The sequence below is a fragment of the Eubacteriaceae bacterium Marseille-Q4139 genome, from assembly GCA_018223415.1.
Taxonomy (GTDB): domain Bacteria; phylum Bacillota; class Clostridia; order Lachnospirales; family Lachnospiraceae; genus CABSIM01.
The window spans coordinates 632,000-747,342 of record JAGTTQ010000001.1 but is presented as its reverse complement, the minus strand read 5'-3'; the positions used below and the strand labels follow the sequence as shown (position 1 = coordinate 747,342).

Sequence of the window (115,343 nt, the reverse complement as noted above, 5' to 3'; positions counted from 1 at the left end):
GATGCGCAAAACACGTTTATCATTTACATCAATGTCATGGTAACGCTCCAACTCATCACGGATTCTGCGATAACCCTTATCAGGTGATTCTATGTGGATTTTTTCTATCAGTTCCGCAATTTTTCGGTTTTCCTGTTCATTCTCTGACATTTCATGGTTCAGCCATTTGTAATAAGCCGCCCTTGAAACACCGCCAATCTTACAAAGCGCCTGTATCGGATAATCGTGTTCTTTCTGTTCTTCTTTGACAGCCTGATAGATATGCTCGTGGCGGATCAGGCTCAGCCCCGCCTCCTTTCGATTTCCTCTAATTTTTTTAAGAATGATAACTCCATTTCTGCACGTTGCCGTTTGGCTTTTTCCAGTTTCAACTCCGCTTGAAGCTTTTCCACCTCTGTAAGAGAATCTTCCGATTTTCTTTTGCCGCGGTTATCCTGTAATGCAGGAACTCCGCCTGTTTCGTATTTGATAGTGTAATTTCGTGCCTGCTGATAGGACACCTTAAAGTTTTCTGATGTTTCAGCATAGTTATGGCCATGGGAAATGCAGTAGGATGCAATTTCCACTCTTTCTTCAAACGTTGTTTTTCTTCCTTTGGTCATAAGACTACATCCTCCTGTTCTGGAAGCCTTCAGTTCCTTATGACCATTATACAGCGCAATCCATTGCCTGAGTGTACGAGTACTGGAAATTTTATATTTTTTACAAATATCACGTAGTGAACCAAGACCAGAAAGATACTCTTGTACGGCAATCTCTTTCTCGGCAGAAGTTCTTTTGGTCCATCCTTTGTTGTAAAAGGTTTCTGAACCCATAGACTGATAATTACGAATCCATTCTTCTAAAGTAGTAGGATGAATTCCTTCGCCTGTTGATACAGATGTAATACTATGTTTAGCTTCCAAAATAAGCTTTACCATTCGTAATTTATCTTCAGCAGAATATTTACGCATAAGAAATGCTCCCTCCTTGATAAACAGTTTTATTATTTCAACTGTCTACCTAGAAGGGAGCATATCATTTGCCGGCGGGGCTTTTGCGGTATGGAAAAGCTGCTGAGATTATGCGTAAAGAAGCCGGCCTTTTGGCTCAGGGATGGGCCGGCCAAGAGCCTTGGCGGTTTCAATCCATTCGGAGATGACCTGTTCCGCATTTTGCAGCGCCTCATATGGCGTACTGCCGTCTGCCATACAGCCGGAGAGCTCCGGGACATCGACCAGCCAGCGGCCGTCTTCTTCTGACCAGAAAATGATGCGTTCGTATTTATGCATATTTACACCTCCAGTTTGTATTTCAGTATTATATTTCTGACTTGCTTTACCTGGTAAGGTTTGGCGTTGCTGCCGTGGGGCTGAATGTTGATAATTTCATCTACTCCGTTTTTATAATAGATAAAATGATCCCCCTTTATGCGTACCTGAAACCCCAAGGACGAAAGGAGCTTTTGAAGCTCTGCAAATCGAATATTTCCATCTTTCGTACCGCACATGACTGCCATGTAAATTTTATCCAGTGTCGGCATTGGATGAATCACATCCTTTCTGTCAGGGCGCCGCGTTTTGTTAAACGCAATGTGTGAAGGATATTTGCAGGTATAATGTTCACGTTATGAACATTATACCACGTCTGCTGAATTTGCAAAAGTTTTTTATCAGCAAGAGAGAAGCTTCGGAAGCCGCGGCTGGGCCATGGTGTCCAGGGAACCGATGGCCTCGCCGCTGTCAGACATGGCCTGTTCCGTTTTTTCTATATGGGAAATCTTTTTTTGAGCCGGAGGCTTGCCGGGAGCGGATCGCAGGCATCTAAAAAAATAAAATTCCCTCTTGCATTTTAAAATATAGATGTTATAATACGGTTGTAACAAAAAGAAAGGTTACTTACCAAGACCTATCAGGAATAAAATCCCGCCTGCGGGTCTGCCGTCTGCGGCAGGCACTTCTGCCCGTCCCGCGCGGTTTTCCCAAAGGAGTTTGCGAAACAGGAACATAGGCCGATAAGCAATCCGTTATATCAGTTTGATGGAGGAAAAGATAAATGAATACTTTAAAAGCTGAAAAAAGAACAATGGATGTCAAGGCGAAAAAACTCAGACGAGAGGGATATGTTACGGGAATCGTATTCGGCAGGGAAATGAAGGAGTCTGTGCCGGTGAAGATGCAGAAGGCAGATGTGGAGCGCCTTGTGAAGACAAACAAAAAAGGAAGCCAGATCATGCTGGATGTGGACGGAGAGAAGAGGAACGTCCTGATTAAAGAGATTGACTACAATCCCCTTAAAAACCAGGTGGATGAGATCGACTTCCAGGCGCTCGTAAGCGGGGAGAAGGTACATTCCGTTGCGGAAATCCGCCTGCTAAACCATGATAAGGTGACGGCGGGCGTTTTGCAGCAGCTTATGGAAGAAATTCCCTACAAGGCTGTTCCGGCAGCGCTTGTGGAAAAGATTGAGCTGGATGTGGGAAATCTGCATGTGGGAGATTCCATTAAAGTCAGGGACCTGGCCATCGCCTCCGATAAAGACGTGGATCTGATGGCGGATCTGGACGCCGTTGTCGTGACGGTTTCTCCTGTGAAGAACGCGGAAGCTTCTGAAGCGGAGGACGCCGCAGAGGGAACGGCCGAATAAAGGCAGGAAAATCATAGAATAAAAAATTCAGACAGGCGCATCATCCTATTAGAGATAGAAGGAATGATGCGTCTTTTTTTCACTTCTCTCTTGACAACGGCCGATTTTATGATATGATATAGGCATACCTAGTAAGGGTATAAAAAGAGGCGCGAGGGGCAGTCCCATCCGGACTCCGCCGCAGGCCGGAAAGCGGCCGGGAGCAAGACGCGCGCCTGCGTGTAAAAGCATTGTCAGATACCAGGAGGGATCGAAAATGGAACAATATACAGTTACCGGAATGAGCTGCGCGGCATGCAGCGCCCGTGTGGAAAAGGCTGTTTCCAAGGTGCCCGGCGTCACGTCCTGTTCCGTCAGCCTTCTGACGAATTCCATGGGCGTCGAGGGGACGGCAGCGCCGTCAGATATTGTGGCGGCTGTTGTGAATGCCGGATACGGCGCGTCCTTAAAGGGCGATGAGGCCGTGGCGGCATCGTCGCTTTCCGCGGACGAGGAGGCGCTTGCCGATCATGAGACGCCGGTTTTAAAAAGACGGCTGATTGCATCGCTCGGCTTTCTTCTTATTCTTATGTACTTTTCCATGGGACATATGATGTGGGGCTGGCCGGTGCCGGGATTTTTTGCGGAAAACCATGTGGCCATGGGGATTCTCCAGCTTCTCCTTGCGGGAATCGTCATGGTCATCAACCAGAAATTTTTCATAAGCGGCTTTAAGGGCCTTCTCCACGGCGCGCCCAACATGGATACGCTGGTGGCCCTCGGCTCCGGCGCTTCTTTTGTCTGGAGTACCTACGCGCTCTTTGCCATGAGCAATGCCCAGCTTCACGGCGACATGGAAGGCGTCATGACCTACATGCACGAGTTCTACTTTGAGTCGGCAGCCATGATCCTGACGCTCATTACCGTCGGGAAGATGTTAGAGGCCAGGTCGAAGGGGCGGACGACGGACGCCTTAAAGGGCCTGATGAAGCTGGCGCCGAAGACGGCCGTGGTGGAACGTGACGGAAAGGAAACCGTGGTTCCCATCGCCCAGGTGAAGAAAGGCGATATTTTCGTGGTGCGGCCGGGGGAGAACATCCCGGTGGACGGCGTCGTCCTCACAGGAAGCAGCGCCGTCAACGAGGCGGCCCTCACCGGCGAGAGTATCCCGGTGGATAAAGAGGCCGGGGACATGGTTTCGGCGGCCACGGTTAACCAGTCGGGCTTTATCCGCTGTGAAGCGACCCGCGTCGGCGAGGATACGACCCTGTCCCAGATTATTAAAATGGTGAGCGATGCGGCGGCCACGAAGGCGCCCATTGCAAAGGTGGCCGACAAGGTATCCGGCGTGTTCGTGCCGGCGGTCATCGCCATCGCGCTCCTTACGATTGTTGGCTGGCTCCTTGCCGGCGAGACGGCTGGCTTTGCCCTGGCGAGGGGAATTTCCGTCCTCGTCATCAGCTGCCCCTGTGCCCTCGGCCTTGCGACGCCGGTGGCCATCATGGTGGGAAACGGCATGGGTGCGAAAAACGGCATCCTCTTTAAGACGGCCGTGTCCTTAGAGGAAACCGGGCGGACGGAGATTGTGGCCTTAGATAAAACAGGAACCATCACAAGCGGCGAGCCGAAGGTGACGGAGCTTCTCCCGGCTGCTGGGCTTTCGGAACGAGAGCTTCTCTCCCTGGCCTGCGCTCTTGAGAAAAAGAGCGAGCATCCCCTGGCGAAAGCGGTGCTCAAAAAGGCTGAGGAAGACGGCATTGAGGCCGGGGATGTGACAGATTTTGCGGCGCTTCCAGGAAACGGGCTTACGGCGAAGCTTTCCGGGGAAGAGCTGTTTGGCGGAAACCTTTCCTTCATCGGAAGCCGCGCAGACGTGCCGGAGGCCATGAAAAAGCAGGCGGAGGCCCTGGCGGAAGCCGGAAAGACTCCATTATTCTTTGCGAAAAACAAGACGCTTCTCGGCATCATCGCCGTGGCCGATACCATAAAAGAGGACAGCCCGCAGGCCGTAAAAGAGCTTCAGAACATGGGCATCCGCGTGGTGATGTTAACCGGTGACAACGAGAGGACGGCGAAGGCCATCGGCGCCCAGGCCGGTGTCGACGAGGTCATCGCAGGCGTTCTGCCGGACGGCAAGGAGAGCGTGATCCGTTCCTTAAAATCCAAGGGACGCGTCGCCATGGTGGGCGACGGCATCAACGACGCGCCGGCCCTGACCCGCGCAGACATCGGAATCGCCATCGGCGCAGGAACCGACATTGCCATCGACGCGGCCGACGTGGTTCTGATGAAGAGCCGCTTAAGCGACGTGCCGGCGGCCATCCGCTTAAGCCGGGCGACCCTCCGGAACATCCATGAAAACCTGTTCTGGGCCTTCTTTTATAACGTGATCGGAATCCCCCTCGCCATGGGCTTATGGATCCCGATCTTTGGATGGAAGCTCAACCCCATGTTTGGCGCGGCTGCCATGAGCCTTTCCAGCTTCTGCGTTGTTTCCAACGCGCTGCGGCTCAATTTCTTTGACATGCACCGTTCCGACAGGGACAAAAAAATAAAAGCAAAAAAGAAAAAGGAGACAAAATCTATGGAAAAGACAATGAAGATCGAAGGCATGATGTGCGAGCACTGTGAGGCGAGAGTGAAGAAGTGTCTGGAGGCTATCCCGGGCGTGGAGAGCGCAGCCGTAAGCCACAAGGAGGGAACGGCCGTCGTCACCATGAGCGAGGAAGTGCCCTTTGACACCCTGAAAAAGGCCGTGGAAGACCAGGATTACAAGGTCGTAGGCTAGAGGAGGAAAACGTTTGGAAGAGAGAGAGAAAGAGGAGTGCGCCTGCCGCCATAAATACCGGGATCCCGAGGAAGAAAAGGATCTGATCCGGCGCTTAAACCGGATCGAAGGCCAGGTGCGCGGCATCAAATCCATGGTTCAGGACGACCGCTACTGTACGGACATCCTGGTTCAGGTTTCGGCCGTTCAGGCGGCGTTAAACGGTTTCTGTAAGGTTCTTTTGTCCAGCCATATCCGCACCTGCGTGGTGGAGGACATCAAAAACGGCAAGGAAGAAGAGGCCGTTGCCGAGCTTTGCGAGACAATAAAGAAAATGATGTGATGATACCAGGGTAACAAAGACAGAAATCCGACGTAAGCTTGCTTACAGGAGGATTTCTGCCCTTGGTACCCGCCGTTTTTACAAAATTTTTACATTCCCCCAGGACGGCTATACACAGGCGGCTGCCATTTTACATGGTTTAGCCGTCTTTTTTACGGCCATTTATCGGAATCCTGATAGCTGCCAAGTGCTGCCTGCTGTTATACTGTTGGCGTACAGAAAAACGAAGAGAGAATGAATCAGGAGGAATGAGTATCCATGAAAATGAAGAAAAAACTGATCCGTACGGCGGCGTATGTATGTGCCGCGGCCACGCTCCTTACGGCATGCAGCAGTGCAGAGGCCAAGGAAACCGTCGATCTCACGTCCTTAACTCTGGATGAGATTGTGGAAGAAGCAAAGAAAGAGGGGGCCGTTGCCTCCGTCGGAATGCCGGATGACTGGGCGAACTGGGCAGGAAGCTGGCAGGCCATCACAGACACCTACGGAATTTCCCATACAGACAGCGATATGAGCTCCGCAGAAGAGCTTTCGACTTTTGAAAATGAAAAAGACGCCCCGACCAAGGACATCGGCGATGTGGGCCAGGCGTTCGGGCCCATGGCCGTGGAGATGGACGTGGTGCAGCCCTATAAGGCGACCACCTGGGACTCCATTCCCGACTGGGCAAAGGATCCCGACGGAAAATGGGTTATCAGCTACCTTGGAACCATGAGCAGCCTTCAGAACCTTGACAACATCGGTACGCCGATTACGTCCTGGGCAGATTTAAAAAACAGTGAGTGCCGCGTCACCATCGGCGACGTAGTCCGCGGCGCTTCCTCCCAGATGGCAGTGCTGTCCTGTGCATATGCCCTCGGCGGCGGCATCGACAACATCGACCCGGCCATCGAGTTCTTCAAGGAGCTGGCCGCGGCAGGCCGCCTGGATGCCGGCGATTACAGCCAGGAGAGAATGGCAAGAGGCGAGGTTGACCTTTACCTTCACTGGGATTATCAGACCCTGCGGTATAAAGAGCTGGTGAGCGAGATCAACCCGGATGCCAACCTGGACTGCCATATCATGCAGGACGGCGCCATCCAGTCCGGCTACTGCCTCTTAATCAACAAATATGCGCCGCATCCTCATGCGGCAGCTCTGGCTGTGGAATACCTGTTAAGCGATGAGGGCCAGATCGACAGAGCCAGAGGCTATGCCCGTCCGATCCGCAGCGATGTGGAGATTCCGGAAGAGCTTTCCGCCAAGATGATTGACGATGCCGAATACACGGACACCATCCCGCTTACGGACAACGACGCCGTATCGGAGGTCTGCACGGAAATCGCAACCAGATGGGAAGAAGAGATCATCCCGTTGATGGGCTAGGCCATCGGAGGAAAATATGAAAAATTTTAAGAAAGCCGGAGGCAGGATGTTCCTATTCCTGCCTCTGGGACTGATTGTAATCCTTTTTGAATGTGTGCCGTTATTTGGAATGATTACGAAAAGCTTCGGCGGAGACGGCGGATTTTCTCTCCGGTATTTCATGGAGATCTTTGAAAAGCCTGTGTACCGGACAGCCATCCAGAACAGCCTTTGGGTCACGTTTGCATCCACGTTTGTGGGGCTTCTCATCGACTTTTTCCTTGCCATGGCCTTAAGCCGCAGCAAGGGACGCGGGAAGGCATGGTATCTGTCCCTTTTAAACCTGACTTCCTCCTTCAGCGGGCTTCCCCTTGCGATTGCGTTCATCACGGTGCTCGGCACGTCCGGTGTCTTCGTGCTCATTGCGCGGGCCATCGGCTTTGCACCCCTTTCGGAATATAACCTGTATTCCATGGGAGGCATGTTCATCGTCTACGTGTATTTCCAGGTTCCCATGGGGACGCTGCTTCTTCTTCCCACTTTCGATAAGGTGCGGCGGGAGTGGAAGGAAGCTGCCAGGCTCATGAACGCCGGGAGCCGCCGGTTCTGGCTCCAGGTGGGAATCCCGGTCATGATGCCGGGAATTTTAGGAACCTTCAACATGCTGTTTTCCAACGCCGTCGCAGCCTATGCCACGCCGTATCTTCTGATTAACAACAGCATTTCCCTGCTGCCCATCAAAATCGTCGACATGTTCGTGGGCGACGTGCGGCAGAGGCCGGAGCTTGGAAGCGCCTTATCCATCGTGCTGCTTGCCATCGTACTGATTGAAATTGGCGCAACCAACCTTTTAAAAAGGCATTTTGAGAAAGGGATGAGATCATGAGAGAACATAAAGGCGCGATGTTTGCCATTAAAGCAGCGGCCGCGGTATTCTTAATTATGCCGCTCGCAGTCATGTTTGTTTACTCCCTGGCAGACAGGTGGATCTCCATCCTGCCCGAGGGCTTTACCATACAGTATTACATTTCGACGCTTACCAACCAGGCGTTCCTCATGGGCATCTTAAGGGGCATTGTGATTTCGGCGCTTCCCGTCCTCATCACAAACGTGAGCGTTTTGCTGGCGTTATACGTGGTGATTGTCTATCTGCCGAACATGGAGAAGGTGGTGCAGATCTTCTGCCTGATCCCTACTACCATAAACGGTATCATTGTGGCGACCTCGGTGCTTTCCATGTACGCCGGGTCGGGGACGGTCTTTGCAAACCGTGTGGTGATGCTGGCCTGCATTTACTGCGTCTTCGTCCTGCCGGTCACTTACCAGGGAATCCGCAACAGCCTCTATGCCGTCAACACAAAAGGAATCTTGGAGGCGGCCCAGATGCTCGGCTGCCGGAAGTTTTACAGCTATGTGACCGTCGTGATCCCGTCGATTTTCCCGGGGCTTGCGGCGTCGGCGCTCATGGGCTTTGCCGGGCTTTTCGGAGATTTCGCAATTATCAAGATCATCGCCTCGTCCCAGTATGAGACGGCGCAGGCGTTCCTTTACAGAAACCGGCAGGCGGATACCCAGGAGTTAAGCTCTGCCGTCATCATCCTGCTTTTGATCTCGCTGGCGATCAACTACGCCGTCCACAAGAGTCAGAATAAGCAGAAGGAGAGAAGGGAGAAATAATGGCTTACATAACCTTTCAAAATATCAATAAAAAATTCGGTTCCCTCCATGTATTAAAGGGAATCGACCTGGAAGTGGAAAAAGGAGAGCTTCTCACGCTCCTCGGGCCGTCCGGCTGCGGGAAAAGTACGCTGCTTCGCTGCCTTGCCGGTCTGGAGGAGGTTCAGGAAGGGAAGATTTTCCTGGAAGGAAAGGACATTACGGACATGGATGCAAGGCTCAGGCAGATCGGGATGGTGTTCCAGCAGTACAGCCTGTTCCCCAACATGACCGTAGAACAGAACCTGGCCTTCGGCCTTAAAATCAAAAAGCTTCCGAAGGAGGAAATCCGTCGGGAAATCACCGATGCCTTAAAGATGATCGGCATGGAAGACAAGATTCACGCCTATCCCGGCCAGCTTTCCGGCGGCCAGCAGCAGCGCGTGGCCCTGGCCCGCGCCATCGTGACGAAGCCGAAGGTGCTGCTTCTCGACGAGCCTTTAAGCGCCATCGACGCCAAGTTAAGAAAGAGCCTCCAGATTGAAATCCGCCGGATCCAGAAGGAGTTAAATATTACGACGATTTTCGTCACCCATGATCAGGATGAGGCCATGATTATGTCCGACCGCATCTGCCTGTTAAACGAAGGGCGCATCGAGCAGCTCGGAAAGCCCATCGAAATCTACACGGATCCGAAGACAAGGTTTGCAGCCGGCTTCATCGGAAACTACAATGTCTTAGGCCCGGCAGAGTTCCGTCTGCTCACAGGCCTCACGCCGGCCGCAGGCGATTCCATCGCCATCCGTCCGGAAACCATCGCCATTTCCAGGGAAAAACAGAACCCGGCAGGCTCCTACGAATGGGAGGGGACGGTGCTCGAGAGCCGTTCCAGAGGAAACGTGCTGCGGTACACGATTCTCGTAAACGGCATCCGGATTTATGCCGATACCCTGTTTCGGAGCTTCTCGATCTTCGAGGACGGCGCGAAGGTGTACCTGTCCGTGGAGAAGCGCAACTGCCTCCCGGTGGCCGATCAGGCATCGGGCGCAGCATAAGGAAATTATTTGGGGAAGCGCCGGGCGCGCCTCCCTTTTAAAAATGGAGGAAACCATGAGAAAGACAATGTTTTCGGAAAGCGGAAGCTGGTATAAAGGGAACCTGCATTCCCACACGACAAATTCCGACGGAAGACTTACGTCGGCAGAGGCAGCGGCGTTTTATAAAAATAACGGCTACCATTTCCTCTGCCTCAGCGAGCACGACTATTATACGGATCTCAGGGATCAGATCGACGGGGAAACCTTCATCCTGCTCCCGGGCGTGGAGGCATCGGTGAACCTTTTGGATGAGACGGGAAGCTATGTGAAAAAGACCCACCACATCCACGGGATCCTGGGAAATGAGGCCATGCGGAAGGCGGCAGGGGAAAAGCTCCTAAAGCACGGGGAGAGGCTCATTCCGCCGCGGTTTTACGGAGAATGGGACGGACTTAAGGCGGCCCAGGACATGATCGACACCTTAAATGCCCGTGGCTGCTTTACCACCTACAACCATCCGGCCTGGTCGCGGGTAGAGATGGATGAGGTGGCAGACTTAAAGCATGTGTGGGCCGTGGAGGTCTACAACTACGGCACCGTCGTGGAGTGCGGCGAGGGTTACGACAGCGTGTTCTGGGAAGCCATGTTAAGGAAAGGGACGAGAGTCGGCGGCTTTGCCTCCGATGACAACCACAACCCGCCGAAATTTTTTGACAGCTTCGGCGGCTTCGTGATGGTGCGCTCCGAGGAGCTGTCCCACGAGGCCATCGTAAACCACCTGATGGCCGGCGACTATTATTTCTCTGCCGGGCCGTCCATTTACCAGTGGGGCATCGAGGACGGAGAGGTGTTCGTGGAATGCTCCAAGGCAGAGCGGATCAACTTCATCGTGGGCGGCCCAGTGGGGCGGAGCGAGACGATTCTCCATCATGTGACGCCGCTTACTGGCGGGCGCCATGTGTTGAGAGGCGATGAAACGTATGTCCGGGTGGAGTGCGAGGACGCCATGGGCAGGAAGGCGTGGACGAACGCGTTCTTTTTAGAGGGGGAATCAAAATGAGTCTCAGGGCAGATTTCCACGCCCATACCGTCTACGGGGACGGGCGGAACACGCCGGCGGAGATGGTGAAGGCCGCATGGGATACGGGACTTACGGATTTCGGGATTTCCGAGCACGGCTTCCTTTCGGGCTATGCCTATTCCGAGGACGGCACCTTTGGGATGAACGACGGGAAATACCGTCTTTATATGGAAGAAATGGAAGAATTAAAGGAACGGTACCGGGGACGCTTGAATCTCCACATCGGCATCGAGCGGGACAGCATGGGGCCGCTCCAGCCGGCGGAGTATGTGATCGGCTCCGTCCACCAGATCATAAAGGACAAAGAAGCCGTGATGGTGGATGAATCCGAAGAAATCCTTAAGGACGCCGTAAACCGCCTCTGGGGCGGGGACTGGTACGGGATGACGGCAGATTACTACGCCAGGGAGGCGAAAGCAGCGGAGCTTACGGCCTGCGATATCATTGGCCATGTGGATCTGATTACCAAATTCAACCAGGACGGCCATCTCTTTGACGAGAACTGCGATGCCTATCTGGAACCGGCCATGGCGGCCGTGAGGGAGCTCTCCAAATCCGGCGCACTGTTTGAGATCAACACCGGTGCCATGTCCAGAGGATTCCGGCGGGAACCCTATCCGTCTCCGGCGCTTCTGAAAGAAATCCGGAGACTGGGCGGAAAGATTATCATAAACTCCGACAGCCACCGGACGGATACGTTAGCCTGGCAGTTCCAGGCGGCCGTGCGGCTGGCGAAAGAATGCGGCTTTGACGGCTCCTACATCCTGGCGCCGGAAGGCGGCTTCAATAAAATCATGTTTTAACCGGGAAAGGCCGGGCATGGCGGGAATCTTCGCTGTGCCCGGCCTGAATTGTCGTTAAAATGCCCATGTTTTCTCATTTTCTTCCGGCTTTTTTGTGCTGAGTGCCGTTGTTTTTGCCATGGGAAGCTGTTATAATGAATGCTCAGATTGAGAAAATATTTAGAGAAGGAAATTTGGAGGCTTATCATGAAAAAGTTCGTCGCTTTTTGCGGGAGCCTGGGGCTGTTTTTGCTGAATCATCCGATGACAGCCCTGGCGGCGGAAGAAGCAGCCGGGGAGACGGCGGCCGTGCCCCTGTGGCTCTGCGTGCCCTTTGCCGGGCTCCTTTTATGCATCGCAGTCCTGCCGCTTTTAAAGGCAGAGTGGTGGGAAGCTCACCAGCCCCACGCCGTTGTTTTCTGGTCGCTTTTATTTATGCTGCCCTTTGCGGCCCTTTTCGGGGCGGGAGAGGCGGCGGAAACGGTGCTGGAATGCCTGGTGAATGATTATCTGACGTTTATTATTTTGCTGTTCGGCCTGTTCTGTGTGTCCGGCAACATCACCATGTCCGGCGACCTGGCCGGCTCGCCCAGGATCAACGTGGGACTTCTGGCCCTCGGCACGCTGCTTTCCAGCTGGATCGGCACGACGGGCGCCAGCATGTTAATGATCCGCCCGATCATCAAAATGAACGCGTGGCGGAAAAAACGGCGCCATATTATCATCTTTTTTATTTTCATGGTGTCCAACATGGGCGGCTGCCTGACACCCATCGGCGACCCGCCTCTTCTCATGGGATTTATGCGGGGCGTGCCGTTTTTCTGGAGCCTGCACCTGCTACCGGTGCTGCTCTTTAACATGGTAATTCTTCTTTTCATTTTTTATAAGCTGGATATGCGTGCCTACCGGTCGGACGTGGCGGCAGGGCTCAAGCCGGATATCTCAAAGCCTGGTACGGAGGTAAAGCTGAAAGGCGCCCATAACCTGCTCTTCCTCGTGATGATCGTGGCGGCCGTGATTTTGAGCGGTACGCTTCCGGGCATGCCCATGTTCCAGGATGCCGAGGGGAATGTGCTGGGTATCCGGATTTTCGGCGAGGTGGTGCTCGGATGGCCGTCGGTGATTGAGATTGCGATTATCCTGGCCGCAGCCTGGCTTTCCTTTAAGACGACGAATGTTTCCATCCGCAGGGAGAACCACTTTACCTGGAGCGCCATCCGGGAGGTGGCCGTCCTGTTCGTGGGAATTTTCATCACCATGCAGCCGGCGCTGATGCTGCTTCAGGCGAATGGCTCCGAGCTTGGGATCACAGAGCCGTTCCAGATGTTCTGGGCCACGGGACTTCTGTCAAGCTTTCTGGACAACACGCCGACGTACCTGGTGTTTTTAACGACGGCCGGTTCCCTTGGATTCTCAAGCGGAATGGCCACGGCGCTTGGAACGGTGCCGGTGAAGATGCTCCTTGCGATTTCGGCGGGCGCCGTGTTCATGGGAGCCAATACATATATCGGAAACGCGCCGAACTTCATGGTAAAGTCCATCGCCGACGAGAACGGTATCCGGATGCCGTCGTTTTTCGGCTACCTACTGTGGTCGATAGCGGTTCTGATGCCTGTGTTTCTGATTGATATGTTCATATTCTTTTTATAGGAAGGGGGAGGTCATATGTCAATCAATCGTGACGAAATCAAAGAGCTGGCAGAGCATATTTATGATCTGGACGCTGAGGTTTACTGCCATCTTGGCTCCTCCCTCGGCCGTGTTTTCAATCGTGACAGGGAGCGGTGCGTCAATGAGCTGACGGATCTTCTGCTCACAAGGCCCCAGGGAAACCTGGTGAGAAGCGAGCTGGCGTTAATCGCCAACATGGCCCGCACCATCGAGGACAAGGAGGAGCGGAAGCTCTGCATGACCGAGTACAACAGGATCATCAACGCGGTCATGGAGCTTCCCACGAGCTTTGCCGGCGGCGATGTCATCGACCCGAAGCTTGCAAGCCTCAATGCCTTCAACCTGAAAAACAGGTTTGCCGGCGGCGAGCACCTGATTATCTGCATCAGCTGGACGTACGGCAGCGGCGGAATTGACGTGGGCTTTAAGCTGTCCGACAAGCTTCACATCAATTTTTACGACAAGGAAATTTTCGAGGCCGTTTTAAAGCGGCTCGACGCGGAAAAAGACTCTGTCCAGGAAAAGGCCGGCTACGGCCATGTCCATGAGGAGATCAACAAAAGCCCGGCGGAGGCCTTCCTTCCGGAAAAGAGGCTGACATTAAAACAGAGGATACGGGAATTCAGCCGCTATCACGGGCTTCCGAAGCAGGACGCCGTCTTCTTTAACTTGAGCGACCTGGTCTGCGAAAAGGCGAAGACCGAGGATTTTATCCTCATGGGCCGCTGCGGCGACGCCATCATGACAAACAACAACATCCCCCACATCAGCATTTACCTGACGGCGCCTTTTGAACAGCGGGTGCACCGCACCATCGAGGTCAACAGCGGCTTAGACGAGAAGAAGGCGCGCCGCTTCCTTCACCGCCTGGATCACGAGCACGCCAGATATTACAACTTCTATACAGGAAGGGCATGGGGCAATGCCAATAACTATGACCTTTGCATCAACACGGCGAGCTATGGGATCGACGGGACGGTGGACTTTATTTTGAGGATGATTGGGAGAGGGGAGAATGGTGGGTGATGCCTGCCGAAGAAAACACGCGCCATAATGCTGCAGAGGCAGATGGCGCGTGTTTTTTCTGTCCATGTGAAAGAAAAGGATATACAAAGAAGCCCGGAATGGCTATAATATTGAGTGAAAGACAGGAAGCGATATTGCTCTAAGGAAAGGACGCATATACATGGAACTCAGGACAGAAGAATGGATGAAGGTATATCATAAACTGGCAGAACAGCTGAAGATGATTTATCAGGATCATTTAAAAGCGGTGATTCTCTATGGATCCGCAGCAAGAGGCACAGCCACAGAAGATTCCGACATTGATATTATGGTTTTGGTAGATTTATCTCCGGACAGGCTGAAAGATTACGAAGAAAAGTTATGTGAAGTTTCAACGGATTTTGCACTTGAATATTTTAAAGTTTTTTCGATTGTTGATATCAGCTATCAGGAATATGAGGAATGGAAGCATATTCTGCCGTTTTATCAGAATGTATCCAGAGAAGGAGTAACATTGTATGCAGCATAAGCATCGGGATTTATCTCAATATCGTTTGCAGCGAGCCCCAAAAGCGTCATATTTAAGGGTATTGCTGCTCCCAATATGTGAATACACATAATTTAACTGTTTTTTGCCGCCCAAATATGATACAATATCCGCATAACCAAAGTGCTGTGCGGAAAAGACCGCGTCGGAATTTGCGTCATGCCGCATGCATGTTGGCAGATTTCGGCGCGTTTTTATGTCAGGGTAAACCATTCCCGCAGCATAGTCCGCAGAAAACAGAAAGGGGTATAAGTTATGAGCGATGTTTTGGAGAAAATGAAAACAAGAAGAAGTATCAGGAGCTTCAAGCCGGATATGGTTCCGAAGGAAATCCTGGAAAAAATCGTCGAGGCTGGCACCTACGCGGCCAGCGGCATGAACAATCAGAAGACAGTAATTGCGGCAGTGACAGATAAAGATCTGCGTGACCGTCTTTCCAGGATGAACGCCGGAATCATGGGATCGGACAAAGATCCGTTCTACGGTGCGCCAGTGGTGCTCATCGTCCTGGCAGATAAAAGCTGCGGCACGCGGGTTTACGACGGAAGCCTTGTGATGGGGAATCTGATGCTGGCAGCTCATGAGCTGGGAATCGGAAGCTGCTGGATCCACAGGGCGAAAGAAGAATTTGAGTCGCCGGAAGGAAAGGAGATCTTAAAGAGCCTGGGACTGGAAGGGGAGTACGAAGGCATCGGCCACTGCGTCTTAGGCTATGTGGACGGCGAATATCCCGGAATTCCGGAGCGGAAGCCGGGGAGAGTTGTCTGGGCGGAATAAGCAAAGGAAATTAAGAGGGTGTACAGGAATCCCGCAGGGGAGAAATGTACACCCCTTTTTGCATAGAAATAATGCTAAAAAATATTTTGTAAATTGAACATGGGCTTATAAATCATGGAAATAAGGACTATTTTGAATAAAAATGGAAATTATACGCTTAATCACATAACTTTTTTTTAGCAAAATAGAAGATATACTATTTACAAATAGTGCATAATGTGGTATTATTCGACTATAAAAAAGAAAAAACAGTATAAAATAACCATAAAACAAATAAAATAGAAAAATATTTTTTTGAAAAGAGGTGAATGCAAAAGTGGAAAAACAAAAAGTTTGTGTAATTGGATCTGGAAACGGTGCGTTTACTGTTGCGGCAAAACTTGCGCTGGCGAAATATAAGGTAATCCTATGGGATAGGGAAGAATTTAAAGAGAACCTGAATGCTCTTGGCGCTGAAAAAAGGATCTATATAGAAGAAGAGGAAGATTGCCAGTCTGTTTGCTTGTATCAAGTTACATGCAATTTAGAGGAAGCTTTGGAGGAAGCAGAAATTATTTTGGTGGTGATCCCATCATTTGCATTTCAGGTCACCGCACGAGATATGGCTCCTTATGTAAAAGAGGGGCAGTACATATTTCTATGCGCAGGAAGTACAGGAGGCGCTCTGGAATTTGCAAAGATTTTTCATGATGCCGGCGTATATGGGAAAGCAAGGCTGGGAGAATATTGTACACTTCCTTACGGGTGTAAAAAGACAGAGAAAAACAAAGTCAGGATTGCGACTTCTTTAAAGTATAATCTTTTTTCTGCTTTTCCGGCGAAGGAGAATCCGAAGGTATATCCAGTTGCCGCTTCTCTTTTTGAGAATGTACATCTGGCAAAGGATGTGATGGAGTGTTCCTTAAATAATGGTAATATTTTGAGCCATGGCCCGATTATGATTTTGAACGCCGCCCATACAGATGGTAATCCGGATAATTACCATTACAGGGATGGTATTACACCAGCAGTCGCCGACCTGCTTGACAGGATGGACGAAGAAAGAATGTCTGTCGGAGATGCATTAGGGCATCCTCGCGTTCCACTGGCAGAATCTTATGTACAGAAAGGATATTGCCCGCGTCTGGAGGTTACGACGTATAAAACCCTGAGAGGCAGCCGGGATTTCATGAGTTCGGCTGGCCCGACATCGTTAAACCACCGGTATATGACAGAAGATATTCCCTTTTCTGCGCTGCCGGTTGCAGTCATGGGAAAACAGATAGGAACCCCAACACCGCTTTTCGATGCGCTCATCACACTTGCCGGGGGACTGATGGGAGTTGATTACTGGAAAACAGGCAGAACGGCCGAGTGTTTAGGAATACAGGGAAAAGGAAAGGAGGAGATCATAAACTTCCTTCAGAACGGATACTAAAATCAGAGATTACTGGAATAGTTGACTGCTGTGGAGAAACAGGCTGTTTGGCCTGTTGCAATAACAAATTTACGATACCAAAGGAAAGGGGAAGAACTATGAGAAAATTGAAAAGAACTTTAGCATTGGCCTGCACGCTGGCGCTTGCCGGCAGTTCCTTATTCGGATGCGGCGGAAACCAGTCGTCAGAAGAAGAGACGGAAACAGCAGCAGTAGCTGAGGAAAAGACCGAGACAGAAGCTGCAGTTGAAACAGAAGATGAGGTGACGACGATCCGGATCGCATTTCCTGAAGAACCGGCTACCCTGGACACGATGCTAAATACCGTAGACAATGCAGTCCGTCTTGGGCAGCAGATCTTTGAATGTTTATATGTCTATGATGCGGGAATGAATCTTCAGCCGATGTTGGTGGAAAGTGATGAGGTATCGGAAGACGGGCTTACAGCTACCATGCATTTAAGGCAGGGGGTTTTGTTCCACAACGGGGAAGAGATGACTTCCGAGGATGTCAAGGCGTCGCTCGACCGCTGGATTGCCAACGGTGTGAGAGCCAGCCTGATCCGGGACTATGTAGATGAAATTGTTACAGATGGGGATTATACCGTCTCCATTAAATTCAATAAGCCCTACGGCCCGTGGAAAAACATTTTTGCCTTTTACTGCGGATGCTGCTACATTATTCCCAAAGAAGTGGCAGAGGCTGCAGGAAGTGAGGCGTTGAAAGAAGATCAGTACATTGGTACAGGCCCGTATAAGTTCGCGGAACACAGAAACGGGAACGCCTACATTTTTGAAAAATTTGATGAATATTCCGCACGTACAGAGGAGGCAAATGGCCCTGCCGGAAAACGTGAGGCTTTGGCCGATTATCTGGAATTTTATGTTGTGAAAGATGTCAATACCAGAACGACCGGTTTAAAGGCAGGCGACTATGATTATGCCTACATGTTAAGCGGAGATATGTTCGATTCGTTAAGCGGCGAGGAAAACATTGTAACGACTGTAAATGACGGCGCGATGAACGGCGTTGTGTTCCTCAACAATACGGCAGGTATTCTGGCAGATAATTATCCTCTTCGCCATGCCCTTCAGACAGCGATCAATTCAGAAGAAGTGCTTATGGCCGCTTTGGGTGCGGAAGAGCTTTACAGTCTTTGCCCGGAAATTTATCCGGAGGGATTCTTCTATCACAGTGGGATCGAATGTCAGGATTATAACCAGGGTGATCCGGAAAAAGCTGCGGAGATGGCAAAAGAAGCAGGATATAACGGAGAGGAAATCACGTTTTATGTAAACACGAATTATCAGAATTATGTAAATATGTGTACAGTCATCATTGAGCAGCTTAAAACTGCCGGGTTTAATATCAATGCTCAGTATTTGGAAGGAACGACCATGATGGAACAGAGAAAAGACCCGGAAAACTGGGATCTGTTTTTTACCCACATGTCCATGAACCCTCTGCCTCTCGTATATGATGTCATGAACACTTCCTATGCAGGCTGGTGGACAACCCCGGAGCGCAATGAATTATTCGATGCATTTGTGGCAGAAATGGACGATAATGCGAGACGGGAAATCTGGGGACAGATTCAGGAGCTGATTTATACACAGCTTCCGATCATTGATATTGGTCATTTCTTTGATTACGATGCGTATTCCGACCGGATGACGGGACTTCCGGAACAGGTCAACGTGTATCCTTACTTCTGGGGGGTAGAAATCCAGTAGAAAAAGAAATACCTGCGGGCGGTGGAAAACAGAAGCTGCCCGCAGGAAAAGATAGAAACCTGGTTTTCAGGCAGGGGACTATTTTGAAGAAGGGTGGGGAAATATTATGCTGCAATACACATTAAAGCGGTTGCTATCTATGATTCCAACGCTTTTTATTGTATCTCTTCTTATCTTTTTTATCATCCGGCTCATTCCGGGCGACCCGGCACGAGTTATGCTTGGTGATGCGGCACCGGAAGAGAAGGTGATTGCTCTTCAGGAGAAGTTAGGCCTTAATGAGCCCATATACAAACAATATTTTGTCTGGATTATGGATGCCTTAAAAGGCGATTTGGGAGATTCCATCATTCAGAGAAAGCCTGTGGTAGAGGTGATTTCTTCCAGGGTAGAGTGTAATTTGATTTTGGGTATTATGAGCAGCCTGATTATTATTCTGGTGTCCATACCGGTCGGTGTTGTCAGTGCTGTAAAGGCAAATACATGGACGGATCAGATTCTATCCAGCATCGCTATGTTTTTTGCGGCAGTACCGACATTTTGGCTTGGTCTGACGTTAATGCTGATGTTTGCAGTTGCCCTCCCGTTCTTTCCGTCGTCCGGTTTCTCATCGATTTTGGAAAGCGGGGATCTTTCAGATTTAAGATACCTGGTGCTGCCGGCAATCACAGTCGGAATTCCCAATACGGCAATCGTGATCAGGATGATCCGGTCGGGAATGCTGGATCTGATGAAAGAGGATTATGTCAGAACGGCGCGTTCCAAGGGACTTTCCAACATGGAGATCAATATCAAGCATGTATTCCGAAACTCTCTGATCAGCGTAGTTTCTTCTTTTGGCTTTATTTTTGCCGCGTTAATTTCCGGTTCTGTTATTACGGAAAACGTGTTTGCTCTGCCAGGATTAGGAAAATTATTAACGGACTCCATTCTTCAAAGGGATTATCCAACCGTACAGGGAGTAGCCCTGCTTTTGGCCCTGGTGTTTATGGTAATCAATTTCCTTGTGGACATTTCTTATGCAAAAATAGACCCCAGAGTCCGCTACAACGATTAACTGAGGAGGGGTGCTATGCTTAAAATATTAAAGAAGCGCAAAATTACATTGGGTGCACTGATATTTCTTCTCATAATTTTGGTATGCGCCCTGTTTGCCGGTATTTTGTCCCCATATGATCCAAACACACAGGAAATATCGGCAAGACTTACTTTTTTCAGGAGTGATCATCTGCTCGGCACCGATAATTTTGGAAGGGATATTCTGTCAAGAATTATTTATGGAAGTCAAATGAGTCTTTTGGGTGCATTGGGGATTGTGATTTTTTCTATGTCCTTAGGCTGCCTTCTCGGGTTGATTGCAGGATATATCCGTTCCATGGAAGCTGTTATTATGCGGCTTGTGGATTCGATGATGGTGTTCCCACCGATTCTTCTTGCGATGCTTTTCATTACAATCCTGGGTTCTGGTGTCATGAACGTCATCATTGCCGTTGGAATCTACTATACGACCCGAATGGCCCGTGTGATTTATGGATTGACCCTGAAACTGAAGGCGGAGGTTTATATTACGGCCTGCCGGTCTCAGGGAGCGGGGACAATACGGATTTTATGCCGCCATATTCTTCCGAACCTGATTTCTCCAATCATTGTCCAGGCGACGTTTACATTTTCTGGGGCCTTACTCCAGCTTGCATCCTTGGATTACCTGGGACTTGGAATTCCGAGAGAGATCCCGACATGGGGAAATATGCTGAATGAAGGAAGCCAATTTATGACGAACGCACCGTGGATCGTTATCTACCCAGGGCTTGCCATTGTGCTCACTGTACTGGCAGTCAATATGCTCGGTGATGTGCTGCGTGACAACGCGGATCCCAAATTCCGGGATTTGATGAAGGAGGGCTGATATGGGTGATGTAATCTTAAAAGTAGAAGATCTTCATGTTACGTTTGCCACGGATCATGGAATTGTTACGGCGGTGCAGGGGATAGGATTTTCCCTTCACAAAGGCGAGACACTTTGTATCGTCGGGGAGTCAGGAAGCGGAAAATCTGTTACCTGCCTTGCAATTATGGGACTTCTCCCCAAGCCCGGTGGACGCATTGCTGGAGGAAAAGTCGAGTTTGCCGGCCGTGACATCACGAATCTGGATGACAAGGAAATGCAAAAAATACGTGGAAATCGAATATCCATGATTTTTCAGGAGCCTATGACTGCCCTGAATCCGGTATATACAATCGGATATCAGATTAACGAGGTGCTGATCCGCCATAAAGGGATGAAGAAAAAACAGGCGACGGAGTATGCTGTTCATCTGTTGGAAAAAGTGGGGATCACGGAAGCGTCCAGACGGATTAAGCAGTTTCCTCATGAACTGAGCGGCGGTCTACGGCAGCGCGTCATGATCGCCATAGCTCTGGCATGCAACCCGGATATCCTGATTGCAGACGAGCCAACGACTGCATTAGACGTTACGGTTCAGGCGCAGATTTTGGAACTTCTTTCTTCTTTAAAAAAGGAATTCAATACGTCTATTATTTTTATTACTCATGATATGGGTGTGGTGTCCCAGGTGGCGGACACGATTATGGTTATGTACGGAGGAATGAAGGTGGAAGAAAACAGTGCAGATGCATTTTTTAAAAATCCGGTGCATCCATATACCGTAGGGCTTTTAAATTGTATTCCCCAGATTTCTTTGGACGATAAAGTTCTGACACAGATACCAGGGGTTATTCCCCATCTGTGGGACATGCCTGCCGGATGCCATTTTAATAATCGCTGTGTATATGCCATGGAAAGCTGCCGTCAGTCTGTTCCGGCATTTCGTGAGATAGAGCCGGGACATTATGCGGCATGCCACATGCTGAAAGGGGGAGGAGCTTAATGGATGCGGTTTTGGATCAGAAGAATAAAGAAGTTTTAGTCCATGCAGAGAATCTGAACAAAACATATTATGTCAAAACCGGTTTTTTGAAAAAGACGCCCCTTTGTGCAGTCAACAATATTTCTCTGGATATTTATAGAGGAGAGACCTTAGGACTTGTCGGAGAATCCGGATGTGGTAAAAGCACGACAGGGTTCATGCTTCTTTCCTTATTAAAACTGACAAGCGGGCAGGTTTTTTTTGAAGGGGATCGGATTGACCATCTATCTGATGCAAGGTTGAAAAAGTACAGAGCAAAAATGCAGATGATTTTTCAGGATCCGTATGCGTCTCTGGATCCGCGGCTGCGGGTTTTAAATGCGGTGGCAGAGCCGTTGGAGATTTATCACCGCATTAGAAATTCCGGCGAGAAAAAAGAGATCGTCGGGGAACTTTTAGAATCTGTCGGTTTAAGGGCAGATGATATGAATAAATTCCCTTATGAATTTAGCGGCGGCCAGAGACAGCGGATCTGCATTGCGCGTGCGCTGGCACTGGAACCAAGCTTTATTGTGGCGGATGAGTCGGTTTCGGCTCTGGATGTGTCAATTCAGGCGCAGATCCTGGCTCTTCTGACAGAGATTAAGAAAAAGAAAAATCTGACGTATCTCTTCATTTCCCATGATTTAGCGGTCATCAAATACATTTGTGACCGGATTGTCGTCATGTATCTCGGAAAGATTGTAGAGATTGGTTTAAAGAAGCAGCTTTTTTCCAAACCGCTCCACCCCTATACGCAGGCACTTTTGGAATCTGTCCCGAGTATTGGGAAAAAAAACGGCGCCTCCGCTCTTCAGGGAGAAGTTCCGAGCGCACTGAACCCGCCGTCCGGATGCGTATTCCACACAAGATGCCCGCATGCGACCGCGCAGTGCCGGGAAAAAGAACCTTTGCTGCATGACACAGACGGCCGGCAGGTGGCCTGCTGGCTATATACATAAAAAATATTTATGTTATAATTCAGATATACGTTAATGATAAAGCAGCCGGCATTTCCATTGCGTATATCGGAGACGTCTGATTATGGAACATGGCTGTGAAGCTGCAGAAGGGTGGAAAGGAATGCGTAATTTAGCCGAAGAAAAAAACTTTTTTATTACCATGTTTGACATGCTGGAGGCACATTTTGGAGCAGATGTGGAGCTTGTCCTGCATGATTTGACAAATGAATACGAACATTCCATCGTGGATATCCGCAATGGGCATATTACAGGAAGAAAAATCGGGGACTGTGGCGATGACCTGGGACTTGAGGTTTTAAGCGGTTCAACAGATGACGGTAACTCGTATAATGAAATTCTGCGTACGGAAGACGGGAAAATCCTGCGCTGCTCTACCATTTTTATCTATGGGGACGACGGTGCTGTGATTGGGAGCATCTGTATCAACCAGGACATTACCCGCACGCTGGCGATGGAAGAATACCTTCGGGCACACATCAATAAAAGCAGTACGGAGGCAAAAGAAACATTCACAAAAGATGTGAACACGCTTCTGACAAACCTGATTGAAGATGCTCACCGGCATGTTGGAAAAGAGCCGGAAGATATGACGAAAGAGGACAAACAGGAATTCATCCGCTATCTTGATGAGCGGGGGGCGTTCCTTATTACAAAGTCGGGAACCAGAGTATGCAATTATTTAAGTATCTCAAAATATACGCTGTATAATTACCGGGATATCGGCCGCGAGCTTGTGGTTCAGGAGGCTGACTAGGTAAACAGGCGGGAAAAGGAGTCATAATGAAGATTACAGATATCAAAGCAACACCGGTTGCAGTTCCTTTAAAGCCATCGAAAACAAAATCGAAAATGAGAAAAGGGCCGAACGCTGTGATCGCCGTTATTGTACAGGTGTTTACGGATGAAGGCTATATGGGGATAGGAGAGACACCGGCAGTCCTGGGACTGGATCTGTCCAGTGCAATCGTAAATTCAGCCAAACCGATTTTGGTTGGAGAGGATTGCGCGAACATCAATCTGTTGATGAAACGGCTTTATGTACAATACAACGCCAATCATCTGCATATCCATACGGCAAGCTGGGCCTTTTCTGGAATTGAACTGGCGCTTTGGGATATTATGGCTCAAAAGGCGGGAATGCCGCTTTACCAGATCTGGGGCGGTGCGTTCCGAAGCCGCGTGGAAATTATCGGCGTCATCGAGAGACAGGAGAGCGCCGGGATGAAGGAGATGGCGCGGCAGATGGTGGCAGAGGGCTATCGTACCCTCTATACAAAAATCGGAATGGATCCTGAGGATGACATCCGGGCGATTGCCGCCATGCGGGAAGGTGCTCCGGAGCCGCATGTAAAAATCTGTGGAGATGCCAATCAAGCCTGGTCTACGGGTGAGGCAATTAGTATTATCCGGCGCATGGAGCCGTATGGGATCGGATGGATCGAGCAGCCAGTTATGATGTATAATCTGGATGCTTTGAAGCATGTGAGGAGTCATGTGAATGTGCCGATCCTGGGTCATGAGTCAAACTGGACCATGTATGATCTCGTGAATGTGATAAAAAAAGACTGTGTCGACTATGTGAAACTCGATGGGCGGTTCGATGCCGGATATAATGGCGTCCGCATCAGCGCAGGCATGGCGGAAGCAGCCGGAATTCAGTGCGTACATCATTCCTTCTTCCAGCTTGGGATTGCGCTTGCAGGCAGCCTGCATGTGATGGCCTCCTGCCCCAATTTTTCCATGGCATGTTCGATGTCCGAATATCGCAGCATGCTGGATGACGTAATCGAAGGCGGGCCGCTCCAGATGAAGCAGAGCCCATATATGGATGTCCCGCAGGGGATTGGGCTTGGGGTAAAGCTTGACGAAGAAAAGCTTCAAAAATATCATGAGTATTACGTCAGGGAAATCCTGGAGCCTGGCTATGAGCGTGAAACGGAAAATCCATACTATACGGCGATGTTTATGCGGCCTTACTTAAGGGATACCTACGGTTCCAGATAAGGGGGGAAGCGCTTATGAACAGGATTGCAGAACGGATACAGAGTCAGGGCATGCTTCCGGTAGTGCGCGCAGCATGTGCAGAGCAAGCCGTGGAGACAGCCAAGACCTTGGCCCAGGAAAATTTTCATGTGATAGAGATTCCCAGTACCTGTCCGGATGTACAGGATATTTTAAAGGCATTATCTTTTTGCTGTCCGCAAACAGAATATGGCTGTTCCATGATATCAGATACAAAACAGCTCCATATGGCTCTGGAATCCGGAGCGCGGTTCGTTTTTATCAATGCCACGGATAAAGAGGTAATTGACGAAGCGGTGAAAACAGAGGCGGCCGTATTTCCCGTGGCAGGAACCATGTCGGAAATTGATGCCGCAGTGAGAAGGGGATTTGACCGGATCAGCATTTCGCCGATTAACTTTATTGGAGGGCCGGATTTTGTGCTGAAGCTAAAACGGAAATATCCGGGAATCCGGTTTATGCCGCGCGGAGGAATTGCATCAGAGACAGTGGAGGACTATCTGTCATTTGGCAATGTTTTTGCGTGTGCCGGGAGCTGGCTGGCGCCGAGGGACCTCATGGAAAAAGGGGCCTGGGAGGCACTGCGGATCCGAGCGCAGGAAGCCGTCTACGCTATGATGGGCTTTCAGATAGAAAGCGTGGATATTGAGAGTACCGAAACAGCGGTACAGGATATATACAGGTTTCAGGAAATTTTCCATCTGAGCGCGGAAACAGGCGTTTTAAAATCGGTTGGAGGATTCCTTAATTTTACAAAAGAAAGCTTTCCAAAGGAGACAAAAGTACGCCTTACGCTCAGTACCAATCATATAAAAAGATCTGTGGCATATCTCGAAAGCAAGGGATACCTATTTATAAAAGAAACAGCTCCGGTTGATGAAAATGGCCGATATCCCTATATCTATTTCAGCGACCCCATAGGTGGGATTTCTGTAAGGCTCCTGCAAAAAGACAGCAGGAAGGAACAGTAAATGTATGACCGTGAGAGAGGAGATTTCTATTCTCCCTTCTTACGGTCTTTTCTCATCCCCCCAACACCACCTCATCCATATACCTCTCCGCCTCCTCATTCTGTCTCCCCATCTCCCTCTCCAAAAGCCGGATAAAATACTTCATATACCCGGTCAAGTGGAGATCCCTGTGGTACACAAGCTGGACGCTCAAAGAGCTTTTAAAATTCTGGATCGGAAACACAAGGAGCCGTTTCTCCCAGGGGAGCGTCATGTTCATGGACTTCACCTGGCTGACCGCAATGGCAGGGCAGACCGTAACCATCGTATTTTTCGCGCAGAGGGCAAAGTGTGTCTCATAATCGCTGATGGAGATGGAATTTTTCAGATAGATATTCTGACGGCTTAAGGCGTTGACGATCATCTGCCTGGTTGTGCTTTCCGGCAGGCAGAGAAGAAATGGGACATCCTGGAAGCTGGCGAGGTCGACGCCGTCCTTGCAGCCGGAAAGCGCCTCCTCAGACAGTTCACTGAAAAGCAGCCGGAAGGTATCCGCAGAAAAAACACAGAACAGGGGATTTTCACAGATAAAATGGGAGGCAAGCAGCGGTTGGACAATGGTATCCACACCGAGGAACATGTCGAGCCGCCCGTTTAAAAGGAGAGACTGCATGGAGCGCGTCTCGTTGAGACGGATGTTTAACTCCACATGGGGGAAGCGTCTGTGAAAGTCCGGATAAATCTCCGGAAGCAGGATCCTGGCCCTGGTGGCATTGATCCCGAAGGTAAACACGCCGCGTTCCTCCCCGGAAAGTTCGCAAAAATCGTTTTCCAGGTTCGTTTCGATCAGTTTCATATTCTGAACCGCAGCCAGCAGGACGGCGCCGTATTCCGTCAGGGAAAGCCGCGGCTTCCTGTAAAACAGCGGAACGCCGTACTGCTGTTCCAGCCGCTTGATGTGGTCGCTTAAGCACTGCTGCGTTACATAGGCCCTCTGGGCTGCCTTGCTGAAATTCAGTTCTTCTGCCGCAATCAAAAACAGCTCAAAGCCCTGCTGCATATAAATTCCCCCTTACAGACAAAATTCCCGGCTCCTGCACTTAATTATAGCACAAAAAACGACAAAAAGGCACAAGTCCTGACTTGTCTCCAACTGTATCTTATATTGTTTTACTTCGGCGTAAAAACTATGTATTCTGAAGAAAAAGGTATTATTTTTTCAGAAAGGGGACTTGTCTATGAACGTAATGCTGATACCTGTTTTTATCTGCCTTTTCAGTTTCCTGGCGTATAAGAAATGGAGCCCGATCCTTTTGGGGCCGGCCATGGCGCTTTTGCTCGTCATCGTTTGTCAGATGCCGGTTTTAGACGCCATGCTCGGGCCGTATCTGGAATCCTCGGCCAGCTTCGTAAAGTCAAATTTCTTCGTCTTTTTCCTGGGCGCGATTTTCGGCGGGATTATGGAGGTCACGAACGCGGCAAAATCCATTGCCGTCTGGATGTCCGGCTGGACGAAAGGAAAATTTGTCCTTCCCTTAATCATGACAATCACCGGAATCCTGGCTTTCGGTGGCGTCAGCGGCTTTGTGGTGTACTTCGCCATGTACCCGATTGCCCTTCATCTCTGCAAGGAAGCGAACATTTCCAGAGCTTTAATCCCCGGTGCCATAGCAGCCGGCTGCTGGACATGGGCCATGACGGCGCCCGGTTCCCCGGCCGTCCCGAATGTCCTTGCGATGAAGGCCCTTGGGACGAGTTCTACGGCTGATTTTGCCGGCGGCTTCCTTTTCGCCGGCGTAATCCAGTACATCATGGTTTTTGCCTATCTGGAATGGCAGAAAAACGTCTATGCGAAAAAAGGTCTCGGTTTTGTGACGGATGCCTATGTGGAAGAGGAGATGAAAAAAGGACAGGATAAGGCCCTTCCGAACCCGGTTCTCGCTCTGGTTCCTCTGCTCGTGATTATCGTCCTTTTCAACGTCCTGCACCTTGCCGTGGAGATGGCACTGCTGGCAGGAGTCCTTTTGGGCATGATTCTTTTGTGGAAATACGGCGGAAATGCCGGAGAGTGGCTTCAGATCTGCAACAAGGGCGCTAACAATTCGGCAACTGTAATCTTAAATACAGCCATGGTTGTGGGCTTTGCCGGTGTTATGAAGGAGACAGCCGCATTCTCAGCCCTGGTGGATGGACTCGGAAGTATTTCCATGAACCCGCTTATCTATGTGGCCGTGACCTCCGGTCTCTGTTCGGCCGCTGCTGCGTCTGCTTCCGGCGGAATGGGCGTGGCATTAGAAGCTTTTAAAGACACGTATTTATCTTTGGGAATCGCGCCGGAAGTCATCCATCGGATTGCCGTCATTGCCGGCGGAACCTTCGATTCCCTGCCCCATACGGGCGGCCAGATTACACTTTTAAACATTTGCCGCCAGAGCCATAAAGAGGCGTACATCCACATGTTCATGACAGAATGCGTGATCCCGTTAATCACTGTGGCGCTTCTGATCGTATGGCACAGCCTTGGATTCTAAAATAGGAGGTATCACAAAAATGACAGAATTATGGAGCGGTGCCTATGACCTTCATGTCCATTCGGCGCCAGATGTGGTAAAAAGAAGATTTTCCGATATTGAGCTTGCAAAGCGGTACCAGGCAGCCGGAATGAAGGGCTATGCCATTAAAAACCACCAGCTCTGCACAGCGGGGCGGGCAGCCCTGATCCGGGAAATGTTCCCGGGCTTTTCCGCCATCGGAACCGTTACCTTAAACAACGCCATGGGCGGCCTGAATCCCATGGCCGTGGAGATGGCAGGCCGCATGGGCGCAAAAATCTGCTGGTTTCCCACGGTGGATTCAAAAAATGAATACGATTTCCTGAATAGAAATCAGGATGCGCCTCAGCCGTACGGCGCCGTCGCCGACAACCAGACACTAAAAAGAGAGCGGATTTCCATATTCGATGGTGAAAAAATCAAGCCGGTGGTGTATGATATCCTTGAGATCCTGAAAGCGCATGACATGGTGCTGGCGACGGGGCACCTCTCGCCAAAGGAGTCCCTGGCACTTATAAAAGCGGCCAGCGAAAGAAAGCTTGAGAAAATGGTTGTGACCCATTGCGACTATCCGGCCACGTTTATGCCTGTTGAAATGCAGAAGGAATGCGCGCGGTACGGGGCATTTATCGAACATAATTATCTCCAGATTGCTACCGGAGAATCAAGCTGGGAGCTGGCGCTCTCTGAGATCAATGCCATTGGCCCGGAGCACACCATTGTATCCAGCGACGGCGGCCAGACTACATCCATCCCGCCGGATGAAGCCATTATGGCCTGGTGCAGAAAGCTTGCCGAAACCGGATATCCGGAGCGGGAGATCCGCCGCATCGTCTCGGAAAATACCGCATTTCTTGCAGAAAGCTTATAAGGAGGAATATCATATGCCGCACATTGATGAAAATGCCGAGGCCTATTACATGGGCCTTATGAACGCCGCCGGTTTCCGTGATAAGGACATCCGGAAGCCGATCATTGGAATCGTAAATTCCTGGAACGATGTAAACCCGGGCCACAAACCGTTAAAAGAGCTGGCTCAGTATGTGAAGGAAGGCGTCTGGGCAGCCGGCGGTACGCCAGCGGAATTCTGTGTCCCGGCGCCCTGCGACGGGATGGCGCAGCTTCGCGGCATGCAGTACATTCTGCCTTCAAGGGATTTGATAGCCGGGGCCGTGGAGGCCATGTGTGGCGCCCACCATTTTGACGGTCTGGTTTTCCTATGCGCCTGCGATAAAATCGTGCCGGGAATGTTAATGGCGGCCGCTTCCATTGATGTGCCGAGCATCTTTCTGACGCCCGGTTCCATGCTTCCTTACGAGGAAAATGGTGAGACCTTTGTGACGCCGGATTTAAAAGAAGCCATCGGAAGTTTCCGCGCCGGTACCGTCGACGAAGAAACCTTCGGAAGATACAAGCAGAACATCTGTTCCTCCTGCGGTACCTGTTCCATGTACGGGACGGCCAACACCATGTGCGTATTTGCCGAGGCCATCGGTATCTGCCCGCCGGACTCCGCGACGATCCCCTTCTGCGCCTCCGCTAAATTTAAGCAGGCGCGGGACGTGGGCGAGCGGATCATGGAGCTGGTGCGGGAAGGAAAGACCACCAGGACATTCATTACGAAAAAGTCCCTGGAAAACGGCATTCGCCACGTATCGGCCACCGGCGGTTCCAGCAATTTCGTCATGCATGTGCTAGCTATCGCAAAATGTGCCGGAATCCCTCTGGATTTAAAAGAATTCGATGAAATCCAGAAAGATGTGCCGGTCATCGCAAAATTCAAACCTTCGTCGAAATACAACCTGATCGACTACGGAAAGGCCGGCGGCTCCGGCGCCTCCTTAAAAACCATCCGGGAATATCTCCACACCGATGTCCCCGTTGTCATGGGAGGTACCCTTGGGGAGTATCTGGATCAGTACCACCGGGCCATCGACAGGGAAGTGATCCATACGGCTGATGATCCGCTCCATGCTGACGGCTGTTTTTCCGTCCTTTACGGGAACCTGGCCCCCAAAGGCGCCGTCGTCAAAAAAAGCGGCGTGGATCCGTCCATGTATTACCACCGCGGCCCGGCCGTGGTCTTCGATTCGGAGGAAGAGGTCATGGACTGCCTGATGAATTCAGACATCCGTTCCGGTTCTGTCCTTGTGATCCGCTACGAAGGCCCCAAAGGCGGCCCAGGTATGCGGGAGCTTTCGATTCCTGCGGCGATGTTGGTGGGAATGGGGCTCCATAAATCCGTAGCCATGGTGACGGACGGCCGGTTTTCCGGCGCCTCCCGCGGGCCCTGCGTCGGCCATGTATCGCCGGAGGCCTGGGACATGGGCCCCATCGCCTGTTTAAGAAACGGCGACATCATCACTATCGACCTGGAAAACCATCTGCTTCAGGCGGAACTTTCCGATGAAGAAATAAGCGAGCGGCTAAAGCATGTAAAGCGTCCGCAGCACGACGCTCCCGGGATTCTCAAAAAATACAGGAAAATGGCCGACGGTGCAGACGAAGGCGCCGCCTGGCTCTACTAAAACCCCACAAGGAGGAATCCCCACATGAAAAAATTCGCATTCATCTTAATGGCCCCGGCCTACGACCCTCAAAAGCACCAGTGCCGCTTTGAAAAAGGCCAGTCCGTGACCTGCATCTTCACTGTCCGGAGCTTTGAGGAGGCAGAAAAAAAGGTTCTGGAGCTTTATAGAGACGGTTTTGGCGCCATCGAACTCTGCGGCGCCTTCGGAAAAGATAGGGCGGAAAAGCTCACGGAGCTTACCAACCACGAGGTAGCCATCGGCTATGTGGTGCATGAGCCGGAGTTAGATCCCCTGTTCGACAAGTTTTTTTCCTGAACCACTCCCCCGCAGCAGACTGCGGGGGTTCTGTATCCAGGGGCGAGAAATTTTTGCAGTATTCTGCTGTTTCATCAGGATTTCTTCACTGCAATCCCAAAAAGAACCATATCGAGGACTTCTTTGGAAACAGCCAGAAGGGAGCGGTAATCCGAGGCCGGACGGCCAGCCTGATACTGCTCCGTCAGATTCCAGAAAAAGGCCTCCACACACTCGAAGTACCGAATCACCTGCTCCTGGCTCAAATCAGGGCGAAGCGGGAGCCTGGATATGGCATGGTGCAGGAATTTAAGATTCATGTCCCGCACAGGGGCGCGGAGCGCGAGAATCTGTTCCTTTAAATGTTTTGGCGGATGGAGCATGGCATTTTCAAAGATCTTCTTATAATCCGGATGTATCCGGAAAAATTTTTCACGCATCAGAAAAAAATCCTGGACAGCTTCCAGGGGATCAGAACTGACTGGCTGCTCCTGCATATCAAGAAAGTCCCTGAGTTCCTGAAACATGCGCCCAATGCATAGAAGGAACAGTTCATCCTTTCCGGAATAATAATGGTACATCATGCCCTTGGATATCCCATGGCCGAAGCAGATGCTGTCCATGGTGACGGCGTCGTAGCCGCGGTCTCCAAACTCCTTCGCCGCGGCCTGCAAGATCTTTTCCCTACTGAGCTCCTGCCGTTCTTTCTGCGTCATGAAGAAACGTCTCCTTTCCTTCGGGCAGTTCTCCCGCCCATTCAAATCCCTTTTTCGCCATGATGACGGCGATAATCTCATTGATGACAGCCGCTGCGGCAATGGTACCCTGGATAACGGGCACGCATTCCGGCGCCGGTTCGCGAAGCACCGAGACGGCAATCCCTGTAAAAATAAGGGAAACGCCGGAATGGGGAAGAAGCGTGAGTCCAAGGTACCTGCGGACAGTTTTGGGCGCATGGGTAATGGCCGCCCCAAACCAGGCTCCGCCGTATTTCCCGACAGCCCGGGAAAGAATGTAGACGGCCGTATAAACACCGGCGCCCAGGACAAGATGGTAATCCAAGGGAGCGCCGAGATTCAGAATCATGACAATCAGGCAGAATCCAATAACCGGGGTCATGAATTTCATGATTCCGGCGAGCTGCCGTTCAGAAATCATATTGGCGAACACCGTGGAAAAGCCCATGCCGATCAACAGGAAATTGAGGGTTGGCGACGGCAGAACCATGTAATTCAAGTACAGTCCGATGATGGAAGAAAATAAGAGCATAGAGGCCAGGATTAAAAGGGAGCTTCTGGTATCCTTCCTCTTTTGGAGCATTTTTCCGGTCAAAAAGCCGGTGGCAATACCGATAAGCACAGGCAGGAAAACAAGGAAAAGAATGAAAAAAACGGAAACCTGTTCTGTGGAAACATGGGCGGACACCAGGGCTATTACAACAAAAAATACAAGGGCACCCACCAGATCATCCAGAGCGGCCATGGGAATGAGCGCATTTGTGACAGGGCCCGAAGCTTTCATCTCATTGACAATGGAAAGAGACGGGGCCGGAGCCGTAGCCAGAGCAATGCCCCCAAACATAAAAGCCAGATAGACAGGAAGTCCGGCAAAATGAAACAGCACCGCGAACACCAGGCTTACAACAAAAAATGTCCCCAGAGATTCGGTGACAGTCGTTATCAGAATCTGCTTGCCCGTGTGCTTTAGATTCCCCCACAGAAGTTCCGTGCCGATCATCAGGCCGACCGTACACTCCAGAATACTCTCGGTTATGCGGTACCAGCCGGAATCAAGCAGGGAATCACTTAAAAGATTGAAGGCATGAGGGCCGAGGGCCATTCCGGCAATCAGCCAGCCAAGAATGGCAGGGAGCTTAAGTTTGGCCGTCAGCTTTCCTGCCGCAAAGGCAAAAATGATTGCTGCCGCCAGCTTTAACATATCTGTAATCCACATAAAAAACCACTTCTTTCTGATAAAATTAACTGCATCCGCAAAAACAGACGAAACCGTCTGCAAATATAAAATACCATAAACAGACGAAATCGTCTACAAAAATATTGTGAAATTTTTTTGAACCCTCAATCCAAAACACTGTCGCACGCTGTCGAAATTTGCGACCGAATCACATTGCGCCTCCGTTCCCAAAGATACTATAATTGAACTACACGTTCCCGTCTTTTGGGAGAAAATGGAAAACGGGAGCGAGGCAACATTTTTTGTGACAGTTCAGGAGGGAGAATTATGGCAGAACTGAATATTGCGATTGCGGATGACAGCAGACAGACCTTGAAGCTGCTTGATGAAATACTAGAGAAAGAAGAAGGAATCCACGTAGTAGGAAAGGCCGACAATGGCGAAGATGCGTACAACATGATCGTGCGAACAAATCCTGATATTGTCCTGATGGATGTGATCATGCCGAAAATGGATGGAATTTCTGTGATGGAAAAAGTAAAAAACAACACGCAGATGAAGGGAAGCCCGTCCTTTATCATGATAACGGCCGCCAGCAGCCAGTATGTGACAGAGGACGCCTTCCGTCTCGGTGCAAACTACTATATCATGAAGCCCTTTAACCGGGACGTGATCCTCGATAAAATCTGGCGTGTCGGAAACAGCAGGAACCGCGCCGCTTCGTCACTCCAGGCGCCGGAGCGGAAGGTGCAGCCCTACGTGGACAAAGCAGCCTACATGGAGCAGAACCTGGAGACCGACGTGACCCAGATGCTCCATGAGATCGGGATCCCAGCGCATATTAAGGGCTACCAGTATCTCCGCGATGCCATCATCATGTCCGTCCAGGATGCGGAAATGCTTTCCTCTGTCACAAAGATCCTGTATCCGACCATTGCAAAAAAGCACCAGACGACGCCGAGCCGCGTGGAGCGTGCCATCCGCCATGCCATTGAGGTGGCATGGAGCCGCGGGAAGATGGACACCATCAACGACCTTTTCGGCTACACGGTCAGCAACGGGAAGGGAAAACCGACCAATTCCGAATTTGTGGCCCTGATTGCAGACAAGATCCGCCTGGATTACAAGAGGATTTAAAGAAATTTTTTGGGCACCCACTTTCTAATTCCATGGGAATGTGCTATACTGGTATCATGGTGAGAAATACCGAAGGATGGGGGTTCAAAATGAAAAAAGTATTGTTTATTGCATCAGAAGCAGTTCCCTTCATAAAAACAGGCGGTCTGGCTGACGTTGTCGGCTCCCTGCCGAAATGTTTTGACAAGAGATACTTTGATGTGAGGGTTATGATCCCGAAATATCTCTGCATCAAAGAAGTATTCCGCAACCAGATGACCTACATCGACCATTTTTACATGGATTACCTTGGCCAGAGCCGCTATGTGGGAATTCTCCAATATGTCTACGAAGGGATCACCTTCTACTTTATCGACAACGAGAGCTATTTCTGGGGCGAAAAGCCCTACGGCGACTGGTACTATGACCTGGAGAAGTTTTCCTTCTTCTGCCAGGCTTCCTTATCGGCGCTTCCTGTGATCGGATGGCAGCCGGACGTGGTTCACTGCCACGACTGGCAGACCGGCCTGATCCCCGTATATCTGAAAGACCGTTTCCATGAAGGCGAATTTTTCCGGAACATGAAGACCGTCATGACGATCCACAACCTGAAATTCCAGGGCGTGTGGGACGTAAAAACCATCAAGCGATTCTCCGGGCTTCCGGATTACTATTTCACGCCGGATAAGCTGGAGGCCTATAAAGACGGCAACATGTTAAAAGGCGGCCTTGTCTATGCGGACGCCATTACTACCGTCAGCGATACGTATGCCGAAGAAATCAAGACGCCGTTTTACGGCGAGGGCTTAGACGGCCTCATGCGTGCGCGTTCCGGCGACCTGCGCGGAATCGTAAACGGCATCGACTACGACGAATTCAACCCGGAGACAGACTCCTATATTGTCCAGAACTATAACGCCCGCACCTTCCGCAAGGAAAAGATCAAGAACAAGAGGGCGCTCCAGGAAGAACTTGGACTTGAGAGGGACGATAAGAAGTTCATGATCGGCATCGTTTCCCGCCTTACGGACCAGAAGGGCTTTGACCTGATCCAGTGCGTCATGGACGAAATCTGCTCCGAGGATGTTCAGCTTGTGGTTCTTGGAACCGGCGAAGACCGGTATGAAAATATGTTCCGCCATTATGAGTGGAAATATAACGGCAGGGTTTCGGCGCAGATTTACTATTCCGAGCCGATGTCCCACAAGATCTATGCGTCCTGCGACGCGTTCCTGATGCCGTCCCTTTTTGAGCCCTGCGGCTTAAGTCAGCTTATGGCGCTCCGCTACGGCACGGTGCCGATTGTCCGCGAGACCGGCGGCCTGAAGGACACCGTATGGCCCTACAATGAGTACGAGGGGACGGGAACCGGATTTTCCTTTGCGAACTATAACGCCCATGAGATGTTAAATATCATCCGCTATGCAAAATATATCTATTACGACAAAAAGCGGGAATGGAACAAGATCATCGACCGCGGCATGGCAGTTGACTTTTCCTGGAATGCTTCTGCAAAGAAGTACCAGGAGCTTTATGACTGGCTGATCGGCTATTGATTCTGTCCATGCACGACGGCATAAGGCAGCAGAGGAGAAGGACAGGAGAAAACCATGAATATTTGGAACGAGATACTGGGGAACAGGGTGTTAGTCTGCTCTGTGGCCGGCTGGACCGTGGCGCAGGTGTTAAAGACAATCATCGACGTAGTCTTAAACCGCTCCTTTAACCCGGAGCGCCTGGTGGGTTCCGGCGGGATGCCCAGCTCCCATTCGGCGACGGTGTGTGCCCTGACGACGGCATCGGGCCTCGAATACGGAGTGGGGAGCTTTGAATTCGCCATAAGCTTCGTGATTGCCATGGTAGTCATGTACGACGCCATGGGAGTCCGGCGGGAGACGGGAAAGCAGGCAAGGCTTTTAAACAGCCTGTTTTCAGAAAATATCCTGAACCTGGATGGCTTTATCATCCAGGAAAGGCTAAAGGAGTACGTTGGCCACACGCCGGTGCAGGTGGCGGCCGGTGCGATTCTCGGGATCGGAATGGCATTCGGCATCCTTGCCCTGTATTAAAGAAGAAAAGTTATAAAACTTTTACAGAGGGATGTTGCAATATTTGGCAACATCCCTTATAATATTACCAGACCGTTTTCGGGCTTTTGTTTTTGTGTGCCAAATTTTGTCCTGTGTTCTTCTGGCAGCGAAGAACAGGGCGCACGGCGCAGACGGGAAGCGGGAAAATGGAAAAACCATGAGACGTAGACAGGCTCTACAAATTATAGGAGGAAAAAGAACTTATGGCAAAATGGGTTTATAAGTTTGAAGAAGGCAGTGCTGCAATGAGAAACCTTCTCGGCGGCAAGGGCTGCAACCTGGCTGAGATGACAAATCTTGGCATGCCGATTCCGCAGGGCTTCACGGTAACGACCGAAGCCTGCACCGAGTACTACAACAGCGGCAAGCAGATTACCCAGGAGATCCAGGATCAGATCTTCGAGGCTTTAAAATGGCTTGAGGGCGTAAACGGAAAGAAATTCGGCGATACCGAGGATCCGCTGCTGGTTTCCGTTCGTTCCGGTGCCCGTGCATCCATGCCCGGCATGATGGACACAATCTTAAACCTTGGTCTCAACGACGTAGCCGTTGAGGGCTTCGCAAAGAAGACAGGCAATCCGAGATTCGCATACGATTCTTACAGAAGATTTATTCAGATGTACTCCGACGTCGTTATGGAAGTTCCGAAGTCTTACTTCGAGAAGATCATCGACGAGATGAAAGAGGCAAAGGGCGTACATTACGATACCGAGCTGACCGCAGACGACTTAAAGGAACTGGCTGAGAAGTTCAAGGCTGTTTACAAAGAGGCCATGAACGGCGAAGAGTTCCCGCAGGAGCCGAAGGAGCAGTTAATGGGTGCCGTTAAGGCCGTATTCCGTTCTTGGGACAACCCGCGTGCCATCGTTTACCGCCGTATGAACGACATCCCGGGCGACTGGGGAACTGCCGTAAACGTACAGACTATGGTATTCGGAAACAAGGGAAATACTTCCGGTACAGGCGTTGCCTTCACACGCAATCCCTCTACTGGTGCAAAGGGAATCTTCGGTGAGTACCTGATCAACGCACAGGGCGAGGACGTTGTTGCCGGTGTCCGCACACCGCAGCCGATCTCCCAGCTTGAGAAGGACATGCCGGACTGCTACGCTCAGTTCATGGATCTTGCCATGAAGCTTGAGAACCATTTCCACGACATGCAGGATATGGAGTTTACCATCGAGGAAGGCAAGCTCTATTTCTTACAGACAAGAAACGGCAAGAGAACGGCTCCGGCCGCTATTCAGATTGCCTGCGATTTAGTAGATGAAGGACAGATCACTCCGGAAGAGGCTGTTTGCAGAATCGAAGCAAAATCCCTGGATCAGCTTCTTCACCCGACCTTCGATCCGGCTGCATTAAAGGCTGGCGAAGTCATCGGTTCTGCTCTTCCGGCATCCCCGGGCGCTGCTGCCGGTAAGGTTTACTTCACCGCAGAGGAAGCCAAGGCTGCTCACGAGAAGGGCGAGAGAGTTGTTCTTGTCCGCCTTGAGACATCCCCGGAGGATATCGAGGGCATGCATGCATCCGAGGGTATCCTGACCGTCCGCGGCGGTATGACCTCCCACGCAGCCGTTGTTGCACGCGGTATGGGAACCTGCTGCGTATCCGGATGCGGCGAAATCAAAATCAATGAGGAAGAGAAATACTTCGAGCTTGGCGGATATACCTTCCATGAGGGCGATTACATCTCCTTAGACGGTACCACCGGCAAGATTTACAAGGGCGACATCAAGACCCAGGAAGCTTCCGTAGGCGGAAACTTCAAGAGAATCATGGACTGGGCAGACCAGTTCAGAACCTTAAAGGTTCGCACCAACGCTGACAACCCGGCTGATACGGCTAACGCTGTGAAGCTTGGCGCAGAGGGTATCGGCCTTTGCCGTACCGAGCATATGTTCTTTGAGCCGGACAGAATCCCGAAGATCCGCAAGATGATCCTTTCCGAGACTGTCGAGGCCAGAGAGGCTGCATTAAACGAGCTGCTTCCGTTCCAGAAGGGCGACTTCAAGGCTATGTACAAGGCCCTGGAAGGAAAGCCAATGACCGTTCGTTACCTGGATCCGCCGCTTCATGAGTTCGTTCCGAAGACAGATGAGGAGATCGCTGATCTGGCTAAGGATATGGGACTTACCTTCGAGCATGTAAAACAGGTTTGCGACGATCTTCACGAGTTCAACCCGATGATGGGCCACCGCGGATGCCGTCTTGCTGTCACCTATCCGGAGATCGCAAAGATGCAGACACGTGCCGTTATGGAGGCTGCTATCGAGGTTAAGGAAGAGTGCGGCTATGACATCATTCCGGAGATCATGATCCCGCTTACCGGCGAGAAGAAAGAGCTCAAGTTCGTTAAGGACATCGTTGTTGAGACGGCAGAGCAGGTTAAGAAAGAAAAGAATTCCGACATGCAGTACCACATCGGTACCATGATCGAGATCCCGCGTGCAGCCCTGACGGCCGGCGAGATCGCTGAAGAAGCAGAGTTCTTCTCCTTCGGTACCAACGACCTGACCCAGATGACCTTCGGCTTCTCCCGTGATGATGCCGGCAAGTTCCTGGATGCTTACTACAAGGCTAAGATCTATGAGTCCGATCCGTTCGCAAGACTGGATCAGACAGGCGTAGGCCGTCTTGTTGAGCTGGCAGTGAAGGAAGGCCGCGCAACACGTCCGGATCTGAAGTGCGGTATCTGCGGCGAGCACGGCGGAGATCCGTCTTCCGTTGAGTTCTGCCATAAGGTAGGCTTAAACTATGTATCCTGCTCCCCGTTCCGTGTGCCGATTGCAAGGTTGGCTGCGGCCCAGGCTGCTATCAAGAACCCCCGCAAGTAAGAGTTCTGTCATTCACCATTGGATTTGATGAAGCGCAAACCTTCTATAAATCCCATGGATACGGCATAAAACCGTCAAAATGGCATGATTTGACCGTGGAGGTTTATATCTAATCGCCAAAACCCCCGTACATTCCCAATTGGGCAATGTGCGGGGGTTTTTTGTTGTTATTTTGGGCTGTTTGTACAAATCTAAACGGGAACGCAAAAATGTATTCTGATTTCAAAAATACATTTTGTCCATGCTCGCTGCTATTTTCACAGCAGCCAATTCCGTAATTTTGGACGAATTCAGCTTTCAGTAAAGGAGGCCATTATGAGACGAGACGATCAAAGGCAAGCAGTAAAAAACATTCCCTTGGAACAGCTGAAGCCATTTAAGAATCATCCCTTTCAGGTACGAGACGATGAGGAATTTCGGCGTCTTGTTGAGAGCATTGAAATTCACGGTGTAATTCATCCAGCGGTGGCTCGCCAGATTGGTGAGGATTGTTATGAACTAATTTCTGGTCATCGACGCAAAGCGGCTTGTGAAGTATTGGGTTACTCTGAGATGCCTGTTTTAGTTCGGTCCATGACGGATGATGAGGCAGTTGTAAACATGGTAGATGCAAACCTTCAGCGTGAGACGATTCTCCCAAGTGAAAGAGCCTTTGCATACAAAATGAAGTTGGTAGCTATGAGCCATCAGGGGCGCAAAGGATTTACTTCCGCCCAACTTGGGCGGAAGTGTGTTGGAAAAGAATCCAGAGAGTTAATTGCTGAACAAGTCGGTCAAAGTCGCAACCAAATTTCTCGCTATATCCGTCTTACTGAATTGATACCAGAAATTCTTGAAATGGTTGATAATCGAAAAATGGCATTGAATCCAGCAGTATCTATTTCCTACTTGGACAAGAAGCAACAGAAGCTACTATATAAGGTAATGGTAGCGCTAAAAGCAACCCCATCTATTTCTCAGGCAAAAGCCATCCGAGAAAAGGCCAGTGAATCAGACTTTACAGAAGATTACTTGGTTTGTATCTTATCGGAAAAGAAACCAAACCAGAGAGAGCCGATGATTGTTGAAGAAGAAGAAATCAAGCAGTATTTCCCCTCGCATTACAATAGTGAACAGATGCACAACACGATTTTACTGTTGATTAGAAATTGGAGTAAAAAGCGTGGCTACACACAATAAAAGGTTGTTATACCTTGTCACAACAGGGAGCAGAAAAATTTTCTGCTCCTTTTTTTATTTTTTGCGCAACAAACGGCCTCTGCCGTGGCCTACAAGTGAGAGTTACATCTCATGGACCTTGAAAATTCAGAAGAACATCAGGTACAACCGTCCCTCGGAGAGCCACTCCGGTGATACGCCATGACGCCTACGGGTCGAGCGACTTCCCTATCGCCGGTAAAGAGCTTGATAACTTGAGGCCACGATCCAGGGACAGGGGGAAAACTTACACTTAGCCACAGTCCGAGCGTTAAAAGCGTCGCAGGCAATGGGAGTGTCCGGTACAGAACCGTGATAAATGAATCCTAAATCAAAAGGATGCCGAAATGTTCTTGATTTTAAGAAAACCCAAGGGGATAGTTTACCCTCTTTACATTCCATCTTCTGTTCAAGATACAGGAGGAAACTGAAATGAACACACAAATTATCGCCATCGCCAACCAGAAAGGCGGCGTTGGCAAGACAACCACCTGCGCAAATCTGGGTATCGGGCTGGCGCAGGCGGGGAAGAAAGTTCTGCTGATCGATGGAGACCCGCAGGGCAGCCTGACCATCAGCCTGGGCCATCCCCAGCCGGACAAGCTGTCCTTTACTCTGTCCGACGCGATGGGCCGTATCCTGATGGACGAGCCGATGCGCCCCGGCGAGGGCATCCTGCACCACCCGGAAGGCGTTGACCTGATGCCTGCCGACATCCAGCTCTCCGGCATGGAGGTCTCCCTGGTGAATGCCATGAGTCGTGAGACCATCTTGCGGCAATACCTGGACACGCTCAAGGGACAGTATTCCCATATCCTGATTGACTGTCAGCCCTCCCTGGGGATGCTTACGGTCAATGCGTTGGCGGCTGCCAACAGGGTCATAATCCCCGTCCAGGCGGAGTATCTGCCCGCCAAGGGCCTGGAACAGCTGCTCCAGACGGTCAATAAGGTGAAACGGCAGATCAACCCCAAGCTCCAGATCGACGGTATCCTGCTGACGATGGTGGACAACCGCACCAACTTTGCCAAGGAGATTGCGGCTCTGCTGCGAGAAACCTACGGTAGCAAAATCAAAGTGTTCGGAACCGAGATTCCCCATTCTGTCCGAGCAAAGGAAACCAGTGCCGAGGGCAAGAGTATTTTTGCCCATGACCCCAAGGGCAAAGTGGCCGAGGGTTACAAGAATCTGACCCAGGAGGTGATGAAACTTGAAAAGCAGCGCGAAAAAAGTAGAGCTGGCTTCGGTAGATGATCTGTTTTCCACCGAGGAAAGTCGAGCCGATGCCCAGCGGGAACGAGTAATGGAAATTCCTCTCTCTGAGCTGCATCCTTTCAAGAATCACCCTTTTAAGGTCAAGGATGACGAGGCTATGATGGAGACCGCCGACAGTGTGCGGCAGTACGGGGTGTTGGTCCCGGCGATTGCTCGCCCTGACCCGGATGGCGGCTATGAGCTGGTGGCCGGGCACAGACGACACCGAGCCAGTGAGCTGGCTGAGAAAGAGACCATGCCGGTCATTGTCCGTGATTTGGACGATGATGCTGCCACTATCATCATGGTGGACAGCAACTTACAGCGGGAAAGTCTCCTTCCCAGTGAGAGAGCCTTTGCATATCGCATGAAACTCGATGCCATGAATCACCAAGGAAAACGGGCCGATTTAACTTGTGGCCAAGTTGGCCACAAGTCTGCTGGCCAAAAAAGTCGGGATTTGCTGGCAGAGCAAACTGGAGAGAGCGCGCGGAATATCCAAAGATATATCCGTTTGACGGAGTTGATTCCCGAACTGCTGGATATGGTGGATGAACGGAAAATCGCTCTCAATCCGGCTTATGAGCTGTCCTTCCTCAAAAAAGAAGAACAGCGGGATTTGCTGGATGCGATGGACAGCGAACAGTCTACCCCCTCTCTTTCCCAGGCCCAGCGGCTCAAGAAATACAGCCAGGAGGGACATCTGACCCTCGATATGATGCGCGTCATCATGGGCGAGGAAAAGAAAAGTGATCTGGACCGGGTAACTTTCACTTCCGACACCCTGCGAAAGTATTTTCCGAGGAGCTACACACCCCAGCGGATGCAGGAAACCATTATCAAACTGCTGGAACAGTGGCAAAAAAAGCGCCAGCGAGACCAAGAACGATGAAAGGAGCCGCCTATGAGGGATATTTCAGCCCGTGAGCTGAAAGGGCACAACATTCTTGCCGTAGAGCGTTTTCAGGATAACACCCGCTGGATGATCGAGTTTTCCGTTCAGCGTCCCTGTTCTTACGGCAGCCCCGGTGATGAAATGCGGCTGTTTCTCACAGAGGACGGGTATCAGGCCGCTCTCCTGAGTCAGCAGCGCCGGGAAATCAAAATCAAGCGGTATGCCCGTGTGATCGAGGGCCATGTCCTCGACTTCAAGCCTAAAAGAAAGCATCACCCTTGATATGTTGTATGTTGGAAGAAATAGACCATTGCGAGATTGGGGGGATATATATGCACACAGTTGAAGATTTGGAAAACACACTGAAGGATATCTTTATAACTACTGAATCGACTTACAACCAGCAAGTCGAACTGGAAAACCTTTTGGAAGAAGTTGATCCGCAGTCTCTTATTCGTGCCATCTGGGAAAACTCCGAGACCATATACTCTTTTCGCACTGAAAAAAACAGAGAGCAGTGCATGGAGTATTGTGAATCAGAGCTTTTCAAGAAGTGGGTAACGCTTCTATATTCTGAAAATGGTTCCGGTAGCCCAATTGATGCTCAAACGATAAATCTTTGGCTATTACATGATGCAGGATTTCTTATCACCGCTGATTTTTATCTCGCCTTGGATGGCAATGAGTATGTTACAGAGTGTCGCCTCTATAAAGGGGGCAATTGGGAATGCAGTGAGGTCAGTTCGCAGTTAGATGCATTGATTGCCGATCTCGACAAAACGGTCAGAGGCGTTTCAGTGGATGATGTGTTTTATGACCTGTAACACGATTAAATACGAACGGCAAGGCAGGTGATATAGCATGGCTGTTTTTCGTGTGGAACGCACAGGTGATTACACCGTCATGAGTAACTTCCATCTGAAAGACAAACGGTTGTCGTTGAAGGCGAAAGGACTGCTCTCTCAGATGCTGTCTTTGCCGGACGATTGGGACTACACCTTATCTGGTCTTTGTTTTATCAACCGGGAAAGCAAAGACGCCATTCGTTCTGCAATCAACGAACTGGAACGTGCGGGGTATATCCGACGCAGGCAGACTATAGATGCCACCGGAAAATTTGGGGCCAATGAATACAGCATCTATGAGCGCCCCATTACAGATGTTCCGTCATCGGAAAATCCGACAACGGAAAAACCGATAACGAAGAAACCGTTGCCGGAAAATCCGACACAATTAAATACTAAGAAATCAAGTACCCAAAAACAAAATACTCATAGAGCAAGTACCGATTCCATTCCCTTCCGGGAGCCAGCGGCAGCACAGCTGCCGGAACGGAAAGGAAGGGATGCGATGTCTGTCTCAGAGATAGAAAATTATCGGGAATTGATTCTGGAGAACATCGAGTATGACTATCTGTGCAGAGAGTTTTCGACCTACCGTGAGGACCTGGACGAGATTGTGGAGCTGATGGTGGAGACCGTTTGTGCCAAACGTAAAACCACTCGGATCGCTGGCAGCGACTTTCCCCATGAAGTCGTGCGCTCCCGGTTCTTGAAGCTGGATAGCGAGCATATCCGATTTGTCATGGACGGTATGCAAAAAAACACCACGGAGGTCCGCAATATGAAACAGTATTTGCTTGCAGTGCTGTTCAACGCGCCCACCACGATCAGCAATCACTACACCGTACAAGTCAATCACGATATGAACGCAGGCGGCTGGTAAACAGCCGCTTTTCTGTTGCCCGGCAATACCGGGAGAAAGGATTTTGCCATGAAACGACCTCTTGCCTACATTACGGCTCCCTGGAGCAACAACCAGTATGAGAACGCCGAGAACGCTGCCACCTACTGCCGCCAGGTGTACGACGCCGGGTATTCGCCCATCTGCCCGGTTCTGTTCTTGTCCACCTTCCTCAAGGACGAGATTCCCCAGGAACACAAGGACGGGCTGGATATGGCGCGAGACTATCTGCGCCGGTCCCATGTGCTGGTGGTCTGCGGCCACGGCATCGACGAGACCGTGAAGAATGACATCGCCACCGCTGAGCGCCTGCGGATCACCGCTACCACCCTGGACGGTATCCTGACTGTGAAAGGCCAGGGACGCGGGAAAGGAGGTGCGCGCCATGCCTGAGCGTAAGACCGTGGGGCAGCTGATGGATGAAATGCGGCTCAAGGCCGGGGCGCAGAACTACCACGGCCATGAGTACATGGATTTGCAGCGGTTTGCCGAGGACACCCGGCACATGATTATCTTCGATGTACTGACCCACGAGTCCCCGGTGGGCTGGAAAGGCGAACGGACCCGCCTGTTTCTGACGGAGGCCGGATACCAGAAAAGCCTGGAGAGCCAGGAAAAGGGCCATATCAAGATTCTCAGTCATGCCAAGGTGCGCCAGGGGCATCTGTACTATGACCGTTCCGACCAGCTGCGCTGAAAGGAGATTCCAACCGTGAAATATCTACTGCGGCGGCTGGTGGTCCCGCCTTAGTATTAAGCGCCACCCCTGCAAAATCCGCGGAAAGGAGGCGATGACCTATGCAGGAAGAAGTAGAAAACAGAACTTTGACGCTGGTAGTCAGCGGTACAAAGTTCACTGGGCGTCTGTTTAAGGCTGCCATTTGCAAATATCTTGCCCACCGCAAGGAAAAGAAGCTGCGAAAGCAGAGAATCCGGGACGCGCCTGTGAAGCCCCAGGGCAAGCAGACGGTGAAACAGCTGATCGGCCAGAATCAGGGCGTTTCCAACATCGAGATCACCGACCCCTCCATCAAGGAGTTTGAGAAGATCGCCCGGAAATACGGCGTGGACTATGCGGTGAAGAAGGACCGCAGCAGCTCCCCGCCCAAGTACCTGATCTTTTTCAAGGGTCGGGACGCGGATGCCCTGACCTCGGCCTTTACTGAGTACACCAACAAGAAGGTCAAAAAAGTGGAGAAATCCGAGCGCCCGTCCGTGTTGGCAAAGCTGAGCCAGTTCAAAGAGCTGGTGAAAAATGCTGTGGTGGATCGCACCAAGCGAAAGGAGCTGGAACGATGAAAAAGCAATTTGACATCAAAAAGCTCCTTTTGCTGAATATGCCGTACATCCTGATGGGCTTGTTTGCCACAAACTTTGGAGAAGCGTGGCGGACAGCTGTGGGAGCGGACGCTTCGGCAAAAATGCTCTCGTTCTTTTCCACACTGCCGGTGGCACTGGCCAGCTGGTGGCCCAGCCTGCACCCGCTGGACCTGCTGGTGGGCCTGTGTTGTGGTGCTGGCCTGCGGTTGGCCGTCTATCTCAAGAGCAAGAACGCCAAAAAATACCGGCATGGCATGGAGTATGGTTCTGCCCGCTGGGGGACCCATGAGGACATTGCACCCTACATCGACCCGGTATTTCAGAACAATGTGATTCTGACGAAAACGGAAAGCCTGACCATGAACAGCCGCCCGAAAGACCCTAAGACCGCCAGAAACAAAAATGTTCTGGTGATCGGCGGCTCCGGTTCCGGTAAAACCCGGTTCTGGCTGAAACCGAACCTGATGCAGATGCACTCGTCCTATGTGGTCACAGACCCCAAGGGCTATACTTGGAGAGGATAGAGAAAGGGTGTGTCACACGAGATAAAAGTACATAACGAAGGGAGGTTAAAACCGTGGCAAAGAAAGAAGAAATCAAAATCACAGCGTTGTATGAGCGACTGTCCAGAGATGATGAACAGGTCGGAGAATCCAACAGTATCCAGAATCAGAAAATGTACCTTGAAGAATATGCCCGTCAGCACGGCATGAGAAATATCCGGCATTTTTCGGACGATGGGTACAGCGGTACGAACTTCAATCGTCCCGGCTTTAACGCCCTTCTGGAAGAAATTGAAGCAGGTCATGTGGCTGTCCTGATCGTAAAGGATTTAAGTCGTTTTGGCAGAAACTACCTGCAAGTCGGTTACTATACCGAGGTTGTTTTCCCGAAAAAGGGCATCCGGTTTATCGCCATCAACAACAGCGTGGACAGCGCAGCCCCCTCAGACAATGACCTTACCCCGTTTTTGAACATCATGAATGAGTGGTATGCGAAAGATACCAGCAACAAAATCAAGGCGGTATTCAAAGCCCGGATGAAGAACGGCATGAGGTGCAGCGGCTCTATCCCCTATGGCTACAAGCGCACCAAAGAGGACAAGCAGCAGCTGCTCGTGGATGAACCGGCTGCCGAGGTTGTCAGGAAAATCTTCCGTCTGGCTTGTCAGGGCATTGGAGTAACTACCATTGCCGAAATGCTGTCAGCGGAAAAGATACTAATACCGTCCGCTCATGCCGCCAAGTATTTTCCTGAAAATTGCAGACATAGCGAGGTTGCAGACCCTTACCGCTGGAGTGCAACCACCGTAGGGTACATTCTGGACAGGCAGGAATATCTGGGACATACGGTGCTGGGCAAATCTATCTGCGAGAATTTCAAAACGAAGCAGCGCAGAGCCGCCACAGCCGATGAACTGATGATTTTCCCCGATACCCATGAAGCCATCATTGAACAGGACACATGGGATATTGCCCATAAACTGCGGTTGCAGAAGCGTCCGAAAGCAGCCAACGGAACCTATACCCACCGTCTGTCCGGCTTGATTTACTGTGCAGACTGCGGCGCAAGGATGAATTTTTGCAGCCCGGACAGGGTGAAAAGCGGAAAACGGTTTGATTCAGATTCAGCTTTTCAGTGCGGAAATTATCGGAATACTGCCGGTCAATGTGTATCCCATTTTGTCAAAACATCGGTTCTGGAAGCGGTAATTTTACAGGCAATCCAAGTGGTCAGCAAATATGCCCTTGAAAATGAAGCCGAGTTTGTTTCCCATCTCAAAAGCATCTGGAATGAAAACCAGAGCAAGAACACAGACAGCGGACAGCGGGAACTGGAAGAAGCCAGAAAGCGCATGGCAGAGCTGGACACCATGATCCAAAACCTGTACGAAAGCTCCGTAAAAGGTGTGCTGCCGGAACGACAGGCGCAGCGCATGATTCAGCAGTATGATGAAGAACAAATCCTTCTGGAACGGCGGGTACAGGAGCTGGAAAGCCAGATTCAGCAGGAAACCGTAAAGAAGGCGGATACTGAGCGTTTTCTGGCACTGGTCAGGAAATACCGTGACTGTACAGAACTGACCGATGCCATGCTCTACTCTTTCATCGACCGGGTGGAAGTTCACGAAGCAACTGGTGGGCGCACCATCTACCGCCAGCAGAACATCGACATCCACTTTAATTTCATCGGCAGCTACTACCCGCCTGTTGAAACTGTGTCCGAAGAAGAACGGATTGCCGCCATAGATGCGGAGCAAAAACGGAAGAAGAAGGAAAAAGGCAGACGAGCCAATGAACGCAGGAAACAGAAAATAGAAGCTCTACGGCTGGCATCAGAAGCCGGTGATCCGGAAGCCATTGCCCAATATGAACAGCATTTGAGCAAACTGCGGGAGCGAAACCAGAAGTACCGCCAGAAGGTTCGGGAAGCCAGAGAAGCTGACCCGGAATATCTCCGGCAGCTGGATGAAAAAGAGCGTATCCGTCAGGAAAGGCTGCTGGAAACCGAGCGTAAGCGTATAGAACGAGCCACCCGGAAAAAGAAGCTGTCACGAGCAGAGCTGAAAGAAAAAGTCAAAACTGACCCGGAAGCTGCCGAGCAATGGGCGGCAATGAAAGCCAAAGAAGCCGAAGCCCGGCAGCGCAAAAAGGAGCGTGAAGAAGCCCGGATAGCGTCAGACCCGGAGTATGCGGCTATGATAGCAGGGCGTAAGGCTGAATATACCCGCACACGGACAGCCAAACGCAAGGCTGAACACGATGCACTGGTTGAGCTTGCCAGGACTGACCCGGAAGCTGCCCGGCAGTTGGCTGAAAAGCGGAAATACCAGAGCGAAGCAACCACAAAATCCCGTCAGAAAATGAAAGCGGCGGCAGAAGCCGGTGATCCCGATGGTATCAGGCGTTATGAAGCCTACCTTGCCATGCGCAGGGAGGATTATCATAAAAAGAACCAAAGTAAGGAGGAAATTTCAGCATGAAAGAGTTAAAACCGAGAATCCACGAAAACGGCATGGACTATGTGCTGGTGGGCGATTACTATGTGCCGGATTTGAAGCTGCCGGAGGAACACCGCCCCATTGGTCACTGGGGACGGCTGCACCAGTCCTATCTGAAACAGTTTCGCCCGATGGTTTACAGTGACCTGCTTTTGTCCGGCAAGCTCCACACTGTCCTTGCCGATCTGAACGAACAGGCAACGGACAGGCTAAATCTGATGATCCGTCAGATGGCAGAAGCCGAGGGTGTGACCGAAGCCATGAAAGCTGAAAATCAGATGTTGTGGGTGCAATCCATGAACTCTATCCGCAGCCGGGCTGAGGAAATCATCAAGGCAGAGTTAATCTACTGCTGAAGGGAGGTGGTGTCATGATTTTGGAAGAAATGTACAGCGGGAGGTTTTATCCATGTGAAACAGTTGTCCCTACATCGGAAGTATACCGCAAGGCGGTCAAAGCCTGTGAGAAACTGATGGAGCAGCTGTCCCAGCGGCTCAGTAAAGAGGACTATGAGCTGGTGAAGGAACTCCGGGCGCAGACAGCAATCGCCCAATGTGAAGAAAGCGAAAGCCACTTCAAATACGGCTTTTCCGCTGGGTTGATTGTTCAGCATGAAGCCTATGAACAGGTCAATGGGGAGAAATAGCCATGTTTCTGATAAAGCTGTTGGTATTGCCGCTGGTGGCAGTTGTGACCCTGATTCAATGGGTGGCAATCTTCCTGACTTCCTTTTCTGCTATCATTTTTGACCTGCTGGCAGGAATGATCTTCATGATTACGCTTGCAGGGCTGCTGTTCGGTGTGTGTACCGGCATGGAAGCATTGAAAATGCTGGCAGTCAGCTTTGCAATCTTCAGCATCCACCAGATAGCGGAATGGCTGATTGAAAGAATTGTAGACATAAACTACGGACTGCGTGATTTTATCAAGTCCTGACCCGACAATTTCATATCGTTCACAAAGCGACAGGTATTCCTATGGGAACTATCTGCCGCTTTTATTTTTATCAACTTCAAGGAGGACTATTTTATGAAAATGAGCATTGGTGAAAAGAAAATCCTGTTTGTCTTTGGCTGCCCCAACCGTGAAGCAACGGTGGATCGTCTGTATCAGGTGGCAGACCTGATTCCCGACCCTACCGGAAGGAAAGCTGTGGAAGCTCTGGCTGACAAGCTGGACGGCGAGGGCGTAGAAAAGTGGTATCGCTGCTTCTTCTACAATATGAAGTTGGAGATGGAAGCCTATTACCGGCACAAGGCTATTTTGAATCGCATCGTGGGCGGCAGTATGGAGGTTGACAATGACGAGATTGACGAAGGTTGAGAAAGAAACCATCATCCTGTTCAACGAGGGAGAAAGCACTGCCAGCATCTACACCTACAATGCCGGGCTGAAAAAGCGGCTGGCAGCGTTCAGCAAAAAGTATCCTGACCTGTGCCAGCTGGAAAAGCCGGAGCATCTGGGCGGCGTGTCCTATCTGATCGACAAGTCCCGGCTGTCCATCCGCTTGCAGCCGCCGTACAGCGAAGAACGCAGGCAGAAAGCCAGCCAGTACGCCCGGCAAAATGGTTTCAGCGGTAAGGCGAAGTAATGTAGCGATAAGGGGCGATTTGCGGTCAGAATGTCGGGTCTGCACCCGATGTTCTGACTGCTACATATTGCCAAAGTACAAATAAACCTATCAAGTTTAAATCACACAAGTCGCTTAATATGTAAACATTCTTATGTATCTTGAAAAAGCGCTATAAAAGCGCTATAATATTTAGGCTGTATTCTTACACAGAAAGGAGCTTGGTACATGGACTGGAATAGTTTCAGATTCATTGACCTATTCGCTGGAATTGGCGGAATAAGATTGGGATTTGAATCTGTTGGCGGTCACTGTGTGTTTTCATCAGAATTTGACGAGGATGCTTGTAAAACATACGAAGCAAATTTTGGGGAACATCCATCTGGTGATATAACAAAAATAGATGCAAAAGACATTCCCGATTTTGAAATTCTTTTGGGTGGATTTCCTTGTCAGGCGTTCTCAATAATTGGAAAAAAAGAGGGATTTGCAAATGAAACTTGTGGAACACTTTTCTTTGATATAGAAAGAATATTGAAAGAAAAACAACCTCCGGCTTTCATGCTTGAAAATGTAAGAAATTTGACGGCACATGATAATGGAAATACATTCAGAATAATCAAGGAACATCTTGAAAAATTAGGATATCATGTTTATGCGAAAGTTCTGAACGCCTTAGATTATGGTGTGCCGCAGAAAAGAGAACGAATTATTATTGTTGGCTTCATTGATGATGTTGAATTTTCTTTTCCAGAGCCAATTTCAGAATCAGAGAAAACCACTCTTGCAGATATTTTGGAAGATAATGTGGATAAAAAATATTATGTGCGAGATGCCATTCGTGAATCTCGTATTGAACGATTGAAAGATAAAAACTATCCAAAGCCGTATATATCTCATGAAAATATGGCAGGATCTATCACTCCACATCCTTATTCATCAGCACTGAGAGCTGGTGCATCTGCAAATTATATCTTAATAAATGATGAGCGCAGACCAACTGAGCGTGAGTTACTAAGAATACAAGGATTTCCAGATGATTTCAAAATTGTTGTTCCGTATGGAAAAATTAAAAAGCAGACCGGAAACTCTGTAGCTGTACCTGTAATAAAAGCTGTTGCACGAGAAATGATTGCGGCATTAAAGAATTTTCACGAAAACGGAGGAGTAAAAGATGGAAAATCGACCAAGATTGAGGGATTCCAAACATCTCACAACACAGACTCTATACCCGCTAAATGTGTTTCCTGAAGAATTAGTAAATAAGATTGGTGGTTATCTCATTTACTTGATTTACATAGGAAGAAAAGATGTTTCTGGAAACGATTGGGGAGATGCTTTTGCAGATGCAATAAATGGCACACATCTGGATTCACCTGTTGGTATTGCAGATGTTGTTCTGGATAAGAATTGCTGGTCTGTAAAAACTGTAAAAGTTAAGGATCCTTTCGCAAGCACAAGCGTTAGACTAATAAGTGGAAGGTGCTCGCCTGATTATTCCTATGGGATAACCGATCCTCACAAGGATATACAAAAAACAGGTGAAGCTGTTCTTAATATCTGGAATGAGCGAATCAATATTGCTACTGACCATTATAGCCGTGTAAGAACAGCTGTTTTGGTCAGAAGCTATGATTTGCTTTCCTACAGATTATTTGAAGAAGAAACTACAAGGTATAGAACAACTGATTACCATTGGAAAGTTAATAGCAATGGTAATTTGATAGGATTAGATCACAACGGGAAAATATGTTTTACATGGCAACCACATGGATCACAGTTCACAATCCATACAGAAGTTCCGAAAGAAGCTGTGAAATTTCAAGTGAAGCAACCGCCAACATTGAGAAAAAATGATGTTCTTAAGGGAATCAATTTTGATGAAAGTTGGGTTACCATCTTTAAAGATTGATGGAGGTTGTCAATATGCGCAAAGAGGAATTCAAAGAGTGGCTGTCAACAAGAATTAAGAAAAAACCAACAAGTGATTGTATGAGCAGATGCAAAGCAGTTGAAATTGCTTTACACACTGATTTGGATGCGGAATATGCTCTTGATAAAGGGAAAAGATTATTACAAAAAATGCAATACTCTATCTCTGATGAAAGAAAGCAAAAAGCGGCACCTACAGAATTTCACTTTAAAGATAATGCAAATATTAGATACCGTATGGCAAATTTGAGATCCGCAGTGAATAAATACTTTGAGTTTTGTAAAGAGAATATTGCATAAGCTGAAAGGCGACCAACTCCAACGAGTGGTCGCCTTTCAAAGCAACAAGCTTTTTTATAATAATATGAACAAACTACGACGCAGTAGAGATGAACAGAAAATGAATCTTCGAGAAAGTTTCGACAAACAAAGGGATTTGCTGCGACAGAAGTATTGAAAAATACGCAAGGCAGTGGTATAATGGAAAACGGAACAGAAAGGAGGCGAGCAAAGTGATTGATTTGACGAATTTTAAGGCGTTTGATTTCAACGAAGGATTGCCTTATGTGTCTATCACAAACAATGGACTTACATTTAACAAGTCGGTTATTATGAAGATGAGCTATCCGGCATATGTCAGATTGCTGATAAACGAGAGCGACAAACAAATGGCGATTCAAGTCTGTGATGAAAAAGACGAAAGATCAGTGCAATTCTTTAGAGAAAAAGCCAACGGAGTATTGTCTGTCAGATTAAACTCCAAAGACTTAATCAGTACGATTGAAAGGATTTGTGAGTGGGATCTAAAGAAGGCATCGTATCGTGTTAACGGCATCCTCGTTCCAGAAGCATCATTGATGCTGTTTAATTTTTCCGATGCTGTTACAATGGCTTAAGCTCGCCGAACCCCTGTTTCCAAAAAAAAGAGCTTATATGAGGGCTCAATCTCATATAAGCTCTTCGAGAAGAAGCAGAGACAAATGGTCACCTACTAAATCTCTTGTCTATTTATTAAGTTTAGCATTTGTCTCTGCTCTTTTCCATACTTTCGCAGATTCGTCTGTGAAAAATCTTTTGGAAAGGAGTTTTGCTGTATGACAAAAAGCAATGAAGTAGAGCTTGTGTTTACGCCTTACATCACACTGAAAAATGGGCATCGCATCTATGCTCGTCAGTATGGTAAGAAGGTGTTTTGCTTCCCTAAAAAGCGAACTGAAAGCACAAAAAAATAATCTGTAAGTCCAATAATTCAGAGGATGTCAGGTGACCACATCCTCTCTTTCGAAAGAGAGGTATCGTCATGAATAAGAAAACCAGCAGTCCTAAAATGTCTTCTAATGCATCAGCGATATTGAGTTCAAATGGAAGCTCTAAAATTCAAAAGTCCCTTGCTGCAAGTGTCCTGTCCCAGAGCAATCCGGGTAAAGTTACTGGAAAGGATATGGAAACAAAAGCTTCCAAGGTTCTCAACAGCGACAAATACTCCGATACTACAAAGAGTTTGGCAGCAAGTGTTTTGTCTCAATCCGATAAAAAAAGATAATTGAATAGTGTATAAGCCAAAGGCGATCAACCGTAAAAAGTTGGTCGCTTTTGTTTTGCCCATTATTCAGAAAGGAGCCTGACCCCATGAATGAAAAACTGGAAAAACTGAGCCGCCAGAAAGCCGCAGCCGAGAAAAAGCTGATCGCTGCCCAGCACAGGGAGAAGCAGCTGGAGCATGAACTGAAACGCCTGACACGGAGCGAGAGAACCCACCGGCTCTGCACTCGTGCCGGTATGCTGGAAACTTTTCTGCGAGAGCCTACCCTGCTGACCGATGATGATGTGATGGAGCTGCTGACCTTCCTCTTTCACGGCGAAGCCGCCCAAAAGAAACTGGACACGCTGATTGAGGAGCGGAGAAAAACGCTGACAACGGACGGCAGCGAGAACCCCTTGTTTTAACAAGGGCGCAATTATACACCGCCTAAAGGTGGTGCATTGCGTTCTGCCGAAAGCCCCTTGCAGGGAGCTGATGATTTCCACTCCGAGCAAGCTCTTCGTGCCCATCATCCAGAGGACGCTACGCTTCCCCTGCGCTGGCTAAAGCCAGCTACCCATTTTATTCACAAATTATTCCCAGCAATTACAGACGAGTGTGGTATAATGATATTAAATTATTAACGAACCGATTATAAGGAGATACAATGGATATAAATGCTTTAATTCAAACATTACAAAGTGCCCTTCCACAAATAGCAGAATCGTGCTGTATTGTGAATGGAGCACTTATGAATCTTACCGAAGTGCAGAACATGGGCTACGATGAATTTAGTATGCGTGCTAAAATGAATATGCCCTTAAAGTTATACAAGTACTTTCCCAACCGGCTAACTGAGTTAGTTGATAAAAAAACAGGGAAACCTATCGTAGATGAAACTACTGGAGATAAAAAAACCGTAAATTATAGCATACAAGCACTAAGAGATAATACGGTTTTCATGCAATCCCCAAGTTTGTTTGACGATGTGTACGATTCCGATATTAGTTTGAATTATTCAGAATATGAAAGGGCTCGGTTGCTTGAATACTGCATTCGTTGTGAAATAGATGTAAAAGAAGCAATGGAAACACCGGAGCTTGCAAATGCGCTGATGCAGACCATAGCAGACATGATTAACTCTACTGGTAATATTGATTCCTTGTTCAAAAGCGCCCCTGCTACAAAAAATGAGGATTTATCCAACCAGTGTTTTCTCCTCGAGTTAAAAAACCAATTATACAAAGGCAAAGATTTAGGCGAATCTTTAAGAAATGCCATTGTTTCGGATTTCAATAGATATTTACAGTATCTACAGGATTCATTTAGAGCGACTTGTTTTGCAACGACTCCATACTCTCAGTTAATGTGGGGTGGTTCTTATGCGGATTGCCACAGAGGGTTTTGTGTTGAATATACAGTGCTTCCTAATGATCCGCAATACCAGAAGTTATTCTTAAATTTATTCCCGATGATTTACTGCAAAGTGCGACCGAACATGACTGAAAAACTTGTGAAATTCCAAGATAAAGAACCAACGATGGAGTTATTATGGGATATTTATTTTCATGGGGCATTGAGAAAAAGCATTGATTGGGCGTTTCAGAATGAATGGAGATTATTGCTCCCTATGGAGCGAAATCGGGAAGAAAAAGACTACTGTGTTTCATTTTTTCCAATTACCAAAGTGTTTTTAGGTAACAGGATGTCACACGCTGCACGAAAAGAAGTAATCGACATATGTCATGCAAGAAATATCCCTTACATTGGAGTTACGAGAAATCCTAATGTTTTTGAAATGCAGGAATGTGCTATTAAGTGTGAAGAGTGTCCTCACTACACAAATAATATACCAAAGTAATTGAATATATTGCATCTAAGCAGGAAACCTACATGGTCTCCTGCTTTTCTTTTTTCCAAGAACTTCAAAAGGAGATGATGAAGTGGCAAACCCTCATTTTGAAATCAAAATCACGAAGCGAAGTAAACGGCAGTCAGCTGTTGCCGGAGCTGCCTACCAGAGCGGCGAGAATCTGTTTTCCGAGTATGACCAGAAGCACAAAGACTACCGGAAAAAGGAAGGTGTGGTCTACACGGAAATCATGCTGCCGTCCCATGCCCCGCCGGAATACGCCGACCGGGAACAGCTCTGGAACGCAGTGGAAGCCGTTGAAAACCAGTGGAACTCCCAGCTTGCCAGACGGTTTGTGCTGGCACTGCCCAGAGAAGTGCCGGAGGAACTGTATCCCCAGATGGTGCAGGACTACTGCAACCAGTTTTTTGTTTCCAAAGGCATGATTGTTGATTTTGCCATCCATGACCCCAAGCCACCGGGACACAATCCCCATTGTCATGTGATGCTGACCATGCGGGCAATGGACGAGCATGGGAAATGGCTTCCCAAAGCCAGAAAGGTTTACGACCTTGACGAGAACGGTGAGCGTATCCGGCTTCCATCAGGGAACTGGAAAAGCCATAAGGAGGACACTGTTGACTGGAACGAGCAGTATTATGGGCAGGAGTGGCGCACCGGCTGGGAAACAGTGCAGAACCGTTATCTGGAAATGGTGAACAGCCCTGTCCGTGTCGATCTCCGTTCCTATGAAAAACAGGGGCTGGACATCATCCCCACCGTCCACATGGGAGCTGCTGTCACCCAGATGGAACGCCGTGGCATCCAGACCAATATCGGCAATCTGAACCGGGACATCAAAGCCGCCAACCGCATGATGAGCGTGATCCGCAGCACCATTCAGAATCTGCGTGACTGGATCAGCGATATTCTGGAAGCCCGGAAAGAGCTGCTGGCAGAGAAGAAGCCGGAAACTGCATCCCCCGACCTTATCAATCTTCTGCGGGATTATCTCAATCTGCGAAAGGCAGAACGCCGGGACTGGTCAAGATACGGTCAGCAAAAAGGTACAACGAAAGATTTACAGTCCTTTGTCAACGCCACCAATTATCTGAAAGCCCATGAGATTTTTACGCTGGAGCAGCTGGACAGTGTGCTGGAGGAAGTGAAACAGAAATCCGGCAGCATCAGCACCGGCATGAAGAAAGCCGAGAGCCGCATGAAAGTGATTACCGGCATCCAGAACGCCGTTGCCGATTGTCAGCAGCATAAAGCTATCCATGACAAGTATGTGAGAATCGGCTGGAAAACGGTGCAGTCCGTTTATGCGGAAAGCCACCGAGACGAGCTGGACGCATACAACAAGGCATACCGTTTTTTGAAAAAGCATGGTGTTGACTTGAATGTTGATCTGGAAGCCCTGCAAGTGGAATATGAACAGCTGCAAACTTCTCACGCAGAATATACCGGGCAGCTGGTGGCAGTGCAGGAGGAATTGAAGCCGCTGAAAGAAATCCGTTACTGGGTCAGCAAGGTACTTGACCCGGAACAGGCAGAGGTCAAAAAGAAGCCGGAGCCGAAGCACTCTGTCACCGAACAGATTCGGGATTATCGGGAGGAATCCAGAAAAAAGGACGAGCAGCACCGGCAGGAGAAAAAACAGAATATGGAACTGTAAGGCATCTGATTTTTAAAAGAAATCGGGTGCCTTTTGTTTTGTCAGGAGGTGGAATTTTGAATGTATTTGAAGCGGTCAAACAGAATGTGACCACCAGACAGGCAGCGGAGCTGTACGGCATCACTGTCAGCAGAAATGGCATGGCGGTCTGCCCTTTTCACAACGACAAAAACCCCAGCATGAAACTGGACAGGCGTTTTCACTGCTTTGGCTGTCAGGCTGACGGGGATGCAGTGGATTTTGTTTCCCGGCTGTTTCAGCTGCCCAGCAAGGAAGCTGCCATGAAGCTGGCTGATGATTTAGGGATTGCCTATGACAACAGGCAGAAGCCGACCGTCAAGCCGCATATCCGGGAACCTACCCCGGAGCAGAAATACAGGCAGGAAGAAATGCACTGCTACAAGGTCTTATGCGAATACTTCCACCTTCTCCAGAAATGGGAACAGCAGTATGCCCCGCAAACGCCGGAGGATGACCTGCATCCGCTCTTTGTGGAAGCCCTGCAAAGAAAAACCTACACAGAGTATCTGCTGGATAGTTTTCTGGACGGATCGCCGGAAGAACGCCGGGAGCTTGTAGCACAGCAAGGAAAAGAGGTGATGAAACTTGAACAGCGAATTGCAGAATGGACAACAGCCGGAACTCTGCACCGTGGAACAGGTCAGAAGCAGCCTGGAACAGACCGAGAAAGGTAAGGTATCCAATGTCGCAGCCAACTATAAACGGGTGTTTCAGCTTGACCCTCTGCTGAAAGGAGCTATCCGAAAAAATCTGCTGACAGAACGAGTGGATATTGTGAAGCCCCTCGGCTGGTATCGGGACAGCCCGACCCTGACCGATGTGGACATCAAATATCTGCTCTTATATTTTGAGGAAAACTATGGGCTGACTATCGAGAAAAAGATACAGGATGCTGTGATGGTGATTGCCAACGAAAATCGCTATCACCCTGTCCGGGATTTTCTCAACGCCTTGCAGTGGGACGGTACGGAGCGCATCCGCTATTGTCTGCACCGTTTTCTGGGAGCTGATGCCGATGATTACACCTGTGAAGCCATGAGACTGTTTCTGTTGGGAGCAATCTCACGGGCGTTCCGTCCCGGCTGTAAATTTGAAATCATGCTTTGTCTGGTGGGCGGTCAGGGAGCCGGAAAGTCCTCGTTCTTTCGCCTGCTGGCAGTTCAGGATGACTGGTTTTCCGATGACCTGAAAAAGCTGGACGATGAAAATGTGTACCGCAAGATGCAGGGACACTGGCTGATTGAGATGTCGGAGATGATTGCCACCGCCAATGCCAAGAGCATTGAGGAAATCAAATCCTTTCTCAGCCGCCAGAAGGAAACCTATAAAGTGCCATACGAAACCCACCCGGTTGACCGAAAACGGCAGTGTGTGTTCTGCGGCACTTCCAATACGCTGGATTTTCTGCCCCTTGACCGCACCGGCAACCGCCGTTTTGTGCCGGTCATGGTACATCCAGAGCTGGCAGAAATCCACATTCTGGATGATGAACCGGCAGCAAGAGCCTATCTCGTACAGGTCTGGGCAGAAGCAATGGAGATTTACCGCAGCGGAAACTTCAAACTCCGATTCAGCCCGGCAATGAACGAGTATCTGAAAGTCCACCAGCGTGACTTTATGCCGGAGGACACCAAAGCCGGACAGATCATCGAGTATCTGGAAAAGTGTTCGGATAACATGGTCTGCTCCAAGCAGCTGTTCCGGGAAGCCCTGGGACACAGCTTTGACGAGCCGAAGCAATGGGAAATCCGGGAGATCAACGACATTATGAACAACAGCGTGACCGGATGGAGGGCGTTTTCCAATCCCCGGTACTTTCGCAGCCCCTATGGGCGGCAGAAAGGCTGGGAGCGCATCCAGCCCGACAACGGAGGTGGAGATTTTCAGGAATTGACGCCGGAGGAAGTGGAGCAGCTGGAACTTCCCCCAGAGTGGCTAAAGTAAAAAAACAGTACCGGTTGCCGTTTTGTTGTCGAGCCGGTTGTCGGTCTGGTTGTCGGGCGAAAGTCTGAAAACCCCTGATTTGATGGGCATTTTCTCTCCCCTGACAACCATGACAACCGACTTTTATAAAAAAGAAGAAAAAGAAAATAGAGCATCTCCCGACAGAGTTTTAAGGTTTTCTGATGTCCGTTGTCAGGACTTCGTTGTCAGCCTTTCCTTTGTCGGGCTTTTTTACAGGAGGTGTCGCACATGGAACAGGCAGCAGCCAAAACGAAAGCAGGACAGGCAAGTCCGGCAGGAACATTCAGCATGAAGCTGGGCAAGACCACCTATGTGGTGGGCGTTCATTTCAGCCAGACCGCAAAGGACACGCTGGAGGACAAAATGAAGCGACTGATGAAGGACGATGTGAAATCATCGAATTTTTGATGCAAAATTCGGTGAGATATTCCCTTTATTTATCTTGACAAAACACTCCCGAAAGGCACCATCCTGGTGGAGTGCGGCAAGATGCTCCAGCGCGGCACCCCCAAGCTGGGCAAGGACGGCAAGCCCATGAAGGATAAGCGCGGCAAGGTCATCTATGAGCCGTACCGGATCAAAGTCCTCAATACCATCAACTTCAAGAAGTCCATGCACTATAACCCCTTTGCTTACATCCACTCCGAAAAGGACATCCTGAAGCTGGTCACGACGCTGATCGCAAACACCAAGGGCGAGGGCAAGGCCGGGGACGATTTCTGGGTCAAGGCGGAGACGCTTTTGTACTGCGCCCTGATTGGGTACATCCACTACGAGGCCCCGGTGGAGGAACAGAATTTCTCCACCCTCATTGAGTTCATCAACGCCATGGAGGTCCGGGAGGATGACGAGGAGTTCAAGAACCCCGTAGACCTGATGTTTGACGCGCTGGAGGCGGAGAAGCCCAACCACTTCGCCGTCCGCCAGTACAAAAAGTACAAGCTGGCAGCTGGCAAAACCGCAAAATCCATCCTGATTTCCTGCGGTGCGCGCCTTGCCGTATTCGACATTGCCGAGCTGCGGGAGGTCACTTCCTACGACGAGCTGGAGCTGGACACCCTGGGAGACCGGAAAACCGCCCTGTTCCTCATTATGAGCGACACGGACGATAGCTTTAACTTCTTGATCTCCATGTGCTACACCCAGCTTTTCAACCTTTTGTGTGAAAAAGCCGACGATGTGTACGGTGGGCGGCTGCCGGTCCATGTGCGGTGCCTCATTGACGAGTGCGCCAACATCGGCCAGATTCCCAAATTGGAAAAACTGGTCGCCACCATCCGAAGCCGTGAGATCTCCGCCTGTCTGGTATTGCAGGCGCAGTCCCAGCTGAAAGCCATCTACAAGGACAACGCCGATACCATCATCGGCAACATGGATACCTCTATCTTCCTCGGCGGCAAGGAGCCGACCACCCTCAAAGAGTTGGCCGCTGTGCTGGGCAAGGAAACCATCGACACCTATAACACCGGCGAGAGTCGTGGTCGGGAAACCTCTCACTCTCTCAACTATCAAAAGCTCGGTAAAGATATGCCATACTTGTTGGTGAAGAGTTCAGCTGCCTTGAATTTGACATGAACAGGGACACGATCAGCTGGATTCGGAGAAAAATCGAATACAGGAGGTCGCTTATGGAACACTTACCGAAGAAAACCTGTCAAAATGGCATCAGCTATACGCTGGTCGGTGATTACTACATTCCAGACTTACAGCTGCCGGAAGAAAACCGCCCAATTGGGATTTGGGGGCGGATGCACAAAGCCTATCTGGAGCAGTACCATCCAGCCCAGTATAATGACCTGATTTTGACCGGAAAACTCTGTACATATCTGGCTGATCTGAACGAACAGGCACAAAACCGGCTGCATTGTATCATTGTCCAGATGAAAGAAACGGAAGGAATCACAGAGGAATTGAAAGCCCAAGATCAGATGGCATGGGTCGGAGCCATGAACAGCATCCGAAACCGTGCGGAGGAAATTGTTCGTCACGAACTGATCTATGATGCAAAGGAGGGGCTGTGAGATGGTGTTAGATGACTTATATTGTGGTAATATCTACCCCGCAGAACAGGTGGTTCCCCATGAAAAAGAATACCGCAAGCTACATAGGCACACCGGAGAGCTGCTTACCGGGTTAGAGGAAAAACTTTCTAAAGAGCAGATGGAGCTGGTCAACCAGTTTCACACTCATGTGATTGATGTTCATTGTATGGAGTTAGAAGCACACTTTCAGTACGGATTTTCTTTGGGAATGATGTTAATGAAGGAAGTGTTTGACTTGATGGGAAAATGTGCAGAAGAGTCATAAAACTACAAAAAGGATGATCTTAAAATGTATCTTGTCAAATTTGTTAGAAATGACGGACAAGCCAATGAACTATACTATTATTCAAAAAGAGCTGATGCTCTGTACCACATAAGCTTGTTTCACAATGACAATTCTAACCTTTATAAAAAAATTGAAATAATCAAGGTGTGAGTCAGGTTATCTATTATCATGTTCATTATATGATTCAACAAGTCTGCACACACCAATAGGCAGCATAAGTCAGGCACTGAAAGTGTCTGATCTATGCCGCCTTTTTAAATGCTATTTTTTAGAAAATGATGGATCTAAAACCACCTCAATCAAGGCAATAAAACCACAAGCTGCACGATATTTCTTGTAAATTTCTTCCACAGTAATATTTACATCAAATTCTGCAAAATTTTCATGAACGAGTAAATTTCTTTGCCGTCCAAGTTCAATAAAGCTCTGTTCAGCTGTTTTCAGGGTATCGTCACTATTTATTCTCTGCCGGACACTATCTTTAGTTGCTTCACCAAACAACTTCCAAAAAGCATTTGTATTATTTGCCTTCCAGTCAAACAAGGTATGGTATTGGCGCTCAATCACTTTTGATTCAATGAGGTTTACGATTCTTTTATCTGAGCCACTAACTTTTGTAGCATATTTAGATATTAATTCGGAAACCTTACTTTCAAAATAGCTTGCCGCAGATAATACCAGAACTTTTTTGTAAACACTATCTATGTATGTAGCAAAGGATACCTCACCTTTGCTAAGAAGATAATTATATAATTCTTGTGAATCTTGATACTGTCTTTCTATTCGTTCGCTTTCCATTTTTACTCCTCGCCATCAGGCAACGCAATCCCATATAAATATCTCCGAGCAAGACACAATCTTGCTTTTACGCTCTCGCCGTGGGATGTGCTATGAGTAATTGCAGCCTTAAAATTTGTATCTGCTTTCAGGGCATCAAAATCTGTTTGCGTGATAGCTGCATTCTCAAATCCGTCAGCTAAGATTTTTTCCGCTATTGTGACAAACACAGAATCAAAAAGAGAAACATTAAAACTCCCTGTTTGTGTCAGAAAAGCTTTTTTATCAATGCTTTTACAAATGTTTAAAACATCAAAAAATAGCTGTCGGCTTTGTTCGACCTTTTCTGTACTAAATGTCTGGGCTTCTTTTGAAAAGCGGTTTAAGAAGCGAATCATTGAGCCGGTATAGGAGCTCCCATCATATAGCAAGGCATATGAGCGCAACAAAACCTCTACATCTCTAAATTTGTCATCTTCTTCTGCCTTGCCAACTAAATTCCGCCAATCTGGTTCTGAGTTTAATGCATAAATCATCTTATAAAAATCAGAGCGATATAGGCAACCTCTAATTTCTTGCGGGGACAGATTAAGACCACCTGTATTAAGACGGCTGAAAATCTCGTATATCGATCCGTTATCTTCCGGTTTATTCTGCCTTATTGACATACACCGAACTGGCATAAGATCAAATGCACTTTTTTGTGCTACATCTAAGGTGTGATACTTTTTATTGTTCAGGGGGTGCGGGTCACCATTTTCTTGCTTGGCAAACTGCAATTTGAAGTCTTGGAAAATTTCATTGTCAGATAATACACTATCTGGAATGTTGCCGTTTTCATCAAAGATCTTTCTGAGAAGAGTCCGTTTACCACTTCTGGGAAATCTCTGCTTTACAAAGAAATAGATTGTCAAAAGGCGCTGCTGGCCATCAATAATGCTATACTTATTTCGTTCTATTTGATATAAAAAAATTTGTGGTATTGGAAGCCCCAATATTAATGATTCTATAAATCTGGAAGCTCGTTTTCTATCCCACACATAATTGCGCTGAAAAGTGGGCATTGAAATCACACCAGATTCAATAAGACTATTTATTGTCATAACATTAAAGTCATTCGGGATGACACTAATATCATACGAAACCACAGATGTTTCTTCGTCTTGTACTTCATAATAGTCAGCCATTGCCATTTCCTCCTTTTATAATCTGTTGGACGACATCCATTACATCCATAGCAATTCCTTGCGACAACAAAAACGGTACCCCATTTCCAACCATCTTAAATTTTGACGATAAGGGTAAATCAGCGGGCAGCACAAAATCGGCAGGTGCCGACTGTACTGCTAAAGCTTCTGCAACGCTAATCCGACGAAGTTTATATGGGTGAAGGTGAACCTCATTGTTTCCATAAGCAGCAGTTGGGGAGTATCGCCATCGATGAAGCCTTTTAAAGGATTTTCCAACTGTTGCACCTTCACAAATATTTTCATATTTATTATATGCCTTGACTGCAAATACATCTCTGCCGTTTGGATGCAGCTCAACATTGTTTTTGTCAAACCAAAATTGTACTGTAAGATCTAAAACAATCCCATCTGGACAATCCAAGTGGCCATCAGCTAAAAATGGTGAAAGAGTTGGCCAGGGTAACTCCATGATTTTATCCAAGCTGTATTTTCTATGTGCACCAATGGGATTGGCTATTTTTTTCCCAAAAGCTTTGGTAGAAAAACCAACCAAAAATAACCGATTACGATATTGAGGGACACCATATTCTAAAGCGTTTTCAATAGAGTCAAATAATTTATACCCCGCTCTTCTAAATTTTCTTTTTATCTCATCATAAAACTCACGATGCTTTTTTGTTTGATACAGTCCTTTAACATTTTCAAGGACGAAGAAATCTGGTTTTCGCTGAATGATTAAATTAGTATATATTGATGTTAGCTGGCCATTTTCGCCCTCTCTGCCCGTATTTTTCCCTGCCACAGAAAAATCCGGGCATGGAGGACCTCCAATAAAGCCAATTAGCTTTTTATCTCGTTTATCGTAATTAGGGAATGAATGATACCACACATCATCTGATAAATATTCCCTAATATCTTTGCTGCTATACCCATAAATCGGAATGTGGCCACTATTTCTTCTTGCATATTGGTATGCGTTTATAAACCGCTTGTCATATTCGTTAACAAAGACGATATTGAAGCCGGCATCCTCAAATCCTAAATCTAAAAGGCCCAATCCCGAGAAAAAGGAAAATACTCCAACATCCATCTTTTTCTCTCCTGGTAATAATTTTTAATTGCCCGAGTTGAATTCTACAAGTTTCTCCCAGTTGATGCTACCATCCTCGAAGCAGAACTCCTGGGTAAACTCTCGGACGAGCCGGTTTGCGGCCTTCTGGTAAGAAGTGTCGAACTCCTCCACATACTTCTCAGGTAGCTTGTCCATGAAGCGGATCAGCTTTATGTAGAACTCTTCATCTCCGGTCAGTTCTGTCCAGAAATCTTTGCCCGCCAGTTCCATATAGAATTTTGGCAGTCCACGATTGGACACTTTTTTCTTCCCATAACCATAACCAACAATCGGGACAAAGCGTTTCTTCGCCTGCTGTGCCAACTTGCTGGCTGCCATAAAGTTCTGTTCCTGCTTCTTACGGCTATCAGCATTGAAAACGCTTGTACCAGATTTTACTGCAATGGCATAGATAGTGTTATCCCGTTCCACCATAATGTCCACACCTTCAGCCAATGCTTTCTGACCCTGGGCGGCAGCGGTGGCTATCGGCTCAAAAAATACATTGCCGAAGATTGTTTCTTCCGATGAGGACACAAAAGCGGCAAGAATTGCATCAATAATCTGAGCCGCTCCATTCATAGCCTTTGCCCGGAACAGATACGGATTTTTGCGTTTCATGACAGTTTTTACATTTAGGCTGTCTACTTTTTTAATCAAGTTCGTATAGAAGTTATCCAACGCAGTAGCAATTGCTTCCACGATAGCAGCTTCGTTGTAACTATTATTTATTGGCATAGCAGCTTCCTCCTAATTCGATAGCTTGTTTCAACTTTTGATGGATGTCAGTCCCTCTGAACCGCTTTGTCCGGATTTCAGCAGACTGATCTGCAACAGAAAGCACAGCTTTCCCCAACGCTGTTGCCAGCCCTACTGGAACGGCATTACCAATTTGCCGGTATTTCGCAACACTTGTCCCCATGAATTTCCAATCATCAGGGAACTGCTGGATACGGGCATACTCTTGTATGCTAAGAGGACGGTCTTGGGTTGGATGGCACATCATTGTTGCCTTCTGAACAGGAGATGTTACTAATGTAGGCGATGGCTGGCTATAGGATAGCCGTCGGTAAAAGCCCACTTTTCCTCCTCCTGATCCATAAGCACCACCCATTGCCTCCATTCTTACATCTTCCGGAAGGTCACGCCAATTCCCACCCTCCGGAACAAGGCGGAGATATGCAAGACGGTCTTTGCTGAACGCAGCACATTCTCCACAGTCATGTTCTAAATCTTTAATGGTATCCTGGAGTGTACGCCAGCGATAAGCAGGGTCTTGATGCATTTGAAAATGGGTCGGGAATGGCAGAAAAATATCTTCGTTATCTCTGCTTCCAATCAAAACAAACCGTTCACGGAATTGAGGAACGCCATAATTTACAGCATCCAGAACCCCATACACAGTTTTATAGCCAAGCTTGTTGAATTCAGAGAGGATAACATCTAAAACCGTCCCCAAGTGTTGTTCAGGATCATTTTTGTCACGCTCCGCAAGAGGGGTGTGTTTTAACGGGGCAGACATAATCCCTTTTACATTTTCCATGATGAAGAAACGGGGGCGGATATAGTCAATCATCCGGATAAAATCCATGAACAAGCTTCCACGGGGATCATTGATTCCCAGCCGCTTTCCGGCAGTGGAAAACGGCTGGCAAGGCGGTCCGCCGCAAATGAGGAAAGGTTCTCCTTGTGCAAGCCCAACTTGTTCAAGCAAATCTGCGGCATCAATTTCTCTGATATCTCCGCCCAATACCTTGTGTCCATTTGCCCGCATAGTAGCTACGCAGGCAGGGTCAAAGTCTTGTCCAATCACAATGTTCAGACCCGCCTTTGCAAGGCCGATATCCAATCCCATCGCTCCGGAAAAAAGGGAAATCACATCCCGGTTTGAGGTGTTATTTTTGTAATGCAGAAAATCCATGTATGTCCTCCTAATCAAATCTTTTCACCATCTGGAAGGACAAAATGGCGCTCAAAAGAACACCCCACCGTTTCCGCCAGATATTCTAAGTCAGAGACTGTGAAACTTTCCCGTTTCATTTTTGAATTGAAATTTTGTGGTGTAGTCCCCATTCGCCTTGCAAGTTCCGCAACGCTGATATTGGAGCGCACACATAGCACTTTAATCTGTTCTGATATCGTCATAAGGGTACTCCTTGTGATTATAAACTTATAAATTGAAGATATAAAAATATCATTTTATATCTTCAACACAGTCCCTCGCATCCTCTATCATACCATCAAACTGCATCATCTGCAACTCGAAAATCAAATCTTCGACAGCTTCTACACATTCATCTGTGTGCTTTTGTATCTCTTGCCCCCAAAAATGTATAGGAACCCAATCCATAGCAATCAGTTTGAGATCATTTTCACGATCCCGTGCCATATTTCGCTCAATCTTTTTAATCCAATATTCCCGGTTATTCCCCAGTTTTTGCTTCTTGATTTCCCAATTATGGCCATGGAAAAATTCACTGTCACAAAAGATGGCAATCTTGTACTTGGTTATCGCTATATCTGGAGTTCCGGGCAATTTTTTATAATTTTTCCGATATCGTATTCCTCTATGCCAGAGTGATTTTCGCAATAAAATCTCTATACTGGTGTTTTTTCCTTTAATATGGCTCATTGTTTGGCTGCGTTGTTTAGGAGTCATTACATCGCTCATTAAAACCTCCTCGTATTACCCCTTTCTATTTTCGCTTTTTCTTTTTTGTTCCATGGTATGCCTGCGGCCTGGGCTTCCCTCTCATATTGTTGGGATTCTTCAGCAGCTTGGACAGGCTTAATATCCGCATAAACGCCGAGAAATCCTCGGAAGCAATCTTGTCGAAGGGAATCTGCATCTGGTCGCAAAACTCGTGGATTATCCGTTCCTCGTTACTGCCCAGCTGCATGGCACGGTCAAATTTTTCCTTGACCTCTGTGAAGGTCGGCTGTGGATCGGCGGTGGTGCGGTCGGTGACATGGGCCTGACGAATATCCTGAACGATACTGTCCAGATCGTCGTGGATTGTGTGGCTGAAAAAATCACTTTCCTGTACCTGTCCCAACTCCAGCGTGCGGACATAAAGGTCGTTCTCCCCCGGCGCATGGCTGCGAATCACTTCCTGTCGGGTGGCCTCCAGCACCAGATTCATCTGGGCAATCCGCATATCGGCGATCCGGTCAACGAAAATCTCAATATCCGTCATCAATCGCTGGAAGTTCTCATGCGTGGCAATCTCACACAGCAGCCGGTTGTTGATTTTTCCGCTGCTCAATAATGTAACCATATCATCACTCAAATGCAGGGCCTGAAGCTCTGTGTTTGGGTGATTTTTGTTTTCCGACAACCCCATCAGGTAATCGGTGGACACCCCGTAAAATTCCGCCAGCGTAGCGATGGCAAAGGGACTGATGTCCTTATAGTCGTCGCTCTCATATTTACTGAGAGCAGATTTGGAAAGCCCGGTCTGCTCGGCCAGTTGCTCCAGTGTCAGGTGCTTATCCACCACCCGCAAGTCTTTTAACCGTTCCGGGATAGACAGTTTTGTGTGCATCTAAAATCCCCCTCTCACCAGGAAATCCTTCCGTTTATGAACATTATACCATGCTTCCATAAGCGTGGAAATATGCTGATTTCAAGCCATTTTCCATCGTTTTGGACATACGGGAAAGGCCCTGTTTTTTCGGTAAAATGAGTTTTGTCAGGAGACACAGAACCTTGAAAATTGAATGACTGGCTGCAAGGGGTATGACCTCTGGGGAAGTGATGCCATGACAGGAGCGCACCAAGGAGGACAATACGCTGGGAAAAATCCGGGCAGGAGCGATTGCAGGCAAACCGGCAACTAACACATGGAAAATAAACTTTTAGGAGGTTGATTTTTATGAAATTGAGTATCCGAGAAAAGAAAGTGCTGTATGCCTTTGCCTGTCCCAACCACCACAACACGGTGACCAGGCTCAAATGGCTGACTGCCTTAACCGTTGACCCTCAGGCCAAGCACCGAATGCTGGAGTTGGCCCGGAAGATGGAAACGGAGATAGCAGAAAGCTGGTACACCGGCTTTTATCATCAGCTCCGTGCAGAGATGGACGAGTATTACCGTGCCAAGCGCCGCCTGTGTTTGGTAAAGGAGAACACCGAGTATGAGGAGGATCTGTATGACGAAGCTGTCTAAGTATGAGAAAGAAACCATCATTAACTGGAACGAGGCGGAGGACACCGCCAGTATCTACACCTTTAACGCCGATCTAAAGCGCAGATTGGCCGAGTTCAGCCGCAAGTATCCCCAGCTATGCTGGTTGGAGCGCAGCACCACTGAGGGCAGCGTGACCTATGTGATGGACAAGTCCCGCCTGTCCATCCGTCTGGTGCCGCCGTACAGTGAGGAGCGGCTGGCCGCTGCCAGAGAATATGCCAAACAGCACGGATTTCAGGTCTTGCGGACGGACAAGGAGAGCGCCTGAAATCGGGTAAATTCACAGGAAAATGGCAGGTCTGCACCCGGTATTTTTGCGGTGAATTGGTATCGTGATACCCCAGTATCCCCCATGCCAGGAAATGCGACAAAAGGAGCATTCAGAGCCGGAGGAGCTGACAAAACCGCACAAGTGGTGGAAGTCAGCTTCGCCGGGCAGGAGTACAGAGGGATGCAATCCCTTTGTGCTGGGTACAGGGGTGCAGCGCCCTGTTGGGGTCAAGGGGTGCGGGTCGCCAGTGGCGACCTTTGCGGCAAAGCCGCAAAAGCACCGACCGAGGCGGGAGCCGAGACCAACGCCCATTGGCGGGTTGAGGGCAGCCAGCCCCATCGGGTCAAGGGTGAAACGCCTTGCCCAGGGAGAGTTGATGCTTTGCGTCAACTCGTACTGGGTATTACCTGACGCAGAAATCCGCGGGTTTGGCGGCTGCGCCGCTGCTTCCCCTTCGGGAAAAATCAGCAGAGATTGGAGGGATGAAAATTGAAACTGACACGGCACAACGGACGATCCGGCAAGCATGGAACCTATAATCCCCGGCACAATGACCGCCGGTTTGATGTGGAAAACAGCGAACACATTGATGCCCAGCGAGCCAAGAAAAATGTGTACTGGGACTGCTACCGTGGCTTCACTACCCCCGAACTTCGGGAGAACCCGGAACAGCCGGATTTCAGCTTTGAAGAAATTGAGCGGATGTATTACTACGAGCATTATTCCGACCATGTGGATGCCCAGAATGCCCGGAACGAGAAAACACGACACACCGAGCGCAACCGCACGGTGGAAGATCTTTTGAAAAACAACAAGACCTGCCCAGAGGAAAGTATTTACCAGATTGGCACCATGGAAGAATCCGTTCCACCGGGTACTCTGGCACTCATTGTCAGCGAATTTTACGAGGAGTTTGAACGGCGCTTTGGTTCCCATATCCACATTCTGGACTGGGCGCTGCATCTGGATGAGGGTACGCCTCACATCCACGAGCGCCATGTGTTTGACTGCAAAAACCGGTATGGGGAGTTGTGCCCCCAGCAGGAAAAGGCGCTGGAGGAACTGGGCTTTGAATTGCCTGATCCGAGTAAGCCCAAGGGCAAACACAACAATCGAAAACAAACCTTTGATGCAGTATGCCGCACGCTGCTCTTTGACATCAGCCGCAAACATGGGGTGCATTTGGAGCAGGAGCCGTCCTATGGTGGGCGGGCGTATCTGGAGAAACAGGACTATATCCTGATGAAGCAAAAGGAGCAGTTGGCCGCCCAGGAACAGAAGCTGGAGGAGCTGACCCTGAAAATCGAGGATGTGGAAACACTGGTGGAGGAAGTTTCGGATATTGCCTATGACAAGGCGGTGGAGGTTGTCACCGATGCTGTCCGGCTGGAAACCCATAAGGAGGATATCCGGCTGGTGGAGGAAACGAAAAACTGGGTACTCTCGCCGGAACGGAAAGCGCCGCAAAAAGAGCGTGAGTATGCCGCTGCCCGGCTGGATGGAGTGATCTCCAAAATCAAAAATGCCATGCAGTCTGCGCTGACAAAAATCCAGAAGAAGCTGATGCAGCCGGAGGTCAAGCAGGCTGGTAAACAGCAGATTCAGGAAAAGGCCAAGGAATCCATTCTTGCTTTCCTGAAAAAAGCCAAGCAGGATAGCGCACAGAGAGAATACAACCGGAAAAAGCAGCGGGAAAAACAGGATATAGAGCTTTAAGGCATCTGATTTTGCGAACAAATCAGATGCTTTTCTCTTGAGGAGGTGAGAAACATTGAACAGCGAATCTCAGAGTTTAGTGCCTGCAACCCAGCAGGACGAAAGTGAGGAATTGACCGTTGATGAAGTGCAGGAAAGCCTTTCCACGACGGAAAAAGGACAACCGGCTAACACCATTGGAAATTGCCGCACGGTGTTTTGCCAAGATCCGCTTTTGCGGGGCGCAATCCGGCTGAATCTGCTGACCGACCGTGTTGATATTGTGCGGGATCTGGGCTGGCGCAGAAGTACCAGCGCCCTGACTGATACCGATGTCAAGTATCTGCTCCTTTACTTTGAGCAGAACTACGGTTTGACCAGTGAAAAGAAGCTGATGGCGGCGCTCTCCATCGTGGCAAACGAAAACTGCTATCACCCCATTCAGGATGTGCTGAACAGTCTGGTGTGGGACGGCAAGCCCCGGATAAGCTCCTGTCTGCATCACTTTCTGGGGGCAGATGAGAGCAACTATGTGGAAGAAATGCTCAAACACTTCCTGCTGGGAGCCATCCGCCGGGTGTTCCATCCAGGTTCCAAATATGAGGAGCTGCTCTGTCTGGTGGGCGGCCAGGGAGCCGGAAAGTCTACCTTCTTTCGCTTCCTGGCTATACAGGATGAGTGGTTCTCTGACGACCTGAAAAAGCTGGATGATGACAAGGTGTTTGCCAAGCTGCAAGGCCACTGGATCATCGAGATGTCAGAGATGCTGGCCACCAGCAACGCCAAGAGTATCGAGGAGATCCGCTCCTTTATCAGCCGCCAAAAGGAAACCTATCGCACCCCCTATGAGACCCAGCCCAAAGACCGGCTGCGGCAGTGCGTGTTCGGTGGTTCCTCCAACACGCTGGACTTTTTACCCCTTGACCGGGCCGGAAACCGGCGGTTTCTGCCAGTGATGATTTACCCAGAGAAAGCGGAGGTTCACATTCTGGAGGACGAAGCCGCTTCCAGGGAATATCTGTTGCAGGTATGGGCGGAGGCTATGACCATTTACCGCAGCGGAGAGTATTCCATGAAGTTTTCAAAGGAGATTCAGAGACAGCTGGTGGAGGTTCAGAAAGACTTCATGCCGGAGGACACCGAGGCTGGGCAGATTCAGGGCTTCCTGGAACACTACACCGGCAATGTGGTCTGCTCCAAACAGCTGTTCAAGGAAGCGTTGGGACACGCCTTTGAGGAGCCGAAGCGCTGGCAGCTGCACAACATCAACGAGATCATGAACACGGTGGTGATTGGCTGGAAGCCCTTCTCTAACCCCCGGATGTTTGCTGGATATGGGCGGCAGCGTGGCTGGGAACGGGAGATTTCCGACAACGAACCGCCCGACAACGAAGGTGGGTTTGTAGAGCTGAGCGAGGAACAAGTCCGCCAGCTGGAGCTGCCAAAGGAGTGGATTGCCTGATTTGCGGGGCCTGTTGCCCGGTTGGTTGTCGGCTGGTTGCTGACTTTGTTGCTACAAAAGCGGGAGTATGAGCACGACAAAAGCCCGTAAAGCAAGGCTTTTTGGTGGGTATCTGTTCTCTGACAACGAAAGCAACGAGATTTCACAAGAAAATTTGAAAAGTAAGAAACGATGGTCAGACGATAGGTTGCAGGTTTTTCGGAGTCCGTTGCCGGACTTTGTTGCCGCTTCCCTTTGTCTGGCTTTTCTGATCTATGGAGGTAGCCTATGGAGAAAACCCAAAAGCAAGAAAACAAGCAGAGTAAAAAAGTAAAGTTTATCGTGGTACGGGAGTTTTCTGGTGATAAAACCATGCAGGAAGCCTTTGAACAGCTCATTGAACGGCAAACCTGCGAACATTTTGAAGAATGGCTGGAACGCAAGGCAAGCTGAGGGTATTTGTTGAAGAAAAAACAGGGGTATGGTATAATATGTATATCGTGTCCCTGTTCATAGAAGGAGATTACTATGAGCAGGAAAAAACAAGTCAATCAGAAAATTACAGCCCTCTATTGCCGTATTTCTCTGGACGATGGCGGCGATAACGAGAGTATGAGTATCAGTAATCAGAAACTTATGCTCAAGGAATTTGCCGAGAAAAATGGGATGTTCCAGTATGAGTATTATGTGGACGATGGTTACACAGGCCGTAATTTCAATCGCCCAGCTTTTCAGCGTATGATTGCCGATATCGAGGCTGGTAAAATCGGTTGTGTCATTACCAAAGACCTGTCCAGACTGGGAAGAAATTATATCGAAGCCGGCAGCTATATTGAAATCTTCTTCCCCAAACACAATGTCCGCTATATCGCCATTACGGATGGCGTGGACAGTTTGACCCGTCAGGAAATGGACATCACGCCCTTCAAGAATATCCTGAACGATATGTATAGCCGGGATATTTCCAAGAAAGTGCTGGCGGGGCGTATGACCCGTTCCCGACAGGGAAAGTTCTGTGGCGGACAGCCTCCCCTGGGGCTGATGCGTGACCCGGAGGATCGGGGGCATTTGATCCTTGACCCGGAGACTGCGCCGGTGATTCGCAAAATCTATGACCTGGCACTGGATGGCTGGGGCTGTATGCGGATTGCCAAGCAGTTGATGGAGGACAAGGTTCCCATCACCAGAGTAAAAGGAAATACCGCCTGCGATGTCAACTACTATGCGTGGGGCGGCGCAAGAATTAGCCATATCCTGCGTAACCCCTTTTATAAGGGCGCTCATCTGGTTTGCCGGACACACCAGAAAGGGATTCGCTCCAACACCTATGACATTATTCCCCGTGAGGACTGGGAAATCATTGAGGGTTGTCATGAAGCGATTGTGACACCGGAGGAATGGGAGCAGGTACAGGCAATCGTAGATCGCAGGCCACCTATTATGAAAGGCAATGCCTGCCCCTTCTACAATTTGTTCCACGGCATTATCTACTGCGCCACCTGTGGGAAATCCATGCAGGTGCGGTATGAGAAGGTCGGCAGAACTGGCAAAAACCGCTTTACCGGCGAGATGCGGGAACCGATTGACAAGGCGTATTATATCTGCCAGACCTACAACCGGCTGGGCAAAAGCGCCTGCACCAGTCACAAAATCGAAGCCAGAGATTTGTATAATCTCGTCCTGAAAGATATTCAGGAACTGGCAGCGATGGCACTCAAAGATGCAGATGCCTTTTATCAGCGGTTGAGCAGCCGAATGGAGCGCCGATATATGGCGGATGCTTCCGAGATGCAGAAAGAGCGTGAACGCCTGGAAGCCAGAAACCGGGAAATTGACGATATGTTCCTGAGCCTTTATACCGACAAGGCCAAAGGCGTGATCTCTGAGCAGCGGTTTATGAAGATAACCGCCGCTATGGAGCAGGAGCAGGAAGAAAATCAACACTGTTTGCAGGAACTGATGAGAATGCTTCAGCAGTCCGATGCTCAGGAAAATGAAGTCCGCACCTTTATCCGGGAAATTCGGCAGTATGCCACCATTCAGGAGCTGGATGAAACCGTACTGAACCGCCTGATCAACCGTATTCTGGTGGGCGAGGTCAAAAAGATAGACGGCCAGAAGATTCAGAAAGTCAAGATTGTCTACAACTTTGTTGGGGAAATCCCAGTGAATGAACCTGTTAGAACTGACCGTTGAGAAATCTTGACATTGTAAAGTGGATTAGGAGAAGTTAATATGAGAGATGAAATTATTCAGATTTTGTCTAATGCACCTGCACTACCAGTTCTTTTTGTTGGATCTGGACTCACACGAAGATACTTAGGGCTTCCTAACTGGGAAGGTCTCTTACGGCTATATTGTGTCAAATCACCGTATGAATATTATTATAGCAAGGCCGAGCGAGAATGCAGAGAGTGCCCGGATATGATTTATCCTAAAATCGCAGATTATATAGAGGCTGATTTTAATGATGCCTTTTTTACAGAGGATAAATATGCCGAAAATCGAAAAACTCATGCTGAAGATATTGCTGCAAAAGTTTCTCCGTTTAAGTTTTGTATTGCAGATTATTTCAAAGAAAAAAGTGAGGCAATTCAGGAAAAATATTCTGATGAGATAACGCTATTCAGGGAAATTGGCAATAAAAATATCAGTTGTATTATTACTACTAATTATGACCTATTTCTTGAAAACAATTTTGGGAAAGACCATTTTCAACCGTACATTGGCCAAAATGAATTGCTGTTTTCTACAATTTATGAAGTTGCAGAAATATACAAGATACATGGGTGTTGTTCAAAGCCGGATTCTATAGTAATTAACTCACATGATTATGACTTGTTTGTTCGTAAAAGTGCATATTTAAGTTCAAAAATATTAACTCTTTTCTTAGAGCGCCCTATTATTTTCCTTGGATATAGTGTTAGCGATCCCAATATTCGCCGCATATTGCGTTCTATTTCAGAGTGCCTTGAAAACAGCCAATTGGAGCAGTTGAAAAAGAGACTGATTTTTATCGAGTGGACAGAAGACCCAAAAGAAGAAGGAATCAGCGAAAGACAGTTCGACTTTGATAACGGAAAAACGATAATTATGGAGAATATTAAACTGTTTGATTACTCCATATTATATTCAGCCATTTTAGATAATACGGTGAAATACGATGTAAAAGCTCTTCGCCGTATAAAAAGTCAGCTGTATGAATTGGTAAAAACAAATAAGCCTACAGAAAAATTATATGTTGCTACAAATATTGAAGACGATAGTCAAGATATTGATTTTGTCGTAGGTGTTGGGGTTTATGGTAAATTCGGAAAAGTCGGCTATAGAGGAATAAAGGCAGAGGAATTGTATCTATATGCCATAGGTCAATCGGATTTGCAGTATGACGATGACATGATTTTGAAGGAGGCAATTCCTTATTTGTATAATGGACGCACAATTTGGCCTGTAAGACAATTTGTCAGCCGCTGTCAATCAATCGACTGCATAAATGATAAAGTAAAATTCTCTTTGGACAAAACCAGTAAAGATTTGCTCTCATTTGCTCAAAAGGAGTCCATTAAAAAAAGAGGATATACTGGCCTTCCTTGTGTAGTTGATTATTATAGGCAGTATGGGTTGAGCAAAACAATTTCAACTATTTTTACAAGTGATTTTAGCAAGATAAATCCGGATGATTTGTTGCAATTTATAAAATTGGCGCTAGAAGATGAACCTGCCTTGCTGTCTATAACCGGTAAAGGCCATCAATCAAGATCAAATTTCAAAAAGTGCATCACCCTTTGGGATATTCTCGTTTATTCAACACCCGCAAAACAAAGAATAGCAGAATTATCAGACGATTCAAATGTGAGCTAATAGAATACTGTTATATAGATCCTTCTCTTAACTGAGGAGGATCTATTTTTTTATCCAATTTTGAATTCATCACTTGACATTGTGGCAAAGAGCTGATGAGCCAGGATGAACTGGCCGTTATGGACGGCGGCAAGTGCATCCTCCAGCTGCGTGGTGTTCGTCCGTTTTTGTCGGACAAGTACGACATCACCAAGCACCCCAATTATCCGTACACCGCCGATGCGGACCCCAAAAATGCCTTTGACATTGAGGCGTTTCTGTCCGCCCGGCTGAAACTCAAGCCCAACGAAATCTACGACGTGTACGAAGTAGACGCGGAGGGCGCGTAAATCTGTTCCGCTGTGAAAGACCTGCTAATAAAAGTCAAGTGGAAATTTCAAAATATTGAATTCGAGAAAAAGGGCATACGAAATCAGGCCGCTGAACAATTCAAAATTGAAAGGGCGGCCGGCCAAGGAGGCGTTTAGTATAGGTTTAGGCCTGTGTCTGTGTGTTTAGATAAGCAGTTACCGAGGCGTAATAAATACGCAGGAACTTGTTAGCAGACGCCATCATGTAGACCCGGTAAGGCTTTCCCTCGGAACGTTTTTTGTCCATGAATTGGTATACAGGTTCGCCCATAGGGGCGCTTTGCAGATAAACGCCCATCACAAGGAATAGTGTCCGGCGTAAAGCAGCGGAACCACGCTTGGAGATGCTGCGGCTACGGACATCCATTTGTCCGGATTGGTAAGGTGGGGCGTCAATGCCCGCAAAGGCGACCAAAGCCTTCTTGGAGTGGAATCGGCGCACATCGCCGATTTCAGCCATGAGTTGAGGTCCGAGGGTTGGACCAACACCAAACATCTCCATCACCACAGGATACTCCGGCAGAGAAGCCGCCAGGGACTGCATCTCCTGCTTGAGAGCAGCTAATGCGGCAGAAGTTGCCCGGAGTTGGAAAATGGCCTGTTCTACCAAAAGTTTTGCTGTATCCGTTTTCGGCATAACTCCGAAGTGTCCACAGGCGGAGGCATAAATGTCCAGCGCCTTATCTTCGCTGAAATGGTAGCCGTGCTTTCTGCACCACTTCTGGTACTTGGCGGCAAAGGCCTTCTCAGACAGGCCACAGACGCACTCGCAATGCCAAAAAGCAGCCACAAAGTCTACCCATTTCTCACTGCCATCGGTGCGGGGCGGACTGGTAAACAGGCGGTTTGCATCTGGAAAAGTAGTGTCCAGCAGGGAGATTAAGTTATTCTTCAGCATGGTCTGTACTTTGGAATACTGCTGGTACTGCCGGTAGCAGGTCTTCAGCATGAGCCGGGTGTCCTCTTCCGGGACATATCTCGGCAGTGTGAGCCAGTGGTCAAGGCCGTAGTTGGCCAGCTTCACGGCATCCTTCTTGTCGGTCTTGCCACGTCTTAAACTGTTGTTCCCGTAGTCATGCACCAGCATTGCATTGACTACGGAGACATAAAGCCCCGCGTCGTGGAGCAGCCAGGCCACCGGCGCGTGGTAATTACCCGTGGATTCCATCACCACACGGGTCTCACCGTCCAGGCTTTTGAGCAACCCTGCCAGCTTGCTCAGTTCACTGGCGGTGTGGCGCACTTCAAAGGGTGAAACCACCACTTCTCCGAAGGGCCGCATGACGGCGATCATGCTTTTCCCTTTGGAAACATCAATGCCAACACAGTTCATTCGCGTTCCTCCAATACCAAGGATCTGCAACCGGAATCCATCTTTTCTCGCTGCCGATTCAATCTATTATGTGACGCGAACTCTCCGACATTCGGTGGCTCAACCTGCTTAAATCGAACGCTACAACAAGAGGATGGCTAACAGTCTTTCGCACGGACATATAAGCCCAAGGAGTGATTGGTCAGCCAGTTGCTCCTCTTATTGTAGCTTAGGCACGAGATGGAGGGAAAGCCGAACTGGCTGCCCGGCTTTCCTGTCCAAATTTATTGTAATAGGAGTGATCTTATCTACCCGCCTCAACTGCCCCGGATGGGGCCATTGGCGTACAAAGCGGACAATCACAAAAAAATAATGAAAAAAGGAGGACAGCCGGAATCAGCCCCCGGAAACCGGGCGGCAGATTGCTCCGGCTTTTGTATGCCTATGAATGACTAAATCAAACTTTTCAAATGATTCCGGCTAACTATAATTTATGGCATTTTTTAACCAGGCGATCACCGTTTTGCAGACCCTCGTTATTGCTCTGGGTGCTGGTCTCGGCATCTGGGGTGTCATCAACCTGCTGGAAGGTTACGGCAACGACAACCCCGGCGCGAAAGCTCATGTGCCGTAAAGTAACACAAGAAAACTTGATAGACATCAGTCTCCTATTCCGTGAAAATTTGCAGAATGGTATTGACAGATTGCGTAATGCGGCATATACTAAGTCGTATCAAAATAATTTGATATGAGGTGAGTACATGAGGACAGAGTATCAGGAGCAAGCGAAGGTGTTTAAGGCTCTCTGTGACCCCAAGCGTCTTTCAATCTTGGAACAGCTAAGAAGCGGTGAAAAGTGCGCTTGCGTCTTACAAGAGCCATTAGATTTAACGCAATCTGGTCTTTCATACCACATGAAAATCCTCTGTGACTCTGGAATTGTTGTCAGCCGTCAGGAGGGGAAATGGACACACTACCGCCTGAGCACTTCCGGCAGGGAGTACGCGGTGGAGCTGTTGAAAAAGTTGACAACCCCGGACACAGAGGAAAAACGCACTTGTCCAAAGTGCGGATAAAAAACGCCATCTACAAGGAAAAGGATGGCGTTTTCTAAGCCACATCATATCAAATATTTTTGATATATTGTTATAAATGAAAGTGAGGTTTTTGCATGGGAGTCTGGGACTTTATTCAAGACCAAGTGCTTGGCATGAAATGGCTAAACGGACTGATCGGGAGAGGTTTGTCTGTACTTGGTTTGGACGTGAATGGACGTATTGGTGGCAGTGTGCAATTTTTTATTTACGATGTTTTGAAGATCACAGTGCTGCTCTGCGTACTGATTTTTATAATTTCTTATATCCAAAGTTACTTCCCGCCGGAGCGTAGCAAGCGTATTTTAGGACGCTTCCATGGAATCTGGGCGAACATTGTGTCTGCCTTGCTGGGAACCGTGACACCATTTTGTTCCTGTTCATCTATACCACTGTTTATCGGTTTTACAAGTGCAGGATTGCCTTTGGGTGTAACATTTTCGTTCCTGATTTCATCTCCTATGGTAGATTTGGGAAGTCTCGTCCTGCTGATTAGTATTTTTGGCGCAAAAGTTGCCATTGTCTATGTGATTTTAGGGCTTATTATCGCCGTTGTCGGAGGTACAATCATCGAAAAATTACGCATGGAAAAGTATGTGGAAAGTTTTGTGCTGTCTGCGGGAAAGGTAGATATTGAATCTCCTGATTTGACGAAACGGGAGCGGCTTACTTATGCAAAAGAACAAATGCTTAGCACCTTCAAAAAAGTGTTTCCCTATATTCTGATTGGTGTCGGTATCGGTGCGTTGATACACAACTGGATACCGGAAAGCTGGATTGTTACGGTTCTGGGAAGCAACAATCCCTTTGGCGTAATCATTGCCACGATTGTAGGCATCCCCATGTATGCAGATATTTTTGGCACAATTCCCGTTGCGGAAGCACTTCTTTCCAAGGGCGCTCAGCTGGGTACGGTTCTGTCCTTTATGATGGCGGTTACAACCCTGTCGCTGCCTTCCCTGATTATGCTTCGCAAGGCTGTAAAACCCAAACTGCTGTCGCTGTTCATCGGAATTTGTGCGGTTGGAATTATTTTAGTGGGCTATTTATTTAATGCGTTTCAGATCATTTTGATTTAATAGGAGGTATTGAACTATGGGATTGTTTAACAAAAAGAAAGCGGAAAAAAATTGCTGCTGCGGAAGTAGCTGCACACCCGAAAAGATGGAGCAGGCAGAGACAGTCAAAACGGCTGCCGGCGTGAAAGTGCTGGGGTCTGGCTGTGCCAAGTGCCACGCACTGGAAGATGCTGCGAAAGCAGCACTGGAAGAACTGAACATGGATACAACCATAGACCATGTAACGGATTTCGCCCAAATTGCTGCATACGGCGTGATGACTACCCCTGCCCTTGTTGTGGATGGCAAGGTTGTATCCTATGGTAAGGTTTTGAAAAAGGACGAGGCAAAAGCCCTCATCCAAAAAGTCAGAGGGTAAAGTATGAAAGAAAAGCCAAAAGTAGCATTTATCTGTGTTCACAATTCCTGTCGCAGTCAAATTGCAGAAGCACTTGGGAAATATCTGGCCGCTGATATTTTTGAAAGTTACTCTGCCGGTACAGAAACTGTACCGCAAATCAATCAGGAAGCGGTTCGGTTGATGAAACAACTCTATAACATTGACATGGAAAAAACGCAATACAGTAAACTGTTGAGCGCACTTCCTCCTGTTGATATTGTTGTAACAATGGGGTGTAATGTAAACTGTCCTTATCTACCTTGCAAATATCGGGAAGATTGGGGGCTGGAAGATCCCACAGGAAAAGACGAGGGAGAGTATCGGGAAACCATATCAGCGATTGAGCAAAAAATAACAGCATTAAAGAAATTTATTCAGACTAATTTCAAATAGCAAAGCCAGCCGAGCCAGTCAACGGTCAAGATGAACGGCGCATACGCGCCGCCGTTGACAGCCCCGCCCGCTTTTGCAAACAGGCAATCAAGGGGCGACAGCAAGGAGTGCTGCCGCCCCGCACTATTATCAGAGAGGGGGAATTTCCATGACCGAAGATGAAGCCTACAAGGTGCATATCCAGTACACCTTTAACGCCTTTTGCAAGGTTGTCATTCGTCATGCAGCCATAGATAAAGTTATCAATCTGCGCCGGAGGTGGGAACGGGAAGTTTCCCTTGACTATCTGATGAATGAGAAGTTTGTCCAGTTTGCCGAGCCGGAGCAGCTTGAAGAATATCTTTTTACCGCCTGCGGACAGACCGCCGTTCTGTACCATGCGGAACTTGCCGCTGCCCTTGCCCTCTTGCCGGAGCAGACGCAGGAAGAAATTTTCCGCTACTATTTCATGCGCCAGCCGCAGCGCGTGATCGGCGTACATATCGGCCGGACACGCAGCACAGCGGGGCGGCATATCCAGCTTGCCTTGAAGCGGCTCCGGCGGCTTATGGAGGGAAAACGCTATGAGTAAACTTCTCCCCTATGAAACAATCGTCAAGGCGCATGAGGGCGACCCGGACGCAATCGACACCGTTCTTTCCCACTACGCCGGATATATCCGCTACTGTTCCAAAGTACACGGGAAAGTCAACGCCGAGGTTGAGGAATATGTGAAGCAGAAGCTAATTGCTGCTTTATTCAAATTTCGTTTTGACCGATAAACTTTACAACTGAATACCCGCCGCCCACCGGCGCGGCCAGTGAAAGCAGTAAGTCTGAAAAAGATTTGCTGCTTTTTTTGTTGCCCAGCTCCGTTTCCGGCCATTTTGCCCTGTTTGGATTGTAGTAGTAAGTGAGAGGGAAATTTTTTGCCCCGGCGTTTGGCATTTCTGATTTTTGTCCGTAGTAAGAAGCAAAGAGAAAATAAGCCGTTTTGTTTGGCAAATTTCAAAACGCGGTGGTGTAGGGAGTGAAAGGAAAAATTTTCTGCCCCGCCGGTTGCCAAAAACCTGTTGCCCGGATTACTAAGGCAAAAGAAATTTTGAAAAATCTTCTTTCAGCGGGTAGCTGGCGGCCTTTGAAATGTATCTTTAGCGAAAAGGAAAAAAGACCGTACACAGCGAGCCGGAAGCCCCGCCCTGTCCGTTCTATGTACGCAAAAACCAGACAGGGGCAGTTTGCGGCAGTTACAGAGCAAGTTTCTACCACGGTGCCAAAATCCGCAATTCTGCGGTTTTGCCCCTCGCGGGAAACTTGTTGGGGAGTGCCTTCCCCAAACCCTGCTTTGCGCCCTTGCGGGCGAAAAAACTGAAAACAGTTTTTGTTATTTTCCAAAAAGTTGCCCAATGGGAGAAGTAGAGAGTTTTTTACCCCAAACGCAAAAAAATTTTTGTTATTTCCCGAAAAGTTCAGCAATGAAAGGGGTAGAGAGATTTCTCCGCCCAAAGTAGAAAAAAGTTGCCCAATAGGAGGAGTGAGGGGAAAAATTCTCCGCCCAAAATCCGAAAAAATTCAGCAATAGGAATAGTGAGAGGAGGTTTTCAGCCTATGCCGAAGCGATACAACACACCCCACCGCAGCCGCGTTGTGAAAACCCGGCTGTCCGAAGATGAATACGCCGACTTCACAGCGCGGCTTGCGCCCTATGGTATCAGCCAGTCCGAATTTCTCCGGCAGGCGATACGGCGCACCGCCATACGCCCCGTTATCCATGTATCAGCGGTCAATGACGAGCTGCTTTCCGCTGTCGGGAAACTCACAGCCGAGTACGGCAAAATCGGCGGCAACCTTAACCAGATAGCCCGGTGTCTGAACGAGTACGGCGCACCCTACAACGCGCTGTCCGGCGAGGTACGCGCCGCCATAGCCGACCTTGCCGCCCTCAAGTATGAAGTCTTACAGAAAGTAGGTGACGCGGTTGGCAACACTCAAGCATATCAACTCTAAAAACGCCGACTACGGAGCCGCCGAACAGTATCTGCTGTTTGAGCATGACGAGTTTACCATGAAGCCCGTCCTTGATGAAACCGGCAGGCTTATCCCCCGCGAGGACTACCGGCTGTCCACGCTGAACTGCGGCGGGGAGGATTTTGCCGTTGCGTGTATGCGGGCAAATCTCCGCTATGAGAAAAACCAGCGGCGGGAAGATGTGAAAAGCCACCACTATATCATCAGCTTTGACCCACGGGACGGGCCGGACAACGGCTTGACCGTAGACCGGGCGCAGGCATTGGGCGAGAAGTTTTGCGCCGAACATTTCCCCGGCCACCAAGCCCTTGTATGCACTCACCCGGACGGGCATAACCACAGCGGCAATATCCATGTGCATATCGTCATTAACAGCCTGCGGATTGAGGAAGTGCCGTTCCTGCCCTACATGGACAGGCCAGCCGACACGAAAGCCGGGTGCAAGCACCGCTGTACCGACGCGGCCTTGCGCTACTTCAAGTCCGAAGTCATGGAGATGTGCCACCGGGAGGGGCTTTATCAAATCGACCTCTTGAACGGCAGCAAGAACCGCGTCACAGACCGAGAGTATTGGGCGCAGAAAAAGGGACAGGCCGCGCTGGATAAGCAGAACGCCCCCATGATTGCAGGCGGTATCACGCCCCGGCAGACCAAGTTTGAAACGAACAAGGAGAAGCTGCGGCAGACCATACGCGCCGCGCTGTCTGCGGCGGCCTCATTCGAGGACTTTTCCTCTCTGCTGCTGCGGGAGGGCGTGGCCGTCAAGGAGAGCCGGGGGCGGCTTAGTTACCTCACGCCAGACAGGACAAAGCCCATTACCGCCCGCAAGCTGGGCGACGATTTTGAACGCGCCGCTGTCCTTGCCGTTTTGGAACAGAACGCCGCCAGAACCGCAGAAAAGGCCGCAGCTATATCCAGTACGCCGCCCTCTATCAAAGACCAACTGCGGGCAGACAGAGCCGCCCGAACCGCCCCGAATGTGCAGCGGCTTGTGGACATTGAGCAGAAGAAAGCCGAGGGCAAAGGCCGGGGCTATGAACGCTGGGCGACCATGCACAACCTCAAACAGATGGCCGCGACGCTGAATGTGTATCAGGAATACGGCTTTACTTCCCCGGAGCAGTTAGAAGCCGCCGTTGATACTGCCTATCAGGAAATGCGCCAGACCAGCGGCGAACTGAAAGCACTGGAAACGAAGCTACAAGGGAAAAAGGAGTTGCAGCGGCAGGTGCTTGCCTACGCCAAGACCAAGCCCGCCCGCGACGGGCTGAAAGCGCAGAAATCCGAGAAAGCCCGCGCCGCATACCGGCAGGCGCATGAGAGCGACTTTATCATAGCCGACGCAGCCGCCCGGTATTTCAAGGCGCATGGTATTACCAAGCTGCCCGCCCGGAAAGCGTTGCGGGACGAGATCGAGCAGCTTGTTTCCAAGAAATCCGGCCTGTATAACACCTACCACGAACAGAAACAGCGGTATGCGGAGTTGCAGACCGTCAAGCGGAACATCGACCAGATTTTGCGCCGGGAGGAACCCCGCCGCAGAAAGGAGCAGAGCCATGAACGATAAGCTGCCCCGCATGGACTACCGACAGCACCGGCGGGCGCGGCGGCTGGTGCATGAGTGCTGTAACTACGATGGAGGGAACTGTCTGCTGTTAGATGACGGGGAGCCTTGCGTGTGCGTCCAGAGCATTTCCCTTTCCCTCATGTGCCGGTGGTTCCGTGTGGCTGTCCTGCCCCTTGACGGGGAACTGGCCGCAGCCCTCTTGTACCGGGGGAGCCGGAAACGGTGCGCCGTCTGCGGCGCGGCCTTTGTCCCCAAATCCAACCGGGGAAAATACTGCCCCGACTGCGCCGGACGCATGAAGAAAATCAAAGCCGCCGAGCGAAAACGGAAACAAAGGCATAAATGTCACGCTTTAGAGCCTTTCAAACCCGCATAAATCAAGGCTTTTTTCGTGGGTGTCAAAGGGTGTGCGATACATTTATCCTTTTCCTCCGGAAACGGCGTTCTAAATGCGTACAAACCGCCAAAATCAACCCGAACACAGGGAGGTGATACTATCGCTGATTATATCACGGCAGACACGAAGCTGCCCGCCTATCTGCCCTATCCCCGTTTCCTGTTCAAAATGGAGATTTCCCAGACCGCCAAGCTGCTCTATGCGCTGCTGTTAGACCGCTCCACCCTCTCCCAGAAGAACAAGTGGCAGGACGACGAGGGCAGGATTTATATTATCTATCCCATCGCGGAGATAGCCGAAATACTGGATAAAGGCAGCACCACCATAAAGGGGGCGCTTAACGAACTGGACATGGCGGGGCTTTTGGAACGGGAACGGGGCGGCTTCTCCGCACCGAACCGGCTATATGTGAAAGTGCCGCGTGTGCCACAGGTACAGTTTTCCGACCAACTGATGGCCGGAAATCCGACCCTCACAGAGCCGGAAAACCGACCTACTGATGGTCAGAAAACCGACCTTATGATGGTCGGAAAACCGTCCCCTAACCAAACTACTATAAACAACCTTACAGAGAACCAAACAATGGGAGCGAGTGGGGAGCCGCCCGCAGCTTTTGGCAGATACCAGAATATTTTTCTGTCACAGACCGAATACGACGAGTTGCAGGCAGAGTACCCCGACAGGCTGGAACGGTTCATCGAGGAATTGAGCCAGTATATCGCCGCCACCGGGAAAGATTACCGCAACTATGCCGCCGCTGTCCGTATGTGGGCAGACCGGGACAGAAAGGGAGCCGCAAAACAGGGCGTCCCCGATTACTCATTCAAGGAGGGAGAGAGCCTATGAACACCACATTTTCAGAAATGATTGACAGATTGACCGCCACCACCCCGGAGCAGGAGGACTACACCGGCGAGGACGGTTTACTGTACTGCGGCAAGTGCCATAAGCCGAAAGAAGCCTATTTTGCGCCGGACAAGGCCGCTATCTTTGGCCGTGACCGCCACCCGGCAGAGTGCGACTGCCAGAGAGCCGCCCGCGAGGAACGGGAAGCCGCCGAGAAACGGCAAAAGCACCTTGACACCGTAGAGGACTTGAAACGCCGGGGCTTTACCGACCCCGCCATGCGGGACTGGACTTTTGAGAACGACAACGGCCAGAACCCGCAGGCAATCCGGGCGCGCAACTATGTGAAGAACTGGGAACGGGCTTACGCCGGGAATGTGGGCTGCCTGTTCTGGGGGAGCGTCGGCACCGGCAAGAGTTACCTTGCGGGCTGTATCGCAAACGCCCTCATGGAGAAAGAAATCCCCGTCTATATGACGAATTTTGCCCTTATCCTCAATGACCTTGCCGCCAGCTTTGAGGGCAGGAATGAATATATTTCCCGTCTTTGCCGCTATCCGCTGCTAATCCTTGACGACTTCGGTATGGAGCGCGGGACAGAATACGGGCTGGAACAGGTTTTCCATGTGATTGACAGCCGTTACCGCAGCCGCAAGCCGCTGATCGTCACGACCAACCTCACGCTTTCAGAGTTGCAGCACCCAAAAGACACCGCCCATTCCCGGATTTATGACCGGGTGCTGGAAATGTGTCCCCCGGTGTGCTGTACCGGCGGCAATTTCCGCAAAAAGGCCGCACAGGACAAGCTGGGGCTTTTGAAAGAACTGATGAACGAGTGAAAGGAGTATTGCCTATGGCAGATAACAAGCAGCCCGACACCCGCACCGCCCGCCGCCCCGACTGTGTGACGGAAATCCGCATGGGCAATTCCGTCCTTGTCGTGTCCGGCTATTTCAAGAAAGACACTACCACCACCGCCGCCGACAAAATGGCGCGGGTACTGGAAGCGGAAGCCGCTGCTACACAAAAACCGGCGATTTGACAAGCTGTAAAGAAGCAGATTTGACACTTTTGCCGCTATACAACCAGCCCTGTTCCGTGGTACAATGAAACCACGGAATAGTGGGGCTGGCTGTCGGAAACGGAGGATTTTATGTTAAGACAAGCCACCCAAAACCTCATTACCGCCCTTTATCCGAGATTGTCCCATGAGGACGAATTGCAAGGCGAGAGTAATTCCATATCGAACCAAAAACGGATACTCGAAACCTTTGCAAAACAGAATGGCTTTACCAACCTGCGCTGGTACACCGACGACGGCTATTCCGGCGCGAACTTTCAAAGGCCCGGTTTTCAAGCCATGCTTGCAGACATTGAAGCCGGGAAAGTGGGTACGGTCATCGTCAAGGACATGAGCCGGTTAGGGCGTAACTACTTGCAGGTGGGATTTTACACGGAAATGCTGTTCCCTCAAAAGGGAGTGCGTTTTATCGCTGTCAACGACAATGTGGACAGCGCAAACGGCGGCATGGACAACGATTTTACCCCTCTGCGAAATCTGTTCAACGAATGGCTGGTGAGAGATACGAGCAAGAAAATCAAGGCAGTAAAACGAGCAAAAGGCATGAGCGGCAAGCCCGTTACCAGCAAGCCGGTGTATGGCTACCTCATGGACGAGGACGAGAACTATATCGTTGACGAGGAAACCGCGCCGGTAGTCAAGCAGATATACCAGCTTTGCCTTGCCGGGAACGGCCCGACCAAGATTGCCCGTATGCTTACGGAGCAGCAAATCCCCACGCCGGGGACGCTGGAATATCAGCGGACTGGCAGCACACGCCGCTATCACCCCGGCTATGAGTGCAAATGGGCGACAAATACCGTTGTCCACCTGTTGGAAAACCGGGAGTACACCGGCTGTCTGGTAAACTTCAAGACGGAGAAGCCCTCTTACAAGACCAAGCACAGCGTAGAGAACCCCATCGAGAAGCAGGCCATTTTCCCGAACCACCATGAGCCGATTATCGACACGGAAACATGGGAGCGCGTGCAGGAGTTACGCAAGCAGCGCAAACGCCCGAACCGCTATGATGAAGTGGGGCTGTTCTCCGGTATGCTGTTCTGCGCCGACTGCGGCCATGTGATGTACCAGCAGCGGTATCAGAACAAGAACCGCAAGCAGGACTGTTACATCTGCGGCAGCTACAAGAAGCGCACCCGCGACTGTACGGCGCACTTTATCCGCACCGACCTGTTGACCGCCGGTGTCCTCTCCAATCTCCGGCAAGTGACCGAGTATGCCGCCAAGCATGAGAGCCGCTTTGTGAAGCTGCTTATCCAGCAGAACGAGATCGGCGGCAAGAGAAAGACCGCCGCAGCCACGAAGCAGCTTGAACAGGCACAGGAGCGCATTTCTGAAGTGAGCCGCATAATCAAGCGGCTGTATGAGGACAATGTGAACGGCAAAATCAGCGACGAGCGTTTCATGGAACTGTCGGCAGACTATGAGCAGGAACAGCGGGAACTGAAAGACCGCGCCGCCGCTTTGCAGGAGGAACTTTCCAAGTCGCAGGCCGCCACCGTCAATGCGGAAAAGTTTATGGGTATCGTCCGAAAGCACCTTGCCTTTGAGGAATTGACCCCCACCCTCTTGCGGGAGATGATTGAGAAAATCGTCGTGCATGAGTGCAGCTATGACGAGAACGGCACCCGCAGGCAGGACATTGAGATTTATTACAGCTTTGTCGGCAAGATTGACTTGCCCGAAGCCTAACGCCCGACCTATCCGACACAACGCGCGAGTGCCGGATAGGAACGGCAAAATTTTTTACACTTCTATTACTTCTTTATCGCACATCAGTAAAGTCCCAGGGCATGAAGCAGCTCATGGCTGGCGCTGGCGTCGCCGTGGTCGGCATGGTCCTCGTACCCCTGCTTTCCGGCCTGTTCACCGTCTAATCGCTCCCGTCGTTAAGCTGTCATAAGAAATCCTTGCCGCCCCTGCCCCTAAGCGGGGGCGGCTGAAAGGAGGTTGACACCGTATGGATTTCTTACTGGATGCCCTGACCCAATGGCTCAAAGAAATGCTGGTGGGCGGCATCATGGGAAACTTATCGGGGATGTTCGACAGCGTAAACCAGCAGGTCGCAGACATTGCTACACAGGTAGGCCAGACCCCGCAGGGCTGGAACGGGAGCATTTTCAGCATGATCCAGAATCTCTCCAACTCCATCATGGTGCCGATTGCTGGCGTGATCCTAGCTATCGTGATGACGCTGGAGCTGATTCAGATGATTACCGACCGAAACAACCTGCATGATGTGGATACCTGGATGATCTTCAAGTGGGTGTTCAAATCTGCCGCTGCCATTCTTCTTGTCACCAATACATGGAACATCGTTATGGGCGTGTTCGACATGACCCAAAGCGTAGTAGCGCAGTCGGCAGGCATCATCGGTTCCGACGCATCTATCGACATCTCCTCTGTAATGACCGATATGGAATCCCGGCTGATGGAAATGGACCTGGGGCCTTTGCTTGGCTTATGGGTACAGTCCCTCGCCATCGGATTTACCATGTGGGCGCTGTATATCTGTATCTTTATCGTGATTTATGGCCGTATGATTGAGATTTACCTTGTGACTTCGGTGGCCCCTATCCCTATGGCTACCATGATGAGCAAGGAATCGGGCGGCATGGGCCAGAACTATCTGCGTTCTCTGCTTGCCCTTGGCTTCCAGGCGTTTCTCATCATCGTCTGTGTGGCGATCTATGCTGTGCTGGTACAGAACATCGCAACGGAAGCTGACATTATCAAGGCCATCTGGAGCTGTGTGGGCTATACGGTTCTGCTGTGCTTTACGCTCTTTAAGACCAGCAGCCTCGCAAAAGCTGTGTTTAACGCACACTAACCAGAAAGGAGGAAATCCCATTGGCTTATGTACCCGTACCAAAAGACCTAAACAAAGTCAAAACAAAGGTTGCTTTCAACCTGACCAAGAGGCAGTTGATCTGCTTCACCGGCGGGGCGCTGATTGGCGTACCGCTTTTCTTTCTGCTCCGGGGGCCTGCGGGAAACAGCGTGGCAGCTATGTGTATGATGCTTGTCATGCTGCCCTTCTTTATGCTGGCGATGTATGAAAAACACGGTCAGCCACTGGAAAAGGTATTAGGGAATATCATCCGTGTCACGGTGATTCGTCCCAAGCAGCGCCCGTACCGCACCAATAACTTCTATGCCGCTCTGGAGCGGCAGGCAAATCTTGACGAGGAGGTGTACGACATTGTTCACGGCAATCAAAAGCTGGCTGCACCGGCTGCTCGGCAAAAACGAGGAAAAAGCTGTGCAGCCGGTCAGAACAAAGAAAAAACTGTCCCGCGCCGACAGAAAGCAGATTGAGGCTGCCATTGCCCGTGCCAATCGCACAGACAAAAAGGAAAAATCGGCTCAGGACAGCATCCCCTATGAACGGATGTGGCCGGACGGCATCTGCCGCGTGGCAGACGGCCATTACACAAAGACCATCCAGTTCCAGGACATCAACTATCAGCTCTCGCAGAACGAGGACAAAACAGCGATCTTTGAGGGCTGGTGTGATTTTCTCAACTACTTCGACAGCTCGATCAAATTTGAGCTGTCTTTTTTGAATCTTGCAGCTTCCAAAGAGACTTTTGCCCGTGCCATTTCCATTCCTCTCCAGGGGGATGACTTTGACAGTATTCGGGTTGAGTACATGACCATGCTGCAAAACCAGCTGGCAAAGGGCAACAACGGCCTTATCAAAACCAAGTATCTCACCTTCGGCATTGATGCAGACAGCATCAAATCGGCCAAACCACGTTTGGAGCGTATTGAGACCGACATTCTCAATAACTTCAAGCGTCTGGGCGTGGCTGCTGAGACTCTCGATGGTAAGGCAAGACTTGCCCAGCTTCACGGTATCTTCCACATGGATGAGCAGCTGCCGTTCCGCTTTGAGTGGGATTGGCTTCCGTCCAGTGGCCTGTCCACCAAGGACTTCATCGCGCCGTCTGGGTTTGAGTTCCGCACCGGCAAGCAGTTCAGAATGGGGAAAAAGTACGGGGCGGTCAGCTTCGTACAAATCCTCGCGCCGGAACTGAATGACCGAATGCTGGCGGAGTTTTTGGACATGGAATCCAATCTGGTTGTCAGTCTGCATATCCAGTCGGTAGACCAGATCAAGGCCATCAAGACGGTCAAGCGCAAGATCACTGACCTGGACAAATCCAAAATCGAGGAACAGAAAAAAGCAGTCCGTGCCGGATATGACATGGACATCATTCCCTCCGACCTTGCTACCTACGGTGCCGAGGCCAAAAAGCTCTTGCAGGATTTGCAGAGCCGCAACGAGCGAATGTTCCTCGTGACTTTCCTGGTGCTGAACACGGCTGACACCCCGCGCCAGCTGGACAACAATGTATTCCAGGCCAGTTCCATCGCGCAGAAGTACAACTGCCAGCTGACAAGGCTTGACTTCCAGCAGGAAGAAGGGCTGATGAGCTGCCTGCCCCTGGGTCTCAATCAGATTGAGATTCAGCGCGGTCTAACTACCAGTTCCACGGCCATCTTCGTGCCGTTTACCACCCAGGAACTTTTCCAGAACGGTAAAGAGGCGCTGTACTATGGCATCAATGCCTTGTCCAGCAACCTCATCATGGTGGACCGCAAGCTGCTGAAAAACCCCAACGGCCTGATCCTTGGTACGCCGGGTTCCGGCAAGTCCTTCAGCGCCAAGCGTGAGATCGCCAACTGTTTTCTGCTCACAACAGATGATGTCATCATCTGTGACCCGGAGGCAGAGTACGCGCCCCTGGTGGAACGCCTGCACGGGCAGGTCATTAAGATTTCGCCCACTTCCACCAACTACATCAACCCCATGGACCTGAACCTGGATTACTCGGACGATGAAAGCCCGCTGTCCCTCAAGTCCGACTTCATTCTCAGCTTGTGTGAGCTGATTGTGGGCGGCAAGGAGGGCTTGCAGCCGGTGCAGAAAACCATCATCGACCGTTGTGTGCGGCTGGTATATCAGGACTATCTGAACGACCCGCGCCCGGAGAATATGCCCGTTCTGGAGGATTTGTATAACCTTTTGCGGGCGCAGGACGAAAAGGAAGCGCAGTACATCGCCACGGCGCTGGAAATCTACGTTACCGGCTCCCTCAATGTGTTCAATCATCGCAGCAATGTGGACATCAACAACCGCATTGTCTGTTATGACATCAAAGAATTGGGCAAGCAGCTGAAAAAGATCGGTATGCTGGTGGTCCAGGACCAGGTGTGGAACCGCGTCACCATCAACCGTGCCGCCCACAAGTCCACCCGCTACTACATCGACGAGATGCACCTGCTACTGAAAGAGGAGCAGACCGCCGCTTATACCGTCGAGATTTGGAAGCGTTTCCGCAAGTGGGGCGGCATTCCCACCGGCATCACGCAGAATGTCAAAGACCTTTTGAGCAGCCGCGAGGTAGAGAACATCTTTGAAAACTCCGACTTCGTGTATATGCTCAACCAGGCGGGCGGAGACCGGCAGATTCTCGCCAAGCAGCTGGGCATTTCCCCGCACCAACTTTCCTATGTGACCCACTCCAGCGAGGGCGAGGGCCTGCTGTTCTATGGCTCAACGATCTTGCCTTTCGTGGATCACTTCCCGAAGAATACCGAGCTGTACCGCATTATGACCACCAAACCCCAGGAACTGAAAAAGGAGGATGAATGACCATGAAACCCAATACTGAACTGAACACCATGATGTTTTTTGACGATGCCCTGGAGAGTGAGCGCACCTATCTGCTCACCGAGCTGGCCGATGCCGTCAGCGAGACCCGCACGGCGGCGGATCAGGCAGCGGAGCTGAACGAGGATGGCGAAGCGGGCCTGCTGCGCCTGACGGAAATCTGGTGTGCCATGAACGGTGTTCCCGCTGTCATCATCTTCGAGGGCAGCCAGTCCGAGCTGCTGGCCAATGTGGTGGCGCAGATCTACGCCAATCTGCTTCAGCACCCCTCCCGTGACCCTGTGGGGCTGGCCGTCTATGTGGAGCTGCGCTACATGACGGCCTCCCTCATGTTGGGGGAATGGTTTGAATAAGGAACCGCGCCTGCGCTTTACGGACGAGGAACGGGCTGACCCGGCGCTGGAGAAGCCCATCCGTAAGGCGGACAAGGCCGCCGCCAAAGCAGACAAGGCGCAAGCCAAAATCCCCAAAAAGCAGGTCCGGCAAAAGACGGTGGACCCGGAGACCGGCAAAGTGACCACCAAGCTGGTGCTGGAGGACAAGAAGAAGCCGCCCTCCAAATTGTCCCATGCGGTGAGGGACACTCCCGCCAATGCTGCAATGGGAAAAATCCATAAGGAAATCCAGGAGACCGAACAGGACAATGTGGGCGTGGAAAGCGCCCACAAGTCCGAGGAAGCTGCCGAGACCGGCGTTAGGCTTGCACGGGAAGGCTACCGCAGCCACAAGTTGAAGCCCTACCGCAAGGCGGCCCAGGCCGAGCAGAAGCTGGAGAAGGCCAATGTGAACGCCCTGTATCAGAAGTCCCTGCGGGAAAAACCCCAGCTTGCCAGCAACCCCATCTCCCGCTGGCAGCAGAAGCAGGCCATCAAAAAGGAATACGCTGCCGCCAAGCGCGCCGGTCAAGCTGCCGGGAACACCGCCAGCACAGCCCAAAAGACCGGGAAGGCCGCCAAGACGGTTAAGGAAAAGGCACAGGAGGCCGGGGCATTTGTCATGCGCCACAAAAAGGGCTTCCTGATTGCGGGCGCGATCTTCCTGCTGGTCTGTATGCTGCTCAACACCATGTCCTCCTGCTCCATGATGGCGCAGAGTATCGGTTCCGTGGTGTCCGGCACCACCTATCCGTCGGATGACCCGGAGCTGGTGGCGGTGGAGGCCGACTACGCAGCCAAGGAAGCGGCGCTGCAAGCCAAAATTGTTAATATCGAAAGCAGCCATCCGGGGTATGACGAGTACCGCTATGACCTGGATATGATCGGGCATGACCCCCATGAGCTGGCGGCCTACCTGTCTGCTGTCTTGCAGGGCTACACCCGGCAGAGCGCCCAGGCAGAGCTGGAGCGCGTGTTCGACGCACAATATCAGCTGACGCTCACCGAGGAAGTGGAGATACGATACCGCACCGAAACTTCCACGGACCCTGTGACCGGCGAAACAACCACCGAGGAAGTCCCGTATGAGTATTACATTCTGAATGTGAAGCTCACCAGCAAGCCCATTTCGTCTGTTGCCTCGGAGCTGTTGACCCCGGAACAGCTGGAGATGTACCAGGTGTACCGGCAGACGCTGGGCAACAAGCCGCTGATTTTCGGCGGTGGTTCCTCCGACACCAGCGATTCCGAGAGTTTAGCTGGTGTTGAGTTCGTCAACGGCACCCGCCCCGGCAATCAGGCCGTGGTGGATATAGCCAAAAGCCAGGTGGGCAATGTGGGCGGTCAGCCCTACTGGAGCTGGTACGGCTTTAACAGTCGCGTGGAGTGGTGCGCCTGCTTTGTCTCCTGGTGCTACGGCCAGATGGGGCTGTCCGAGCCGCGCTTTGCCGCCTGCCAGTCCCAGGGCATCCCGTGGTTCCAGTCTCACGGACAATGGGGCGGGCGTGATTACGCCAATATTGCCCCCGGCGACGCCATCTTCTTCGATTGGGACCTGGATGGCAGCGCCGACCATGTGGGCCTTGTGGTCGGCACGGACGGCAGCCGGGTCTACACCGTGGAGGGTAATTCCGGCGACGCCTGCAAGATCAAGAGTTATTCCCTGTCCTACGAGTGCATCAAGGGCTACGGCCTGATGAACTGGTAAGGCCGATTTATGAGAAAAGGAGTGATTGAAATGGCTAAGAACAAAATCCAGCGCATTGACCAGGAGATTGCCAAGGTCCGTGAGAAGATCGCGGAGTACCAGGACAAGCTGAAAACCCTGGAGGCGCAGAAAACCGAGGCGGAGAACCTGGAGATCGTCCAGATGGTGCGCGCCCTGCGGCTGACCCCGGAGCAGCTGAACGCCATGCTCTCCGGCGGTACGGTCCCTGGCATGGCCGCTGCCTCCGCTGACTACAACGAACAGGAGGACACCGACCATGAAGAATAAGAGAATTTTTAAGACCTTTTCGGCCCTCTGCGCTGCCATGGTGCTGATGATGGGACTTTCGGTGACTGCCTTTGCTCAGGGGACGGAGCAGCCCCCGGCAGAGGACGCCACCAATGACGCCAATGTGGTGGTGGAGGAAACCGAGGACAGTCCGGCTCTGACCCCGGATGGCAACGCCGCCCTGGTGGATGATTTCGGCGGCAACAAGCAGCTCATCACCGTCACCACCAAGGCGGGCAACTATTTCTACATCCTCATTGACCGGGCCAACGAGGACAAGGAAACCGCTGTCCACTTCTTGAACCAGGTGGACGAGGCAGACCTGATGGCGTTGATGGAGGACGGTCAGACCACCCAGGAGCAGCCCGCCACCTGTACCTGTACGGAGAAATGTGTGGCCGGTGCGGTGAATACGGCCTGCCCGGTGTGTGCCACCAATATGAGCGCCTGCACGGGTAAGGAGCCGGAACCGGAGACCCCGGAAGAAACTCCGGAGCCGGAAGAACCGGCGCAGAAACCCGCAGGACTGAATCCGGCCATTCTTTTGGCGGTGCTGGCTCTGATGGGTGGCGGCGGCGCTTTTGCCTACTTTAAGCTGGTGAAAAACAAACCCAAGACCAAGGGCAACGACAATTTGGACGATTATGACTACGGCGAGGATGATACCGACCAGGAGGACGAGGACTCCTGGGAGACCGAGGAATCTGACGAGCCGGACGCTGACGGGGGCAGCGACGAGGAAAGCGAGGACAAGACGGTTTGACCCGCTTCACCGACAGCCCCTATGAACGCATGATGACACGCAGGCCGGAGGGCGGGAAGGAAACTTCCCGTCCTCCTTCTTTATCTCCCGGCCACCCCTGTTATGGTTGCGGAAATTACCGTGACGGTCAGCCTTGCGTGGGATTCTGCCACCGGCAGCTGACCGCATGGCTGCGGGAAAGGAGGATGAAAAACCATGAAGCTGGTGATCGCTGAGAAACCGTCCGTTGCCCAAAGTCTGGCCGCCGTGATCGGGGCCACCGCCCGCAAGGACGGCTACCTGGAGGGCGGCAGCTGGCGGGTCAGCTGGTGTGTGGGCCACCTGGCTGGGCTGGCCGACGCCGACGCTTATAACCCGGACTACGCCAAGTGGCGCTATGACGATCTGCCCATTCTGCCGGAACCCTGGCAGATGGTGGTGAGCAAGGACAAGAAGAAACAGTTTGATGTGCTGAAACATCTGATGAACGCCCCGGATGTGACCGAAGTGGTAAACGCCTGCGACGCCGGACGCGAGGGGGGAGCTGATCTTCCGCAGTGTCTACGAGCTAGCGGGCTGCCAGAAGCCCATGAAGCGACTCTGGATTTCCTCGATGGAGGATTCCGCCATCCGGGAGGGCTTTGCAAACCTGCGCCCCGGTGCGGACTATGACGGTCTGCGGGATGCGGCCCTCTGCCGCGCCAAGGCGGACTGGCTGGTGGGGATCAATGCCACCCGGCTGTTTTCCGTGCTGTACCACCGGACCCTCAACATCGGGCGCGTCATGTCCCCAACACTGGCCCTCATTGTCCAGCGGGAGGCCGAGATCGACACCTTTAAGCCGGTGCCGTTTTACACGGTGACGCTGGAGCTGCCCGGTTTCTATGTTTCCGGGGAGCGCATGGAGGACAAGGCCGCCGCCCAGCAGCTGAAAACGGCCTGCCAGGGTGCGGCTGCCACGGTGAAAAAGGTGGAGCGCAAGGACAAATCCGAGAAGCCGCCCGCCCTCTATGACCTGACCACCCTCCAGCGGGACGCCAACCGGCTGCTGGGGTTCACAGCCCAGCAAACCCTAGACTATTTGCAGAACCTCTATGAAAAGAAGCTCTGCACCTATCCCCGGACGGACAGCCGCTATTTGACGAGCGATATGGCTGAAAACCTACCTGTACTGGTCAATCTGGTTGCCAATGTTATGCCGTTTCGGAAAGGGATCGCCATTTCCTGCGATGCGGCCCAGGTCATCAACGACAAAAAAGTAAGCGACCACCATGCGATAATCCCTACTCGCAACCTCCAGGGCGCGGACCTGTCCGGCCTGCCGCTGGGCGAAAAGGCGGTGCTGGAGCTGGTGGCCCTGCGACTGCTGTGCGCTGTGGCGGAACCTCATATCTATGCGGAAACCGCCGTTGTTGTGGAGTGCGCTGGAGTGGCGTTTACCACCAAGGGTCGCACGGTGAAACAACCTGGCTGGCGGGCGCTGGACGCTGCCTACCGCGCCGGATTAAAAAATGCGGAGCCGGAAACCGAGGACAAGGCTCTGCCGGAGCTGTCTTCAGGTCAGACGCTGCCCCTTTCTGGTGCTGCCGTCAAGGAGGGCAAGACCACCCCGCCCAAACATTTTACGGAAGATTCTTTGTTGGCAGCGATGGAGACTGCCGGGAAGGACGATATGCCGGACGATGCCGAGCGCAAGGGCCTGGGAACCCCGGCCACCCGCGCCGGTATCTTGGAAAAGCTGGTGTCCACCGGGTTTCTGGAGCGCAAAAAGAGCAAGAAAACCGTGCAGCTCCTGCCGTCCCATGATGCGGTGTCTCTTATCACCGTGCTGCCGGAGCAGCTGCAATCGCCTTTGCTGACCGCTGAGTGGGAGTACCGGCTGGGCGAGATCGAGCGTGGCGAGCTGGCACCGGAGGACTTTATGGCCGGGATCAGCGCCATGCTCCAGGAGCTGGTGAGAACCTATCGGATGATTAAAGGCACCGAGTATCTGTTCACTCCGCCCCGCGAAGTGGTGGGTAAATGCCCCCGCTGCGGCGGCGATGTGGCGGAGCTGCAAAAGGGGTTCTTCTGCCAGAACGAGGGCTGTAAATTCGCCATCTGGAAAAACAACAAGTGGTGGGAGTTGAAGCGCAAGCAGCCCACCAAGGCCATCGTGACGGCGCTACTCAAAAATGGCCGCGCCCATGTAAGCGGCCTGTACTCCGAGAAAACCGGCAAGACCTACGACGCCACCGTGGTGCTGGAGGACGATGGGCAGTACGCCAACTTCAAGCTGGAGTTTGACCAGCAGAAAGGCGGCAAACGATGAAGCTCTCCCTCTATGAACAGGAAACCATCATCCTCTACAACCAGGCCGAAGCCACCGCCGAGGTCTATACCCATGACCCCCGGCTGCTGGAGAAGCTGCGGCGGCTGGCGGAGAAATACCCGGACCAGATCGTGAAAAAGGACCGGCAGACCTTTCTTGTCCCTAAACGCTGCGTGTCGGTCCGGGAGCCGTACAGTGCCGAGCGCCGCAAGGCGGCCAGTGAACGTGCCAAGGCTGCCGGGTACAGGCCGCCCACCCCCAAGAAGGGTAGCGAGTAAGCATGGCTGAGAGTATCTTTGAGGCCGTCAAGCAGTCCGTCACCGTCCGGGAAGCGGCGCAGATGTATGGGATCGAGGTCAACCGGAGCGGCATGGCCTGTTGCCCGTTCCACGATGACAAAAATCCCAGCATGAAGCTGAACGAGGAATACTTCTACTGCTTCGGCTGCGGTGCCACCGGCGATGTGATCGACTTCACGGCGAGGCTCTACAATCTGTCCCCCAAAGAGGCCGCCGAGAAGCTGGCCCAGGATTTTGGCCTGGCTTATGACAGTCAGGCCCCTCCCCGGAGGCGCTATGTCCGGCAGAAATCCGAGGCCCAGAAATTCAAAGAGGACCGGGACAATACCTTTCGTGTCCTGGCGGACTACTTTCATTTGCTCCGCAAGTGGGAAACGGACTACACACCCAAAACACCGGAGGAAAATCCACATCCCCGATTCATGGAGGCAATCCAGAAAAAGGACTATGTGGGCTATCTGCTGGATTTTTTTCTGGAGAACAGCCCGGAGGAGCAAAAGCTGTGGATTGCCGAACATCAATCAGAAATCGCCAATTTGGAAAGGAGAGTGAAAATCATGGCTGATAAGCCCACCAACCGGGAACGGTTGCAGGAGATCACGGCGGGCATTGAACAGGGTATCAAGGAACTGTTTGAGAGCGAGAAGTATATGCGCTACCTGTCCGTCATGTCCAAGTTCCACCGTTACTCCGTCAACAACACCATGCTTATCTATATGCAGCGCCCGGACGCTACCCTGGTGGCCGGGTTCAACAAGTGGAAAAACCAGTTTGAGCGCCATGTGAAAAAGGGTGAGCATGGTATCACCATCATTGCCCCCACGCCCTACAAAAAGAAGATCGAGGAAATGAAGCGCGACCCAGATACTCATGCACCCATCCTGGACGCGGATGGCAAGGCGGTTATGGAGGAAAAGGAAATCGAAATCCCCATGTTCCGTCCGGTGAAGGTGTTCGATGCGAGCCAGACGGACGGCAAGCCCTTGCCGGAGCTGGCCTCCAGCCTGTCCGGGACGGTGCCGCACTATGAGGCTTTCATGGAAGCTCTGCGCCGCTTGGCTCCGGTTCCCATCGAGTTTGAGCCGATGGCCGAGAACATGGACGGCTATTTTTCCTCTGACCAGCAGCGGATCGCCATCCGGGAAGGCATGAGCGAGGTGCAGACCGTTTCCGCCGCTGTCCATGAGACCGCGCACAGCAAGCTCCACGACCCCAAAAAGCATGAAGCGGAGCCGACCTGGAAGATCGTGATGGTGAGCGAGGGCGGCACCAAGCACGACTACCGCCTGGACTTCGCCACCCAGGTAGAAGCAGAACAGGCTGCTGCCGAGGATGGTTGGCGCTATGTGGACGAAAATCGGTTTGAGTGGCGTCTGGAAGTAGAGGTTGATCTGACAGCGGTGAAACAGGCCGCCAAGAACCGCAACACCGAGGAAGTAGAGGCCGAGAGCATTTCCTATGCGGTCTGTCAGTATTTCGGCATCCAGACCGGCGAGAACAGTTTTGGCTACATCGCTTCCTGGTCGAAAGACAAGGAGCTGAAGGAGCTGCGGGCCAGTCTGGAGACCATCAACAAGACTTCCTGCGAGCTAATTAACGACATCGAGCGCAACTACAAGGAAATCTGCAAGGAGCGCGGCATTGACCTGACTGCCGCCACGGAACCGCAGCAGGACCCTATCGAGCAGCTGGCAGCAGACATCGACCAGTTCACTTTCGATTATGACCCTTATGAGTATCGGAACAATGCAGATAGCCGTGAGGACGCACTGCACGAACTGACTGCCACACTCCGAAGCGGAGATGCCAGCGGTGTACGCGAATGGCTCCAGAATATCGTGAACGAGGACGAACCGGATGAAACCACCCAAAAAGCTGCCGAGCTTATGGAGCGACTGGATCAGCTGGTGCCGATGAATGAACCGGAACAGCTGACCGAGCCGGAAAATACCGAAAGTGTCCAGCCCAGCGCCGAGTACCGGGAGGCCCTGTTGGTACTGGATGATACCAGCTACCTTCATGTTCAGCCCTGTGACACCGGCTGGGACTACACGCTCTACGATGTGGCAACCATGAAGCAGATGGACGGCGGCCAGTTGGACGGGCCGGATATGGGCCGTTCCACAGCGGTAAGTCATATCTGCGAGGACCTGGGGATGGGCAGCAAGTCCATCAAGTATGCGCCGCTGTCCATGATCGAGACTTTGCAGGAGGCCGCCTACCAGCAGACCGCAGAAGCAGCCGCCACCCAGCTGCCGGATGCCCAGGAGCAGGTGTTGGACGAGTATCCCATGCCGGACCCGGTGTTGACCCAAGATAATCTGGAGAAGTGTGGCTACTTGGACAGCGATTTGCTGCCCCTCTCCAAAGAGAGAGCCTATGAGCTGATGGATCGTGACCTGACCGTTTACATCATCCAGGAGGGCGAAAACCCGGAAATGGCCTTTGATACCGCTGACCTGGACGCCCATGACGGTATCTTTGCTGTGTCCCGCGAGGAATGGGAGGAAAGCCCGGAGTTTCACGAAAAAGTTTTGGAACGACAGGATCGGCAGTTGGAACGAGAACAGGCATTTCTTTCCCATGAGGGAAACTGTTTTGCTATTTATCAGGTGAGCCAGGACGATCCGCAGAATGTGCGTTTTATGAATCTGGATTGGCTGCAATCCCACAATCTGTCCGTAGAGCGGAGCAACTATGACCTTATCTACACAGCCCCTCTGGACGGTTCTGGCAGTACAATGGAGCAGCTGGAAAGGCTGTATGAGCAGTTCAATCTGCAAAAACCGGTGGATTTTCACAGCCCGTCTATGAGTGTCAGTGACATCATTGCCATCAAGCAGAATGGTCAGGTATCCTGTCATTACTGCGACAGTGTTGGTTTCACCCAGGTGCCGGGTTTCTTGCCGGAAAATTCGCTGAGAAATGCGGAAATGGCGGTGGAAGATGATTACGGTATGATCGACGGGATCATCAACAACGGCCCCAAGGAGCCGACAGTGGCCCAGTTGGAACAGCAGGCCCGCAGCGGCCAGCCGATCTCTCTCATGGATTTGGCTGCCGCTGCCCACCGGGAGGACTGGGAAAAGAAAAAGTCCGTCATGGAGCAGCTGAAAAGCCAGCCCAAGGCGGAACACAAAAAGACAGCGCCCCAAAAAAGCGCGGAAAAGGAGATTTGATATGGGAAACTTCACTTTTGAGGAAACGAACCTGCTTTGTATCTACAACACCGGCAGCCGCACCGGGCTGATCGACGTCCTGACGGAGATGTGCGGTGAGCTTTCGCCGGAGGAAGCCGAGCTGCGGGAGCTGACGGACAGCGCCCTCTCCAAGCTCCGGGCTATGAGCGACGCCGAGTTTGCCGAGCTGGAGCTGTACCCGGATTTCACTCATTAAAAGGCAGTATCAAAACCAGCTTTTTTGAATATAATGTCAACATGAAGAAAAAACGCTTGACAGCGAGGAAACAAAAGAGTAAAATATTCTTTAACTTTAAGTTATAAGCTTCATGCTCTATTTTCGGTTAATATTTTTGTTAATGTGATTTTTGTGTGAATATAATTGAGGTGTTGGCTAATGTATTTGTCGACGCGAACAAAGAATTCCCTTGAAAGAATAATCGGAACTACGCTTGAGCAGGTGTCGAAAATGGATTTGGCACAAGAATTAGCGTATATCAAAGAGAAAACAGGGAAAGATGTTGTATTTCCTCGCAAGATGGATTATCGTATGCTTAGTCGGGGAAATCCCTTGATTGTCCGTAGACGAATCTGTACAATGAAGGATATTGACAAAAAAATTGAGAGGTTGAAGTAAGTGAGCAGTTCTCCTGTTGATGTAGATGCATCTTTTCTTGAAGAACACAGGGATTCGCTGAACGAGATATTTCGAATATATTTGGAGGACATCAATCCATTTATTGTTCAATTTGAAATTCTCAAAAATGAGTTTCCAATCGAAGTACAGAATGAAATTCGAGCAATTTACGGCCACTTAGTTCGTGCCTCTACAGCCGTTAACCGCGAAGATATTGAGAGAAACATTGAAAAAATGCGTTCTCATACCAAGCGGGCGCTATTCGATTGCTTCAAGTATAGTTGTATTTTAATAACGGATAAATATAAAGAGTTTTTCGTTCGCTACAAGGGCGTTGATCTCACATACATAAATGAAGGCCATTTTTTGCATGATGTCCAAGAGCATTATCATGCCGCTAAGGAACAGTTGAAAGCGGCAAAAATTCTCGAGCTTTCTAATGCAACTGAAGATCAATTGGTGGCTGAATACCAAAAAGCATATGAGTTGTTTGCGGATATTGAAGGTGCTTTAAAGGAAGCAGAGAGCAAGGCAAACTATCTTAAGCATCGAGCAACTCGAAGGGACATAGTATCGTATGCGTCTCTTGCTGCTGGTATCATAGGCGTTCTTATTACAGTAGTTACTTTTGTATTAGCAAAATAAATTGACAAGGCCATTACGCATATATATTTAATTAGAAAAGCAGGTATCCAAGAGTGGATATCTGCTTTTCTTTTGTTGCAACGAAAAGGAGAATAAATTATTATGCCATCCAAAGCGGAATTTTACCGGCAGATGGCCGAACAGGTATCGACCCAGTTAGTGGGAAGTTGGAAGGAATGGACGGCCTTTCTCACTACTGCCGCCCGCCTCTACAAATACCCATTCCATGAACAGATGATGATTTACGCCCAGCGCCCGGACGCCACCGCCTGCGCCGAGTACGACCTGTGGAATGAGAAAATGGGCCGGTATGTGCGCCGTGGCTCCAAAGGTATCGCCCTGGTGGACGATTCTGGCGATAGACCCCGCCTGCGCTATGTGTTTGATATTTCCGACACCGGGACCCGTGAACATTCCCGCACCCCATGGCTGTGGCAGCTGGAGGAGCAGCACATCGGGCCTGTGTCGGCCATGCTGGAACACAACTACGGCATTGCCGGTGACGATCTTGCCCAGCAGCTCACCGATGTGGCCGGAAAACTGGCGAGTGAGTATTGGGACGAGCATCAGCAGGACTTCCGCTACATCGTTGACGGTTCGTTTCTGGAGGAGTACGATGATCTCAACATCGAAGTCCAATTTAAGTCCGCCGCCACCGTCAGCATCGCTTACGCCCTGATGTCCCGCTGTGGGCTGGATACGGAGCAATATTTCCAGCATGAGGACTTCATGCCGATTTTCGATTTCAATACCCCGGCCACGGTTGGGGCGCTGGGAGCGGCGGTCAGCCAGATGAACCAGCAGGTGCTGCGACAGATCAGCGTCACCATCCAGAACTATGAGCGCGAACAACTCGCGGAAAGGAGCGTTACACATGGAGAACAACCTGACTTACACGAGGAACGGCGATTACCTGATTCCCGACCTGAGCCTGAGCGAACAGCCGGAGAAGCCCCTGGGCAAGTACGGCAGGATGCGGAAAGCGTACCTGAAGGAACACCGGCCCCTGATCTACAACCAGCTGCTGCTGACCGAGAAGCTGTACCCGCACCTGCTGGAGATCGACGAGACGGTGAACAGCCGTCTGGAGCAGATGATGCCCCAGCTGGCGGAGTCGGCGGGCGCGACGGAGGAGCTGAAAGCCCGCGATCCGATGTGCTGGGTGGGCCTGATGAACACCTGCAAGGCCCAAGCGGAGGAAATTCTGATGGCGGAGCTTATCAACAGCTAACCCTAAACCTGTTCCTCTCCGAAGCTAAACAAATCCAAAGAATAGATGAAGCAGAGAATGTGAAAACATCCTCTGCTTTTTCTTTTGCCCAAGAACAGCCGCAGCCGGACCCGGCTGTGTGGGAATACAACGGTGTCAAGGAGCGACACCCTGATGATATGGTCCTGTATCAGATGGGCGATTTCTTCGAGATTTATGGCGAGGACGCCAAAGAAGCCGCGCCGGAGCTGGGGTTGCAACTGGTCTCCCGTGCTATCCCTGGCGGTGGCCGTGTGGAGATGTGCGGGTTTCCGGCAAACCGGCTGGAGCAGTACTTGGAACAGCTCCGGGCCAAGCATGATGTGACGGTCTCCGCCACCCTGGAGGGCAGCGCCCAGCGCCGGGAGTATTCCGTCCTCTCTATCGACCACGAGGCCGAACAGGACATCAACGCCCATGAAGCGGAGTATGGTGCTGATGGGTTCCGGGCGTTCCGGGACGAAGAAGCCATCCAAGCCGCCACCCTCCGGGAGCTGCATGAGCAATACAAGCCCATCGTGCTGGAGGCTGTTACCCAGGACACCAGATACCGAAACGCCTGCGGTCACAGTGACTATGAAAATGCCGTGATCGAGGGCAATGCCGCGATTCGTCGTGCTGTCCTGGGATCTGGCAACATGGAGCTGCTCCGCCTCTATTCCGACACGCCGGAGTTCCGCCAGCGCCTTCATCGAGAAATCATCGACGAGACCTATTCCAAGCTCCACGAGCTACTGCGCCCTCTCTCGGACAATGACATCGACAAGGCTATCCAGGACTGGAACGGCAAAATCGAAAGCAAACACGCTGTTGCCCGTTACATGGAGAAGCATGGGCGGGAAAAAGATACCGCCGCATGGCTGGCCCATGAGTTTGACGGCGGCGATGGCAAAACCCCGTTTTCGGTCCGCCCGAAAAGCCCTGAAGGAACGGTGCTGCCCTGGCCCAAGGTACAGCGCCGGATTTCCCAGCTCATCAAGGAGGATCGGTTCTACACCGAAGCGGAACAGGACCGATTTGACAACATCGACCCCATCGCCATCCGCGAGGCGCTGGCCGAGCGCGGCATTGTGAATGGCGAGCTGGTGGACGAGGAAAAGCTGGATAATGACCCGTTCATCCAGCGTGTTATGGCGGATGTGGAGCAGATTGCCGCTGAAGAACAGGAGCAGTCGAACCAACCGCTCTCCGATGCCGAGTATGCCCGAAAGAACCTCATTCCGGGCGAAACCACCTTTGCGTTGGATGGACGCACTTTCCAGGTCAGCAAGCTGGAACCAGATATTGGCCGGGTAGAGCTGCAAGATGTGACCTTTGCAAACGCGGCGGGATTCCCTATCTTCCGGGTTGAGCCAATTTCAGTGATCCGTCAGCATTTGGAGCAGGAACCAGAACCGCCCACGCCTGCTGTCGAGCCGGAAAAAACTCTGGATGAGGTGCTGGACGAACATCCCGTTTCTATTCAGGTAAACGGCGAGTGGCAGACCTTCCCCAATGTCAAAGCTGCCGAGGAAGCCTCTTATGAGGAATACAAGGCCAATCTGCGCCGCACCGCCGAGAATTTCCGTATCACCGACGATCACCTGGGCGAAGGCGGCCCGAAAGCCAAGTTCCAGGACAATATCACAGCAATCAAACTACTGAAACATCTGGAGGAAACCACCGGGCAGGCAACGCCGGAACAGCAGAAAATCCTTTCCCGGTATGTGGGCTGGGGCGGGTTGGCGGATGCCTTTGACCCCGACAAAGAAAGCTGGAGCAAGGAATATGCCCAGCTGAAGGAGCTGCTGACCCCGGAAGAATATGCCGCTGCCAGAGGTTCCACCCTCAACGCGCACTACACCAGCCCTACGGTCATCAAAGCGATTTACGAGGCTGTGGGCCGTATGGGATTTGAGACCGGCAACATCCTGGAGCCGTCCTGTGGTGTGGGCAATTTCTTCGGTATGCTGCCGGAGGAAATGCAAAACAGCCGTCTTTACGGCGTGGAGCTGGATTCCATCAGCGGGCGTATTGCCCAGCAGCTCTATCCCAAGGCCGACATCACTGTGGCAGGGTTTGAGACCACCGACAGGCGGGATTTCTACGATCTGGCGGTGGGCAATGTTCCGTTTGGCCAGTATCAGGTTCGGGATAAAGCCTATGACAAGCTGAATTTCAGCATTCACAACTACTTTTTCGCCAAGGCTCTGGATCAGGTTCGTCCCGGTGGCGTGGTGGCATTTGTCACCAGCCGCTATACGATGGACGCCAAAGATTCCACCGTGCGCCGGTATCTTGCTCAGCGCGCCGAGCTGCTGGGGGCCATCCGTCTGCCCAATGACGCTTTCAAAAAGAACGCCGGTGCCGAGGTCGTTTCGGACATCATCTTCCTGCAAAAGCGTGACCGTCCGTTGGACATCGTGCCGGAGTGGACTCAGACCGGGCAGACCGAGGACGGCTTTGCCATCAACCGCTATTTCCTGGACCACCCGGAAATGGTGCTGGGCCGACAGGAGCCGGAAAGCACCGCTCACGGCATGGACTACACCGTGAACCCCATCGAGGGGCTGGAGCTTGCCGATCAGCTGCATGATGCCGTGAAGTACATTCGCGGCACCTACCAGGAGGCCGAGCTGCCGGAGCTGGGCGAGGGCGAAGCCATCGACACTTCTATCCCTGCTGACCCCAATGTGAAAAATTACTCCTACACCGTTGTGGACGGCGATGTGTATTACCGTGAAAACAGCCGTATGGTACGGCCTGACCTGAATGCCACCGCCGAAGCCCGTGTGAAGGGGCTGGTGGGTCTGCGAGAATGTGTCCAGCAGCTCATTGATCTGCAAATGGACGCCGCCACACCGGACAGCGCCATCCAGGACAAACAGACCGAACTGAACCGGCTCTATGACAGCTTCTCTGCAAAATATGGCCTTATCAATGACCGGGCGAACCGGCTGGCCTTTGCTGATGATTCCAGCTACTATCTGCTCTGCGCGCTGGAAGTCATTGACGAGGACGGCAAGCTGGAGCGCAAGGCGGATATGTTCACCAAGCGCACCATCAAGCCCCACAAGGCGGTGGACACTGTGGATACCGCAAGTGAAGCTCTGGCCGTATCAATTTCCGAAAAAGCCTGTGTCGATATGGCGTATATGGCGGAGCTGACCGGCAAGACCGGCGACGAACTGGCCGCCGAGCTGCAAGGCGTGATCTTCCGTGTACCTGGGCAGTTGGAGAAAGACGGCACTCCCCATTATGTAACAGCCGACGAATACCTGTCCGGCAATGTGCGGCGCAAGCTGCGTCAGGCACAGCGGGCCGCACAGCAGGACCCTTCCTTTGCAGTCAATGTGGAGGCTCTTACCGCTGCCCAGCCCAAAGACCTGGATGCGTCGGAGATTGAGGTGCGCCTGGGCGCTACCTGGATCGACAAAGAGTACATCCAGCAGTTTATGTATGAGACCTTCGATACGCCGTTTTATCTCCAGCGCAATATCGAGGTCAACTATTCTTCTTTCACCGCTGAGTGGCAGATCACCGGCAAAAGCTCTGTAAGCCAGAACAATGTGGCAGCCTATACCACCTACGGAACCAGCCGTGCCAATGCCTACAAGATTCTGGAGGACAGCCTGAACCTGCGGGATGTCCGTATCTACGACACCATAGAGGATGCAGACGGCAAAGAGCACCGGGTGCTGAATGCCAAAGAGACCACCCTGGCCGCCCAAAAGCAGCAAGCCATCCGGGACGCTTTTAAGGACTGGATTTGGAAAGACCCGGATCGCCGCCAAGCTCTGGTCCGCCAGTACAATGAGGAAATGAACTCCACCCGTCCCCGTGAATACGACGGCGGACACATTACTTTCGGCGGCATGAACCCGGCCATCACCTTGCGGGAACACCAGAAAAACGCTATCGCTCATGTGCTGTACGGCGGCAATACGCTGCTGGCACACGAGGTAGGCGCTGGCAAAACCTTTGAAATGGTGGCTGCCGCCATGGAGAGTAAGCGCCTGGGCTTGTGTCAGAAATCCCTCTTTGTGGTGCCTAACCATCTGACCGAACAATGGGCGTCGGAGTTTCTGCGGCTCTATCCCTCCGCCAACATTCTTGTCACCACCAAAAAGGACTTTGAGACCCACAACCGCAAGAAGTTCTGCGCCCGCATTGCCACCGGCGACTATGACGCCATCATCATGGGACACAGCCAGTTTGAGAAAATCCCCATCAGCCGAGAGCGTCAGGAGCGGCTCCTTCAGGAGCAGATCGACGAGATCACCGAGGGCATTGCCGAGGTGAAGTACAGCGGCGGTGAGCGTTTCACGGTCAAGCAGTTGGAACGCACCAAGAAGTCCCTGGAAGCCCGGCTGGAGAAATTGCAGGCCGAGAGCCGCAAGGACGATGTGGTAACATTCGAGCAGTTGGGTGTGGACCGCCTATTCGTTGATGAGGCGCATAACTATAAAAACCTGTTTTTATACACCAAGATGCGGAATGTGGCAGGTCTCTCCACCAGCGATGCCCAAAAGTCCAGCGATATGTTTGCGAAGTGTCGCTATATGGATGAACTGACCGGAAACCGTGGTGTGATTTTCGCCACCGGCACCCCCGTATCGAACAGCATGACCGAACTTTACACCATGCAGCGGTATCTCCAGTATGACCGCTTGCAAGAGCTGAACATGACCCACTTCGACTGCTGGGCCAGCCGCTTCGGAGAAACCGTCACGGCGCTGGAGCTGGCACCGGAAGGCACCGGCTACCGGGCAAGAACGAGATTCAGCAAATTTTTCAACCTCCCGGAGCTGATGAACCTGTTCAAAGAGGTGGCGGACATCAAGACCGCCGATCAGCTAAACCTGCCTACCCCGGAGGTGGAATACCACAACATCGTGGCCCAGCCTACTGAACATCAAAAAGAGATGGTGCAGGTTCTCTCCGAGCGCGCCTCCAGAGTACACAGCGGCAGCGTTGACCCCTCAGAGGACAATATGCTCAAGATTACCGGCGATGGCCGCAAGCTGGGCCTGGACCAGCGTATCATCAACCAGCTGCTGCCGGATGAACCCGGCACCAAGGTCAATCAGTGTGTGGGCAATATCATACAGATCTGGCGAGACGGCGAGGCTGACAAGCTGACCCAGCTGGTATTCTGCGACATTTCCACGCCCCAGGTCCAGTCCGCTTCCTCCAAAAAGGCAGCCAAGGCGCTGGACAATCCCACGCTTCACGCGCTGGAACAGGCTGTGCCGTTGGATGAGCCGGAGCCTGCCTTTACTGTCTATGAGGACATCCGCCAGAAGCTCATCGCCCAGGGAATGCCCGCCGAGCAGATTGCTTTTATCCATGAGGCCAAGACCGAGGTGCAGAAGAAAGAACTGTTTTCCAAGGTCCGCACCGGGCAGGTGCGTGTCCTGTTGGGCAGCACCTCCAAAATGGGCGCTGGCACCAATGTGCAGGACCGCCTTGTGGCCCTCCATGACCTGGATTGTCCGTGGCGTCCGGGAGACCTTGCCCAGCGCAAGGGCCGTATCGAGCGCCAGGGCAACCAGAACCCTCTTGTCCATGTGTACCGTTATGTCACCGAGGGAACTTTTGACGCTTATCTCTGGCAGACGGTTGAAAACAAGCAAAAATTCATTTCGCAGATTATGACCTCTAAATCGCCGGTCCGCTCCTGCGATGATGTGGACGAAACGGCGCTTTCCTTTGCCGAGATTAAGGCCCTGTGCGCCGGAGACCCCCGTATCAAGGAGCGCATGGATTTGGATGTGGAGGTTGCGCGCCTGAAACTGATGAAAGCCGACCACCAGAGCAAGCAGTACCGCCTGGAGGATCAGTTGCTCAAATACTTCCCCCAGGAAATCGAAACCAACAAGGGATTTATCAAAGGCTTTGAAGCCGACCTGGAGACCCTGGCCGCTCATCCTCACCCGGAGGATGGCTTTGCTGGGATGGAGATCCGGGGCGATGTGCTGACCGACAAAGAAAACGCCGGTGCAGCCCTGCTGGACGCCTGTAAGGAGGTCAAAGGCTCCGAACCGGTGCAGATCGGCAGTTACCGGGGCTTTACTATGTCCGTGGAGTTTTCCGCTTGGAAACAGGAATATACGCTCCTGTTGAAAGGCCAGATGACCCACCGGGCAAGCCTTGGCACAGACCCGCGCGGAAACCTCACCCGTATCGACAATGCACTGGCTCAGATGCCTCAGCGTTTGGAAGCCGTGAAAAACCAGCTGGACAACCTCTACCAGCAGCAGGCCGCAGCCAAAGAGGAGATCGGAAAGCCGTTTCCCTTTGAGGATGATCTGCGAGTCAAGTCCGCTCGTCTGGTGGAACTGGACACGCTGCTGAACATTGACGGCAAGGGCCACGCCCAGCCGGAAACTGTGGTTGCCAAGAGTGCGCGGCCTTCGGTGCTGGACAGCTTGAAGCGTCCGGTGCCACCCCGCAGCCCTGAAAAGAAACCGAAACAACATGAGGAGGTGCGATAACATGAATACCAACGATCTGAATACGGCCCTTTATGAGAAGATGGCCGCTGAACAGGACAAATACCGGGACTGGCTGAAAAGCCAGCCTCCGGCAGAAGTCCTGAACCATGCCTATGAGTACACTGTTCGGGAGGACATCGTGATGGCGATGGAGGAACTGGAGCTGACCGCTACCCAGGCCCAGGCCCTGCTGGATTCGCCCACGCCGCTGGCCGATGTGTACCGTTACTTTGAGAAACTGGAGACCGGCCACATGGATGTGATCCGGGACAGCATTGAGAACCGGGCCGATGATGCTTGCAAGGCCCAGACGGAGCTGCGGAAAGCCGCCATTTACCCTCACTCTGCTGTGTATGCGAAAGAGCATGGGGAGCTGGAACAGTATCGGGCTTCTAATAACGCCAATCTCCAATGCAAGGAGGCCATTGAAGCTGCGGTGCGGGAACACTTCGACGGGATGTATCTCAGTCACGATGCCGCCAAGGGTGTGATCGAGACCTACGGCATGGACCGGGTCATGCTGGTCCTTGCCAACACCGTCCAGCTCCAGGACTGGGATGGACGCTACTCGCCCCGCAACAAGGAATGGGCCAAAACCATTCCCAACTATAACTCCGATACCGTCCGGTGCGGCTATGCGGTAAACAGCCACCCCGCTGTCCTGAATGGGTTTATTGATCTGGTGCGCGAGGAACATCTGCGCCGCCAGCCTTTGACGGCAGAGGACATCCAGGCAGAGGCGGAACGGATTTTGCGGGAGCTGCGCGCACCGGATGTGCCGAACAGCCCCCACGGGACCCATTACATGGCTCGCATTTCCCCGGAGTTTCTGAACCGTGCCGGGAGCAAAGACCATGACCGGCTGATGAATCTTCTGCCGTTTCGCAGTCTGGCTTTTACCGGCATGAAAGGACTGCCTGGGACCTATGCCACCATTCTGGCCAACGAGGACCGCTCCAAGGGGCTGCGCCAGCCCCGGCCTTCTGTCCGGGAGCATTTGAAGCAGGAACCGAAACAGACAATCCCGAAAGCCTCGGCCCATAAAAAACGGGAGCCGGAACGGTGAGCACCCCAAAGCGCAAGCGGAATGTCCAGGTGAATTTCCGGGTCTCCCCGGAGGAGCTGGAGTTGATCGAACAGAAAATGTCCCAACTTGGGACGAAGAACCGGGAAGCCTATCTGCGGAAGATGGCCCTGGACGGTTATGTGGTACAGCTGGACTTGCCGGAGCTGAAGGAACTGGTGTCCCTGCTGCGCCGGAGCAGCAATAATTTGAACCAGCTCACCCGTCGGGTACATGAAACCGGACGGATTTACGATGCTGACTTGGAGGATATTGCCCAGCGGCAGGAACAGTTATGGGAGGGCGTGAAGGAAATCCTGACCCAGCTCTCCAATCTTTCGTGACGGGGGTGTATGCTCCATCTGCGGAGGGAAGAATGGCGTTCTTTTCACCGCGCTTCCCTCCGCTTTTTCTTTTTGCCCGTATCCTTGCCGTCCCACAAAAATTGTTTCATAATGAGAACAGAACAAAACTGGGGGTGACAGTTCCGTGAGAATGATATGGGGATTTTTGAGGCTGATGCTAAAAATTGTGGCCGCGCCGGTGATTCTGCTTCTCACCCTGGCCATCTGGAGTTGTGTGGGCCTGGTCTATGTGTCCGGTCTGGTGCTGGGACTTTTCAGCGCAGTCATCGCCCTGTTGGGGCTGGCTGTTCTGGTAACATATTCCCCACAAAACGGTATTATCCTGTGGGCAATTGCGTTCCTCATCAGCCCGTTCGGACTGCCGCATCTGGCATTCTGGCTGCTGGGCAAGGTGCAGGATTTGAAGTTTGCCATACAGGATTTGATCTACGGATAAAAACAGCGTCCTCCCCACGACGGAGAGGACGCTGTTCCTTAAAGTGTCATGTTAATTATAACAGTTATTTGCGATTTTATTATTCGGCAGAATCAGGCTCACAAGCATCTTCGATATATTCAATCAAATCTCCGGGCTGGCATTTCATGATGCTGCAAATTTTCCCAAGCGTATCAGTGGTAACGGGCTTATCGTGCCGTATTCTCTGCAAGGTTTGCGCATCGATTCCTTCATTGGCCAAGCGGTAGAATGAGATGTGACTGCTTTCCATGAGCTGCCGCATCGGACGAAAAGAGATCGGCACTGCATCACCCCATTTTTGAATATTATATGGGGCTTGTCGCTTTTTATTATAGTGATTATAATCACTATAATGGAGTGATGAAAATGACAGCAACTTTTTGTGGACACGCGCAGATTTCTCGGTCAGCAGATGTAGAAAAATGGCTGTATGCCGTGACCCTGCATCTAATTGAGCAAGGCGTAAACATATTTTATCTTGGTGGATACGGAGCCTTTGACAGTTTGGCTGCGGCAGTTCTGCGAAAACAGAAAATACAGCACCCAGAGATCGAGCTGATTCTTGTCCTTGCATATTTCGACACGAAACGAGATATTTCTGGCTATGACAGTACGGTATATCCGCCTCTGGAAACTGTGCCACGCCGCTTTGCGATTTCTCACAGAAACCGCTGGATGGTAGAAACCAGTGATGTCGTGGTGGCCTATGTTCTCCATGATTGGGGCGGAGCCGCCGCAACGCTGCGGTGCGCCAGAAAGAAGAAAAAACAGATTATTTCATATTTTGATGAAGTGGACAGCTGAGGCTGCCCACTTTTTTTGAAGGGAGGGAAAACTCATGGCAACCACACGAATCATGCCGCTGCACGTCGGCAAGGGCCGGACCGAAAGCCGTGCTATCAGCGATATTATCGACTATGTGGCAAATCCGCAAAAGACAGACCACGGCAGGCTCATCACCGGCTATGAGTGTGACAGCCGTGTGGCCGATGCCGAGTTCATGTTGGCCAAGCGCCAGTATATCGCTGCCACCGGGCGGGTCCGGGGCGCAGATGACGTGATCGCCTACCATGTCCGCCAGTCCTTCTGCCCTGGGGAGATCGCGCCGGAGGAAGCCAACCGGCTCGGTGTAGAATTTGCCAAGCGGTTTACAAAAGGCAAGCACGCCTTTATCGTCTGCACCCACATCGACAAAGCCCATGTCCATAATCATATCATTTGGAGTTCGGTCAATCTGGATTGTGACCGGAAGTTCCGCAACTTTTGGGGCAGCACGAAAGCTGTACGGCATTTGAGCGACACCATTTGCATTGAGAACGGGCTGTCTATTGTAGAGAATCCCAAGCCCCACGGAAAGAGCTACAATAAGTGGTTGGGCGACCAGGTCAAGCCCTCCCACCGAGAATTGCTGCGTGTTGCCATTGACAACGCCCTGGAACAAAAGCCTGCCGACCTGGACGAGTTGCTGAAGCTGCTCCGAAAATCTGGCTGTGAAGTATCCAAGCGCGGGAAATCCTACCGTTTGAAGCTCCCCGGCTGGAGTAAAGTATCCCGCCTAGACAGTCTGGGTGATGGCTACACCCTGAAAGACCTGTTGGCCATCCTCGCCGGTCAAAAGGTGCATACGCCCCGTCAGAAGCCGGTCAAGCGGGCAGATCTGCCGAAGGTCAATCTGCTGGTTGACATCCAGGCAAAGCTCCAGGCCGGAAAAGGTGCCGGGTATGTGCGGTGGGCCAAGATTTTTAACTTGAAACAGATGGCGCAGACCGTAAATTATCTCACGGAGCATAACTTGTTGGAGTATGCTGTGCTGGAGGAAAAGGCTGCTGCGGCCACGGCTCACCATAATGAGCTATCTGCAAAAATCAAGGCAGCGGAGAAACGCATGGCGGAGATCACCGTCCTGCGGACTCACATCATCAACTACGCCAAGACTCGTGACACCTATGTGGCCTACCGAAAAGCTGGCTACTCAAAGAAATTCCGCCAGGAACATGAGGAGGAAATTCTGCTCCATCAGGCGGCCAAAAATGCCTTTGACGATATGGGGGTCAAGAAGCTCCCCAAAGTCAAGGAGTTGCAAGCCGAGTATGCCCGGCTCCTGGAGGAAAAGAAAAAGACCTATGCCGAGTACCGGCGCTCCCGTGAGGAAATGCGGGAGCTGCTAGCGGCAAAGGCCAATGTGGATCGGCTCTTAAATATGGAGGTGGAACACGATACCGAAAAAGAAAAAGACCACGACCAGCGATGAGCTGATCGTGGTCTAAAGTGTCCATCGGACGCGCAGCCGCAGAATGAAATTCTGCGTTCATGGGGGCTTGGGGGATACCCTCAACAAGCAGCGCCGGAAGCCGAATGGCTATCCAGGGGCATTGCTTGCCAGTACAATCTTGGCGATGAGAGATTCCTTTTAATTTCCCTATACAGGGTTCTTCACACATCGCAGGTTCCACACAGGATGTGATTGTGGGCTTCGATTGCTCTGCTAACAGATATTGGTAACTCGATTGATTTTCTGTATGCCATGCGCACGTCATTAATCGACAAAAATTTCCGGCATATTGTACTGAATGTCAGCTGATTCGCGGGCGGCTCCGAGATTTCTGCTTTGTAACAGCGTGCGGCGCAATTTTACGCCTCCGTCTTCTGCCATCACAACATACTCTCTACGATGCTGTCGAATATAAGTCGATGTTTCACGGGAGAAACCACTTCTCTGCAGCAATATGGTCAAAGGATTGGTTGTACCGTATTCAACATACTCATACCAATCGTTCTTGAAGCTTTCCACCTTATGAAATCTCTTGTACTCGTTTGAAAATCTCAAAAAATAATTGGAAATGCTGAAAAGGATCACATTTTCAATAACATCCAAGGTGTCCGCAATAACAACGTTTCTGTGCTCACGGGAATCGTCATATTTTACTGGTTTTCCATCGATTCTTACCGTAGCCTCACTGTCGTTCCTCTTGTATTCAATTGCTTTGTTCATGATGTTGCTAAGACCCATTCCCTGAATCCATTGAATCAATATAACAGCATACCAACGAAGCATTCCGTGCTTTCCTGTTTTCTTGCTTACTCTTCCAAGTGTCTGCCGTTCATACTTTTCCCATTTGAAAACGCGGCACATTCGCTCGAGGAAGTTCATCAACTCGTTGTAGTCAACGTTCCCATTAATGTCTAGGGTCGGATAAGACATCCCTCGTGCGATTGCACTGGTAAGGTTCTCTGTCTGATCAACTGACACATTGATATCATCATCGGGCGTTGCAGATTTTTGTGTAAAGTTTGCCTTTATCTTTTCCTCATCGTGTTCTGTAAGGAATGGTGCAAACTCCCTGTGGACAAGGCTGTCTCGGCCTTTTGTAATATCACGCAAGAGTATCAAAGCGAACTTACGCATCAGCGTATAGGATTCTTCCGGCTGATTGTGGGGGTGCTTATCAAACTCTATTTCCCCGTTAACCAGTGCCTTTACGACCGATTTTTTCTGCGCATTAGTCAAGCCTGATTCGATGGACAGTTTCTGTTCTGGAATCTTCTCTTTAAGTAGTTCTTCGAACTTTTCCTCCTTGACCTTGTCGTTCATACT

117 protein-coding genes and 4 pseudogenes (2 of these 121 running past the window's edge) are annotated in these 115,343 nt (G+C 50.7%); 102 read left to right on the top strand and 19 right to left on the bottom strand.

Annotation, left to right across the window (positions count from 1 at the left end; genetic code table 11):
• The 4 genes from KE531_03660 to KE531_03645 all read right to left on the bottom strand — a co-directional run.
• A protein-coding gene (locus KE531_03660; protein MBR9952724.1) for an IS3 family transposase crosses the window boundary here: on the bottom strand, window positions 1-312 show its start. Its footprint begins 618 nt before the window's first position; 312 of the gene's 930 nt are visible here — the first part of the coding sequence; its start codon is at window positions 310-312; its stop codon lies beyond the left edge, outside the window.
• Entirely contained in the window at window positions 282-953 is a 672-nt protein-coding gene (locus KE531_03655; protein ID MBR9952723.1) for a transposase, read from the bottom strand. Before KE531_03655 ends, KE531_03660 begins: the two co-directional genes overlap by 31 nt.
• 108 nt (window positions 954-1,061) lie before the next feature.
• On the bottom strand, window positions 1,062-1,271 hold the full coding sequence (locus KE531_03650; protein ID MBR9952722.1) for a type II toxin-antitoxin system HicB family antitoxin: 210 nt from the start codon (window positions 1,269-1,271) through the stop codon (window positions 1,062-1,064).
• Window positions 1,272-1,273: 2 nt separating this feature from the next.
• Entirely contained in the window at window positions 1,274-1,522 is a 249-nt protein-coding gene (locus KE531_03645; protein ID MBR9952721.1) for a type II toxin-antitoxin system HicA family toxin, read from the bottom strand.
• 512 nt (window positions 1,523-2,034) lie between these two features.
• Here KE531_03645 and KE531_03640 point away from each other — a divergent pair.
• The 22 genes from KE531_03640 (at window position 2,035) to KE531_03535 (ending at window position 25,646) form a co-directional block, all read left to right on the top strand.
• Complete coding sequence (locus KE531_03640; GenBank protein ID MBR9952720.1) at window positions 2,035-2,625, top strand: 50S ribosomal protein L25; 591 nt, start codon at window positions 2,035-2,037, stop codon at window positions 2,623-2,625.
• A gap of 256 nt (window positions 2,626-2,881) precedes the next feature.
• Window positions 2,882-5,392 (top strand): heavy metal translocating P-type ATPase, encoded by a 2,511-nt coding sequence (locus tag KE531_03635; protein MBR9952719.1) that lies wholly within the window; start codon window positions 2,882-2,884, stop codon window positions 5,390-5,392.
• A gap of 13 nt (window positions 5,393-5,405) precedes the next feature.
• Window positions 5,406-5,714, top strand: a complete 309-nt coding sequence (locus KE531_03630) for a metal-sensing transcriptional repressor (protein ID MBR9952718.1) — start codon at window positions 5,406-5,408, stop codon at window positions 5,712-5,714.
• Between the two features lie 264 nt (window positions 5,715-5,978).
• A complete protein-coding gene (locus tag KE531_03625) occupies window positions 5,979-7,079 on the top strand; it encodes an extracellular solute-binding protein (protein MBR9952717.1) in 1,101 nt (366 codons plus the stop codon).
• A gap of 16 nt (window positions 7,080-7,095) precedes the next feature.
• On the top strand, window positions 7,096-7,944 hold the full coding sequence (locus KE531_03620; protein MBR9952716.1) for an ABC transporter permease subunit: 849 nt from the start codon (window positions 7,096-7,098) through the stop codon (window positions 7,942-7,944).
• Complete coding sequence (locus tag KE531_03615; GenBank protein ID MBR9952715.1) at window positions 7,941-8,735, top strand: ABC transporter permease subunit; 795 nt, start codon at window positions 7,941-7,943, stop codon at window positions 8,733-8,735. The genes KE531_03620 and KE531_03615 overlap by 4 nt, the downstream gene beginning before the upstream one ends.
• A complete protein-coding gene (locus KE531_03610) occupies window positions 8,735-9,769 on the top strand; it encodes an ABC transporter ATP-binding protein (protein MBR9952714.1) in 1,035 nt (344 codons plus the stop codon). Before KE531_03615 ends, KE531_03610 begins: the two co-directional genes overlap by 1 nt.
• 55 nt (window positions 9,770-9,824) lie before the next feature.
• Entirely contained in the window at window positions 9,825-10,811 is a 987-nt protein-coding gene (locus tag KE531_03605) for a PHP domain-containing protein (protein ID MBR9952713.1), read from the top strand.
• A complete protein-coding gene (locus tag KE531_03600) occupies window positions 10,808-11,635 on the top strand; it encodes a histidinol-phosphatase HisJ family protein (GenBank protein MBR9952712.1) in 828 nt (275 codons plus the stop codon). The genes KE531_03605 and KE531_03600 overlap by 4 nt, the downstream gene beginning before the upstream one ends.
• Window positions 11,636-11,821: 186 nt before the next feature.
• Window positions 11,822-13,264 carry a sodium:proton antiporter gene (locus tag KE531_03595; GenBank protein MBR9952711.1) on the top strand — a complete coding sequence of 481 codons (1,443 nt, stop codon included), beginning with the start codon at window positions 11,822-11,824 and terminating at the stop codon, window positions 13,262-13,264.
• A 15-nt stretch (window positions 13,265-13,279) separates the two neighbouring features.
• Window positions 13,280-14,311 carry a cytidylate kinase-like family protein gene (locus KE531_03590; GenBank protein ID MBR9952710.1) on the top strand — a complete coding sequence of 344 codons (1,032 nt, stop codon included), beginning with the start codon at window positions 13,280-13,282 and terminating at the stop codon, window positions 14,309-14,311.
• 160 nt (window positions 14,312-14,471) lie between these two features.
• On the top strand, window positions 14,472-14,819 hold the full coding sequence (locus KE531_03585; GenBank protein ID MBR9952709.1) for a nucleotidyltransferase domain-containing protein: 348 nt from the start codon (window positions 14,472-14,474) through the stop codon (window positions 14,817-14,819).
• 273 nt (window positions 14,820-15,092) lie between these two features.
• Window positions 15,093-15,614: a nitroreductase gene (locus KE531_03580; protein ID MBR9952708.1), complete on the top strand. Its 522-nt coding sequence runs from the start codon at window positions 15,093-15,095 to the stop codon at window positions 15,612-15,614.
• Between the two features lie 316 nt (window positions 15,615-15,930).
• Window positions 15,931-17,031 (top strand): NAD/NADP octopine/nopaline dehydrogenase family protein, encoded by a 1,101-nt coding sequence (locus KE531_03575; protein MBR9952707.1) that lies wholly within the window; start codon window positions 15,931-15,933, stop codon window positions 17,029-17,031.
• 98 nt (window positions 17,032-17,129) lie between these two features.
• Window positions 17,130-18,764: a hypothetical protein gene (locus KE531_03570; protein ID MBR9952706.1), complete on the top strand. Its 1,635-nt coding sequence runs from the start codon at window positions 17,130-17,132 to the stop codon at window positions 18,762-18,764.
• Window positions 18,765-18,903: 139 nt separating this feature from the next.
• On the top strand, window positions 18,904-19,821 hold the full coding sequence (locus tag KE531_03565) for an ABC transporter permease (GenBank protein ID MBR9952705.1): 918 nt from the start codon (window positions 18,904-18,906) through the stop codon (window positions 19,819-19,821).
• 15 nt (window positions 19,822-19,836) lie between these two features.
• Entirely contained in the window at window positions 19,837-20,670 is an 834-nt protein-coding gene (locus KE531_03560; GenBank protein ID MBR9952704.1) for an ABC transporter permease, read from the top strand.
• A 1-nt stretch (window position 20,671) separates the two neighbouring features.
• Complete coding sequence (locus KE531_03555) at window positions 20,672-21,652, top strand: ABC transporter ATP-binding protein (protein MBR9952703.1); 981 nt, start codon at window positions 20,672-20,674, stop codon at window positions 21,650-21,652.
• A gap of 11 nt (window positions 21,653-21,663) precedes the next feature.
• A complete protein-coding gene (locus KE531_03550; protein MBR9952702.1) occupies window positions 21,664-22,632 on the top strand; it encodes an ABC transporter ATP-binding protein in 969 nt (322 codons plus the stop codon).
• 121 nt (window positions 22,633-22,753) lie between these two features.
• Window positions 22,754-23,407, top strand: coding sequence for a transcriptional regulator (locus KE531_03545; protein ID MBR9952701.1), 654 nt, complete (start codon window positions 22,754-22,756; stop codon window positions 23,405-23,407).
• Between the two features lie 26 nt (window positions 23,408-23,433).
• The gene (locus KE531_03540) at window positions 23,434-24,657 is read left to right on the top strand and encodes a mandelate racemase/muconate lactonizing enzyme family protein (protein MBR9952700.1); all 1,224 of its coding nucleotides are present in this window, start codon (window positions 23,434-23,436) and stop codon (window positions 24,655-24,657) included.
• A 14-nt stretch (window positions 24,658-24,671) separates the two neighbouring features.
• Window positions 24,672-25,646, top strand: a complete 975-nt coding sequence (locus tag KE531_03535) for a hypothetical protein (protein MBR9952699.1) — start codon at window positions 24,672-24,674, stop codon at window positions 25,644-25,646.
• A 52-nt stretch (window positions 25,647-25,698) separates the two neighbouring features.
• On the opposite strand, the gene KE531_03530 is transcribed toward KE531_03535, so the two are convergent.
• On the bottom strand, window positions 25,699-26,685 hold the full coding sequence (locus KE531_03530; protein MBR9952698.1) for a LysR family transcriptional regulator: 987 nt from the start codon (window positions 26,683-26,685) through the stop codon (window positions 25,699-25,701).
• 178 nt (window positions 26,686-26,863) lie between these two features.
• Between KE531_03530 and KE531_03525 the strand changes: the two genes are divergently transcribed.
• The 4 genes from KE531_03525 to KE531_03510 are packed head-to-tail and all read left to right on the top strand — an operon-like array spanning window position 26,864 to window position 31,023.
• Entirely contained in the window at window positions 26,864-28,156 is a 1,293-nt protein-coding gene (locus KE531_03525; GenBank protein MBR9952697.1) for a GntP family permease, read from the top strand.
• A 19-nt stretch (window positions 28,157-28,175) separates the two neighbouring features.
• Window positions 28,176-29,048, top strand: a complete 873-nt coding sequence (locus KE531_03520; protein ID MBR9952696.1) for a cytosolic protein — start codon at window positions 28,176-28,178, stop codon at window positions 29,046-29,048.
• 13 nt (window positions 29,049-29,061) lie between these two features.
• A complete protein-coding gene (locus KE531_03515; protein ID MBR9952695.1) occupies window positions 29,062-30,705 on the top strand; it encodes a dihydroxy-acid dehydratase in 1,644 nt (547 codons plus the stop codon).
• Between the two features lie 24 nt (window positions 30,706-30,729).
• Window positions 30,730-31,023: a hypothetical protein gene (locus KE531_03510; protein MBR9952694.1), complete on the top strand. Its 294-nt coding sequence runs from the start codon at window positions 30,730-30,732 to the stop codon at window positions 31,021-31,023.
• Window positions 31,024-31,097: 74 nt separating this feature from the next.
• Here KE531_03510 and KE531_03505 read toward each other — a convergent pair whose 3' ends face one another.
• Window positions 31,098-31,718 carry a TetR/AcrR family transcriptional regulator gene (locus KE531_03505; protein MBR9952693.1) on the bottom strand — a complete coding sequence of 207 codons (621 nt, stop codon included), beginning with the start codon at window positions 31,716-31,718 and terminating at the stop codon, window positions 31,098-31,100.
• Window positions 31,687-32,955 carry a cation:proton antiporter gene (locus KE531_03500; protein ID MBR9952692.1) on the bottom strand — a complete coding sequence of 423 codons (1,269 nt, stop codon included), beginning with the start codon at window positions 32,953-32,955 and terminating at the stop codon, window positions 31,687-31,689. Before KE531_03500 ends, KE531_03505 begins: the two co-directional genes overlap by 32 nt.
• A gap of 288 nt (window positions 32,956-33,243) precedes the next feature.
• Here KE531_03500 and spo0A point away from each other — a divergent pair, with 288 nt between their 5' ends.
• The 35 genes and pseudogenes from spo0A to KE531_03325 all read left to right on the top strand — a co-directional run bounded on the left by spo0A (window position 33,244) and on the right by KE531_03325 (window position 61,213).
• Window positions 33,244-34,053: a sporulation transcription factor Spo0A gene (spo0A, locus tag KE531_03495; protein MBR9952691.1), complete on the top strand. Its 810-nt coding sequence runs from the start codon at window positions 33,244-33,246 to the stop codon at window positions 34,051-34,053.
• Between the two features lie 89 nt (window positions 34,054-34,142).
• The gene (glgA, locus tag KE531_03490) at window positions 34,143-35,588 is read left to right on the top strand and encodes a glycogen synthase GlgA (protein ID MBR9952690.1); all 1,446 of its coding nucleotides are present in this window, start codon (window positions 34,143-34,145) and stop codon (window positions 35,586-35,588) included.
• Between the two features lie 54 nt (window positions 35,589-35,642).
• A complete protein-coding gene (locus KE531_03485; protein MBR9952689.1) occupies window positions 35,643-36,101 on the top strand; it encodes a divergent PAP2 family protein in 459 nt (152 codons plus the stop codon).
• 224 nt (window positions 36,102-36,325) lie between these two features.
• The gene (gene ppdK, locus KE531_03480) at window positions 36,326-38,956 is read left to right on the top strand and encodes a pyruvate, phosphate dikinase (GenBank protein ID MBR9952688.1); all 2,631 of its coding nucleotides are present in this window, start codon (window positions 36,326-36,328) and stop codon (window positions 38,954-38,956) included.
• A 315-nt stretch (window positions 38,957-39,271) separates the two neighbouring features.
• Complete coding sequence (locus KE531_03475; GenBank protein ID MBR9952687.1) at window positions 39,272-40,135, top strand: ParB/RepB/Spo0J family partition protein; 864 nt, start codon at window positions 39,272-39,274, stop codon at window positions 40,133-40,135.
• A 450-nt stretch (window positions 40,136-40,585) separates the two neighbouring features.
• Window positions 40,586-41,407 (top strand): ParA family protein, encoded by an 822-nt coding sequence (locus KE531_03470; protein ID MBR9952686.1) that lies wholly within the window; start codon window positions 40,586-40,588, stop codon window positions 41,405-41,407.
• Window positions 41,364-42,299, top strand: coding sequence for a ParB/RepB/Spo0J family partition protein (locus KE531_03465; protein MBR9952685.1), 936 nt, complete (start codon window positions 41,364-41,366; stop codon window positions 42,297-42,299). Before KE531_03470 ends, KE531_03465 begins: the two co-directional genes overlap by 44 nt.
• A gap of 12 nt (window positions 42,300-42,311) precedes the next feature.
• Window positions 42,312-42,584, top strand: coding sequence for a hypothetical protein (locus tag KE531_03460; protein MBR9952684.1), 273 nt, complete (start codon window positions 42,312-42,314; stop codon window positions 42,582-42,584).
• A 50-nt stretch (window positions 42,585-42,634) separates the two neighbouring features.
• Window positions 42,635-43,126 (top strand): hypothetical protein, encoded by a 492-nt coding sequence (locus tag KE531_03455; GenBank protein ID MBR9952683.1) that lies wholly within the window; start codon window positions 42,635-42,637, stop codon window positions 43,124-43,126.
• 37 nt (window positions 43,127-43,163) lie between these two features.
• Window positions 43,164-44,027, top strand: a complete 864-nt coding sequence (locus KE531_03450) for a helix-turn-helix domain-containing protein (protein MBR9952682.1) — start codon at window positions 43,164-43,166, stop codon at window positions 44,025-44,027.
• A 48-nt stretch (window positions 44,028-44,075) separates the two neighbouring features.
• Entirely contained in the window at window positions 44,076-44,438 is a 363-nt protein-coding gene (locus KE531_03445) for a hypothetical protein (protein MBR9952681.1), read from the top strand.
• Complete coding sequence (locus KE531_03440) at window positions 44,431-44,742, top strand: hypothetical protein (protein MBR9952680.1); 312 nt, start codon at window positions 44,431-44,433, stop codon at window positions 44,740-44,742. The genes KE531_03445 and KE531_03440 overlap by 8 nt, the downstream gene beginning before the upstream one ends.
• A 101-nt stretch (window positions 44,743-44,843) precedes the next feature.
• Complete coding sequence (locus KE531_03435; protein ID MBR9952679.1) at window positions 44,844-45,344, top strand: PcfB family protein; 501 nt, start codon at window positions 44,844-44,846, stop codon at window positions 45,342-45,344.
• Window positions 45,341-45,871: pseudogene (locus tag KE531_03430) on the top strand (type IV secretory system conjugative DNA transfer family protein). Before KE531_03435 ends, KE531_03430 begins: the two are co-directional and overlap by 4 nt.
• A gap of 71 nt (window positions 45,872-45,942) precedes the next feature.
• Entirely contained in the window at window positions 45,943-48,348 is a 2,406-nt protein-coding gene (locus KE531_03425; protein MBR9952678.1) for a recombinase family protein, read from the top strand.
• A complete protein-coding gene (locus KE531_03420) occupies window positions 48,345-48,722 on the top strand; it encodes a TnpV protein (protein ID MBR9952677.1) in 378 nt (125 codons plus the stop codon). The genes KE531_03425 and KE531_03420 overlap by 4 nt, the downstream gene beginning before the upstream one ends.
• Window positions 48,723-48,736: 14 nt before the next feature.
• A complete protein-coding gene (locus tag KE531_03415) occupies window positions 48,737-49,012 on the top strand; it encodes a hypothetical protein (protein MBR9952676.1) in 276 nt (91 codons plus the stop codon).
• 2 nt (window positions 49,013-49,014) lie between these two features.
• Window positions 49,015-49,302, top strand: a complete 288-nt coding sequence (locus KE531_03410; protein ID MBR9952675.1) for a hypothetical protein — start codon at window positions 49,015-49,017, stop codon at window positions 49,300-49,302.
• A 93-nt stretch (window positions 49,303-49,395) separates the two neighbouring features.
• A complete protein-coding gene (locus KE531_03405; GenBank protein MBR9952674.1) occupies window positions 49,396-49,689 on the top strand; it encodes a ferredoxin in 294 nt (97 codons plus the stop codon).
• Complete coding sequence (locus tag KE531_03400) at window positions 49,667-49,957, top strand: molecular chaperone (protein ID MBR9952673.1); 291 nt, start codon at window positions 49,667-49,669, stop codon at window positions 49,955-49,957. Before KE531_03405 ends, KE531_03400 begins: the two co-directional genes overlap by 23 nt.
• 207 nt (window positions 49,958-50,164) lie before the next feature.
• The gene (locus KE531_03395; protein ID MBR9952672.1) at window positions 50,165-51,187 is read left to right on the top strand and encodes a DNA cytosine methyltransferase; all 1,023 of its coding nucleotides are present in this window, start codon (window positions 50,165-50,167) and stop codon (window positions 51,185-51,187) included.
• On the top strand, window positions 51,111-51,848 hold the full coding sequence (locus tag KE531_03390; protein MBR9952671.1) for a hypothetical protein: 738 nt from the start codon (window positions 51,111-51,113) through the stop codon (window positions 51,846-51,848). Before KE531_03395 ends, KE531_03390 begins: the two co-directional genes overlap by 77 nt.
• A 14-nt stretch (window positions 51,849-51,862) precedes the next feature.
• Window positions 51,863-52,168: a hypothetical protein gene (locus KE531_03385; GenBank protein ID MBR9952670.1), complete on the top strand. Its 306-nt coding sequence runs from the start codon at window positions 51,863-51,865 to the stop codon at window positions 52,166-52,168.
• Between the two features lie 212 nt (window positions 52,169-52,380).
• Window positions 52,381-52,764 (top strand): hypothetical protein, encoded by a 384-nt coding sequence (locus KE531_03380; GenBank protein ID MBR9952669.1) that lies wholly within the window; start codon window positions 52,381-52,383, stop codon window positions 52,762-52,764.
• A 198-nt stretch (window positions 52,765-52,962) separates the two neighbouring features.
• The gene (locus KE531_03375; GenBank protein MBR9952668.1) at window positions 52,963-53,100 is read left to right on the top strand and encodes a hypothetical protein; all 138 of its coding nucleotides are present in this window, start codon (window positions 52,963-52,965) and stop codon (window positions 53,098-53,100) included.
• A 68-nt stretch (window positions 53,101-53,168) separates the two neighbouring features.
• On the top strand, window positions 53,169-53,411 hold the full coding sequence (locus KE531_03370) for a hypothetical protein (protein MBR9952667.1): 243 nt from the start codon (window positions 53,169-53,171) through the stop codon (window positions 53,409-53,411).
• An 86-nt stretch (window positions 53,412-53,497) separates the two neighbouring features.
• Complete coding sequence (locus KE531_03365; GenBank protein ID MBR9952666.1) at window positions 53,498-53,815, top strand: DUF3847 domain-containing protein; 318 nt, start codon at window positions 53,498-53,500, stop codon at window positions 53,813-53,815.
• 242 nt (window positions 53,816-54,057) lie between these two features.
• Window positions 54,058-55,251 (top strand): DUF2971 domain-containing protein, encoded by a 1,194-nt coding sequence (locus KE531_03360; protein MBR9952665.1) that lies wholly within the window; start codon window positions 54,058-54,060, stop codon window positions 55,249-55,251.
• Window positions 55,252-55,333: 82 nt separating this feature from the next.
• Window positions 55,334-56,920 (top strand): MobA/MobL family protein, encoded by a 1,587-nt coding sequence (locus KE531_03355; GenBank protein ID MBR9952664.1) that lies wholly within the window; start codon window positions 55,334-55,336, stop codon window positions 56,918-56,920.
• Between the two features lie 56 nt (window positions 56,921-56,976).
• On the top strand, window positions 56,977-57,615 hold the full coding sequence (locus KE531_03350; protein ID MBR9952663.1) for a DNA primase: 639 nt from the start codon (window positions 56,977-56,979) through the stop codon (window positions 57,613-57,615).
• Window positions 57,527-58,885: a virulence-associated protein E gene (locus KE531_03345; GenBank protein ID MBR9952662.1), complete on the top strand. Its 1,359-nt coding sequence runs from the start codon at window positions 57,527-57,529 to the stop codon at window positions 58,883-58,885. The genes KE531_03350 and KE531_03345 overlap by 89 nt, the downstream gene beginning before the upstream one ends.
• Window positions 58,886-59,194: 309 nt before the next feature.
• Window positions 59,195-59,314: a transposon-encoded TnpW family protein gene (locus KE531_03340; protein ID MBR9952661.1), complete on the top strand. Its 120-nt coding sequence runs from the start codon at window positions 59,195-59,197 to the stop codon at window positions 59,312-59,314.
• Window positions 59,315-59,332: 18 nt separating this feature from the next.
• Window positions 59,333-60,436 (top strand): annotated as a pseudogene (locus KE531_03335) (type IV secretory system conjugative DNA transfer family protein).
• Window positions 60,437-60,534: 98 nt separating this feature from the next.
• On the top strand, window positions 60,535-60,927 hold the full coding sequence (locus KE531_03330) for a TnpV protein (protein ID MBR9952660.1): 393 nt from the start codon (window positions 60,535-60,537) through the stop codon (window positions 60,925-60,927).
• 1 nt (window position 60,928) lies between these two features.
• On the top strand, window positions 60,929-61,213 hold the full coding sequence (locus tag KE531_03325) for a hypothetical protein (protein ID MBR9952659.1): 285 nt from the start codon (window positions 60,929-60,931) through the stop codon (window positions 61,211-61,213).
• 282 nt (window positions 61,214-61,495) lie between these two features.
• Here KE531_03325 and KE531_03320 read toward each other — a convergent pair whose 3' ends face one another.
• Genes KE531_03320 through KE531_03285 form a run of 8 tightly spaced genes read right to left on the bottom strand, consistent with a single transcriptional unit; the run spans window position 61,496 to window position 67,857 of the window.
• Complete coding sequence (locus tag KE531_03320; GenBank protein MBR9952658.1) at window positions 61,496-62,032, bottom strand: hypothetical protein; 537 nt, start codon at window positions 62,030-62,032, stop codon at window positions 61,496-61,498.
• A 2-nt stretch (window positions 62,033-62,034) separates the two neighbouring features.
• On the bottom strand, window positions 62,035-63,198 hold the full coding sequence (locus tag KE531_03315) for a DUF262 domain-containing protein (GenBank protein MBR9952657.1): 1,164 nt from the start codon (window positions 63,196-63,198) through the stop codon (window positions 62,035-62,037).
• Window positions 63,191-64,291, bottom strand: coding sequence for a DNA cytosine methyltransferase (locus tag KE531_03310; GenBank protein ID MBR9952656.1), 1,101 nt, complete (start codon window positions 64,289-64,291; stop codon window positions 63,191-63,193). The genes KE531_03315 and KE531_03310 overlap by 8 nt, the downstream gene beginning before the upstream one ends.
• Window positions 64,292-64,315: 24 nt before the next feature.
• Window positions 64,316-65,050 carry a hypothetical protein gene (locus KE531_03305; protein ID MBR9952655.1) on the bottom strand — a complete coding sequence of 245 codons (735 nt, stop codon included), beginning with the start codon at window positions 65,048-65,050 and terminating at the stop codon, window positions 64,316-64,318.
• On the bottom strand, window positions 65,037-66,233 hold the full coding sequence (locus KE531_03300) for a DNA cytosine methyltransferase (GenBank protein ID MBR9952654.1): 1,197 nt from the start codon (window positions 66,231-66,233) through the stop codon (window positions 65,037-65,039). Before KE531_03300 ends, KE531_03305 begins: the two co-directional genes overlap by 14 nt.
• Window positions 66,234-66,247: 14 nt before the next feature.
• Complete coding sequence (locus KE531_03295; protein ID MBR9952653.1) at window positions 66,248-66,457, bottom strand: XRE family transcriptional regulator; 210 nt, start codon at window positions 66,455-66,457, stop codon at window positions 66,248-66,250.
• 49 nt (window positions 66,458-66,506) lie between these two features.
• Window positions 66,507-66,983 (bottom strand): very short patch repair endonuclease, encoded by a 477-nt coding sequence (locus KE531_03290; protein MBR9952652.1) that lies wholly within the window; start codon window positions 66,981-66,983, stop codon window positions 66,507-66,509.
• A 25-nt stretch (window positions 66,984-67,008) separates the two neighbouring features.
• Complete coding sequence (locus KE531_03285; protein MBR9952651.1) at window positions 67,009-67,857, bottom strand: helix-turn-helix transcriptional regulator; 849 nt, start codon at window positions 67,855-67,857, stop codon at window positions 67,009-67,011.
• Between the two features lie 330 nt (window positions 67,858-68,187).
• Between KE531_03285 and KE531_03280 the strand changes: the two genes are divergently transcribed.
• From KE531_03280 to KE531_03245, 8 genes and pseudogenes are all read left to right on the top strand, one after another.
• Window positions 68,188-68,481, top strand: coding sequence for a hypothetical protein (locus KE531_03280; protein ID MBR9952650.1), 294 nt, complete (start codon window positions 68,188-68,190; stop codon window positions 68,479-68,481).
• Window positions 68,465-68,770 (top strand): molecular chaperone, encoded by a 306-nt coding sequence (locus KE531_03275; GenBank protein MBR9952649.1) that lies wholly within the window; start codon window positions 68,465-68,467, stop codon window positions 68,768-68,770. Before KE531_03280 ends, KE531_03275 begins: the two co-directional genes overlap by 17 nt.
• Before the next feature lie 492 nt (window positions 68,771-69,262).
• On the top strand, window positions 69,263-70,489 hold the full coding sequence (locus KE531_03270) for a serine/arginine repetitive matrix protein 2 (GenBank protein MBR9952648.1): 1,227 nt from the start codon (window positions 69,263-69,265) through the stop codon (window positions 70,487-70,489).
• 112 nt (window positions 70,490-70,601) lie between these two features.
• Window positions 70,602-71,930 carry a virulence-associated protein E gene (locus tag KE531_03265; protein MBR9952647.1) on the top strand — a complete coding sequence of 443 codons (1,329 nt, stop codon included), beginning with the start codon at window positions 70,602-70,604 and terminating at the stop codon, window positions 71,928-71,930.
• A gap of 267 nt (window positions 71,931-72,197) precedes the next feature.
• Window positions 72,198-72,362, top strand: coding sequence for a hypothetical protein (locus KE531_03260; GenBank protein MBR9952646.1), 165 nt, complete (start codon window positions 72,198-72,200; stop codon window positions 72,360-72,362).
• A gap of 75 nt (window positions 72,363-72,437) precedes the next feature.
• Window positions 72,438-74,105, top strand: a complete 1,668-nt coding sequence (locus KE531_03255) for a recombinase family protein (protein MBR9952645.1) — start codon at window positions 72,438-72,440, stop codon at window positions 74,103-74,105.
• A gap of 39 nt (window positions 74,106-74,144) precedes the next feature.
• On the top strand, window positions 74,145-75,770 hold the full coding sequence (locus tag KE531_03250; GenBank protein MBR9952644.1) for an SIR2 family protein: 1,626 nt from the start codon (window positions 74,145-74,147) through the stop codon (window positions 75,768-75,770).
• A gap of 83 nt (window positions 75,771-75,853) precedes the next feature.
• Window positions 75,854-76,099: pseudogene (locus KE531_03245) on the top strand (conjugal transfer protein TraG).
• A 145-nt stretch (window positions 76,100-76,244) separates the two neighbouring features.
• Here the strand turns inward: KE531_03245 and KE531_03240 are convergent.
• Window positions 76,245-77,453, bottom strand: coding sequence for an IS110 family transposase (locus KE531_03240; protein ID MBR9952643.1), 1,209 nt, complete (start codon window positions 77,451-77,453; stop codon window positions 76,245-76,247).
• Window positions 77,454-77,925: 472 nt separating this feature from the next.
• Between KE531_03240 and KE531_03235 the strand changes: the two genes are divergently transcribed.
• From KE531_03235 to KE531_03205, 7 genes are all read left to right on the top strand, one after another.
• Window positions 77,926-78,066 carry a hypothetical protein gene (locus KE531_03235; protein ID MBR9952642.1) on the top strand — a complete coding sequence of 47 codons (141 nt, stop codon included), beginning with the start codon at window positions 77,926-77,928 and terminating at the stop codon, window positions 78,064-78,066.
• Between the two features lie 127 nt (window positions 78,067-78,193).
• Window positions 78,194-78,508, top strand: coding sequence for a helix-turn-helix transcriptional regulator (locus tag KE531_03230; GenBank protein MBR9952641.1), 315 nt, complete (start codon window positions 78,194-78,196; stop codon window positions 78,506-78,508).
• 95 nt (window positions 78,509-78,603) lie between these two features.
• Complete coding sequence (locus KE531_03225; protein MBR9952640.1) at window positions 78,604-79,605, top strand: permease; 1,002 nt, start codon at window positions 78,604-78,606, stop codon at window positions 79,603-79,605.
• A gap of 16 nt (window positions 79,606-79,621) precedes the next feature.
• Window positions 79,622-79,963, top strand: coding sequence for a TM0996/MTH895 family glutaredoxin-like protein (locus KE531_03220; GenBank protein ID MBR9952639.1), 342 nt, complete (start codon window positions 79,622-79,624; stop codon window positions 79,961-79,963).
• 3 nt (window positions 79,964-79,966) lie between these two features.
• Complete coding sequence (locus tag KE531_03215) at window positions 79,967-80,377, top strand: arsenate reductase ArsC (GenBank protein MBR9952638.1); 411 nt, start codon at window positions 79,967-79,969, stop codon at window positions 80,375-80,377.
• A 148-nt stretch (window positions 80,378-80,525) separates the two neighbouring features.
• Window positions 80,526-80,948, top strand: a complete 423-nt coding sequence (locus tag KE531_03210; GenBank protein MBR9952637.1) for a sigma-70 family RNA polymerase sigma factor — start codon at window positions 80,526-80,528, stop codon at window positions 80,946-80,948.
• On the top strand, window positions 80,941-81,138 hold the full coding sequence (locus tag KE531_03205; GenBank protein ID MBR9952636.1) for a helix-turn-helix domain-containing protein: 198 nt from the start codon (window positions 80,941-80,943) through the stop codon (window positions 81,136-81,138). Before KE531_03210 ends, KE531_03205 begins: the two co-directional genes overlap by 8 nt.
• A gap of 226 nt (window positions 81,139-81,364) precedes the next feature.
• Here the strand turns inward: KE531_03205 and KE531_03200 are convergent, their stop codons facing one another.
• Window positions 81,365-81,862, bottom strand: coding sequence for a hypothetical protein (locus KE531_03200; protein ID MBR9952635.1), 498 nt, complete (start codon window positions 81,860-81,862; stop codon window positions 81,365-81,367).
• A gap of 102 nt (window positions 81,863-81,964) precedes the next feature.
• Between KE531_03200 and mobC (KE531_03195) the strand changes: the two genes are divergently transcribed.
• The 24 genes and pseudogenes from mobC (KE531_03195) to KE531_03080 all read left to right on the top strand — a co-directional run bounded on the left by mobC (KE531_03195) (window position 81,965) and on the right by KE531_03080 (window position 111,727).
• On the top strand, window positions 81,965-82,363 hold the full coding sequence (gene mobC / locus KE531_03195; protein MBR9952634.1) for a plasmid mobilization relaxosome protein MobC: 399 nt from the start codon (window positions 81,965-81,967) through the stop codon (window positions 82,361-82,363).
• Window positions 82,335-83,951, top strand: coding sequence for a relaxase/mobilization nuclease domain-containing protein (locus tag KE531_03190; GenBank protein MBR9952633.1), 1,617 nt, complete (start codon window positions 82,335-82,337; stop codon window positions 83,949-83,951). The genes mobC (KE531_03195) and KE531_03190 overlap by 29 nt, the downstream gene beginning before the upstream one ends.
• Window positions 83,941-84,327 (top strand): cysteine-rich VLP protein, encoded by a 387-nt coding sequence (locus tag KE531_03185; protein MBR9952632.1) that lies wholly within the window; start codon window positions 83,941-83,943, stop codon window positions 84,325-84,327. Before KE531_03190 ends, KE531_03185 begins: the two co-directional genes overlap by 11 nt.
• A gap of 132 nt (window positions 84,328-84,459) precedes the next feature.
• Complete coding sequence (locus tag KE531_03180) at window positions 84,460-85,194, top strand: replication initiator protein A (protein MBR9952631.1); 735 nt, start codon at window positions 84,460-84,462, stop codon at window positions 85,192-85,194.
• Window positions 85,191-86,033 carry an ATP-binding protein gene (locus KE531_03175; protein ID MBR9952630.1) on the top strand — a complete coding sequence of 281 codons (843 nt, stop codon included), beginning with the start codon at window positions 85,191-85,193 and terminating at the stop codon, window positions 86,031-86,033. The genes KE531_03180 and KE531_03175 overlap by 4 nt, the downstream gene beginning before the upstream one ends.
• Before the next feature lie 14 nt (window positions 86,034-86,047).
• Entirely contained in the window at window positions 86,048-86,236 is a 189-nt protein-coding gene (locus KE531_03170) for a transposon-encoded TnpW family protein (GenBank protein MBR9952629.1), read from the top strand.
• A 111-nt stretch (window positions 86,237-86,347) separates the two neighbouring features.
• Window positions 86,348-87,967 (top strand): recombinase family protein, encoded by a 1,620-nt coding sequence (locus KE531_03165; protein MBR9952628.1) that lies wholly within the window; start codon window positions 86,348-86,350, stop codon window positions 87,965-87,967.
• Window positions 87,968-88,002: 35 nt separating this feature from the next.
• The gene (locus KE531_03160; GenBank protein MBR9952627.1) at window positions 88,003-88,152 is read left to right on the top strand and encodes a hypothetical protein; all 150 of its coding nucleotides are present in this window, start codon (window positions 88,003-88,005) and stop codon (window positions 88,150-88,152) included.
• A gap of 83 nt (window positions 88,153-88,235) precedes the next feature.
• Window positions 88,236-89,105 (top strand): hypothetical protein, encoded by an 870-nt coding sequence (locus KE531_03155; GenBank protein ID MBR9952626.1) that lies wholly within the window; start codon window positions 88,236-88,238, stop codon window positions 89,103-89,105.
• A gap of 20 nt (window positions 89,106-89,125) precedes the next feature.
• Entirely contained in the window at window positions 89,126-89,593 is a 468-nt protein-coding gene (locus KE531_03150) for a PrgI family protein (protein MBR9952625.1), read from the top strand.
• Window positions 89,538-91,937: an ATP-binding protein gene (locus KE531_03145; protein ID MBR9952624.1), complete on the top strand. Its 2,400-nt coding sequence runs from the start codon at window positions 89,538-89,540 to the stop codon at window positions 91,935-91,937. The genes KE531_03150 and KE531_03145 overlap by 56 nt, the downstream gene beginning before the upstream one ends.
• A 2-nt stretch (window positions 91,938-91,939) precedes the next feature.
• Window positions 91,940-92,308: a DUF3851 family protein gene (locus KE531_03140; protein MBR9952623.1), complete on the top strand. Its 369-nt coding sequence runs from the start codon at window positions 91,940-91,942 to the stop codon at window positions 92,306-92,308.
• Window positions 92,301-94,037: a CHAP domain-containing protein gene (locus tag KE531_03135; GenBank protein ID MBR9952622.1), complete on the top strand. Its 1,737-nt coding sequence runs from the start codon at window positions 92,301-92,303 to the stop codon at window positions 94,035-94,037. The genes KE531_03140 and KE531_03135 overlap by 8 nt, the downstream gene beginning before the upstream one ends.
• Window positions 94,038-94,067: 30 nt before the next feature.
• Window positions 94,068-94,325: a DUF4315 family protein gene (locus tag KE531_03130; GenBank protein ID MBR9952621.1), complete on the top strand. Its 258-nt coding sequence runs from the start codon at window positions 94,068-94,070 to the stop codon at window positions 94,323-94,325.
• On the top strand, window positions 94,315-95,088 hold the full coding sequence (locus tag KE531_03125) for a DUF4366 domain-containing protein (protein ID MBR9952620.1): 774 nt from the start codon (window positions 94,315-94,317) through the stop codon (window positions 95,086-95,088). The genes KE531_03130 and KE531_03125 overlap by 11 nt, the downstream gene beginning before the upstream one ends.
• 195 nt (window positions 95,089-95,283) lie before the next feature.
• Window positions 95,284-97,378 (top strand): annotated as a pseudogene (locus KE531_03120) (DNA topoisomerase 3).
• Window positions 97,375-97,656, top strand: a complete 282-nt coding sequence (locus KE531_03115; protein MBR9952619.1) for an immunoglobulin — start codon at window positions 97,375-97,377, stop codon at window positions 97,654-97,656. Before KE531_03120 ends, KE531_03115 begins: the two are co-directional and overlap by 4 nt.
• 2 nt (window positions 97,657-97,658) lie before the next feature.
• Entirely contained in the window at window positions 97,659-100,856 is a 3,198-nt protein-coding gene (locus KE531_03110) for a DUF4316 domain-containing protein (protein MBR9952618.1), read from the top strand.
• A 1-nt stretch (window position 100,857) separates the two neighbouring features.
• Complete coding sequence (locus tag KE531_03105) at window positions 100,858-101,073, top strand: transposon-transfer assisting family protein (GenBank protein ID MBR9952617.1); 216 nt, start codon at window positions 100,858-100,860, stop codon at window positions 101,071-101,073.
• A 420-nt stretch (window positions 101,074-101,493) separates the two neighbouring features.
• Window positions 101,494-102,138 carry a hypothetical protein gene (locus KE531_03100; GenBank protein MBR9952616.1) on the top strand — a complete coding sequence of 215 codons (645 nt, stop codon included), beginning with the start codon at window positions 101,494-101,496 and terminating at the stop codon, window positions 102,136-102,138.
• 102 nt (window positions 102,139-102,240) lie between these two features.
• Window positions 102,241-109,863 carry a DEAD/DEAH box helicase family protein gene (locus tag KE531_03095; GenBank protein MBR9952615.1) on the top strand — a complete coding sequence of 2,541 codons (7,623 nt, stop codon included), beginning with the start codon at window positions 102,241-102,243 and terminating at the stop codon, window positions 109,861-109,863.
• Window position 109,864: 1 nt separating this feature from the next.
• Window positions 109,865-110,929, top strand: a complete 1,065-nt coding sequence (locus KE531_03090) for a DUF3849 domain-containing protein (protein ID MBR9952614.1) — start codon at window positions 109,865-109,867, stop codon at window positions 110,927-110,929.
• Window positions 110,926-111,270 (top strand): plasmid mobilization relaxosome protein MobC, encoded by a 345-nt coding sequence (mobC, locus tag KE531_03085; protein ID MBR9952613.1) that lies wholly within the window; start codon window positions 110,926-110,928, stop codon window positions 111,268-111,270. Before KE531_03090 ends, mobC (KE531_03085) begins: the two co-directional genes overlap by 4 nt.
• Before the next feature lie 145 nt (window positions 111,271-111,415).
• A complete protein-coding gene (locus KE531_03080; protein MBR9952612.1) occupies window positions 111,416-111,727 on the top strand; it encodes a succinate dehydrogenase in 312 nt (103 codons plus the stop codon).
• A gap of 79 nt (window positions 111,728-111,806) precedes the next feature.
• On the opposite strand, the gene KE531_03075 is transcribed toward KE531_03080, so the two are convergent.
• A complete protein-coding gene (locus tag KE531_03075) occupies window positions 111,807-111,998 on the bottom strand; it encodes a helix-turn-helix transcriptional regulator (protein ID MBR9952611.1) in 192 nt (63 codons plus the stop codon).
• A gap of 116 nt (window positions 111,999-112,114) precedes the next feature.
• Here KE531_03075 and KE531_03070 point away from each other — a divergent pair, with 116 nt between their 5' ends.
• The gene (locus tag KE531_03070; GenBank protein ID MBR9952610.1) at window positions 112,115-112,552 is read left to right on the top strand and encodes a hypothetical protein; all 438 of its coding nucleotides are present in this window, start codon (window positions 112,115-112,117) and stop codon (window positions 112,550-112,552) included.
• Window positions 112,553-112,586: 34 nt separating this feature from the next.
• Complete coding sequence (locus KE531_03065) at window positions 112,587-113,999, top strand: relaxase/mobilization nuclease domain-containing protein (protein ID MBR9952609.1); 1,413 nt, start codon at window positions 112,587-112,589, stop codon at window positions 113,997-113,999.
• 285 nt (window positions 114,000-114,284) lie between these two features.
• Here KE531_03065 and KE531_03060 read toward each other — a convergent pair whose 3' ends face one another.
• Window positions 114,285-115,343 carry the end of a DEAD/DEAH box helicase family protein gene (locus KE531_03060; protein MBR9952608.1) on the bottom strand. It continues 1,575 nt past the right edge of the window, so the window shows 1,059 of its 2,634 coding nt (coding positions 1,576-2,634); its start codon lies off the right edge, out of view; the stop codon is at window positions 114,285-114,287.

Excerpts from the sequence above, each read along its gene's own strand:
- KE531_03655 (MBR9952723.1), bottom strand. The coding sequence starts at position 953 with ATGCGTAAATATTCTGCTGAAGATAAATTACGAATGGTAAAGCTTATT.
- KE531_03650 (MBR9952722.1), bottom strand. The coding sequence starts at position 1,271 with ATGCATAAATACGAACGCATCATTTTCTGGTCAGAAGAAGACGGCCGC.
- KE531_03645 (MBR9952721.1), bottom strand. The coding sequence starts at position 1,522 with ATGCCGACACTGGATAAAATTTACATGGCAGTCATGTGCGGTACGAAA.
- KE531_03640 (MBR9952720.1), top strand. The coding sequence starts at position 2,035 with ATGAATACTTTAAAAGCTGAAAAAAGAACAATGGATGTCAAGGCGAAA.
- KE531_03635 (MBR9952719.1), top strand. The coding sequence starts at position 2,882 with ATGGAACAATATACAGTTACCGGAATGAGCTGCGCGGCATGCAGCGCC.
- KE531_03625 (MBR9952717.1), top strand. The coding sequence starts at position 5,979 with ATGAAGAAAAAACTGATCCGTACGGCGGCGTATGTATGTGCCGCGGCC.
- KE531_03620 (MBR9952716.1), top strand. The coding sequence starts at position 7,096 with ATGAAAAATTTTAAGAAAGCCGGAGGCAGGATGTTCCTATTCCTGCCT.
- KE531_03615 (MBR9952715.1), top strand. The coding sequence starts at position 7,941 with ATGAGAGAACATAAAGGCGCGATGTTTGCCATTAAAGCAGCGGCCGCG.
- KE531_03610 (MBR9952714.1), top strand. The coding sequence starts at position 8,735 with ATGGCTTACATAACCTTTCAAAATATCAATAAAAAATTCGGTTCCCTC.
- KE531_03605 (MBR9952713.1), top strand. The coding sequence starts at position 9,825 with ATGAGAAAGACAATGTTTTCGGAAAGCGGAAGCTGGTATAAAGGGAAC.
- KE531_03600 (MBR9952712.1), top strand. The coding sequence starts at position 10,808 with ATGAGTCTCAGGGCAGATTTCCACGCCCATACCGTCTACGGGGACGGG.
- KE531_03595 (MBR9952711.1), top strand. The coding sequence starts at position 11,822 with ATGAAAAAGTTCGTCGCTTTTTGCGGGAGCCTGGGGCTGTTTTTGCTG.
- KE531_03590 (MBR9952710.1), top strand. The coding sequence starts at position 13,280 with ATGTCAATCAATCGTGACGAAATCAAAGAGCTGGCAGAGCATATTTAT.
- KE531_03585 (MBR9952709.1), top strand. The coding sequence starts at position 14,472 with ATGGAACTCAGGACAGAAGAATGGATGAAGGTATATCATAAACTGGCA.
- KE531_03580 (MBR9952708.1), top strand. The coding sequence starts at position 15,093 with ATGAGCGATGTTTTGGAGAAAATGAAAACAAGAAGAAGTATCAGGAGC.
- KE531_03570 (MBR9952706.1), top strand. The coding sequence starts at position 17,130 with ATGAGAAAATTGAAAAGAACTTTAGCATTGGCCTGCACGCTGGCGCTT.
- KE531_03565 (MBR9952705.1), top strand. The coding sequence starts at position 18,904 with ATGATTCCAACGCTTTTTATTGTATCTCTTCTTATCTTTTTTATCATC.
- KE531_03560 (MBR9952704.1), top strand. The coding sequence starts at position 19,837 with ATGCTTAAAATATTAAAGAAGCGCAAAATTACATTGGGTGCACTGATA.
- KE531_03555 (MBR9952703.1), top strand. The coding sequence starts at position 20,672 with ATGGGTGATGTAATCTTAAAAGTAGAAGATCTTCATGTTACGTTTGCC.
- KE531_03545 (MBR9952701.1), top strand. The coding sequence starts at position 22,754 with ATGCGTAATTTAGCCGAAGAAAAAAACTTTTTTATTACCATGTTTGAC.
- KE531_03540 (MBR9952700.1), top strand. The coding sequence starts at position 23,434 with ATGAAGATTACAGATATCAAAGCAACACCGGTTGCAGTTCCTTTAAAG.
- KE531_03535 (MBR9952699.1), top strand. The coding sequence starts at position 24,672 with ATGAACAGGATTGCAGAACGGATACAGAGTCAGGGCATGCTTCCGGTA.
- KE531_03530 (MBR9952698.1), bottom strand. The coding sequence starts at position 26,685 with ATGCAGCAGGGCTTTGAGCTGTTTTTGATTGCGGCAGAAGAACTGAAT.
- KE531_03525 (MBR9952697.1), top strand. The coding sequence starts at position 26,864 with ATGAACGTAATGCTGATACCTGTTTTTATCTGCCTTTTCAGTTTCCTG.
- KE531_03520 (MBR9952696.1), top strand. The coding sequence starts at position 28,176 with ATGACAGAATTATGGAGCGGTGCCTATGACCTTCATGTCCATTCGGCG.
- KE531_03515 (MBR9952695.1), top strand. The coding sequence starts at position 29,062 with ATGCCGCACATTGATGAAAATGCCGAGGCCTATTACATGGGCCTTATG.
- KE531_03510 (MBR9952694.1), top strand. The coding sequence starts at position 30,730 with ATGAAAAAATTCGCATTCATCTTAATGGCCCCGGCCTACGACCCTCAA.
- KE531_03505 (MBR9952693.1), bottom strand. The coding sequence starts at position 31,718 with ATGACGCAGAAAGAACGGCAGGAGCTCAGTAGGGAAAAGATCTTGCAG.
- KE531_03500 (MBR9952692.1), bottom strand. The coding sequence starts at position 32,955 with ATGTGGATTACAGATATGTTAAAGCTGGCGGCAGCAATCATTTTTGCC.
- spo0A (MBR9952691.1), top strand. The coding sequence starts at position 33,244 with ATGGCAGAACTGAATATTGCGATTGCGGATGACAGCAGACAGACCTTG.
- glgA (MBR9952690.1), top strand. The coding sequence starts at position 34,143 with ATGAAAAAAGTATTGTTTATTGCATCAGAAGCAGTTCCCTTCATAAAA.
- KE531_03485 (MBR9952689.1), top strand. The coding sequence starts at position 35,643 with ATGAATATTTGGAACGAGATACTGGGGAACAGGGTGTTAGTCTGCTCT.
- ppdK (MBR9952688.1), top strand. The coding sequence starts at position 36,326 with ATGGCAAAATGGGTTTATAAGTTTGAAGAAGGCAGTGCTGCAATGAGA.
- KE531_03475 (MBR9952687.1), top strand. The coding sequence starts at position 39,272 with ATGAGACGAGACGATCAAAGGCAAGCAGTAAAAAACATTCCCTTGGAA.
- KE531_03470 (MBR9952686.1), top strand. The coding sequence starts at position 40,586 with ATGAACACACAAATTATCGCCATCGCCAACCAGAAAGGCGGCGTTGGC.
- KE531_03460 (MBR9952684.1), top strand. The coding sequence starts at position 42,312 with ATGAGGGATATTTCAGCCCGTGAGCTGAAAGGGCACAACATTCTTGCC.
- KE531_03455 (MBR9952683.1), top strand. The coding sequence starts at position 42,635 with ATGCACACAGTTGAAGATTTGGAAAACACACTGAAGGATATCTTTATA.
- KE531_03450 (MBR9952682.1), top strand. The coding sequence starts at position 43,164 with ATGGCTGTTTTTCGTGTGGAACGCACAGGTGATTACACCGTCATGAGT.
- KE531_03445 (MBR9952681.1), top strand. The coding sequence starts at position 44,076 with ATGAAACGACCTCTTGCCTACATTACGGCTCCCTGGAGCAACAACCAG.
- KE531_03440 (MBR9952680.1), top strand. The coding sequence starts at position 44,431 with ATGCCTGAGCGTAAGACCGTGGGGCAGCTGATGGATGAAATGCGGCTC.
- KE531_03435 (MBR9952679.1), top strand. The coding sequence starts at position 44,844 with ATGCAGGAAGAAGTAGAAAACAGAACTTTGACGCTGGTAGTCAGCGGT.
- KE531_03420 (MBR9952677.1), top strand. The coding sequence starts at position 48,345 with ATGAAAGAGTTAAAACCGAGAATCCACGAAAACGGCATGGACTATGTG.
- KE531_03415 (MBR9952676.1), top strand. The coding sequence starts at position 48,737 with ATGATTTTGGAAGAAATGTACAGCGGGAGGTTTTATCCATGTGAAACA.
- KE531_03410 (MBR9952675.1), top strand. The coding sequence starts at position 49,015 with ATGTTTCTGATAAAGCTGTTGGTATTGCCGCTGGTGGCAGTTGTGACC.
- KE531_03405 (MBR9952674.1), top strand. The coding sequence starts at position 49,396 with ATGAAAATGAGCATTGGTGAAAAGAAAATCCTGTTTGTCTTTGGCTGC.
- KE531_03400 (MBR9952673.1), top strand. The coding sequence starts at position 49,667 with ATGACGAGATTGACGAAGGTTGAGAAAGAAACCATCATCCTGTTCAAC.
- KE531_03395 (MBR9952672.1), top strand. The coding sequence starts at position 50,165 with ATGGACTGGAATAGTTTCAGATTCATTGACCTATTCGCTGGAATTGGC.
- KE531_03390 (MBR9952671.1), top strand. The coding sequence starts at position 51,111 with ATGGAAAATCGACCAAGATTGAGGGATTCCAAACATCTCACAACACAG.
- KE531_03385 (MBR9952670.1), top strand. The coding sequence starts at position 51,863 with ATGCGCAAAGAGGAATTCAAAGAGTGGCTGTCAACAAGAATTAAGAAA.
- KE531_03375 (MBR9952668.1), top strand. The coding sequence starts at position 52,963 with ATGACAAAAAGCAATGAAGTAGAGCTTGTGTTTACGCCTTACATCACA.
- KE531_03370 (MBR9952667.1), top strand. The coding sequence starts at position 53,169 with ATGAATAAGAAAACCAGCAGTCCTAAAATGTCTTCTAATGCATCAGCG.
- KE531_03365 (MBR9952666.1), top strand. The coding sequence starts at position 53,498 with ATGAATGAAAAACTGGAAAAACTGAGCCGCCAGAAAGCCGCAGCCGAG.
- KE531_03360 (MBR9952665.1), top strand. The coding sequence starts at position 54,058 with ATGGATATAAATGCTTTAATTCAAACATTACAAAGTGCCCTTCCACAA.
- KE531_03340 (MBR9952661.1), top strand. The coding sequence starts at position 59,195 with ATGAAGCTGGGCAAGACCACCTATGTGGTGGGCGTTCATTTCAGCCAG.
- KE531_03330 (MBR9952660.1), top strand. The coding sequence starts at position 60,535 with ATGGAACACTTACCGAAGAAAACCTGTCAAAATGGCATCAGCTATACG.
- KE531_03325 (MBR9952659.1), top strand. The coding sequence starts at position 60,929 with ATGGTGTTAGATGACTTATATTGTGGTAATATCTACCCCGCAGAACAG.
- KE531_03320 (MBR9952658.1), bottom strand. The coding sequence starts at position 62,032 with ATGGAAAGCGAACGAATAGAAAGACAGTATCAAGATTCACAAGAATTA.
- KE531_03315 (MBR9952657.1), bottom strand. The coding sequence starts at position 63,198 with ATGGCTGACTATTATGAAGTACAAGACGAAGAAACATCTGTGGTTTCG.
- KE531_03310 (MBR9952656.1), bottom strand. The coding sequence starts at position 64,291 with ATGGATGTTGGAGTATTTTCCTTTTTCTCGGGATTGGGCCTTTTAGAT.
- KE531_03305 (MBR9952655.1), bottom strand. The coding sequence starts at position 65,050 with ATGCCAATAAATAATAGTTACAACGAAGCTGCTATCGTGGAAGCAATT.
- KE531_03300 (MBR9952654.1), bottom strand. The coding sequence starts at position 66,233 with ATGGATTTTCTGCATTACAAAAATAACACCTCAAACCGGGATGTGATT.
- KE531_03295 (MBR9952653.1), bottom strand. The coding sequence starts at position 66,457 with ATGACGATATCAGAACAGATTAAAGTGCTATGTGTGCGCTCCAATATC.
- KE531_03290 (MBR9952652.1), bottom strand. The coding sequence starts at position 66,983 with ATGAGCGATGTAATGACTCCTAAACAACGCAGCCAAACAATGAGCCAT.
- KE531_03285 (MBR9952651.1), bottom strand. The coding sequence starts at position 67,857 with ATGCACACAAAACTGTCTATCCCGGAACGGTTAAAAGACTTGCGGGTG.
- KE531_03280 (MBR9952650.1), top strand. The coding sequence starts at position 68,188 with ATGAAATTGAGTATCCGAGAAAAGAAAGTGCTGTATGCCTTTGCCTGT.
- KE531_03275 (MBR9952649.1), top strand. The coding sequence starts at position 68,465 with ATGACGAAGCTGTCTAAGTATGAGAAAGAAACCATCATTAACTGGAAC.
- KE531_03260 (MBR9952646.1), top strand. The coding sequence starts at position 72,198 with ATGGAGAAAACCCAAAAGCAAGAAAACAAGCAGAGTAAAAAAGTAAAG.
- KE531_03255 (MBR9952645.1), top strand. The coding sequence starts at position 72,438 with ATGAGCAGGAAAAAACAAGTCAATCAGAAAATTACAGCCCTCTATTGC.
- KE531_03250 (MBR9952644.1), top strand. The coding sequence starts at position 74,145 with ATGAGAGATGAAATTATTCAGATTTTGTCTAATGCACCTGCACTACCA.
- KE531_03240 (MBR9952643.1), bottom strand. The coding sequence starts at position 77,453 with ATGAACTGTGTTGGCATTGATGTTTCCAAAGGGAAAAGCATGATCGCC.
- KE531_03235 (MBR9952642.1), top strand. The coding sequence starts at position 77,926 with ATGGCATTTTTTAACCAGGCGATCACCGTTTTGCAGACCCTCGTTATT.
- KE531_03230 (MBR9952641.1), top strand. The coding sequence starts at position 78,194 with ATGAGGACAGAGTATCAGGAGCAAGCGAAGGTGTTTAAGGCTCTCTGT.
- KE531_03225 (MBR9952640.1), top strand. The coding sequence starts at position 78,604 with ATGGGAGTCTGGGACTTTATTCAAGACCAAGTGCTTGGCATGAAATGG.
- KE531_03220 (MBR9952639.1), top strand. The coding sequence starts at position 79,622 with ATGGGATTGTTTAACAAAAAGAAAGCGGAAAAAAATTGCTGCTGCGGA.
- KE531_03215 (MBR9952638.1), top strand. The coding sequence starts at position 79,967 with ATGAAAGAAAAGCCAAAAGTAGCATTTATCTGTGTTCACAATTCCTGT.
- KE531_03210 (MBR9952637.1), top strand. The coding sequence starts at position 80,526 with ATGACCGAAGATGAAGCCTACAAGGTGCATATCCAGTACACCTTTAAC.
- KE531_03205 (MBR9952636.1), top strand. The coding sequence starts at position 80,941 with ATGAGTAAACTTCTCCCCTATGAAACAATCGTCAAGGCGCATGAGGGC.
- mobC (MBR9952634.1), top strand. The coding sequence starts at position 81,965 with ATGCCGAAGCGATACAACACACCCCACCGCAGCCGCGTTGTGAAAACC.
- KE531_03185 (MBR9952632.1), top strand. The coding sequence starts at position 83,941 with ATGAACGATAAGCTGCCCCGCATGGACTACCGACAGCACCGGCGGGCG.
- KE531_03175 (MBR9952630.1), top strand. The coding sequence starts at position 85,191 with ATGAACACCACATTTTCAGAAATGATTGACAGATTGACCGCCACCACC.
- KE531_03170 (MBR9952629.1), top strand. The coding sequence starts at position 86,048 with ATGGCAGATAACAAGCAGCCCGACACCCGCACCGCCCGCCGCCCCGAC.
- KE531_03165 (MBR9952628.1), top strand. The coding sequence starts at position 86,348 with ATGTTAAGACAAGCCACCCAAAACCTCATTACCGCCCTTTATCCGAGA.
- KE531_03155 (MBR9952626.1), top strand. The coding sequence starts at position 88,236 with ATGGATTTCTTACTGGATGCCCTGACCCAATGGCTCAAAGAAATGCTG.
- KE531_03140 (MBR9952623.1), top strand. The coding sequence starts at position 91,940 with ATGAAACCCAATACTGAACTGAACACCATGATGTTTTTTGACGATGCC.
- KE531_03130 (MBR9952621.1), top strand. The coding sequence starts at position 94,068 with ATGGCTAAGAACAAAATCCAGCGCATTGACCAGGAGATTGCCAAGGTC.
- KE531_03125 (MBR9952620.1), top strand. The coding sequence starts at position 94,315 with ATGAAGAATAAGAGAATTTTTAAGACCTTTTCGGCCCTCTGCGCTGCC.
- KE531_03115 (MBR9952619.1), top strand. The coding sequence starts at position 97,375 with ATGAAGCTCTCCCTCTATGAACAGGAAACCATCATCCTCTACAACCAG.
- KE531_03110 (MBR9952618.1), top strand. The coding sequence starts at position 97,659 with ATGGCTGAGAGTATCTTTGAGGCCGTCAAGCAGTCCGTCACCGTCCGG.
- KE531_03105 (MBR9952617.1), top strand. The coding sequence starts at position 100,858 with ATGGGAAACTTCACTTTTGAGGAAACGAACCTGCTTTGTATCTACAAC.
- KE531_03095 (MBR9952615.1), top strand. The coding sequence starts at position 102,241 with ATGCCATCCAAAGCGGAATTTTACCGGCAGATGGCCGAACAGGTATCG.
- KE531_03090 (MBR9952614.1), top strand. The coding sequence starts at position 109,865 with ATGAATACCAACGATCTGAATACGGCCCTTTATGAGAAGATGGCCGCT.
- KE531_03075 (MBR9952611.1), bottom strand. The coding sequence starts at position 111,998 with ATGGAAAGCAGTCACATCTCATTCTACCGCTTGGCCAATGAAGGAATC.
- KE531_03070 (MBR9952610.1), top strand. The coding sequence starts at position 112,115 with ATGACAGCAACTTTTTGTGGACACGCGCAGATTTCTCGGTCAGCAGAT.
- KE531_03065 (MBR9952609.1), top strand. The coding sequence starts at position 112,587 with ATGGCAACCACACGAATCATGCCGCTGCACGTCGGCAAGGGCCGGACC.